Source organism: Ruegeria sp. HKCCA4008, assembly GCF_013033125.1.
In the GTDB taxonomy this organism is placed as follows: domain Bacteria; phylum Pseudomonadota; class Alphaproteobacteria; order Rhodobacterales; family Rhodobacteraceae; genus Ruegeria.
In genome coordinates, this window is sequence record NZ_WQDM01000005.1 from 171957 (window position 1) to 283334 (window position 111378).

At 58.5% G+C, this 111378-nt stretch carries 118 protein-coding genes and 1 tRNA gene (1 of these 119 cut by a window edge); 71 read left to right on the plus strand and 48 right to left on the minus strand.

Features of this window, described 5'->3' with window-relative positions; translation table 11 throughout:
• From GOW60_RS13010 to GOW60_RS13020, 3 genes are all read left to right on the plus strand, one after another.
• Positions 1-124, plus strand: the end of a protein-coding gene (locus tag GOW60_RS13010) for a GNAT family N-acetyltransferase (protein ID WP_117869702.1). 461 nt of this gene lie to the left of the window's left edge; 124 of the gene's 585 nt are visible here — the last part of the coding sequence; the start codon falls outside the window, past its left edge; the stop codon is at positions 122-124.
• Positions 125-226: 102 nt separating this feature from the next.
• Positions 227-1045, plus strand: a complete 819-nt coding sequence (locus GOW60_RS13015) for an MBL fold metallo-hydrolase (RefSeq protein WP_171229605.1) — start codon at positions 227-229, stop codon at positions 1043-1045.
• Between the two features lie 38 nt (positions 1046-1083).
• Complete coding sequence (locus GOW60_RS13020) at positions 1084-2499, plus strand: FAD-binding oxidoreductase (RefSeq protein WP_171229606.1); 1416 nt, start codon at positions 1084-1086, stop codon at positions 2497-2499.
• Between the two features lie 36 nt (positions 2500-2535).
• Here the strand turns inward: GOW60_RS13020 and GOW60_RS13025 are convergent, their stop codons facing one another.
• Both GOW60_RS13025 and GOW60_RS13030 read right to left on the minus strand, forming a co-directional pair.
• Positions 2536-3018, minus strand: coding sequence for a fasciclin domain-containing protein (locus GOW60_RS13025; RefSeq protein WP_171229607.1), 483 nt, complete (start codon positions 3016-3018; stop codon positions 2536-2538).
• A 170-nt stretch (positions 3019-3188) separates the two neighbouring features.
• Entirely contained in the window at positions 3189-3728 is a 540-nt protein-coding gene (locus tag GOW60_RS13030; RefSeq protein ID WP_152457268.1) for an adenine phosphoribosyltransferase, read from the minus strand.
• A 437-nt stretch (positions 3729-4165) separates the two neighbouring features.
• Between GOW60_RS13030 and GOW60_RS13035 the strand changes: the two genes are divergently transcribed.
• Complete coding sequence (locus GOW60_RS13035; RefSeq protein WP_171117543.1) at positions 4166-4339, plus strand: hypothetical protein; 174 nt, start codon at positions 4166-4168, stop codon at positions 4337-4339.
• Between the two features lie 7 nt (positions 4340-4346).
• On the opposite strand, the gene GOW60_RS13040 is transcribed toward GOW60_RS13035, so the two are convergent.
• The 3 genes from GOW60_RS13040 to GOW60_RS13050 form a co-directional block, all read right to left on the minus strand.
• Positions 4347-4976, minus strand: a complete 630-nt coding sequence (locus tag GOW60_RS13040) for a LysE family translocator (RefSeq protein WP_171229608.1) — start codon at positions 4974-4976, stop codon at positions 4347-4349.
• A gap of 303 nt (positions 4977-5279) precedes the next feature.
• On the minus strand, positions 5280-6152 hold the full coding sequence (locus GOW60_RS13045) for an S-methyl-5'-thioadenosine phosphorylase (RefSeq protein WP_171229609.1): 873 nt from the start codon (positions 6150-6152) through the stop codon (positions 5280-5282).
• A gap of 66 nt (positions 6153-6218) precedes the next feature.
• Positions 6219-6779 (minus strand): hypothetical protein, encoded by a 561-nt coding sequence (locus tag GOW60_RS13050; protein ID WP_171229610.1) that lies wholly within the window; start codon positions 6777-6779, stop codon positions 6219-6221.
• Between the two features lie 166 nt (positions 6780-6945).
• Here GOW60_RS13050 and GOW60_RS13055 point away from each other — a divergent pair, with 166 nt between their 5' ends.
• Positions 6946-8580 carry a SulP family inorganic anion transporter gene (locus GOW60_RS13055; protein ID WP_171229611.1) on the plus strand — a complete coding sequence of 545 codons (1635 nt, stop codon included), beginning with the start codon at positions 6946-6948 and terminating at the stop codon, positions 8578-8580.
• A 31-nt stretch (positions 8581-8611) separates the two neighbouring features.
• On the opposite strand, the gene GOW60_RS13060 is transcribed toward GOW60_RS13055, so the two are convergent.
• Positions 8612-9250 carry a CatB-related O-acetyltransferase gene (locus tag GOW60_RS13060; protein WP_171229612.1) on the minus strand — a complete coding sequence of 213 codons (639 nt, stop codon included), beginning with the start codon at positions 9248-9250 and terminating at the stop codon, positions 8612-8614.
• Entirely contained in the window at positions 9250-9855 is a 606-nt protein-coding gene (locus tag GOW60_RS13065) for a flavin reductase family protein (protein ID WP_171229613.1), read from the minus strand. The genes GOW60_RS13060 and GOW60_RS13065 overlap by 1 nt, the downstream gene beginning before the upstream one ends.
• A gap of 71 nt (positions 9856-9926) precedes the next feature.
• Here GOW60_RS13065 and GOW60_RS13070 point away from each other — a divergent pair, with 71 nt between their 5' ends.
• The 5 genes from GOW60_RS13070 to GOW60_RS13090 all read left to right on the plus strand — a co-directional run bounded on the left by GOW60_RS13070 (position 9927) and on the right by GOW60_RS13090 (position 12980).
• Positions 9927-10421 carry a GNAT family N-acetyltransferase gene (locus GOW60_RS13070; protein ID WP_171229614.1) on the plus strand — a complete coding sequence of 165 codons (495 nt, stop codon included), beginning with the start codon at positions 9927-9929 and terminating at the stop codon, positions 10419-10421.
• A gap of 52 nt (positions 10422-10473) precedes the next feature.
• Complete coding sequence (locus GOW60_RS13075) at positions 10474-11217, plus strand: EcsC family protein (RefSeq protein WP_171229615.1); 744 nt, start codon at positions 10474-10476, stop codon at positions 11215-11217.
• A gap of 132 nt (positions 11218-11349) precedes the next feature.
• Positions 11350-11811: an NUDIX hydrolase gene (locus GOW60_RS13080; protein ID WP_171229616.1), complete on the plus strand. Its 462-nt coding sequence runs from the start codon at positions 11350-11352 to the stop codon at positions 11809-11811.
• A 72-nt stretch (positions 11812-11883) separates the two neighbouring features.
• Entirely contained in the window at positions 11884-12339 is a 456-nt protein-coding gene (locus GOW60_RS13085) for a DUF1178 family protein (protein WP_171229617.1), read from the plus strand.
• Between the two features lie 2 nt (positions 12340-12341).
• Positions 12342-12980, plus strand: a complete 639-nt coding sequence (locus GOW60_RS13090) for an SDR family NAD(P)-dependent oxidoreductase (RefSeq protein WP_171229618.1) — start codon at positions 12342-12344, stop codon at positions 12978-12980.
• On the opposite strand, the gene GOW60_RS13095 is transcribed toward GOW60_RS13090, so the two are convergent.
• Positions 12974-13330 carry a hypothetical protein gene (locus tag GOW60_RS13095; RefSeq protein WP_171229619.1) on the minus strand — a complete coding sequence of 119 codons (357 nt, stop codon included), beginning with the start codon at positions 13328-13330 and terminating at the stop codon, positions 12974-12976. The genes GOW60_RS13090 and GOW60_RS13095 overlap by 7 nt on opposite strands.
• A 165-nt stretch (positions 13331-13495) precedes the next feature.
• Here GOW60_RS13095 and GOW60_RS13100 point away from each other — a divergent pair, with 165 nt between their 5' ends.
• From GOW60_RS13100 to GOW60_RS13125, 6 genes are all read left to right on the plus strand, one after another.
• Positions 13496-14734, plus strand: coding sequence for an aspartate kinase (locus GOW60_RS13100; RefSeq protein ID WP_171229620.1), 1239 nt, complete (start codon positions 13496-13498; stop codon positions 14732-14734).
• Positions 14735-14780: 46 nt separating this feature from the next.
• Positions 14781-17024 carry a phosphoenolpyruvate--protein phosphotransferase gene (ptsP, locus tag GOW60_RS13105; protein WP_171229621.1) on the plus strand — a complete coding sequence of 748 codons (2244 nt, stop codon included), beginning with the start codon at positions 14781-14783 and terminating at the stop codon, positions 17022-17024.
• A 149-nt stretch (positions 17025-17173) separates the two neighbouring features.
• The gene (gene zwf / locus GOW60_RS13110) at positions 17174-18619 is read left to right on the plus strand and encodes a glucose-6-phosphate dehydrogenase (protein WP_171229622.1); all 1446 of its coding nucleotides are present in this window, start codon (positions 17174-17176) and stop codon (positions 18617-18619) included.
• 2 nt (positions 18620-18621) lie between these two features.
• Positions 18622-20427 carry a phosphogluconate dehydratase gene (gene edd, locus GOW60_RS13115; protein ID WP_217355563.1) on the plus strand — a complete coding sequence of 602 codons (1806 nt, stop codon included), beginning with the start codon at positions 18622-18624 and terminating at the stop codon, positions 20425-20427.
• 3 nt (positions 20428-20430) lie between these two features.
• Positions 20431-21063: a bifunctional 4-hydroxy-2-oxoglutarate aldolase/2-dehydro-3-deoxy-phosphogluconate aldolase gene (locus GOW60_RS13120; RefSeq protein WP_171229623.1), complete on the plus strand. Its 633-nt coding sequence runs from the start codon at positions 20431-20433 to the stop codon at positions 21061-21063.
• Between the two features lie 51 nt (positions 21064-21114).
• Positions 21115-22305: an alanine--glyoxylate aminotransferase family protein gene (locus tag GOW60_RS13125; protein ID WP_171229624.1), complete on the plus strand. Its 1191-nt coding sequence runs from the start codon at positions 21115-21117 to the stop codon at positions 22303-22305.
• A 130-nt stretch (positions 22306-22435) separates the two neighbouring features.
• Here GOW60_RS13125 and GOW60_RS13130 read toward each other — a convergent pair whose 3' ends face one another.
• Positions 22436-23545, minus strand: coding sequence for a pyridoxal phosphate-dependent aminotransferase (locus GOW60_RS13130; protein ID WP_171229625.1), 1110 nt, complete (start codon positions 23543-23545; stop codon positions 22436-22438).
• 70 nt (positions 23546-23615) lie between these two features.
• On the opposite strand from GOW60_RS13130, the gene GOW60_RS13135 reads away from it, so the two are divergent.
• Both GOW60_RS13135 and GOW60_RS13140 read left to right on the plus strand, forming a co-directional pair.
• Positions 23616-24704, plus strand: a complete 1089-nt coding sequence (locus tag GOW60_RS13135; RefSeq protein ID WP_254443947.1) for an SMP-30/gluconolactonase/LRE family protein — start codon at positions 23616-23618, stop codon at positions 24702-24704.
• Between the two features lie 66 nt (positions 24705-24770).
• Positions 24771-25553 carry a crotonase/enoyl-CoA hydratase family protein gene (locus GOW60_RS13140; RefSeq protein ID WP_171229626.1) on the plus strand — a complete coding sequence of 261 codons (783 nt, stop codon included), beginning with the start codon at positions 24771-24773 and terminating at the stop codon, positions 25551-25553.
• Positions 25554-25601: 48 nt separating this feature from the next.
• On the opposite strand, the gene GOW60_RS13145 is transcribed toward GOW60_RS13140, so the two are convergent.
• The 4 genes from GOW60_RS13145 to GOW60_RS13160 all read right to left on the minus strand — a co-directional run bounded on the left by GOW60_RS13145 (position 25602) and on the right by GOW60_RS13160 (position 31198).
• Positions 25602-25886 (minus strand): DUF1992 domain-containing protein, encoded by a 285-nt coding sequence (locus GOW60_RS13145; protein ID WP_171229627.1) that lies wholly within the window; start codon positions 25884-25886, stop codon positions 25602-25604.
• 40 nt (positions 25887-25926) lie between these two features.
• On the minus strand, positions 25927-27090 hold the full coding sequence (locus GOW60_RS13150) for a benzoate/H(+) symporter BenE family transporter (RefSeq protein ID WP_171229628.1): 1164 nt from the start codon (positions 27088-27090) through the stop codon (positions 25927-25929).
• A 138-nt stretch (positions 27091-27228) separates the two neighbouring features.
• A complete protein-coding gene (locus GOW60_RS13155; protein WP_171229629.1) occupies positions 27229-30390 on the minus strand; it encodes a valine--tRNA ligase in 3162 nt (1053 codons plus the stop codon).
• Between the two features lie 79 nt (positions 30391-30469).
• Positions 30470-31198: a dienelactone hydrolase family protein gene (locus tag GOW60_RS13160; protein WP_171229630.1), complete on the minus strand. Its 729-nt coding sequence runs from the start codon at positions 31196-31198 to the stop codon at positions 30470-30472.
• Between the two features lie 113 nt (positions 31199-31311).
• Here GOW60_RS13160 and GOW60_RS13165 point away from each other — a divergent pair, with 113 nt between their 5' ends.
• The 3 genes from GOW60_RS13165 to GOW60_RS13175 all read left to right on the plus strand — a co-directional run bounded on the left by GOW60_RS13165 (position 31312) and on the right by GOW60_RS13175 (position 35788).
• The gene (locus GOW60_RS13165) at positions 31312-33603 is read left to right on the plus strand and encodes a xanthine dehydrogenase family protein molybdopterin-binding subunit (RefSeq protein WP_171229631.1); all 2292 of its coding nucleotides are present in this window, start codon (positions 31312-31314) and stop codon (positions 33601-33603) included.
• A complete protein-coding gene (locus tag GOW60_RS13170; RefSeq protein WP_171229632.1) occupies positions 33581-34657 on the plus strand; it encodes a DUF2235 domain-containing protein in 1077 nt (358 codons plus the stop codon). The genes GOW60_RS13165 and GOW60_RS13170 overlap by 23 nt, the downstream gene beginning before the upstream one ends.
• A 399-nt stretch (positions 34658-35056) precedes the next feature.
• Positions 35057-35788 (plus strand): hypothetical protein, encoded by a 732-nt coding sequence (locus tag GOW60_RS13175; RefSeq protein WP_171229633.1) that lies wholly within the window; start codon positions 35057-35059, stop codon positions 35786-35788.
• Between the two features lie 440 nt (positions 35789-36228).
• Here GOW60_RS13175 and GOW60_RS13180 read toward each other — a convergent pair whose 3' ends face one another.
• A complete protein-coding gene (locus GOW60_RS13180; protein WP_171229634.1) occupies positions 36229-36804 on the minus strand; it encodes a GcrA family cell cycle regulator in 576 nt (191 codons plus the stop codon).
• Positions 36805-36930: 126 nt separating this feature from the next.
• Here GOW60_RS13180 and GOW60_RS13185 point away from each other — a divergent pair, with 126 nt between their 5' ends.
• The gene (locus GOW60_RS13185) at positions 36931-37734 is read left to right on the plus strand and encodes an ABC transporter permease (protein ID WP_171229635.1); all 804 of its coding nucleotides are present in this window, start codon (positions 36931-36933) and stop codon (positions 37732-37734) included.
• Positions 37735-37809: 75 nt separating this feature from the next.
• On the opposite strand, the gene GOW60_RS13190 is transcribed toward GOW60_RS13185, so the two are convergent.
• Entirely contained in the window at positions 37810-38694 is an 885-nt protein-coding gene (locus tag GOW60_RS13190) for a DMT family transporter (protein WP_171229636.1), read from the minus strand.
• A 273-nt stretch (positions 38695-38967) separates the two neighbouring features.
• On the opposite strand from GOW60_RS13190, the gene GOW60_RS13195 reads away from it, so the two are divergent.
• Positions 38968-40155: an aspartate aminotransferase family protein gene (locus GOW60_RS13195; protein WP_171229637.1), complete on the plus strand. Its 1188-nt coding sequence runs from the start codon at positions 38968-38970 to the stop codon at positions 40153-40155.
• A gap of 76 nt (positions 40156-40231) precedes the next feature.
• Positions 40232-41158 carry an ornithine carbamoyltransferase gene (gene argF, locus GOW60_RS13200; protein ID WP_152457303.1) on the plus strand — a complete coding sequence of 309 codons (927 nt, stop codon included), beginning with the start codon at positions 40232-40234 and terminating at the stop codon, positions 41156-41158.
• Here argF and GOW60_RS13205 read toward each other — a convergent pair.
• Together GOW60_RS13205 and GOW60_RS13210 are read right to left on the minus strand one after the other, a co-directional pair.
• Positions 41155-41751 (minus strand): ferric reductase-like transmembrane domain-containing protein, encoded by a 597-nt coding sequence (locus tag GOW60_RS13205; RefSeq protein WP_371813363.1) that lies wholly within the window; start codon positions 41749-41751, stop codon positions 41155-41157. The genes argF and GOW60_RS13205 overlap by 4 nt on opposite strands.
• Positions 41752-41759: 8 nt before the next feature.
• On the minus strand, positions 41760-42248 hold the full coding sequence (locus tag GOW60_RS13210) for a twin-arginine translocation pathway signal (protein ID WP_171117607.1): 489 nt from the start codon (positions 42246-42248) through the stop codon (positions 41760-41762).
• A 216-nt stretch (positions 42249-42464) separates the two neighbouring features.
• Between GOW60_RS13210 and GOW60_RS13215 the strand changes: the two genes are divergently transcribed.
• The 3 genes from GOW60_RS13215 (at position 42465) to GOW60_RS13225 (ending at position 45434) form a co-directional block, all read left to right on the plus strand.
• Positions 42465-43298 carry a phytanoyl-CoA dioxygenase family protein gene (locus tag GOW60_RS13215; protein ID WP_171229639.1) on the plus strand — a complete coding sequence of 278 codons (834 nt, stop codon included), beginning with the start codon at positions 42465-42467 and terminating at the stop codon, positions 43296-43298.
• Between the two features lie 119 nt (positions 43299-43417).
• Positions 43418-44380, plus strand: coding sequence for a pirin family protein (locus tag GOW60_RS13220; protein WP_171229640.1), 963 nt, complete (start codon positions 43418-43420; stop codon positions 44378-44380).
• A gap of 79 nt (positions 44381-44459) precedes the next feature.
• Positions 44460-45434: a 2-dehydropantoate 2-reductase gene (locus tag GOW60_RS13225; RefSeq protein WP_171229641.1), complete on the plus strand. Its 975-nt coding sequence runs from the start codon at positions 44460-44462 to the stop codon at positions 45432-45434.
• Between the two features lie 9 nt (positions 45435-45443).
• Here the strand turns inward: GOW60_RS13225 and GOW60_RS13230 are convergent, their stop codons facing one another.
• The 3 genes from GOW60_RS13230 to hrpB all read right to left on the minus strand — a co-directional run bounded on the left by GOW60_RS13230 (position 45444) and on the right by hrpB (position 50088).
• Complete coding sequence (locus GOW60_RS13230) at positions 45444-46919, minus strand: inorganic phosphate transporter (RefSeq protein ID WP_171229642.1); 1476 nt, start codon at positions 46917-46919, stop codon at positions 45444-45446.
• An 89-nt stretch (positions 46920-47008) separates the two neighbouring features.
• Positions 47009-47467, minus strand: coding sequence for an NUDIX hydrolase (locus GOW60_RS13235; RefSeq protein WP_171229643.1), 459 nt, complete (start codon positions 47465-47467; stop codon positions 47009-47011).
• A 167-nt stretch (positions 47468-47634) separates the two neighbouring features.
• Positions 47635-50088 carry an ATP-dependent helicase HrpB gene (gene hrpB / locus GOW60_RS13240; RefSeq protein ID WP_171229710.1) on the minus strand — a complete coding sequence of 818 codons (2454 nt, stop codon included), beginning with the start codon at positions 50086-50088 and terminating at the stop codon, positions 47635-47637.
• A gap of 209 nt (positions 50089-50297) precedes the next feature.
• Here hrpB and meaB point away from each other — a divergent pair, with 209 nt between their 5' ends.
• The 4 genes from meaB (at position 50298) to GOW60_RS13260 (ending at position 53015) form a co-directional block, all read left to right on the plus strand.
• A complete protein-coding gene (gene meaB / locus GOW60_RS13245; protein ID WP_171229644.1) occupies positions 50298-51269 on the plus strand; it encodes a methylmalonyl Co-A mutase-associated GTPase MeaB in 972 nt (323 codons plus the stop codon).
• Between the two features lie 186 nt (positions 51270-51455).
• The gene (gene rpmB / locus GOW60_RS13250) at positions 51456-51743 is read left to right on the plus strand and encodes a 50S ribosomal protein L28 (protein ID WP_050603240.1); all 288 of its coding nucleotides are present in this window, start codon (positions 51456-51458) and stop codon (positions 51741-51743) included.
• Between the two features lie 407 nt (positions 51744-52150).
• On the plus strand, positions 52151-52501 hold the full coding sequence (locus GOW60_RS13255; protein ID WP_171229645.1) for a hypothetical protein: 351 nt from the start codon (positions 52151-52153) through the stop codon (positions 52499-52501).
• Between the two features lie 40 nt (positions 52502-52541).
• The gene (locus GOW60_RS13260) at positions 52542-53015 is read left to right on the plus strand and encodes a copper chaperone PCu(A)C (RefSeq protein ID WP_171229646.1); all 474 of its coding nucleotides are present in this window, start codon (positions 52542-52544) and stop codon (positions 53013-53015) included.
• 92 nt (positions 53016-53107) lie between these two features.
• Here the strand turns inward: GOW60_RS13260 and GOW60_RS13265 are convergent, their stop codons facing one another.
• Positions 53108-53716, minus strand: coding sequence for an HdeD family acid-resistance protein (locus tag GOW60_RS13265; protein ID WP_171229647.1), 609 nt, complete (start codon positions 53714-53716; stop codon positions 53108-53110).
• Between the two features lie 61 nt (positions 53717-53777).
• On the minus strand, positions 53778-54476 hold the full coding sequence (locus tag GOW60_RS13270; RefSeq protein ID WP_171229711.1) for an NAD-dependent deacylase: 699 nt from the start codon (positions 54474-54476) through the stop codon (positions 53778-53780).
• 28 nt (positions 54477-54504) lie between these two features.
• Between GOW60_RS13270 and GOW60_RS13275 the strand changes: the two genes are divergently transcribed.
• Positions 54505-54948, plus strand: coding sequence for a low molecular weight protein-tyrosine-phosphatase (locus GOW60_RS13275; protein ID WP_171229648.1), 444 nt, complete (start codon positions 54505-54507; stop codon positions 54946-54948).
• On the opposite strand, the gene GOW60_RS13280 is transcribed toward GOW60_RS13275, so the two are convergent.
• The 3 genes from GOW60_RS13280 to GOW60_RS13290 form a co-directional block, all read right to left on the minus strand.
• Positions 54945-55898 (minus strand): LysR family transcriptional regulator, encoded by a 954-nt coding sequence (locus tag GOW60_RS13280; protein ID WP_171229649.1) that lies wholly within the window; start codon positions 55896-55898, stop codon positions 54945-54947. The two genes, GOW60_RS13275 and GOW60_RS13280, sit on opposite strands and share 4 nt — an antisense overlap.
• Before the next feature lie 65 nt (positions 55899-55963).
• Positions 55964-56272 (minus strand): hypothetical protein, encoded by a 309-nt coding sequence (locus tag GOW60_RS13285; RefSeq protein WP_171229650.1) that lies wholly within the window; start codon positions 56270-56272, stop codon positions 55964-55966.
• 2 nt (positions 56273-56274) lie between these two features.
• The gene (locus tag GOW60_RS13290) at positions 56275-57375 is read right to left on the minus strand and encodes a Hint domain-containing protein (RefSeq protein ID WP_171229651.1); all 1101 of its coding nucleotides are present in this window, start codon (positions 57373-57375) and stop codon (positions 56275-56277) included.
• A gap of 161 nt (positions 57376-57536) precedes the next feature.
• Here GOW60_RS13290 and lepA point away from each other — a divergent pair, with 161 nt between their 5' ends.
• Positions 57537-59336 carry a translation elongation factor 4 gene (gene lepA / locus GOW60_RS13295; protein WP_171229652.1) on the plus strand — a complete coding sequence of 600 codons (1800 nt, stop codon included), beginning with the start codon at positions 57537-57539 and terminating at the stop codon, positions 59334-59336.
• A gap of 88 nt (positions 59337-59424) precedes the next feature.
• Here the strand turns inward: lepA and GOW60_RS13300 are convergent, their stop codons facing one another.
• Positions 59425-59994, minus strand: a complete 570-nt coding sequence (locus tag GOW60_RS13300) for a hypothetical protein (RefSeq protein ID WP_171229653.1) — start codon at positions 59992-59994, stop codon at positions 59425-59427.
• A gap of 351 nt (positions 59995-60345) precedes the next feature.
• Between GOW60_RS13300 and GOW60_RS13305 the strand changes: the two genes are divergently transcribed.
• From GOW60_RS13305 to GOW60_RS13315, 3 genes are all read left to right on the plus strand, one after another.
• Entirely contained in the window at positions 60346-60669 is a 324-nt protein-coding gene (locus GOW60_RS13305; protein WP_171229654.1) for a hypothetical protein, read from the plus strand.
• 83 nt (positions 60670-60752) lie between these two features.
• Positions 60753-61073 (plus strand): hypothetical protein, encoded by a 321-nt coding sequence (locus GOW60_RS13310; RefSeq protein ID WP_170345061.1) that lies wholly within the window; start codon positions 60753-60755, stop codon positions 61071-61073.
• A 107-nt stretch (positions 61074-61180) separates the two neighbouring features.
• Positions 61181-61630, plus strand: coding sequence for a hypothetical protein (locus GOW60_RS13315; protein WP_152457340.1), 450 nt, complete (start codon positions 61181-61183; stop codon positions 61628-61630).
• 100 nt (positions 61631-61730) lie between these two features.
• Here the strand turns inward: GOW60_RS13315 and GOW60_RS13320 are convergent, their stop codons facing one another.
• The 3 genes from GOW60_RS13320 to GOW60_RS13330 form a co-directional block, all read right to left on the minus strand.
• Positions 61731-62147: a type II toxin-antitoxin system Phd/YefM family antitoxin gene (locus GOW60_RS13320; RefSeq protein WP_171229655.1), complete on the minus strand. Its 417-nt coding sequence runs from the start codon at positions 62145-62147 to the stop codon at positions 61731-61733.
• 828 nt (positions 62148-62975) lie between these two features.
• Positions 62976-63113 (minus strand): entericidin A/B family lipoprotein, encoded by a 138-nt coding sequence (locus GOW60_RS13325; protein ID WP_152457342.1) that lies wholly within the window; start codon positions 63111-63113, stop codon positions 62976-62978.
• A 61-nt stretch (positions 63114-63174) separates the two neighbouring features.
• A complete protein-coding gene (locus GOW60_RS13330; RefSeq protein ID WP_152457343.1) occupies positions 63175-63516 on the minus strand; it encodes a helix-turn-helix transcriptional regulator in 342 nt (113 codons plus the stop codon).
• A 368-nt stretch (positions 63517-63884) separates the two neighbouring features.
• Here GOW60_RS13330 and GOW60_RS13335 point away from each other — a divergent pair, with 368 nt between their 5' ends.
• The 6 genes from GOW60_RS13335 (at position 63885) to GOW60_RS13360 (ending at position 67767) form a co-directional block, all read left to right on the plus strand.
• The gene (locus tag GOW60_RS13335) at positions 63885-64508 is read left to right on the plus strand and encodes an ATP-dependent Clp protease proteolytic subunit (RefSeq protein ID WP_171229656.1); all 624 of its coding nucleotides are present in this window, start codon (positions 63885-63887) and stop codon (positions 64506-64508) included.
• Positions 64509-64648: 140 nt separating this feature from the next.
• Positions 64649-65917, plus strand: coding sequence for an ATP-dependent Clp protease ATP-binding subunit ClpX (clpX, locus tag GOW60_RS13340; RefSeq protein ID WP_171229657.1), 1269 nt, complete (start codon positions 64649-64651; stop codon positions 65915-65917).
• A gap of 195 nt (positions 65918-66112) precedes the next feature.
• Positions 66113-66475, plus strand: a complete 363-nt coding sequence (locus GOW60_RS13345; protein WP_171229658.1) for a RidA family protein — start codon at positions 66113-66115, stop codon at positions 66473-66475.
• Between the two features lie 79 nt (positions 66476-66554).
• On the plus strand, positions 66555-66938 hold the full coding sequence (locus GOW60_RS13350; RefSeq protein WP_152457346.1) for an NADH:ubiquinone oxidoreductase subunit NDUFA12: 384 nt from the start codon (positions 66555-66557) through the stop codon (positions 66936-66938).
• Between the two features lie 11 nt (positions 66939-66949).
• Positions 66950-67402: an outer membrane lipid asymmetry maintenance protein MlaD gene (mlaD, locus tag GOW60_RS13355; protein ID WP_152457347.1), complete on the plus strand. Its 453-nt coding sequence runs from the start codon at positions 66950-66952 to the stop codon at positions 67400-67402.
• Positions 67399-67767 (plus strand): DUF2155 domain-containing protein, encoded by a 369-nt coding sequence (locus GOW60_RS13360; RefSeq protein WP_171229659.1) that lies wholly within the window; start codon positions 67399-67401, stop codon positions 67765-67767. Before mlaD ends, GOW60_RS13360 begins: the two co-directional genes overlap by 4 nt.
• Here the strand turns inward: GOW60_RS13360 and aat are convergent.
• From aat to GOW60_RS13380, 4 genes are all read right to left on the minus strand, one after another.
• Complete coding sequence (gene aat, locus GOW60_RS13365; RefSeq protein WP_217355565.1) at positions 67722-68354, minus strand: leucyl/phenylalanyl-tRNA--protein transferase; 633 nt, start codon at positions 68352-68354, stop codon at positions 67722-67724. The genes GOW60_RS13360 and aat overlap by 46 nt on opposite strands.
• A gap of 48 nt (positions 68355-68402) precedes the next feature.
• Complete coding sequence (gene accC / locus GOW60_RS13370) at positions 68403-69752, minus strand: acetyl-CoA carboxylase biotin carboxylase subunit (RefSeq protein WP_171117652.1); 1350 nt, start codon at positions 69750-69752, stop codon at positions 68403-68405.
• Positions 69753-69761: 9 nt separating this feature from the next.
• On the minus strand, positions 69762-70256 hold the full coding sequence (gene accB / locus GOW60_RS13375; RefSeq protein ID WP_171229661.1) for an acetyl-CoA carboxylase biotin carboxyl carrier protein: 495 nt from the start codon (positions 70254-70256) through the stop codon (positions 69762-69764).
• Between the two features lie 151 nt (positions 70257-70407).
• Positions 70408-70944 carry a LuxR C-terminal-related transcriptional regulator gene (locus tag GOW60_RS13380; RefSeq protein WP_152457352.1) on the minus strand — a complete coding sequence of 179 codons (537 nt, stop codon included), beginning with the start codon at positions 70942-70944 and terminating at the stop codon, positions 70408-70410.
• Positions 70945-71133: 189 nt separating this feature from the next.
• On the opposite strand from GOW60_RS13380, the gene GOW60_RS13385 reads away from it, so the two are divergent.
• The 5 genes from GOW60_RS13385 to GOW60_RS13405 all read left to right on the plus strand — a co-directional run bounded on the left by GOW60_RS13385 (position 71134) and on the right by GOW60_RS13405 (position 77053).
• Positions 71134-72426, plus strand: coding sequence for a helix-turn-helix domain-containing protein (locus GOW60_RS13385; RefSeq protein WP_152457353.1), 1293 nt, complete (start codon positions 71134-71136; stop codon positions 72424-72426).
• A 78-nt stretch (positions 72427-72504) separates the two neighbouring features.
• On the plus strand, positions 72505-72885 hold the full coding sequence (locus GOW60_RS13390; RefSeq protein WP_171229662.1) for a response regulator transcription factor: 381 nt from the start codon (positions 72505-72507) through the stop codon (positions 72883-72885).
• Positions 72882-73190, plus strand: coding sequence for a hypothetical protein (locus tag GOW60_RS13395; RefSeq protein ID WP_254443948.1), 309 nt, complete (start codon positions 72882-72884; stop codon positions 73188-73190). The genes GOW60_RS13390 and GOW60_RS13395 overlap by 4 nt, the downstream gene beginning before the upstream one ends.
• A complete protein-coding gene (locus GOW60_RS13400; protein WP_171229663.1) occupies positions 73190-75868 on the plus strand; it encodes a sensor histidine kinase in 2679 nt (892 codons plus the stop codon). Before GOW60_RS13395 ends, GOW60_RS13400 begins: the two co-directional genes overlap by 1 nt.
• A 78-nt stretch (positions 75869-75946) precedes the next feature.
• The gene (locus GOW60_RS13405; RefSeq protein ID WP_171229664.1) at positions 75947-77053 is read left to right on the plus strand and encodes a FliM/FliN family flagellar motor switch protein; all 1107 of its coding nucleotides are present in this window, start codon (positions 75947-75949) and stop codon (positions 77051-77053) included.
• 3 nt (positions 77054-77056) lie between these two features.
• Here the strand turns inward: GOW60_RS13405 and GOW60_RS13410 are convergent, their stop codons facing one another.
• Genes GOW60_RS13410 through GOW60_RS13425 form a run of 4 tightly spaced genes read right to left on the minus strand, consistent with a single transcriptional unit; the run spans position 77057 to position 79256 of the window.
• Complete coding sequence (locus GOW60_RS13410; RefSeq protein ID WP_152457357.1) at positions 77057-77488, minus strand: TIGR01244 family sulfur transferase; 432 nt, start codon at positions 77486-77488, stop codon at positions 77057-77059.
• Between the two features lie 9 nt (positions 77489-77497).
• Entirely contained in the window at positions 77498-77929 is a 432-nt protein-coding gene (locus tag GOW60_RS13415; RefSeq protein ID WP_171229665.1) for a DUF6691 family protein, read from the minus strand.
• Positions 77929-78357 (minus strand): YeeE/YedE family protein, encoded by a 429-nt coding sequence (locus GOW60_RS13420; protein ID WP_152457359.1) that lies wholly within the window; start codon positions 78355-78357, stop codon positions 77929-77931. The genes GOW60_RS13415 and GOW60_RS13420 overlap by 1 nt, the downstream gene beginning before the upstream one ends.
• Before the next feature lie 35 nt (positions 78358-78392).
• A complete protein-coding gene (locus GOW60_RS13425; protein WP_152457360.1) occupies positions 78393-79256 on the minus strand; it encodes an MBL fold metallo-hydrolase in 864 nt (287 codons plus the stop codon).
• 243 nt (positions 79257-79499) lie between these two features.
• Here GOW60_RS13425 and GOW60_RS13430 point away from each other — a divergent pair, with 243 nt between their 5' ends.
• Complete coding sequence (locus GOW60_RS13430) at positions 79500-79715, plus strand: hypothetical protein (protein ID WP_152457361.1); 216 nt, start codon at positions 79500-79502, stop codon at positions 79713-79715.
• Between the two features lie 9 nt (positions 79716-79724).
• Here GOW60_RS13430 and GOW60_RS13435 read toward each other — a convergent pair whose 3' ends face one another.
• Positions 79725-79943: a hypothetical protein gene (locus GOW60_RS13435; protein ID WP_171229666.1), complete on the minus strand. Its 219-nt coding sequence runs from the start codon at positions 79941-79943 to the stop codon at positions 79725-79727.
• A 428-nt stretch (positions 79944-80371) separates the two neighbouring features.
• Between GOW60_RS13435 and GOW60_RS13440 the strand changes: the two genes are divergently transcribed.
• Positions 80372-80635, plus strand: coding sequence for a DUF2312 domain-containing protein (locus GOW60_RS13440; RefSeq protein ID WP_152457363.1), 264 nt, complete (start codon positions 80372-80374; stop codon positions 80633-80635).
• Between the two features lie 578 nt (positions 80636-81213).
• Here the strand turns inward: GOW60_RS13440 and GOW60_RS13445 are convergent.
• The 3 genes from GOW60_RS13445 to GOW60_RS13455 form a co-directional block, all read right to left on the minus strand.
• Complete coding sequence (locus GOW60_RS13445; protein WP_171229667.1) at positions 81214-82275, minus strand: YeeE/YedE family protein; 1062 nt, start codon at positions 82273-82275, stop codon at positions 81214-81216.
• A 41-nt stretch (positions 82276-82316) separates the two neighbouring features.
• Positions 82317-82625 (minus strand): metalloregulator ArsR/SmtB family transcription factor, encoded by a 309-nt coding sequence (locus tag GOW60_RS13450; protein WP_170345129.1) that lies wholly within the window; start codon positions 82623-82625, stop codon positions 82317-82319.
• Between the two features lie 100 nt (positions 82626-82725).
• A complete protein-coding gene (locus tag GOW60_RS13455; RefSeq protein ID WP_171229668.1) occupies positions 82726-83100 on the minus strand; it encodes a hypothetical protein in 375 nt (124 codons plus the stop codon).
• 80 nt (positions 83101-83180) lie between these two features.
• Here GOW60_RS13455 and GOW60_RS13460 point away from each other — a divergent pair, with 80 nt between their 5' ends.
• The 14 genes from GOW60_RS13460 (at position 83181) to GOW60_RS13525 (ending at position 96104) form a co-directional block, all read left to right on the plus strand.
• Entirely contained in the window at positions 83181-83921 is a 741-nt protein-coding gene (locus tag GOW60_RS13460; RefSeq protein WP_171229669.1) for a cytochrome c biogenesis CcdA family protein, read from the plus strand.
• A 14-nt stretch (positions 83922-83935) separates the two neighbouring features.
• Positions 83936-84514 carry a thioredoxin family protein gene (locus GOW60_RS13465; RefSeq protein WP_171229670.1) on the plus strand — a complete coding sequence of 193 codons (579 nt, stop codon included), beginning with the start codon at positions 83936-83938 and terminating at the stop codon, positions 84512-84514.
• A gap of 131 nt (positions 84515-84645) precedes the next feature.
• Positions 84646-85122: a sulfur oxidation c-type cytochrome SoxX gene (gene soxX / locus GOW60_RS13470; RefSeq protein ID WP_171229671.1), complete on the plus strand. Its 477-nt coding sequence runs from the start codon at positions 84646-84648 to the stop codon at positions 85120-85122.
• Between the two features lie 47 nt (positions 85123-85169).
• Positions 85170-85586: a thiosulfate oxidation carrier protein SoxY gene (soxY, locus tag GOW60_RS13475; protein ID WP_152457370.1), complete on the plus strand. Its 417-nt coding sequence runs from the start codon at positions 85170-85172 to the stop codon at positions 85584-85586.
• Positions 85587-85622: 36 nt separating this feature from the next.
• Complete coding sequence (gene soxZ, locus GOW60_RS13480) at positions 85623-85952, plus strand: thiosulfate oxidation carrier complex protein SoxZ (protein ID WP_152457371.1); 330 nt, start codon at positions 85623-85625, stop codon at positions 85950-85952.
• 70 nt (positions 85953-86022) lie between these two features.
• Positions 86023-86868 (plus strand): sulfur oxidation c-type cytochrome SoxA, encoded by an 846-nt coding sequence (soxA, locus tag GOW60_RS13485; protein ID WP_171229672.1) that lies wholly within the window; start codon positions 86023-86025, stop codon positions 86866-86868.
• Positions 86869-86955: 87 nt separating this feature from the next.
• Complete coding sequence (gene soxB / locus GOW60_RS13490) at positions 86956-88653, plus strand: thiosulfohydrolase SoxB (RefSeq protein WP_171229673.1); 1698 nt, start codon at positions 86956-86958, stop codon at positions 88651-88653.
• A 24-nt stretch (positions 88654-88677) separates the two neighbouring features.
• A complete protein-coding gene (soxC, locus tag GOW60_RS13495; protein WP_171229674.1) occupies positions 88678-89940 on the plus strand; it encodes a sulfite dehydrogenase in 1263 nt (420 codons plus the stop codon).
• The gene (locus GOW60_RS13500; protein WP_171229675.1) at positions 89924-91249 is read left to right on the plus strand and encodes a c-type cytochrome; all 1326 of its coding nucleotides are present in this window, start codon (positions 89924-89926) and stop codon (positions 91247-91249) included. Before soxC ends, GOW60_RS13500 begins: the two co-directional genes overlap by 17 nt.
• A gap of 2 nt (positions 91250-91251) precedes the next feature.
• Positions 91252-91959, plus strand: a complete 708-nt coding sequence (locus tag GOW60_RS13505; RefSeq protein WP_171229676.1) for a c-type cytochrome — start codon at positions 91252-91254, stop codon at positions 91957-91959.
• A 24-nt stretch (positions 91960-91983) separates the two neighbouring features.
• Entirely contained in the window at positions 91984-93246 is a 1263-nt protein-coding gene (locus tag GOW60_RS13510; protein WP_171229677.1) for an NAD(P)/FAD-dependent oxidoreductase, read from the plus strand.
• A gap of 81 nt (positions 93247-93327) precedes the next feature.
• Positions 93328-93762, plus strand: a complete 435-nt coding sequence (locus tag GOW60_RS13515) for a DUF302 domain-containing protein (RefSeq protein WP_171229678.1) — start codon at positions 93328-93330, stop codon at positions 93760-93762.
• A 1-nt stretch (position 93763) separates the two neighbouring features.
• Positions 93764-94987 carry a 5-aminolevulinate synthase gene (hemA, locus tag GOW60_RS13520; protein WP_171229679.1) on the plus strand — a complete coding sequence of 408 codons (1224 nt, stop codon included), beginning with the start codon at positions 93764-93766 and terminating at the stop codon, positions 94985-94987.
• Positions 94988-95045: 58 nt separating this feature from the next.
• On the plus strand, positions 95046-96104 hold the full coding sequence (locus GOW60_RS13525; RefSeq protein WP_171229680.1) for a YeeE/YedE family protein: 1059 nt from the start codon (positions 95046-95048) through the stop codon (positions 96102-96104).
• Position 96105: 1 nt separating this feature from the next.
• Here GOW60_RS13525 and GOW60_RS13530 read toward each other — a convergent pair whose 3' ends face one another.
• Together GOW60_RS13530 and GOW60_RS13535 are read right to left on the minus strand one after the other, a co-directional pair.
• Positions 96106-97050, minus strand: coding sequence for an MBL fold metallo-hydrolase (locus tag GOW60_RS13530; protein WP_171229681.1), 945 nt, complete (start codon positions 97048-97050; stop codon positions 96106-96108).
• On the minus strand, positions 97047-97973 hold the full coding sequence (locus tag GOW60_RS13535) for an MBL fold metallo-hydrolase (protein ID WP_171229682.1): 927 nt from the start codon (positions 97971-97973) through the stop codon (positions 97047-97049). The genes GOW60_RS13530 and GOW60_RS13535 overlap by 4 nt, the downstream gene beginning before the upstream one ends.
• A gap of 386 nt (positions 97974-98359) precedes the next feature.
• Between GOW60_RS13535 and GOW60_RS13540 the strand changes: the two genes are divergently transcribed.
• Together GOW60_RS13540 and GOW60_RS13545 are read left to right on the plus strand one after the other, a co-directional pair.
• A tRNA-Leu gene (locus tag GOW60_RS13540) sits at positions 98360-98445 on the plus strand.
• A gap of 351 nt (positions 98446-98796) precedes the next feature.
• Positions 98797-99588, plus strand: a complete 792-nt coding sequence (locus tag GOW60_RS13545; RefSeq protein WP_171229683.1) for an inositol monophosphatase family protein — start codon at positions 98797-98799, stop codon at positions 99586-99588.
• 3 nt (positions 99589-99591) lie between these two features.
• Here GOW60_RS13545 and GOW60_RS13550 read toward each other — a convergent pair whose 3' ends face one another.
• The 5 genes from GOW60_RS13550 to GOW60_RS13570 are packed head-to-tail and all read right to left on the minus strand — an operon-like array spanning position 99592 to position 104991.
• Positions 99592-100158 carry a histidine phosphatase family protein gene (locus GOW60_RS13550; RefSeq protein WP_171229684.1) on the minus strand — a complete coding sequence of 189 codons (567 nt, stop codon included), beginning with the start codon at positions 100156-100158 and terminating at the stop codon, positions 99592-99594.
• Positions 100159-101229 carry an ABC transporter ATP-binding protein gene (locus tag GOW60_RS13555; RefSeq protein WP_171229685.1) on the minus strand — a complete coding sequence of 357 codons (1071 nt, stop codon included), beginning with the start codon at positions 101227-101229 and terminating at the stop codon, positions 100159-100161.
• The gene (locus GOW60_RS13560) at positions 101226-103442 is read right to left on the minus strand and encodes an iron ABC transporter permease (RefSeq protein ID WP_171229686.1); all 2217 of its coding nucleotides are present in this window, start codon (positions 103440-103442) and stop codon (positions 101226-101228) included. Before GOW60_RS13560 ends, GOW60_RS13555 begins: the two co-directional genes overlap by 4 nt.
• The gene (locus GOW60_RS13565; RefSeq protein ID WP_171229687.1) at positions 103443-104468 is read right to left on the minus strand and encodes an ABC transporter substrate-binding protein; all 1026 of its coding nucleotides are present in this window, start codon (positions 104466-104468) and stop codon (positions 103443-103445) included.
• A gap of 58 nt (positions 104469-104526) precedes the next feature.
• Positions 104527-104991, minus strand: a complete 465-nt coding sequence (locus GOW60_RS13570) for an NUDIX hydrolase (RefSeq protein ID WP_171229688.1) — start codon at positions 104989-104991, stop codon at positions 104527-104529.
• 271 nt (positions 104992-105262) lie between these two features.
• Here GOW60_RS13570 and GOW60_RS13575 point away from each other — a divergent pair, with 271 nt between their 5' ends.
• From GOW60_RS13575 to GOW60_RS13600, 6 genes are read left to right on the plus strand one after another with little or no spacing between them, the layout of a single operon-like run.
• The gene (locus GOW60_RS13575) at positions 105263-106045 is read left to right on the plus strand and encodes a DeoR/GlpR family DNA-binding transcription regulator (RefSeq protein WP_254443950.1); all 783 of its coding nucleotides are present in this window, start codon (positions 105263-105265) and stop codon (positions 106043-106045) included.
• 58 nt (positions 106046-106103) lie between these two features.
• Entirely contained in the window at positions 106104-107078 is a 975-nt protein-coding gene (gene phnD / locus GOW60_RS13580; protein WP_171172652.1) for a phosphate/phosphite/phosphonate ABC transporter substrate-binding protein, read from the plus strand.
• 60 nt (positions 107079-107138) lie between these two features.
• Positions 107139-107933: a phosphonate ABC transporter ATP-binding protein gene (gene phnC / locus GOW60_RS13585; protein WP_171229690.1), complete on the plus strand. Its 795-nt coding sequence runs from the start codon at positions 107139-107141 to the stop codon at positions 107931-107933.
• Positions 107930-108745 (plus strand): phosphonate ABC transporter, permease protein PhnE, encoded by an 816-nt coding sequence (gene phnE / locus GOW60_RS13590; protein WP_171229691.1) that lies wholly within the window; start codon positions 107930-107932, stop codon positions 108743-108745. Before phnC ends, phnE (GOW60_RS13590) begins: the two co-directional genes overlap by 4 nt.
• A complete protein-coding gene (phnE, locus tag GOW60_RS13595; protein ID WP_171229692.1) occupies positions 108745-109560 on the plus strand; it encodes a phosphonate ABC transporter, permease protein PhnE in 816 nt (271 codons plus the stop codon). The genes phnE (GOW60_RS13590) and phnE (GOW60_RS13595) overlap by 1 nt, the downstream gene beginning before the upstream one ends.
• Positions 109524-110462 (plus strand): HAD hydrolase-like protein, encoded by a 939-nt coding sequence (locus tag GOW60_RS13600; protein WP_171229693.1) that lies wholly within the window; start codon positions 109524-109526, stop codon positions 110460-110462. Before phnE (GOW60_RS13595) ends, GOW60_RS13600 begins: the two co-directional genes overlap by 37 nt.
• Positions 110463-111378 lie beyond the last annotated feature (916 nt).

Consider the following 111378-nt stretch of genomic DNA (forward strand, 5'->3'; position numbering starts at 1 on the left):
AAGCTCGGCCTTCAAGTACGAGGGCGTGGCGCAGTCGTATTTGCAAATCAACGGGCGGTGGCGGACGCATGTTCTGTATGCCAGCTTGCGGTCTGACCGGCGCGGAAAAACCGACGCAGGATAGGGGGCGCTGCCCCCGTCGCGGCAAGCCGCGCCTCCCCCGGGATATTTGGGGCCAGATGAACAAGGGGCATGACTTGTCGTAGTTCTGCGCTACACTCGGGGTATGCGCTGGTTGATTGCGGCATTGATGGTGATTTCGGGCGGGGCCGCTGCGCAGGAGCGACGGCCAAGTCATTGTGTCGCCATTGCCGATGCGGCGCCCGGAATAGAGTATCTGCACAGGGCGGCCTGGCAGGATCCTGTGCCGGAATTCTCGGTGCGGATCAGCTATATCGCGCATGCCTCTTTCATGATCCAGACCCGCGGCGGGCTGAGTGCGGTGACGGATTTTACCGGATTTATCGGCAGCGCAAACCTGATCCCCGACGTGGTGACGATGAACCATGCCCACGGCACGCATTGGACGGCGCATCCCGACCCGGCCATTCCGCATGTTCTTCCGGGGTGGGGAGAGTTCGGGAAAGGTGTCGAGCATCATCTGGATCTGGGTGAGATGCTGGTGCGCAATGTCTCGACCGATATTCGATCTGTTTATGGTGGGGTCGAAGAACGCGGCAATTCGATTTTTGTGTTCGAGGTTGAGGGGTTGTGCATAGGTCATCTGGGACATTTGCATCATGTCCCTTCGGATGAGCAGTTTGCCGCGCTCGGGCGGCTGGATGTGGTCATGGCCGCCGTGGATGGCGGGACCACCATGCCTCTGCCCGAGATGATTGCGGTTCTGAAACGGCTGAAAAGTTCTGTCATCATTCCGATGCACTGGTTCTCGCAGTTTTCGCTGGATCGCTTCCTGGTGGATATCAGGGATACATTTCCGGTTGAGCGCGACGGGGTGTCGGAGATCACCGTGTCGTTGCGGAACCTACCGGACCGCCCCACGGTTGTGGTGCTTGAGCCGCGCTATCTGATTGATCTTGAATAAGGCTTGCGACAACCGCATCGCTTGGGCATTGAAGGCGTATGAGTTTGAACCCCGCTGATGACCGTTTTGCCGCGCTGCTCCGTTCGAAACTGGGCGACGGTGTCCTGCGCCCCGTAGAGGAACGGTATTTGGAAGAACCGCGCGGGCGTTTTTCGGGACGGGTCGGTCTGCTGGCCTTGCCGCGCAACACCGATGAGGTGGCGCAGCTGGTAAAATTGGCTGCGCAGGCACAGGTTCCGATTGTTCCATATGGCGGCGGCACTGGCCTGGTCGGCGGGCAGGTGATGTCGGCGGGGCCTGCGCCGTTGGTGATTTCGTTGGAACGGATGACCGCCATCCGGTGTGTCTTTCCAACCGAGAACGTTCTGGTCGCCGAAGCCGGGGCCATTCTTCAAGATGTTCAGGCCGCAGCCGGGGCGGTAAACCGTTTGTTTCCTTTGTCATTGGCGGCACAAGGATCCTGCCGGATCGGGGGCAACCTGTCGACCAACGCAGGGGGCGTCAACGTTTTGCGGTATGGCAACGCGCGCGACCTGTGCCTGGGGCTTGAGGCGGTGCTGCCCAGTGGTGAGATCTGGCACGGCCTCAGCCGGCTGCGAAAGGACAATACCGGCTATGACCTGCGCAACCTGTTGATCGGGGCTGAGGGGACGCTGGGGATCATAACTGCCGCATCGCTCAAGCTGTTCCCGCGACCTGCCGGTGTCGGGACGGCGGTGTTTCAGGTGGCTTCTCCCGAAGCGGCGATCGACCTGCTGGCTTTGGCGCGGGACAAGGTGGGTGAGGCCGTCAGTACGTTTGAGCTGATCCACCGGCAGGGGCTTGATTTCCTGACCGAGGTTCTGCCGGATGTCCGTCAACCGTTCGCCTCGCCCCCGGAGTGGAGCGTGCTGATCGAGCTGGGTCTGGCCGACGGGCAATCACCATTTGCCGCATTGGAGGGACTCTTTGTTCGCGCTGAAGAGCTTGGTCAGGTTCAGGACGGAGTAATCGCCCAAAGTGAAGCGCAGCGGGCCGATTTGTGGGCGGTGCGTGAACGCATTCCCGAAGCCAATCGTCTGATCGGGTCAGTGTCGAGCCATGATATCTCGATCCCGATTTCCAGAATTCCCGATTTCATTTGCGAAGGCAGAAGATTGATTGCGGGCCTGGGGCTCTTCCGGATCAATTGCTTTGGCCATCTTGGTGACGGCAATCTGCATTACAACGTGTTCCCGCCCAAAGGGCGGCGCCGATCGGAATTTGATGATCAAAGAGGCGCGATCAAGCAGGCCGTCCATGATCTGGTATACGCCTTCGACGGTTCGGTCAGTGCCGAACATGGGGTCGGGCGCCTTAAGACCAAAGATTTGGAACGCTATGGCGATCCAGCCAAGCTGGGCGCGATGCGGGCTATCAAACTGGCATTGGACCCGCAGGACATCATGAATCCCGGCGCGGTACTGAAAGGGTGAACACGGCCCGAGCGTCGGACCGTGCCCGGTTGTTTCTTACGAGGCAGGCAGGATCACTTTGTCGATCACATGGATCACGCCGTTCTTGGTTTCGATGTCGGCCTGAACCACGTTGGCGTCATTCACCATCACACCCGAATCCAGATCGATCGTGATGTCGCCGCCTTGTACGGTTGCAGCGGTCATGTCATCGCTCAGATCACCTGACATCACTTTGCCCGGCACGACATGGTAGGTCAGAATGGCAACCAGCTGATCCCTGTTTTCGGGCTTCAGCAAGGTTTCGACGGTGCCTTCGGGCAAAGCCGCGAACGCGTCATCGGTGGGGGCAAACACGGTGAACGGGCCTTCGCCTTTGAGTGTGTCCACCAGTTCGGCGGCCTGAACTGCCGCGACGAGTGTTTCAAAGCTGCCAGCGGCGACGGCTGTGTCGACAATATCCTTGCCGTGACCATCGGCGAATGCAGCAGTGCTGAACAGGATCGAGGCGACACCGGCGGCGGCGAATTTGCGGAACATGAGCTTAACTCCCTAGATTGAAATGCTTCAAGCAGCATCACCCGGGTTACGGGGCAACCTGACCACAAGATCACTTGTATTGATCCGTTTTGCGCCTTGATCGGCGCAAAAACCGCGCTAAGCCCGCCCGGTTTTCGGTTTCCAGTCACGTTTTTGTGAAAAACTCCTGGTCAGAGTCCTTCGAATTCGCACAGGACATGCACGTCCATGCCCATCTCTTCCAACACTTTACTGCCGCCAAGTTCGGGCAGGTCAATGATGAAGGCGCACGAGACGATTTCGCCCCCAAGCCGTTCGATCAGCTTAATACCCGCCGCGGCAGTTCCGCCCGTGGCCAGCAGATCGTCAACCACCAGAATTTTTTCACCGGGTTGGATGGCATCGTCATGAATCTCGACGATCGCCTCTCCGTATTCCAACTTGTAGTCCTGACTGATTGTTGTGCCGGGCAGTTTGCCTTTTTTACGGATCGGGACAAAACCGACGCTCAACTGATGTGCAATCGCACCGCCCAGAATGAACCCGCGTGCTTCAAGCCCGACCACTTTGTCGATCCTCTCACCGGCATAGGGGTGCAGCATCTGGTCAATCGCCATCCGAAACCCGCGGGGGTCGGCAAACAGGGTTGTCACATCCCGAAACATGATCCCTTCATGGGGGAAATCGACGATGGTTCGGATGTAATCTTTGACAGATTTGTTTCTGGACATGGATCAACCTTTTAGCGCCAAACACAGGTATTGTGTTTGGCCCAAGAGGGTTGGCCTTGCAAGGAACAATTCCACGGCTGGATCAGCACCGGATTTGGGTTGCAGCGTTGAGCAGGCCAAAAACCGGGGCAACCCGTGCGCTGGCCGCGATAGGTGCCCGACCCATTTGTTTGGTTGCTGCCACCTGTGCCAAACAACCCCCGCGCACGGATTTCCGGGCGTGCAATGAGCAATCTGTCTGGTTTGCAGTTCGACGTACCTTGGTCACAGGCGCGGTCGGCTTCAATTGCTGGGAACCGGCTCAAGAACGGCCCGAAGGTGGCAAGGTTCATTGTCAATTTCCTGTCCTTGCCGTTAAGTGCCCGATAACGACAAAAACTATGCTATGAATTACACGGCATCGACAGATAGAGCATAACTTCGTTGGGAAAATACACGTGGCCAGGAATGAAGGCAAAGGATCGACCAAGAAGAACAGTCAGTTGGTCTTGCGCCTCGACAGGGATGAACGTGACTCGTTTGTCGAGCTTTGCAAAGAGCTGGACACGTCGGCTGCGCGCGAAATCCGCAGATTTATCCGTGGATTCATGAAAGAGCACGCCGAAGACTGATGCGGTGTCAGGCCGGTCGGCGTAGGACCGCCGTGGCCATACCCATGCCGATCAAGGTCAACCCGCCAAAACGCGTCATAGCAGTGATCACGCTGGCGCGACCGATCAGCCGCCGCAACTTGTCTGCCAACAGGGCGTAGGCCAACGCATTCAGCCAGGCCAGCCCGACGAATGTGGCAATCAGGATGACGAACTGAGGTCCAAGCGGTTCAGCAGGGCGTATGAACTGTGGCACAAAGGCAATGAAGAAGGCGATGGATTTCGGGTTCAGGGCAGTGACGGCGGCTGCATGGCCGAATACGCTGCGCGCGGTGACATCCCGCCCGGTGTCAACCGTGCTCAATCCACCGGCGGGCGCGCTGCGCAACAGTTTGACCCCAAGCCAGACCAGATAGGCCGCGCCGACCCATTTAAGCACGGAAAACAGGGTTGCCGATGCAAGAACAAGCGCGCCTAGTCCCAACAAAGATGCAGTCATGGCTACAAGATCGCCCACCGCAACACCTGTAGCGGACGCGACGGCGACACTGCGCCCCTTGGACAGGGCATAGCTGAGAACGAGCAACACCGTCGGGCCCGGGATCAGCAGCAATGCCGTGGAAGCAGCCACAAAGGCCAGCCAGACTTCAAAAGGCATGATGCGGTTCCTTTACTCAACTCAGTTCATACAGATTTTCTGTCATACTACGAATTGGATTCAAGTCGACAATGCCGGACTCAATATCCCTGTTGGAGGCGCCAAAACAGGCCCAAAAACGCAAAAAGCATTATGCTCGAGTCCCAAGAAGTTCCAGAAAGCGCTTTCTTCAGTAAACACTTAACGAAAAATGCCAAGGAACGCTCCGTTCTGAAGAACTGGCAAAACAACAAACCTTACTAGTACCCTGTGCTAGGCCGGGTTTCGGCTCGATCCCCAGCCAGCAGTAGAAAAACCGGGCGTTTACATCACTCGCCCGGCCACCGCATCCAGTTTGGCCAAAAGCGCCGGATCGCGCTTTTCCGGTGCGGTCAGGATCGCGTATTCCAGCGCCCGGTCGCAACCGTGCGGGCAGGGTGCCCGCTCGGCCCCCAGAAGGGATGGCAGGCCCTTGACAAGTGCGCGGCCCTTGTCGGCATTGCCGGTCAGGGTGGCGATGATCGTGGTCACGTCCACCTCGCCATGGTCCGGGTGCCAACTGTCATAGTCGGTGACCATCGCGATCGACGCGTAACACAGCTCGGCCTCGCGGGCGAGTTTCGCCTCGGGCATGTTGGTCATGCCGATCACGTCACAGCCCCATTGCTCGCGATACATCCTGGATTCCGCAAGGCTGGAAAACTGGGGGCCCTCCATCGCCAGATAGGTGCCGCCCCGGTGGATGGTGATGCCGGCGGCCTTACCTGCCGTCTCGCATGCGTCCGACAGGCGTGGGCAGGTGGGATGGGCAACGCTGACATGGGCAACGCAGCCGGTTCCGAAAAAGCTCTTGTCCCGTGCAAAAGTGCGATCGATGAACTGATCGACAATCACGAAGTCACCCGGTGCCATATGTTCGCGGAACGATCCGCAGGCCGAAACCGAGATCACGTCCGTCACGCCCAACCGTTTCAGCGCATCGATATTGGCGCGATAGGGAACATCGGTGGGTGAATGCACATGACCGCGCCCATGACGTGGCAGAAAGGCCATATCGACACCGTCAAGCGACCCTGTCAGGATCTGGTCTGACGGCGTTCCCCAAGGGGTCTCAACCTCTACCCATTCCGGGTTTTCCAGCCCATCGATGTCATAGATGCCCGATCCGCCGATGACGGCTATCCTGGTTTGGGTCACTGTCCTGCTCCGCCTGAATAACTGATGTTGAATTTGTGCGGGTTCAGCCCGGATTTGACAAGAGGCCTATTCCCGTAACGTCAACAGGTTGCGCTGCTGCGATTGCACGGTGAAATCATCCCAGGCCGCGCCAAACATGCCCAGAGACCAGGTCAGATCCTGTGATTGTCCGTGCCGGTCTCGGAACACGAAGCGGAACGCATCGCCGGTTAGCATGGCATCCAAAAGCGCCTTGGCGCGTTGGTCTTCGAAGGTACAGCCAAGCCCGATCAGGCATCCGGGGCGCCGCGTGCGCCATATGGCTTCTTCGCCGTTGTCGATGCGAAATCCGGATGGGTTGAAGAAAGTGCCCGGCTCGATCCCGAATTCAACTTTGAAACCTTCAGGTTCGGGCGTAATGAAAACGAACTGTGCCGCAAATTTTGGCCGAAAGGAAAACACTTCTGCCCGTCGGATGTAGCACCTCTGCCGCAGTGTGCCGTCTTCTTCGCGCTCGTCACAGATCGAATTCCAGATGCCGAAAATCTCGTGATGCGTTACCCGCCAGTTGCCGGCCGTGTCATTGCCATCCAAATCCTGTGCAAGGACGGGAAGGGCCGGGAACAGTAAGAAGAGGATCCAACGCATGGCCTCACATGTTGTGGCTTCATCATGGTTCTGCAAATCAACTTGCCGCGAGCGTCACGTATGCGTCACGCGCATGGCTGCATCCCGTTTTATGCAGTAGCTCAATACCGGCGCGCCAGCTACAACGACGCCTTCGCGCGAACATATAATCCTATAGGACTGTCTGATGCCCCGAGCCTTGCTGGCAAGCTTTGCCAATCGCCTCGCCATTCCCGATCTGCGCTGGGTTCCAGATGAAGGGCTGACCTTCTCACGCCTGCGGATCGAGCTGCTGTCCGGCCTGACTGTTGCCCTTGCACTGGTGCCCGAGGCGGTGGCCTTTGCCTTTGTGGCGGGCGTGCACCCGCTGGTCGGTCTTTATGCGGCGTTTTTGGTCGGTTTGATCACGGCACTGATCGGTGGACGACCGGGCATGATCTCGGGTGCGACCGGCGCGCTTGCGGTTGTCATGGTGGCACTGGTGGCCGAACATGGGGTTGAATACCTGTTCGCGACCGTTGTTCTTATGGGAATCCTTCAGGTCATCGCCGGGGCGATGCATTGGGGGCGCTTCATCCGTTTGGTGCCGCATCCTGTCATGCTGGGCTTTGTGAACGGTCTGGCCATCGTGATCTTTCTTGCCCAGATGGGACAGTTCAAAGTGCCCGGAACCATGGAAAATACCGGTCATGGCATGGGCGGCGGCGAATGGCTGTCCGGGATGCAGCTTTACACCATGCTGGGACTTGTCGGGCTGACAATGGCAGTGATCTGGGTCATGCCCCGGATTACACGCATCATTCCTGCGCCGCTGGCCGGTATTCTGGTTGTCGCGGCAATCGTGATCGGTTTTGGCCTCGATGTGCCGCGCGTCGGCGATCTGGCATCGATTGAAGGCGGCCTGCCTTCGTTCCATATTCCAATGGTACCTCTGAACTGGGAAACCTTTGAGATCATCCTGCCATATGCAGTCATTCTGGCCGCCATCGGCCTGATCGAATCCCTGCTGACCTTGAACCTCGTGGGTGAGATCACAGGCAAGCGTGGTGGGGCGTCTCAGGAATGTATCGCACAGGGCGCGTCGAATATCGTGACCGGATTTTTCGGCGGCATGGGCGGTTGCGCGATGATCGGGCAGTCGATGATCAACGTGAAATCCGGCGGGCGTACTCGTATTGCCGGAATTGCAGCAGCGCTTTTCCTGCTGGTCTTCATCCTGTTCGCATCACCCCTGATCGAACAAATCCCGCTGGCCGCGCTGGTTGGCGTGATGTTCATGGTTGTGATCGGCACCTTTGCGTGGAACTCATTCAAAATTCTGCGCAAAGTACCAATGACCGATGCGTTCGTCATCGTTCTGGTCACCGTCGTAACGGTGATGGAGGACTTGGCCGTTGCCGTTGTGGTCGGCGTCATCGTCTCGGCGCTGGCCTATGCCTGGAACAATGCCAAGCGCATTCACGCGGTCACGCGTGACTCCGAGACCGAGAAAGGCGCGAAAGTCTATGAAATTCAGGGGCCGCTGTTCTTTGGGTCTTCTGACGGCTTTATCGAACTGTTCGACGTCCCGAACGACCCCGAAACCGTTATCATCGACTTCGCCGAAAGCCGCGTGGTGGATCAGTCCGCCTTGCAAGCCATCGAAAACATCGCCGCAAAATACGAGGCGGCAGGCAAACGGGTCATGCTGCGTCACCTGAGCCGTGACTGTCACAAACTGCTGAAAAAAGCGGGACACCTCATGGTCGACAGTGATGATGATCCGGATTACGAACTGGCGGTGGACTACTCTGTCCGCACCGGCATTTTGGGCGGGCACTGACTTTGAAAGGCGGCTGAACAAGCCGCCTTTTTCAAAGGGCCAGACGCTCCAGGTTTTCGATATCTCCCCTCAACAGGCCGCTTTCGGCTTCGATGATCAATTCGGCTGGCCAATCCCACCACTTCAAAGCAAGCAACCGCTCGATCTTGTCGGCGTCAAAACGATACCGCCTTACCTCGGCAGGATTGCCGGTGACAACAGAATAAGGCGGGATCGTCCCGCGAACAACTGAACCCGCACCAATTATCGCTCCGTCACCGATACTGGCTCCAGGCATGATCAGCGCGCCATAGCCGATCCAGACATCGTTGCCGACTAGGGTGTCCCGGACGTCTGGCTGATATTCCAGCATCCGTTCCAGATCGAAAACCGGAAAGGGAAAACAAGTTATCCCATCCGTTGCGTGATTTGCCGAGGCTGTCACAAAGCGGACGCCATGGGCAATTTGGCAAAACTTTCCCAAAACCAGCTTTTCGCGCGAGAACTCGAACAGGTAAGGCGCCAAACGATTGGCCCAGTCCTCGGGCGCGTCAAAATCCGACGCATAGGTGTAATCGCCCACCTGAATTCTGGGGTGGTCGATCACCTGTGACAGAAAGGCTGTTCCCTTGTGTTCCGTACCATCAGGCAAAGTGACAGGATATCGGCGCGCTGAGTCAGGCAGAGGCATCAGTCATCCGGTCTCGAAAGGCTGAACAACTCGGACACGACGGAGTAATCGCGATACCCGAGCCGCGCCAAAGGTTGGAACGAGGTCACGTCAAACTTGCCGTTCCGAATGTGATCGTCGTGCAGGTGCACACCCGTCACCTCGCCAAACACCACCCGATTGGCTTCACCGGGCAGCGAGACGATCTGGGTCAGCTTGCATTCCAACGCAGCTGGGACCCCTTCGATCCGTGCGCAGGGTATGGTTTCGCATTCTATGGGTAAAAGCCCGACATGCGAAAACTCATCAACTTCTTTCGGCAACCCGGCCGAACTTGCATTCATTGCGTCCCGATGCGCATGGGCCACGACATTTACGCAAAATACGCCCGTGGCCTCGATATTGGCGATGCTGTCCTTGCCGGCGTTCTGATCCTGTTTGGTGCCGGTCGAGGCAAACATGACCTGCGGTGGCGTATAGGCGACGCCGTTGAAGAAGGAATAAGGCGCCAGATTGTTGATCCCATCCGCGTCCCTAGTCGAAATCCAGCCAATCGGGCGCGGCGTGATGATGGCGTTGAACGGGTTGTGCGGCAATCCGTGGCCGTCTTCGGGGCGGTAGAACATCTGATCTCCAAGCGTTTGCCCAAGGCGTAGCGAAGTGCTAGGGCGATTGCCAGCAAGTAAATGAGGGCAGGGTGCAGCAATTCGGGATCAGGCCGGAAGAGCCGGACGACTGGTGGGAGGTCGAAGCCCTGTATGACCTGTGTTTTGCGCCGGGTCGCGAGGCTTTGTCGTCCTACCGCTTGCGTGATGATGTGCCGCCGGTTGCGGGCTTGTCTTTGGTCGCGCGCGACGGTCAGGGGATTCTGGCCGGTGCGATCCGGTTCTGGCCGGTTCATGTTGGTGATCATGATGCTCTGCTGCTGGGGCCGGTTGCCGTGCACCCCACCCACCAAGGTGAAGGCCTTGGCGGATATCTGATACATGCCGGAGTCGAAGCGGGGCACACTCGCGGTTGGCAAAGGGTCATGCTGGTCGGGGATGAGCCCTATTACAGCCGGTTCGGTTTCACGCGATTGCACGCGGTCGAGATGCCTCCGCCCACCAACCCTGACCGGGTTTTGGGGCTGGAACTAGTGCCCGGCGCCTGGTCCGGGGTTCAGGGCGCGGTGACACGTTGGTGCCGCTGACCTATTGAAACCATGCTGCGCAACGCCGATGTTGAAAGGCAGGAGGGCGTGAATGCAGAACGTTGTTCTTGTTGAAAACGTGGATACCGAGGCCGAACTGGATCGTTTGGCGGATCACTACCGATCCGCCGGAGGGGCTGGCGTGAAACTTCTCAACAAACTTGGGGGATCAGCCGAGTCATTGCTTGAGCAATTGCCCGAACCCGTTCGGAATGGCCTGACAGGCGCAACCGAACAGGCGTTATGGCTTGCGATGCATGCGGCCGAGGGCTCGCGGCGCGCGGTTCCTGATCAGCAGCCCTGGGTCAATACCGCGGTGACGACTGCCATGGGTGCGGCCGGGGGGCTGGGCGGTGTTTCGACAGCCCTGATGGAGCTGCCCGCGACAACCGCGATGCTGCTACGTGCCATTCAGGGGGCAGCGGCGCGCGAGGGGTTTGATCCCTCTGCCGAAAACGTAAAGTTCGATTGCGTCCGCGTCTTGTCGGCAGCGGGACCATTGTCGCATGACGATGGGGCGGACCTGGGTTTTTTCTCGGTCCGGCTGACCCTGACAGGACCGGCCATGCAACGCCTGATTGCCGCCGTTGCGCCGCGTTTTTCGATAGTACTGGGGCAAAAACTTGCAGCCCAGTCCGTTCCTGTGCTGGGGGCATTGGCCGGCGGTGGCACGAACTATGTCTACACGCGCTATTATCAGCAAATAGCGCGCGTGCATTTCGGTTTGCGCCGGCTGGTAATTGACGCTGACATCCCCCATGAGGATCTGGCACGGCGGCTTTCTGCCCGAATGTAGGCGATACCTTGGGCGACGCGAATGACTTGGCGTGTGATACATGAGGTGGTATGATTGTAGGTGACGGCCGCTAGATTAGGTGAGCGTAACAATTTGGATGGCTGACGTTCGACCGAAAGGGAGCGTCGCTCGATGAAAGCACGATTGTTGCTTCATGACCTTCCAAAAGCTGCAAGGCAGCCAGTTTTGCGGCAATCCTCGGCTTTATGTTTCCGGATCAAGCACGGCCGACCCAAGGTTTTGTTGGTCACGACACGCAAGTCGCGGCGATGGATCATTCCCAAAGGATGGCTCATCCCCGGTCTGAGCCCGCAGGAAACCGCATTGCAAGAGGCTTGGGAAGAGGCGGGTGTATCTGGCCGGATCAACGGGGCGCGACTGGGGCAGTTCCTGCACCACAAACATCATTCTAACCGGCCCCCATCCTTGTGTCTGGTGGATGTTTTTCCAGTGCATGTAAGCACTGTGTCGCAGGAATACCCGGAAAAGACCGAGCGTCGGCGCAAATGGTTTTCGCCGAAAAAAGCAGCGCTAAAGGTCGATTCTCATGAGCTTGCTGAATTGTTGCGCGACTTTAAGCCGTACTCACATTAAAGTAGCATCTGATAGGCTTGATATTGTCACCTTGATCGGTATCTATTCGCCAATCGTTTTTTTGGACTGAACATGATTCAATACGCGTTGAAATGCAGCGAAGGCCACAGTTTCGACAGTTGGTTCCAATCCGCAGAAGCCTATGACAAGCTGGCCTCTGTGGGTATGGTCACCTGCGCGGTTTGCGGGTGCACGCAGGTCGAGAAAGCGGTCATGACGCCACGCGTCCGCCCGGCGCGGAATGCCCGGAAGGAAAGTGAAATCCGATCCGCCCCGGAACAAAAGATCGACGTTGCAACCCCTTCGCCCGAAATTGAGAAGGTTTTGGCCGAGATGCGCCGCCATGTCGAAGAAAACTCGGATTATGTCGGGAAAGATTTCGCCAGCGAGGCGCGCAAGATTCATCTGGGCGAGGCGCCTGAGCGTGCGATTTACGGAGAGGCCAAGCTGGATGAGGCGAAATCCCTGATCGAAGATGGCGTGCCGGTGGCTCCGCTGCCGTTTGTCCCCAGCAGAAAGACCAATTGATCATGCACATCATGATCACCGGCGCCAATCGCGGCATCGGGCAAGCCCTGGCAAAGCGTTACGTGAACCGGGGGGACAAGGTCACTGGGACGGCGCGTGACGGCAGCATGCAGGTGCGTCTGGATGTGTCCGATCCCGTGCAGCAATCTGCCATGGCAGAACAGATGAAAGACCAGCCTGTCGATCTGCTGGTCTGCAATGCCGGCGTGTATCTGGACAAGGGGCATTCGATCGATGGCTACCCGGCCGACATGTGGGCGCAAAGCTTTGCGGTAAATGTCACGGGGGTCTTTCTGACCATACAGACCCTGTTGCCCAACCTGCGCGCCGCGGGCGGTAAAGTTGCGATCCTTTCGTCGAAAATGGCGTCGCACACACTTGCGCCGGGTGGCAGTTATATCTACCGCGCATCCAAGGCGGCGGCTCTGAACCTTGGGCGGAATCTGGCGATGGATCTCAAAGATGACGGGATTGCCGTCGGCATCTATCATCCGGGCTGGGTTCAGACGGATATGGGCGGTGCAGCGGCGGATATCGATGTGGATCAGGCCGTATCCGGTCTGATTGAACGATTTGATGCCTTGTCTCTATGCACAACGGGCTGTTTTGAAACCTATGACGGGCAATCGCACGCCTATTGAGAGGTCAATGCGGCTTTGGGGATTTCGAAGACCTCACCAGGTTCAATGTAGACCACCATCATATCGCCTCGCGTTTCATGCGAGATTTTCGAGGTCGAATTGCTGGAGTCCGGCACACCATCCTTGAAATAGATATTGCGCACATGTCCGCCACCCAAGGCCACTGCGACCGTAATGTTTCCGTCGTCATGGCGGCGCAGTTCCGCGTGGCAGCTTTGTACGGGATCACCGGCATTCGCAGCGCAGGGGATTGTGCCCAGCGCGTTCTTGCCATCTGTCCCGGCGACACTCGCGACCTGGGCCAGTGCAGGCGATGACAATAGGGCAAAGGCGAGGGCTAGGCGAAACATAAAGAACCTCTTGATCTGGTTGGTGTCCTTAGGCTGACATCGCGCCGATGCAATGTAAAGCGGCCCTGCGTCGCAGGGGCGACCGCTTTGCGCCCTTGCCCTTGCGGTGCCCCTCGCTTATGAGGCACGGAGCTTCTAATCCAAGGCGCGGAGACTTTTGCCCCCATGCCCGTACTCGTAATGAAATTCGGCGGCACATCGGTCGCCAATCTGGACCGCATCCGCCGCGCCGCCAAACGTATCGGCGTTGAAGTTGCCAAGGGCTATGACGTGATCGTCATCGTCTCGGCCATGTCGGGCAAGACCAACGAGCTTGTGGGCTGGGTGAACGAAACGTCACCTCTGTTCGACGCCAGGGAATACGATGCCGTCGTGTCCTCGGGCGAGAACGTAACCGCTGGCCTGATGGCCCTGACCTTGCAGGAAATGGACATCCCCGCGCGCAGCTGGCAGGGCTGGCAAGTGCCGCTGCTGACCACTAGCGCGCACAGTCAGGCGCGGATCGAAGAAATTCCGACCGAGAACCTGAACCAGAAATTCGGCGAAGGTATGCGTGTTGCCGTGGTTGCCGGGTTCCAGGGCATCAGCCCGGAAGGCCGGATCACGACTTTGGGCCGGGGTGGGTCGGATACCACGGCCGTTGCCTTTGCGGCAGCCTTCGACGCCGAACGCTGCGACATCTATACGGATGTTGATGGCGTCTATACCACCGATCCGCGCATCTGCGAAAAGGCACGCAAGCTGGACCGCATCTCGTTCGAAGAAATGCTGGAACTGGCGTCGCTTGGTGCCAAGGTTCTGCAAACCCGCTCGGTCGAACTTGCGATGCGGTACAAAGTCAAACTGCGCGTTCTCTCAAGCTTTGAAGAACAATCCGATGAGGCCGGCACGCTGGTCTGCGACGAGGAGGATATTATGGAATCCAATGTTGTGGCCGGTGTGGCCTATTCCCGCGACGAAGCCAAGATGACCGTTGTTTCCGTGGCCGACCGACCGGGTATCGCCACGACCATCTTCTCGGCGCTCAGCGAAGAGGGGGTGAATGTCGACATGATCGTCCAGAACATCTCGGACGAGGGGCGTACGGACATGACCTTTTCCTGTCCCACCGATCAGGTGGCCCGCGCCGAAAAAGCGCTGCTGGCGATCAAGGAAAAGGGCGAGCTGAACTATGCCGAACTGGTTGCAGACACTGATGTCTGCAAGGTCTCGGTTGTGGGTATCGGGATGCGCTCGCAATCGGGCGTGGCGGCCAAGATGTTCAAGGTGCTCTCGGATGAGGGGATCAACATCAAGGTCATTACAACCTCCGAGATCAAAATTTCCGTCCTTGTGGATCGGAAATACATGGAACTTGCTGTTCAGGCACTGCATGATGCCTTTGAACTGGACAAGGCGGCCTGAGCTTATCGGCCAAAGGTAACGCCTGACACACTAAAACGGTTGGGCCATGGCGGACGGCACGGAAACAGAATCCCGCAAGCTGCTGCGGCGGTTGCGCGAAGAAATGGCGAGCGAAGCCGCCGGTCAGGAACGCCTTGACCGGATCACGCACCTGATTGCCGACAGTATCAGGGCCGAAGTGTGTTCCATATACCTGTTTCGCGATGAAGATACGCTGGAACTTTGCGCGACCGAGGGGCTGTCTCCGGAAGCGGTCCATAAAACCCGGATGCGCATGGGCGAAGGTCTTGTGGGGCGGGTCGCCAAGTTCGGCAAGGTCGTCAACACCGCCGACGCGCCGTCGGCCAAGGGCTTTCGTTACATGCCGGAAACCGGCGAGGAACGGTATTCCTCGTTCCTGGGGGTGCCGGTTCAGCGCCTTGGGCAAAAGCTGGGCGTTCTGGTCGTCCAATCCCGCGAGGCGCGCGAGTTTTCCGCAGATGAGGTCTATGCGCTGGAAGTGGTGGCCATGGTGCTGGCCGAAATGGCCGAGCTTGGCGCCTTTGTCGGCGAAGGCGCGGCCCTGTCACCCCTGCACCAGCAATCGGTTCTGCTGCGCGGCGGTCCGGCGCAGGAAGGGTCTGCCGAAGGGCATGTCTGGCTGCACGAACCCCGCGTGGTGGTTACCAACCCCATTGCCGAAGACCCGCACAAAGAGCGCGAACGTCTGGTCGAGGCGGTGGAGGAATTGCGCGTCGGCGTCGACAAGATGCTCGAAATTTCGCAGGGCGGCGACAAGGAACAGCTGAAAGTTCTGGAAGCTTACCGCATGTTTGCCAATTCCAAAGGCTGGATGCGGCGGATGGAGGAAGACATAGCCCTGGGTCTCAGCGCCGAGGCTGCGGTGGAGAAAGAACAATCCCAGGCCCGCGCGCGCATGGGGCAGGTCACCGATCCGTACTTGCGTGAACGTCTTGCGGATCTGGACGATCTCAGCAATCGCCTGCTGCGCATCCTGACCGGGCAAGGCAAGACGAACAGTGCTGATTTGCCACCCGATCCGATCCTGATCGCGCGCAATATCGGCCCCGGCGACTTGCTGGAATACGGACGGGCGCTAAAGGGGATCGTGCTTGAAGAAGGCTCTGTCGGCAGTCATGCCACGATCGTGGCCAGGGCGCTTGCGATTCCTTTGGTCGTGCATGTGGGCCGGATCACCACCGAGGCCCTGAACGGAGATCACATTCTGGTGGATGGTGATCAGGGTGTTGTGCATCTGCGCCCGGAAGACAGCGTGGTCAGTGCCTTCCGCGACAAGATCGCGATGCAGGCAAAGGCGCAGGAACGTTATGCGTCGATCCGCGAAACACCCTGCGTCACGCGCGATGGCTCGCGGATTAACCTGGTGATGAATGCAGGCCTGATGGCCGACCTGCCATCGCTTGGCACCTCGGGCGCCGAGGGCGTTGGCCTGTTCCGAACCGAACTGCAATTCCTGATCCGCAACCAGATGCCGAAACGGTCGGAACTGGTCAGCCAATATCAACGCGTTCTGGACGCGGCGGGGGACAAGAGGGTGGTATTCCGCACACTCGATATCGGGTCGGACAAGGTTCTGCCCTATATGAAGCACGTGGCGGAACCAAACCCGGCGCTGGGCTGGCGCGCCATTCGGGTCGGTCTGGACAAGCGCGGCGTCATGCGGATGCAGTTGCAGGCCCTGCTGCGCGCCGCCAATGGTCGACCGCTGACCATCATGTTCCCTTTTGTCGCGCAGGCCGAGGAATATCGCGAAGCCCGCTGGGAAGTGAACAAAACCATCGAGCGGGAAAAGCGATTGGGTCATGTCCTGCCCGAGATGCTTGAAGTTGGCGCGATGCTGGAAACGCCGTCGCTGGCCTTTGCACCGCAGAAGTTCTTTGACGAAGTGGATTTTATTTCGATTGGCGGGAACGATCTCAAGCAGTTCTTCTTTGCTGCTGACCGTGAGAACGAACTGGTCCGGCGCCGCTATGACACGCTGAATGTCAGCTTCCTGAGCCTGATGGAACGCATCGTCGAACGCTGCGATATCTCGGACACGCCGCTCAGCTTCTGTGGTGAAGATGCAGGCCGCCCGGTAGAGGCCTTGTGCCTTGCGGCGATGGGGATACGGACGCTGTCGATGCGGCCTGCCTCGATCGGCCCAGTCAAAAGCCTGCTGTTGCGGTCCAATCTGACGGAGGTTCGCAAAATCATCGCTGACGCGCGCCACCGCGGAGAGCAATCGGTGCGTCCTGCGGTCATGGACTGGCTGCGCCATCAGACCTGATGCGCTAAACGGCACGGTTTCTTCAAACTGTGCTTGATTTTTCATGGGCGGTTTTCTAATAGACATGCAATGTTAGCGATAACATGTCAGGTTTTGCGGGGTATCACGCCGTGCTAAGCTGATATCGGCAAATTCAGAAGGAGCCTGTGATGGTTTCACGCGTAATTCCGGTAGAGCCATTTGATCTGGTGCTTTTCGGTGCGACCGGCGATCTGGCGCAGCGTAAAATCCTGCCGGGCCTGTACCATCGCTTCGAGGTCGGGCAAATGCCCGACGGCGCGCGGATCATCGGTACGGCACGCTCTGATATCGACAATGACGGGTTTCGCGATCAGGTCCGCAAATCGATGGAACAGTTCGCGCCCGGTTTTTCCCGGGAAACATTGGATCGGTTTCTTGCCCATGTCGAATATGTGCCCGTGGATGCGCTGGGCGAGGCCGGGTGGTCCGACCTGAAAGAACGGATGCGCGAAGACGTCGTGCGGGCCTTTTATTTGTCCGTTGGTCCAAGCCTTTTTTCGGGTATCGCGCAGCGGCTGCACGACGCCGGTCTTGCGACACCGGACAGCCGAATTGTCGTCGAAAAACCATTTGGGCACGATCTTGCCTCGGCGAAGGCGCTGAACGAAGGCTTGCGCGCCTGTTTCGAAGAACATCAGATTTACCGGATCGACCATTATCTGGGCAAAGAGACCGTGCAGAACCTGATGGCGCTGCGCTTTGCCAACTCGCTGTTCGAACCCCTCTGGAATTCGACCCATATCGACCACGTGCAGATCACGGTGGCCGAGACCGTAAGCGTCGAAGGGCGCGGGGCCTATTACGATCAGTCCGGCGCAATGCGGGACATGGTCCAGAACCATCTGGTTCAGTTGCTGTGTCTGACCGCAATGGAACCGCCGTCGAAATTCTCACCCAACGCGGTGCGCGATGAAAAGGTCAAGGTGATCGAAGCGCTGGAGCCCGTGGCCCAGTCTGACATCGCGCGCGGTCAGTACCGGGCCGAAAAGGGCGAGGGCGGTTATGTCGATCATGTCGGCAACCCTGCCAGCCGAACCGAAAGCTTCATCGCCCTCAAGGTTCATATCGGCAACTGGCGTTGGGCAGGTGTGCCGTTCTATCTGCGCACTGGCAAGCGTCTGCGCTCGCGGGAATCCGAAATTGCGGTGTTCTTCCGCGATCCGCCGCACACGATTTTTCCCAATGTCGGCCCTCTGCACGGAAACGTTCTGGTGATCCGGTTGCAGCCTGACGAAGGCATCACCCTGCGCACCACGATCAAGGATCCGGGGCCAGGGGGCTTCCGGTTGTCGGATGTCGCGTTGGACATGAGTTTTGCCGATGCGCTTGGGGCCGAAGCGCAAGCCCCCGACGCTTATGAGCGGCTGATCATGGATGTCATCCGTGGCGATCAGACACTGTTCATGCGTGGGGACGAGGCCGAGGCCGCCTGGGCCTGGGTCGACCCCATCATTCAGGGCTGGGAGCAGCGCGGAGACCGCCCATCCCGATACGATCAGGGCAGTTCAGGCCCCGAAGAAGCATTGATGCTGATGCATCGCGACGGGCGCCGCTGGCGTCAGATCGGAGGGTAATCATGGTTCACTCAGTCATTTCCGATGTCACCAAACGGATCATCGACCGCAGCGCCGATCTGCGCGGCCCACATCTTGAACGGATGGAGCAGGCCAGATCCAAGGGTCCTGCCCGTGTGCATCTGTCCTGTAGCGGTCAGGCCCATGCCTATGCGGGCGCAGGCGAAGATCAGCAATCGATGGCCACCGGCACCGCCGGCAATCTGGGCATTGTCACCGCTTATAATGACATGCTTTCGGCCCATCAGCCGTTTGAACGTTATCCCGCCCTGATCCGCGACGCGATCCGCGCCGCCGGCGGAACGGCACAGGTGGCAGGCGGTGTGCCAGCCATGTGCGACGGTGTCACCCAGGGCGAAGCGGGGATGGAGCTGTCGCTGTTCTCGCGCGACGTCATCGCGCTGGCAACCGGTGTGGCGCTTAGCCACAACACCTATGACGCGGCTGTTTTTCTTGGGGTGTGTGACAAGATTGTGCCCGGCTTGATCATCGGCGCGCAGGCCTTTGGCCATCTGCCGGCCGTATTCCTGCCCGCAGGCCCGATGACCAGCGGCTTGCCGAACGACGAAAAAGCCAAGGTCCGACAGAAATTCGCCGCCGGGGAAGTGGGCCGCGAAGAGCTGATGAAGGCTGAAATGGCGGCCTATCACGGCCCCGGCACCTGTACCTTTTATGGCACCGCCAATACCAACCAGATGCTGATGGAGTTCATGGGGCTGCACCTGCCGGGTTCCAGCTTCGTCAATCCGAATACCCCGCTGCGTGACGCCCTGACCGAGGAAGGCGCGCGCCGTGCCCTGTCGCTCAGCGCGCTGGGCAACAGCTATACACCGGTCTGTCAGGTTCTCGATGAACGCGCTTTCGTCAATGGCATCGTCGGTCTGATGGCGACCGGTGGTTCAACCAATCTGCTGATCCACCTGATCGCCATGGCGCGCGCTGGTGGTATCGTGTTGGACTGGCAGGATTTTTCCGATATTTCCGCTGTGGTTCCGCTGGTTGCGCGGGTTTATCCCAACGGCCTGGCGGATGTGAACCATTACCACGCGGCCGGCGGACTTGGGTACACGATCGGTACATTGCTTGAACAAGGCTTGCTGCACCCGGACACGCTGACCGTTGCAGGGCAGGGGCTGCACAACTATACCAAGGAACCCAAACTGATCGATGGTGAGTTGATCTGGCAGGATGGTTCGGGACACAGCCTGAACGAAAAGATCCTGCGCCCGGCCAATGACCCGTTCCAGCCCACCGGGGGCCTGTCGCGCCTGACCGGTAATCTGGGCACCGGGGTCATGAAAGTATCAGCCGTCGCGCTGGAACATCAGGTCGTCGAAGCACCCGTGCGGGTGTTCCACGATCAGGATGAGGTAAAAACCGCCTTCAAGGCCGGAGAGTTCACAGATGACGTCATCGTCGTGGTCCGCTTTCAGGGGCCAAAGGCCAATGGGATGCCTGAACTGCATTCGCTGACCCCGATTCTGTCGATCCTGCAAGGCAGGGGGCAAAAGGTGGCACTGGTCACAGATGGTCGCATGTCGGGTGCATCCGGCAAAGTACCCGCCGCCATCCATGTCTGCCCCGAGGCACTGGACGGCGGGCCCATCGCCTACCTGCAAGACGGTGATATCCTGCGTGTCGACGCGGTCAACGGCGACCTGGAAATCCTGACCAAAGGGGTATTGGACCGGTCCCCCGCCACCGCCGACCTTTCCGCCAATCAACACGGTGTCGGGCGCGATCTCTTCGCTGCGTTTCGGCAGAATGTCGGGTCCGCCGACACTGGCGCCAGCATATTCGGAGCGTAATAGATGTCCAAAACTCAACGCACCCGCGAAATCTGCGCTCTGGCGCCCATTGTTCCGGTGCTGGTTGTCGATGACGCCGCACAGGCCCGCCCGCTGGCCGAGGCGCTGATCGCCGGCGGCTTGCCCGCGCTCGAGGTGACCTTGCGCACCCCGGCGGCACTGGATGCGATCAAGGTCATGTCCGAGGTGCCCGGCGGCGTGGTCGGTGCAGGCACGCTGGTCACGCCCGAAGACGTCCGCGCTGCCAAACAAGCGGGTGCGCTTTTCGGCGTTTCCCCCGGTGCCACGGATGCCCTGATCGCGGCCTGCGAGGCCGAAGACCTGCCGCTGCTGCCCGGTGCCGCGACGGCAAGCGAGGCTATGGCGTTGCTGGAAAAGGGCTATGACATGCTGAAATTCTTCCCGGCCGAGGCGTCGGGCGGCGCGCCCGCGCTCAAGGCAATCGGCGCGCCGCTGCCCCAGATCAGCTTCTGTCCGACGGGTGGCGTGTCGCCTTCCAACGCCAGCGACTACCTGTCATTGCCCAACGTGATCTGCGCTGGCGGAAGCTGGGTTGCACCAAAGCAACTGGTCGAAAACGGCGACTGGGCCGGGATCGAGACACTTGCCCGCGAGGCGTCGAAGCTGGCGGATTGACGCCGCGCGGCCTCTCGGTAATGTGGGCGTCAATTCATACAGGTTGACCCCATGACACAGACAGTTTCCCTTTCCCAGGGGCGGACATATTTGGCCATTCCGGGCCCTTCGGTCATGCCGGATGCGGTTTTGCAAGCCATGCACCGTCCGTCGCCCAACATCTATGATGGCGAACTCATTGATATGATGCCCGGCCTGACGCGCGATCTGTGCCGGGTTGCCCGCACCAAGCACAATGTCGCCATCTATATCGCCAATGGCCACGGCACCTGGGAGGCGGCACTGTCCAACGTGATCGCCCCCGGCGAAACCGTTCTGGCCCCTGCCTCGGGCAGATTCACCCATGGCTGGGCAGAAATGGCCGAAGGGATCGGGGCAAAGGTCCAATTGATCGATTTCGGCACCTCGTCAGCCTGGGATTTCGACCGGATCGCAGACGCGCTGCGTGCGGATCAAAACCACCAGATCAAGGCGGTTCTGGCGGTCCACGTGGATACATCCAGTTCGATCCGGAACGACATCCCGGCGCTGCGCAGGCTTCTGGACGACCTGCAACACCCGGCGCTGTTGATGGCAGACTGCATTGCCTCGTTGGGTTGTGACAGGTTCGAGATGGATGGCTGGGGCGTCGATGTCACAGTTGCCGCTTGCCAAAAAGGCCTGATGACCCCGGCGGGCATCGGCTTTGTTTTCTTCAACGAGAAAGCACAAGCCAAACGGGCCACCATGCCGCGCGTTTCGCATTATTGGGATTGGCAGCCGCGCGCTAATCCAGATCTGTTCTACCAGTATTTCAACGGCACCGCGCCGACGCACCACCTCTATGGCCTGCGCGCCGCGCTTGATCTGATCCATGCAGAGGGGATCGAGCAGGTCTGGGCCCGCCATGAGCGCCTGGCCAATGCCATCTGGGCAGCCTGTGAGACCTGGGCCGAAGGCGGCATGTTGCACCTGAACGTCGCCGACCGTGCCTTTCGCAGCCACGCCGTCACTGCTTTGCGGTTGACGGAAGGTCGCGGCACGGCCCTGCGTGGGTTCACCGAAACCCGGTTGGGTCTGACACTGGGCATCGGCCTTGGGATGGAGGACTATGACAGCTGTTTCCGTCTCGGCCACATGGGGCATATCAACGGGCAGATGGTCATGGCCATTCTGGGCGGTGTGGAAACGGGCATGGCTTCACTTGACATATCGCGTGGCAAGGGGGCCCTCGAAGCCGCCGCCGCCGTGCTGGCGGCCTGACACTCTAAGGGCGTCTCCGCCCGATCCGCCTCTTCATCTGGCCAAAAATATCCTCGGGGGGAATCGCGCCGTGGCGCGATGGGGGGCAGACAGCCCCCCTTTGCTGTCCGACCGGGCGCAGAGGGATCAATCAGCGCACCCGCGCGACCGCGAGCGCCTTGGGCAACGCGGCGGCGAACGCGTCCAGATCAGACGCCGGGCCACAGCTTACCCGAATGCACCTGTTCTGCGGTGCCGCGAACGGCATTCGGACAAAAATCCCCTGCGCCACCAGGGCGTCCAGCACGGCCTTGGCAAAATCCCCGTCGCGCCCGCAGTCAATCGCCACGAAATTGGTGGCCGAAGGCAGGGCCGCCAATCCGTTTTCCCGGGCAATCGTACCGATCCGCTCACGTGCTTCTGCGATCTGCGCCTGAACATGCTCCAGCCACGCGCCATCCTGCAAAGCCGCCAAAGCACCGGCCTGCGCGGCGCGGTTCATGCCGAAATGGTTGCGCACCTTGTGGAAGGCCGCGATCAGATCCGGCGTGCCCATGGCATAGCCAACCCGCGCACCCGCCATGCCATAGACCTTCGAGAAGGTCCGCATCCGGATTAGGCGCGGATCATCTATACTGACAGGTGCCGCCGTCCCCTCGGGCGCACATTCCACATAGGCCTCATCCAGAACCAGCAGGCAGCCATCAGGCAAGGCATCCATGGCGGCCACGATGTCCGCGCCGGAATGCCAGCTGCCCATCGGATTGTCCGGATTGGCCAGATAGACCAGCTTGGCACCAACCTCCGCCGCCTTGGCAAACAGGGCCGAGGGGTCCTCGTGATCACCTGAATACGGCACTTTGTGAAGAATGCCGCCGAACCCGGCCACATGATAGTTGAAGGTCGGATAGGCCCCGTCCGAGGTGACAACCGCATCCCCGGGCCCGACGATCAGCCGCACCAGATAGCCCAGTAGCCCGTCAATACCTTCGCCCACGACGATATTCTCCGGCGATACGCCGTGATGGTCGGCCAAAGCATGGCGCAGGTCATGGTTTTCGGGGTCGCCGTACATCCAGATCTCTGACGCGGCTTGCGCCATGGCCTGGGTCGCGCGGGGCGAGGGGCCGAAAATGCTCTCATTGGCACCCAGTCGGGCCACAAAGGACGCGCCGCGCTGGCGCTCTTGCGTTTCCGGGCCGACAAAGGGCACGGTGGCGGGCAGGGATTGGGCAAGCGGGGTGTATCGAGGTCCGGTCATGTCCGCAAATAACCCCAAGCCCGATCAATGAGCAAGCGCGCACAGGCGTTGGGCGCGCTGGAAAAGAAGTATGAATAAAGGAGCGCAGATGCGCATTCTCTCGATCGTTATTCTTCTGGGGCTCGCCTATCTTCTGCTCTGGCCGGTCCCGGTAAAACCCGTCGCCGTCGAAATGCCGGAAGATGCCGGGTTTGTCGGGGATTTCGTTGAAAACACGGCACTGGATGCGGTGCAGCTGATCCCCCTGCCGGGTCAAGAGATCGGGCCCGAAGACATCGCCGTCATGCCAGATGGGGCGATCTACACAACCAGCCTGTCAGGTACCCTTTACCGCATCGACGGGGCGGAACCGGTCGAGGTTGACCAGCTTGGCGGGCGTCCGCTGGGCCTCAAGGCCGGACCGGATGGCGCGCTTTACATCGCCGACAGCTATCGGGGCGTGATGCGCTGGACCGGTCCGGGCACGTTGGAAAGGGTGGTGAGTGACATCAACGGCGCGCCGGTGATCTACGCCAACCAGTTGGACGTGGCGCAGGATGGCACGATCTACTTCTCGAATTCATCTGACCGCTTCGATCCTGAAACCATGGGCGGGACCAAACCGACCTCTGTCCTCACCATCTGGGAACAGTCCGATACGGGTTACGTCGCGCGTCGCACACCCGACGGCCGCACCGAGAAAATCACCGAGGGCTTTGTCTATACCAACGGTGTCGCGCTTTCACCTGACGAGGATTTTCTGCTGATCGCGGAAACAGGTCGCGCGCGCGTGCACAAGCTGTGGCTGACCGGACCAAATGCAGGGCGGCAGGAGATCCTGCTGGAAAACCTGCCCGGCTATCCCGACAACCTCGAGGCTCAGGGCGACGGCACCTATTGGATGGCCTTCGCCAGCCCGCGTGTCCCGTCCGAGGCGCTGATGCCGTACCCGTTCCTGCGCAAGGTGATCTGGCGATTGGGTCCGGCAGTACGCCCCGCGCCGATCCATCGTGGCATGATGGTGCAGTTCGATGGCGACGGTACGATCCTGCGCACGCTACAGGACCCGCAAGGCCGCCTGGGCATCACGACCGGGGGCAAGATTGCGGGGGATCAGTTCTATGTCATGACCCTCGATTCCCCGTGGTTCGGGCGAATGCCTGTCACCGACATGCCCTGACGTCGCAGTGGTATTCCTCAGTCTGTCCGGGCATGTTTGTCACGATTGAATTACCGGAGGTCCTCCATGTCACGCGTATCCGTTGCCTATCAAGACCACGTTGCCCATGTCACACTGACCCGAGGCGACAAGATGAATGCGCTGGATGATGCAATGATCAAGGCACTTTTGTCCGCCGGGCAAGAGGTCGCCGCGTCGGATGCCCGTGCCGTGGTCCTGTCCGGCGAAGGCAAAAGCTTTTGCGCCGGGCTCGACATGGCAAGCTTTGCCAAGATGGCCCACATGGACCCCACGGAATGGCTGATGACCCGCAGCCATGAAGACGCCAACGAGATGCAGGAACTGGCGTTGATCTGGCGTCGCGTACCGGTTCCGGTGATCTGCGCAATTCAGGGCGTGGCTTATGGCGGTGGCCTGCAAATCGCGCTGGGCGCGGATATCCGTATCGCGCATCCCGAGGCGAAACTGGCCGTGATGGAGATGAAATGGGGCATCATTCCCGACATGGGCGGCATGGTTCTGCTGCCTCGGCTGGTCCGGTCGGACGTGCTGCGGCTGCTGACCTATACGGCCCGCCCGATCCGTGCGCCGCAGGCGGCGGAGTGGGGCCTTGTGACGCAATTGTCAGACGATCCGCTGACCGAAGCGTTGGCCATTGCCGAAAACATCGCGGGTCAAAGCCCTTCGGCCATCCGTGCCGCCAAGCGTCTGATCGAGGTCGCTGAAACTCAGTCCCGCGCAGACGTTCTGATGGCGGAATCCGCTGAGCAGGTGGAACTGATAGGCAAACCCGACCAGATGGAAGTTGTCATGGCGCAGATGCAGGGCCGCAAGCCCGAGTTCAAATGATCACCGCATGAAGGCCCGCCGTGCGTCGCGGGCCATGTTGTAGCGCATTTACAGATCGGCGATACGAGCCATCGCGGCTTTGCGCTTTGCCGGGTCCGTCAGGGTCGCATAGTCCTGCCGCGCTGTGTCGAGCTGCTTTTTGATGTCGAATTCTTCCGGCAACACGCCTGCCTGCGCCATGATCCGATGGCCGGCGGCGGTGGCCGGATCGCTCAATGCCTCGGATGACCGGTCAGGCAGTGGTTGGCCTTCGCCCTCGAGGCCCTGCAACTGACCCTCGGACTGGGCTTTCTTGATCTGGCGCTCGACCAGTTTTCCCAACGCTCCAAACATGGCCTCTTCATACTTGCTTTGAAGTGCGGTTTGAACCCGTTCACCGAAAGCGTTGTTTCACAAGATAGGCCATCCCGCCTGCCAGCAAGCCCCAGACCGCCGCACCAAGCCCGAACGCGGTGATCCCTGATGCAGTGATGGCAAAGGTCAGGATGGCCGCTTCGCGCTCGGCCGGAACTTCCAGCGCGGCGGATGTGGCATTGGCCATCACCCCGATCAGCGCTACACCGGTCAGCGTGCCCATCAACAGTGGATCGGCATGAATGGCGAACCCGGTAATCGCCACGGCGAACACCCCGAACAGGCAATAGAACAATCCACCCATCACGGCAGACCAATAGCGTTGCGCGGGGTCGGGGTGGCTGTCCTCGTTCGCGCACATCGCAGCGGTGATCGCCGCAAGGCAGGTGGCGGGGGCACCGAACGGAGAGGACAAGATGCTGGAAATGCCCACGGACGAGAACAGTTTGCCGGTTTGCGGCGCATAGCCAAAGCTGCGGATCACAGCGATGCCGGGGATGTTCTGGGTCGCCATCGTGACGATGGACAGCGGCACGGCAATCCCGACGACCGAAGCCACAGAGAAGCTGGGCGTGGTCCAGACCGGAGCCGCGATCCATTGCGTCGGCGTCAGCGACGCGTCCCCGGCGTTCAGGACCACGACGGCTGCCGCTGCCACGACCGCGGCCGGAACGGCAAACAGGCGGTTGATCCGGCCGGCGATGAACCATGTCAGAATTACCGGCAGCGCTTGCCACGGCAGGTCAACTGCCGCCTGAAAGGGCAATATGCAAAGCGGCAGCAACACGCCCCCCAACATGGCCTGCGCCAGGGTCGTCGGTATCGCCGCAGCCATGCGCCCCAATGGTCGCCACAGCCCGGCCAACACGGTCAAAGCCCCTGCACAAAGGAACGCGCCTGTCGCTTCGGCGAACCCCAGTGCAGGTGTGGCGGAAACCGCCAGCAGGGCCGCACCCGGCGTGGACCAGGCCACGCTGATCGGCTGTCGGTACCACAGGCTCAGCACGATGGCGGTCAGGCCCATGGCGATCGCCGCCATCATCAATCCGGACGCCGCCTGCGCCGGGGACGCGCCCATCGCCGCCAACCCCTGCAAGACGATCGGGAAAGAGCTGAAAAAACCGACGATTGCCACAACCAGCCCGGTCGAGACTGTCTGGAGCGGTGGGGCATTGTGCGTCATGACGGCCTCGGAGAAATGTGTTCGCTGATTGCTAACAAGCAGGGGCAGGGTCGGGCAAGGCCCGAGCGTGCAAAAGAAAACCCCGCCGTTGTGGCCGCGGCGGGGTTCCGGATTTGAGTATTTGTGAAAAGATGAAGATCAGGCGATTTCGGTCAGTCGGGCCAGCGCCTCGTTCAGTTTCGCCTCTTCCTCTTCGCGGGCGGCGAGGTTGGCTTTGGCCTCTTCCACGACCTCTGCGGGGGCCGAGGCCACGAATTTCGGGTTGTTCAGACGGCCGCGCAGGCCACCAAGTTCCTTGGCCAGCTTTCCCTTGGCCTTTTCCAGCCGTTCCTTTTCCGCGCCGATGTCGATGATATCCGCCAGCGGCAGGCCAAAGGACGCGCCGGGCGCCGCAATCGAGATGGTGCCCTTGGGCAGCGTGTCGGCTTTGGTCAGGCTGTCGATCCGGGCCAGTCGCTTGATCAGCGCCTCGTTCCGGTCCCAGGCGGCCTGGCCGTGGGCGTCGATCTCGGTCACCAGCATCGGCACGTACAGACCGGCCGGAACACGCATCTGGGCGCGGGCCGAACGGGTGTTCTCGATCACCGAGATCACCCAGTTCATTTCGCGGTCCGCGTCGGCATCGACCAGATCGGCGGCGGCATAGCTGGGCCAGTCGGCATGCACCAGCATCTTGGGCCTCGCGCCGGTCAGGCCCCACAGTTCCTCGGTGATGAAGGGCATGATCGGGTGCAGCAGGACCAGGCACTGATCCAGAACCCAGCGCATGGTTTCGCGGGTTTCAGCCTGGGCCTCGGCGTCATCGCCTTGCAGCAAAGGTTTGGACAGTTCCACATACCAGTCACAGACCTTGCCCCAGACAAAGGCATAAAGCCCGTTCGCCGCGTCGTTGAAGCGGTAGCTGTCCAGCGCCGCGTCGACCTCTTCGCGCACCCGGGCGGTTTCGCCGATGATCCAGCGGTTCACGGCGGCCTTGGGCTGCAACTCGGCCACGTCCAGTTGCGGGACGGCGTCGGTAAAGACCTCGTTCATCTCGGCAAAGCGGACGGCGTTCCACAGCTTGGTGCCAAAGTTTCGATAGCCGGTGATGCGCTCGCGGGACAGTTTCAGCACGCCGCCGATGGCCGCCATCGACGCGTTGGTAAAGCGCAGCGCGTCGGCGCCGAACTCGTCCACGATTTCGAGCGGGTCGATGACGTTGCCGGTGGTCTTGGACATCTTCTTGCCCTTCTCGTCGCGGACGAGCTGGTGCAGATAGACGGTGTGGAACGGGATTTGATCGACCACGGCCAGCTGCATCATCATCATCCGGGCGACCCAGAAGAACAGGATATCGAAACCGGTGATCAGAACATCGGTGGGGAAGTAGCGCTGCAACTCCTCGGTCTGTTCGGGCCAGCCCAGCGTGCCGATTGGCCACAGGCCGGAGGAGAACCAGGTATCCAGCACATCCGGGTCGCGCCAAACCGGATAGACCAGCTTGGTCGGATCCTGATCAACGGCGTACTGCGCAAGGCTTTCGGCGAACCGATGGATCGCCTCCTGCTTGTCGGCGACTTCGATCACGGTCGCGTGGCTCAGAGGGCTGGGAATGTCCGCATTGTCGTCCAGGAACTTTTCGGTAACGGCCTCAAAGCTCGCGGCACATTCCATGACATTGCCACGGTGCAGCATGCCGCCTTCGTTCAGCAAACGACCCAATTCAACCAGATCAAGGTCGCCATCATTCTCGTCGTCAATGAAGTCTTCTGCCGACAGGTCGAGACCATACCAAACCGGAATCTGATGCCCCCACCACAGTTGGCGGCTGATACACCAGGGCTCGATATTTTCCAGCCAGTGGTAATAGGTCTTCTCGCCCGACTCGGGGATGATCTTGACCGTGCCGTCCTTGACCGCGTCCAGCGCGGGGCCGACGACCTTGGCGGCATCGACGAACCACTGATCGGTGAACATCGGCTCGATCACCACCTTCGACCGGTCGCCGAAGGGCTGCATGATCGGTTTGCTTTCGACCAGCGGCACCAGCGTGTCGGCGCCTTCCTGATCCGGCTTCAAAGCGGTTGATCCCAGGCGCGGATCATCCGCGCGGGTCATCACAGCCAGACCATCAGCCGTGATCTCTTCCACCACCTTGGCCCGCGCTTCGAACCGGTCGAGGCCGCGCAGATGATCCGGCACCAGATTGATCGCGTCGATTTCGTTCTCGGTGAACGCGCGCCCACGCGCATAGTCCTGCGCCTTGCCTGCCTCTTCGGCATAAGGGGCCCCATCGGCCCGCATCGCGCCCTTGGTGTCCATCAGGCGGTACATCGGAATGCCGCCGCGTTTGGCGACCATGTTGTCGTTGAAGTCATGCGCGCCGGTGATCTTCACCGCGCCCGAGCCGAAATTCGGGTCAGGGTAGTCATCGGTGATGATCGGGATCTGGCGGCGATGCTCTTTCGGACCAACCGGGATTTCGCACAGCTTGCCGACGATCGGCGCATAGCGTTCGTCCGAGGGGTGCACCGCAACCGCGCCGTCGCCCAGCATGGTTTCGGGGCGGGTGGTGGCGATGGAAATATAATCACGCTCCTCGCGGAAGATCACATTCCCATCTTCATCTTTTTCCAAATACTCATATGTCTCACCGCCCGCCAAAGGGTATTTGAAGTGCCACATGTGGCCGGCGACCTCGATATTCTCGACCTCGAGGTCCGAAATCGCGGTTTCGAAATGCGGGTCCCAGTTGACCAGCCGCTTGCCGCGGTAGATCAGGCCTTTGTCGTACATGTCGACAAAAACCTTGATCACCGCGTCGTGGAAGTTGGGGCTGTTTTCGTGGCCCGTGCGCGGGTCGCCCGCCGCGCCGGCCATGGTAAAGGCGTTGCGCGACCAGTCGCAGGAGGAGCCGAGGCGCTTCAGCTGCTCGATGATGGTGCCGCCGTATTCACCCTTCCATTCCCAGACTTTCTCCAGAAACTTTTCGCGGCCCAATTCGTTGCGGCTGGGTTGTTGGGTGGCGGCCAGCATCTTTTCGACCTGCATCTGGGTTGCGATGCCGGCGTGGTCCTGGCCGGGCTGCCACAACGTGTCAAAGCCACGCATGCGGTGCCAGCGGATCAGGATGTCCTGTAGGGTGTTGTTGAACGCGTGGCCCACATGCAGCGCGCCGGTCACGTTCGGCGGCGGGATCATGATGCAAAAGCTCTCGTCGCGCGATTTGTTCGCGCCTGCCTTGAAGGCTCCGGCCTGTTCCCAGGCCTTGTAGATCCGGGCCTCGGCCTCGGCCGCGTTGAATGTCTTTTCCATCGCCATGGGATGCGTCCTGCGTCAACAAATTCGGGTCAGCGCCTGCAATAGCGAATGCGCGCGGCAAGGGAAAGGCCTAGCGCGCCTACGCCATGCCAAAGCGTGCTTTGAAATAGGCGTCAACGCGTTGATAGGCGGGTTCATGGAAATCCAGCGTCAGCAGCGAATGATCCTTGCCGGGATATTCGATGGTTTCCAGCAGATTGCCGAATGCCTGTTCAAGCGCCCGCATCTGTTTCTTGGGTGCAAGCTTGTCTTCGGAATACCGCATCGCCAGACCGGGGCCTTTCGCGGCCATACCCGCAGAGGCCGCGCCGATATCTTCAGCGCTCATATGCAGATGGCGGCCCCCGAGGATCGGCAGCGCAGGTTGGCTGGCTACCCCGCCCAGAACGGCGTCTTCGGCCATGAGGGTAAGGGCGAAACTGCCGGTCAGGCACATGCCGATGACGCCCACACCGGCGCTGTTTTCGCGTTGCTTGATCTCACGGGTCAGGGCGCGCATCCATCCTGCAATGGGGCTCTGCCTGCCGCGGGCGAAAATGTTGAACTCGCGCCGCACGCAGAACAACCGGGCCATGTTCTTGGCCATTTCAACCTTGCCATAGGTTCCAAACAAATGAGGCAGGTAGACGCGAAAGCCGGATGCGTTGAGCTTGGCGGACAACGCCAGCGTTTCGGGCCCGATCCCTGGCAGTTCCTGAAGGATCAGGATCGGTGGGCCTTCGCCGCCGACATAAACGTCATGTGTGGTCGACTGCCCGCTGGTCATCGGGGCAGAGAAGGGAAAAACGGTATCATGCGTCCAGCTCATGGCCCAAGGCTAGCCGAACATCCTTTGCGCGCAAACGAATTTCGGTGAACCCTGCTGGACATCGCCGGGTCGCGGGCTAGGCTCGCCCCTGATATCGCGCAGGAGGGCCACCCATGGAAAAGTTCGGCAGAAGCCAGCCGGTGAAACGGACCGAGGATCAACGGTTCCTGACCGGGCAGGGGCGTTACATGGACGATGCGGTGCCCGGGAACGCTTTGTTTGCCGCATTCTTCCGCAGCCCGGTGGCGCATGGTAATATCACCTCTCTGGATGTCGAGGCCGCGCGGGTTGCCGACGGTGTTCGGCTGGTCATGACTCTGGACGATCTGGCCGCGTCAGGCATCGACACGGTGCTGAATGCGGCGGTCTTGCAGAACCGGGATGGGTCCAGGGCCGCTGCGCCCGATCGGCACATGCTGGCCAGGGATCGCGTGCGTTTCGTGGGCGAGCCGGTGGCAGTTGTCATTGCGGATACCCTGACGCAGGCGCAGGACGCGGTTGAATTGATCTGGATGGATACGCAAGAGCGCCCGGCCAAGTTGGACGTCGAGGCCGGGGGCGAGATCCTGCACGCGGAGGCGCCCGAGAACCGTGCGTTCGATTGGGGGCTGGGCGACGAAACAGCGACCCAGGCTGCCTTTCAGGCGGCCGCGCATACGGTGTCGCTGAACGTCGCCGACAACAGGGTCATCATCAGTTCGCTGGAGCCGCGCGGATGTCAGGCGAACTGGTCCGAGGGGCGCCTGCATTTCTCTTACGGAGGTCAAGGCGTATGGGCGATGAAGGCCCAACTGGCGCAAAAACTGAAACTGGATGCGGACGACATACGCGTTACGACCCCGGATGTGGGTGGTGGTTTCGGTATGAAAGTGATGCCATACCCTGAATATTTCTGCGCCTCCGTAGCGGCGATGAAGCTGGGTCAGCCGGTGCACTGGATGTCCGACCGGTCCGAGGCGATGCTGTCTGATCATCATGGCCGCGATCTGACCTCGCTGGCCGAGCTGGCCTTTGACGCCGATCACAAGATCACCGCCTATCGCGTCCACAGCAAGGTGAACCTTGGCGCATACAACAGCCACTTCGGTCAGGCGATCCAGACCAGCCTGTTCAGCAAAGTGCTGATGGGTGTCTATGATGTCCAGACCACATATTTGCGGGTCGAAGGCTTCTATACGAACACGACGCAGGTGGATGCGTATCGCGGTGCGGGCCGCCCCGAGGCGATTTACGTGCTTGAACGCGCGATGGACCGCGCCGCGCGTGAACTGGGCGTTGACCCATGGGAACTGCGGCGCAAGAATTTCATCCGCCCCGGCGATTTCCCCTACACCACTTCCACCGGCGAAACGTATGATGTCGGCGACTTCGACATGGTTCTCACCCGTGCGGCCGACCAGACCACAGGGTTCGAGGCCCGCAAAGCTGCGGATGCCGAACGCGGTCTGATCCGGGGGCAGGGTCTCTGTTACTATATCGAAAGCATTTTGGGGGACCCTTCCGAAAACGCTAAGGTCGCGTTTTGCGAGGATGGAACGGTGAATCTTTACGTCGGCACACAATCGAACGGGCAGGGGCATGAGACGGTCTACGCCCAGTTCCTGTCAGATCAGACGGGTATCCCCATGGACAAGATCACCGTCATTCAGGGCGATACCGACCGGCTCGCACATGGCGGCGGCACTGGCGGGTCCCGCTCGGTCACGGTGCAAAGCACGGCCGCCCTGGCCACGATTGACAAGATGATCGCCGCATTCACGCCTTATCTTGCCGATAAGATGGGGGTCGAGGAAAATGATGTGAGTTTTGACCACGAGACATTCCGAGCGCCGGGCTCCAACCTGACGCCGACCCTGACCGAAGCCGCCGAGATGGCGCGTGCCGATGGTCGAACGGATCTGCTGCAACATGAGGCCCGCGCCAATCTAGATGCGCGCAGCTACCCGAACGGCGCGCATGTTGCCGAAGTCGTGATCGATTCTTGCACCGGCGAAACCCGGGTGGACCGCTACACGGTGGTTGACGATTTTGGCAATCTTATCAATCCGATGCTGGCCGAAGGGCAGGTGCATGGCGGGGTGGTGCAGGGTATCGGCCAGGCCCTGACAGAACATGTCGTGCACGATGCACATGGGCAACTGCTCACGGCTTCGTTTATGGATTACGCCTTGCCCCGTGCAACCGACATACCCATGATTAAGTTTACCTCGGCGCCGGTTCCGTCAACCTCGAACCCGATGGGGATGAAAGGGTGTGGCGAGGCTGGCACCGTGGGCGCGCTGGCCGCTGTGGCAAACGCGGTTCAGGATGCGCTCTGGGACCACGGGGTGCGGCAGGCGGACATGCCTTTCACACCTCACAAAGTATGGGAATTGCTGACGCATGAATCTGTCGCGGCTGAGTAGAAAGGTACTGGGATGGCTCGGGCGCCCTTTGCGGTCCGAGCATTCCGCCGAGACGCGGCACCGCGAACCGATCAGCCATGTCATCATTCTTGATGGCACCATGTCCACTCTGGAACCGGGGTTTGAAACCCATGCCGGTCAGACATTTCGCCTGTGCTGCGAGATGGGCAGCAAGGTTTCGGTGTTCTACGAGGCCGGCGTGCAGTGGGAAAGCTGGAAGTCCTCGCTGGACGTGATGATGGGCCGGGGCATCAACCGCCAGATCCGTCGCGCCTATGGGTATTTGGCGTCCCGCTACAAGCCGGGCGACAAGATCTTTTTCATCGGCTATTCGCGCGGTGCCTATGGCGTGCGCAGTCTGGCCGGCGTGATCGACATGATCGGCCTGCTCACGGCGGAACACGCCACCGAGCGAAACATACTGCAAGCGTATCGCCACTATGAATGCAATCCAGACGGCATCGCCGCCAGCGAATTCCGCCGACGTTTCTGCCACGACGGCGTCGAGATCGAGATGATCGGCGCCTGGGACACGGTCAAGGCGCTGGGTTTGCGTCTGCCGCTGCTGTGGCGCTGGGCCGAAGAGAAGCACGCATTTCACAATCATCAGTTGGGCCCAGTCACCCGCCACGGGTATCACGCTTTGGCGCTGGATGAGACGCGCGAAGTGTTCGAACCAGTTCTGTGGACCTGCACGCCCGAGTTCAAGGGCCATGTGGAGCAGGTCTGGTTCCGTGGAACCCATGGCGACATAGGTGGCCAATTGAACGGCTACGAAGAGGCGCGGCCGCTGAGCAACATTTCCCTGATCTGGATACTGGACAAGGCGGAATTGCACGGTCTGCCTTTGCCCGACGGCTGGCGCGATCGGTTTCCCATTGACCCCCATGCGCCGTCGGTTGGCACATGGCGCGGCTGGGGCAAGATTTTCCTGCTGCGAAAGCACCGCAAGGTCGGGCAGGACCCGTCAGAACGCCTGCATGTTTCAGTTTCGCCGGATAAATTACCGGGCTGGGTGGCGATGCCGAACCTACCGACACATCCCGCGCAGTGAAAGGCTACCATGTGTCAGTGACTCCAAGATCACCGGCACTTCAATGTCAGGTTCGAGCCCACTTTACCAGGCTTCACACGCCCTCCGAAGGTCCGTTTTCTGATCTTAATTTAGGTTCGAGGCAAGGCGATTGCGTTTGGAGGTTTTATGGTTATGTGTCAAAATACGAGAGTAGGTATTGAAAAATGGATTAGATTTGTCGGATAAAAGGCAACCAACTTGGCTATTTTGGGTAGAGGGCGTCGCCGCAATATTCGGCCTGATTGTGGTGGCAAACGAAGCTCTCGCTGTATTTATTGACGATCAAAGTCCATTGGCGCCGATAATCAAGTATTATTCGTTTTTTACAGAACGAGCAATTTGTGATCCAGACGTTCTTACATTGGAGGAACTCGACCTATGTCTTTCAAGAGGTGGTGTGGAGCCCTAGCGCTCTTAATATCAGTCTTTTTTGCGACCGAGAGTAGTGCCGATTGTTGGGATGAATTGAATGCTTTACCAAGTGAAACGACGGCTACCAACAAGGTAAACAAGGTTCTTGAGTGCGCAGTAGAGCAGGGCGTTGAGTTGAACAGGCTCCGCTCCGCTATTGATAATGCGGAAGCTGCAAGTGCCTCGGCAAGTCAAGCAAGAGATGCTGCGGTGGGCGCAGTGGGTGAGATCGCCACGACTGCAAAACAGCTGGAAGATGTGACGCAGCTTCTAGAACAACTTCATAACCCATGGATTCAGGACGAGCGAACGTTCAAACGCATAATGTTGGCCCTTGAGCAGGAGAGACAAGGCGGGCTGGCGTTAATTGATCGGGAGGTAGGGCAGTTTGAATTTGCGATCTTTAGAAACGGTGGTTTTCGAGAGCTGACATTCAGTGAATGGAATGGGGGTATTCGTGCTATGACGGACAGCTACATACGCGGTGATGTATCCGAGTTTTCAGATAGTGCTCAATTCTTTTCATTAGGTGGCAGTCTTTGGGTATTGGGCACAGACGATGTAAACGACAACTGTTCAGGAGAGGAGTTGCGACACTACTACTATCAATACCAACAAACTGGTGTTCATATTAGGAACTCTAATGGATGCTCCGTTGAATCAAGCCCGATCTATAAACGAAAGAGAGTTTTTCAATAGCGCATAATTGCATGCAAGACGCCCAGCCGAAGCTACTCGCCCAGCCATGGACACTTCCCAGCGTGTAGCAACTCGCCGACACGGGACTGCTTTGATTGCATCGTGTAAGACGCATTCTGAAAAAAAGAAAAGTACAAATCTCGGTTGATGGAAAGTTATCAGCTTATGAATTGCCTCAATTGTCTAGTACAGTTAACCTAAGTGGTTACTCTGACCGAAAGCCGCCATTGGGACAGGTGCCGCGGAAGTTCGCTAAGTCCGCAAAGCTGACGCTCCGAACTAAAACACCCTCGCAGCATTCAGCGAGGGTGTTTTCTTTGTAAGAACCCGTTACGCCTTGCGTCGCTCTTGACTATGCAACGCCTCCGGTAAGAGGCGTGGCGAAATGCCTGCGCCCTTTTCACGTTCCATAGACATGATTTAGGTTCTTGTGTTCGCAATTACCGCCGACGATCCCTGCGCGAGCTCATCGGCTGGAAGGCCACGCCCACATGCGCCTCGCAATAGGGTTTGCCCGCCTCAACCGGAAGGCCGCAGAACCAGAAATCCTCGGTCGCGGGGTCGCCCACTGGCCATTTGCAGGTCTTCTCGGTCAATTCCATCAAAGTCAGCTTCTTGGCTTTCTTTTCAACCTCGTTGACCTTGGCCAGCGCCTCGGGGCTGATCTCGTTGGCCGATGGCTGCGGTGGCAGCGGCTGACCGGCGGGGATGATCTGACGGCGGGCCGGAACGACCGGTTTCGCCTCGGCGGTCGGGGCCGGGGCCGGACGCGCCGGTTCGGTCTTGGGTGCAGGTTTGGGCTTGGCCTCGGCCTTGGGGGCGGGCGTCGGTTTTTCTTTCGGTTCCGCCTTGGCCGGGGATGCGCCTGCCGTCCGGTTCGATAGGCCCAGGCGGTGCACCTTGCCGATCACCGCATTGCGGGTCACGCCGCCCAGTTCCTTGGCAATCTGGCTGGCCGACTGGCCTTCGCCCCACATCTTCTTCAGCAGTTCAACACGCTCGTCTGTCCAGGACATCGTTAGCCTTTCAAAAGCGGAAAGCGGCCCCGGATTCGGGCCGCCTTGGGAATTCGTCTCAGCCCCCTATTCTAAACACTGCTGCCCGAGTTACAAGCTGTCTTCGAATCAGCTCGAGGGCAAATCATGCAAAATCCCGCAGATCAGACCGCGCGTCGCTTCGGAGCAGTCAACTGGATGGGCCTGTACACGCTGGCGCAGCGCGAAACCCTGCGTTTTCTGGCCGTCTGGACGCAGACGGTTCTGGCACCTCTGGTTACGGCGGGGCTGTTCCTGTTGATCTTCACCATCGCCATCGGACCCAGCCGGCCCGATGTCATGGGTGTGCCGTTTTTGATGTTTCTGGCGCCAGGGATCATGATGATGACGGTGATCCAGAATGCCTTTGCCAATACTTCGTCCTCGATGGTGATCGCCAAGGTGCAGGGCAATATCGTCGATACTTTGATGCCACCGCTGTCACCGCTCGAGATTCTGCTGGGTTACCTCGCGGGTGGCATTGCCCGAGGCGTGATGATTGCCCTGGTGATCTCGATTGCGTTCCTGGTCTTGCTCTCCATTGCGCCTCAGCACCCCCTGATCGCGCTGACCTTTGTTGTTCTGGGTGGGGCATTCATGGGCGCGTTGGGCCTGCTTGCCGGTATCTTCGCCAACAAGTTTGATCAGATGGCCGCGATCACCAACTTTATCGTCACGCCGCTGGCCTTCCTGTCGGGCACGTTCTACTCGGTCGAGGCGCTGCCGCCCGTGCTGAACCGCCTGACCCACCTGAACCCGGTGTTCTATCTGATCGATGGTTTGCGCTATGGAATGATCGGAGTGTCCGACAGCTCTCCGTGGCTGGGGATGGCGGTCTGTACGTTTGCGACACTCGTGATCGGAGCCATCACCTGGCTGATGCTGCGCACCGGATATCGCCTCAAGGCTTAGCGCGGCCCGGCCATCGCGGCCGGTTGCACGGGCTGGGATGCAGACGCACCCGTTCCCGCCGTGCGGGGCAGGCTCTCAGGCGCGGCGCCGCACCGCCTCTCGCCAGACCAGGATCAGCCCGCCGGCCAGGATGGTCGCAGATCCGACCAGACTGATCCAGTCGGGGATCACATCAAAGACCGCAAAATCGTAAAGGGCGGCAAAGATCAGCGTGGCATAGCTGATCGGGGCCACAAAGGATGCATCCGCCCGCGCCATGCCGTTGACGAAACAGGCCTGGGCGCAGGCCATCAGAACGCCGATTCCCACCAATGCGGCCCACTGCTGCGGGGTCGGCATCTGAAAGACGAAGCTGACGGCCAAAGTGGCGATCAGCAAACCCATCGCGTTGTTGATCAGCAGGATCTGCATCGGTGGCTCGCGCCTGGACAGCTTTTTGATGAAAATCAGCTCCATCCCGATCAGCGCAGCCGCCGCCAGCGCCAGAAGGGCGGCGGGCTGAAAGCTGGCGGGGGTCGGGCGCAGCAGGATCATCGCGCCCGTCAAGGCGACAGCCGCCGCCAGCCAGCGCCAAGGACCAACCCGTTCGTGCAGCAGCGGAATGGCCAGCACCATACCAAAGACAGGGTTCAGAAAGGATATGGCCGTCGCATCCGCCATCGGAATGAAGGCAACCGATGCGAACATCAATGTCACCCCCACCCAGCCAAAACTGGTCCGACCGACGTGAAGCCCCCAATGGGGCCGCACCAACCGGGGCCGCAAAGCTGCAACCGCCAGCACAATCGCCAGCAGGGCAAACAGAAACCGCCCGTGACTGATCTGCATGGCGTGCAAGGGCGGGCCCAACGCATCCGTCCCCAGTGCCTTGGCCAGCAGCGTCGTCGCCGCGATAAAGGCGGTGGCGACAAAAATCAGCGCAGCGGCAAGCTGTGGATTGTGGTGCTTGGGTTCGAACATGGCCAAGCGGTGCGCGGTTGCACAGGCTTTGGCAAGGGCAAAACTCGATCCCTGCAAAATACTGGCTTTCCAACCTGCGCAAGCATCGCTATACGGTCAGCCATGATCAAACATGTGCATATCCAACTGCTCCGACGCCGACGCATCTTTGCGTAACCGGCCTGTTTGATCTCGTGTGCCCGGCAAATCGGCACAGACCTCACCAAAATTGTTGACGAACAGGGCCTTCGTGTATCACTCACGAGGCTCATACTACCTGAAAAGGATGATCCCATGATCCCGTCCGTTCTGCCGACCTATAACCGTGCGCCCCTGACCTTCGTGAAGGGCGAAGGCGCCTGGCTGACCGAGGCGGATGGCCGACGTTTCTTGGATCTCGGCGCAGGGATCGCCGTGAACGCGCTGGGCCACGCCCATCCGGCATTGGTGGCCGCGCTGACTGACCAGGCCCATGCGCTGTGGCATGTCTCGAACCTGTACAACATTCCTCAGCAACAGGCCTTGGCTGACAAGCTGGTGGAACACAGTTTTGCCGATACGGTTTTCTTCACGAACTCCGGCACGGAATCCTGCGAACTGGCCGTGAAAATGGCCCGCAAGTATTTCCATGACAAAGCTCAGCCCGAGCGGGTCGAGATCATCACTTTCGATGGTTCCTTCCACGGCCGGTCGTCAGCCGGCATCGCCGCTGCCGGGTCCGAGAAAATGACCAAGGGCTTCGGCCCTCTGCTGCCGGGTTTCGTGCATGTGGCCTTCGGAGACCTCGACGGCGTGACCGACGCCATCACCGACAAGACCGCCGCGATCCTGATCGAGCCAATCCAAGGCGAGGGCGGTATTCGCCCCGTCCCCGACGCCGAACTCAAGGCGCTGCGTCAGATCTGCGACGACAACGGGCTGCTGCTGATCCTTGATGAAGTCCAGTGCGGCGTCGGCCGGACTGGCAAGCTCTTTGCCCATGAATGGGCCGGCATCACCCCTGATATCATGATGGTCGCCAAGGGCATCGGCGGCGGCTTCCCGCTGGGGGCCGTGCTGGCGACGGAGGACGCGGCATCCGGCATGACCGCGGGCACCCACGGTTCGACCTATGGCGGCAACCCGCTGGGCTGCGCGGTGGGCTGTGCGGTGATCGATCATGTGGCAACACCTGCCTTTTTGGAAAGCGTCAATCGCAAAGCAGGCCTGCTGCGCCAAAAGCTCGAAGCCCTGATCGCCGATCACCCCGACGTGTTCGAAGAGGTGCGCGGATCAGGCCTGATGCTCGGCCTCAAGTGCAAGCCTGCCAATATCGACGTGGTCAATGCAGGTTATGACAACCTCGTCATCACCGTTCCCGCCGCCGACAACGTGATCCGCCTTCTGCCGCCTCTCACACTGACCGAGGACGATATCGCTCAGGCCATGATCCGTCTCGACAAGGCCGCCCGGCAGATCGAGACCCAGCTCCAAACCGCCTGATTTTCATCTTTTCCCAAATACTCCGGGGGTCCGGGGGCAGCGCCCCCGGCAACCGACAGCCAGGAAACGAACCGACATGAACCATTTTCTTGATATACACAAAACCGATTCCACCGATCTGCGGGCCATGATCGATCAGGCGGGCGTGATGAAGCAGGCGCGTTTGGGCCGCCCCAAGGCCGCCCCTGACGACGAACAGCCGCTGAAAGATCGCATGGTGGCGCTGATCTTCGAAAAGCCTTCGACGCGGACGCGCGTGTCTTTCGATGTGGGCGTGCGCCAGATGGGCGGGCAGACCATGGTGCTGTCCGGCAAGGACATGCAGCTGGGTCACGGCGAAACCATCGCCGACACCGCCCGCGTGCTGTCGCGCTATGTCGACATGATCATGATCCGCACCTTTGATGAAACCATCCTGACCGAAATGGCCGAATACTCGGACGTTCCGGTGATCAACGGCCTGACCGACCGCACCCATCCCTGCCAGATCATGGCCGACGTTCTGACATTCGAGGAACATCGTGGCCCCATCGCGGGCAAAAAGGTGGTCTGGACCGGCGATGGCAACAATGTCTGCGCTTCCTTCCTGCACGCCGCCGGTCAATTCGGGTTCGATCTGACTTTCACCGGCCCCGCTCAGCTTGACCCGGAAGAAGAGTTCATGGGGTTTGCCCGCCAGAAAGGTTCGAAAATCGTGATCGAAAGGGATCCGCACAAAGCGGTGGAAGGCGCCGATCTCGTCGTCGCGGATACCTGGGTTTCGATGCATGATTCCCAGTCGGCCAAAGAGCGCCGCCACAACATGCTGCGCCCATATCAGGTCAATGCTGAACTCATGTCGCATGCCAAACCGGATGCGCTGTTCATGCATTGCCTGCCCGCCCACCGCGAGGAAGAAGCGACCTCCGAGGTCATGGATGGACCGAACTCGGTCATTTTTGATGAGGCCGAAAACCGTCTGCATGCACAAAAGGCGGTGATGCGCTGGTGCCTGGGCGTCTAAGGGCGTCGACGGATATCCCACACTTTCAATTTGGCGAGCGTACTTGCGCTCGCCAAGAGGACCAGTGCGCAAAGCGCTGTTTTGGTTACGATCTCCATCGTGCCTTCGATCAGCATGGCGTGAACAAGGCTGCCGACGATCGTCACCCCGGCCAGTGCAGTGTGGCTCAGCCGCCAAAGACGAAAGCGCTGGCGCAGACGTTTGCGGAAGACCCCTAACAGGGCCGCCCCGAAAGCGGTCCACATAGCAATGACACCCCAGGCCGAGAACGGCGTTGGCGATACGAACAACAACGCATCCACCACATCCGGCGGGCTGGTAAGCCACAACCCCGCGACATGGACCACAATCGCCAGCACCAGGGTCAGACCGATCCAGCGGTGAATGTGGCGGCTCATCACTGCGGACAAGCCCGGAAGGTATCTTCCGGCCAGAAGCGGCTGCAGCAACAGCAGGCCCAAGCTCAGAATTCCGGCAAACCCGGCGAGGATATAGGTTGGATCGCGCCACGCAAGATACGGGCTGCCTGCCGCAGCGATTAAAGGAACGGCAAGGGCGGCGATCAGGGTCGCCCAAATGACACCGGTTCGGATCACCGGGATCAGAGCGGTTGCAACACGAAATGCGCAGCCAGTGTCTTGTCTTTGGAACTGGACATCACAGGCCGCAGGAACACGGTTTCGAACGCGCCGCTGTCATAGGCCAGATGCCCGTGCGGTTGACCGAATGCAGGAACGATCTGCGGCATTTCCAGGCGGAATTCACCCTTTTCATCCGTCAAGGTCGCCCCATGGCTTTGCGGGTCACGCTCGTGCCCTTCTGTGGTATGGGCCCAGATCTGAATGCGCTGGCCGGGCAGGGGAGCGCCATCGCCCGCCCGTCGTACGGTGCCGGTCATCCAGAACCCGCCGCCACCGATGCGGTCCACGATTGGCGCACCGGGGCGATAGTTGTTCGATCCGCCCCGCATCGAAGGCGTCGGCGCAATCCCGGCTGCGCGGGCAGGCACCAAAAGCCCTGTGGCGCCGGTCGCCAAAACGGCAACACCTTGGGTGATCAGGGAACGACGGGACAGCAACGCATCTGTCATCAAGAAACCTCCAATACGCGATCCAATCTTGTCAGTCTGCGGCTTCCATCTGAAACATAGCATGTTTCTTTCAAAATCCGAGGCCGTGCGCGGTTGGATCCCCGCGCCCTCACGGTTCTGTGAGTGAATCCGGATCGTCGAAACGAATCTCTTTGACCTCTGGCGGTGCGTGGTGCGATGCTTGGGGCCACCGAACCACATCGGGATGATCATTCCATGACGACAGCAAATCTGGTTACACAGGAAGACATTGCCGCCTTCCAACGCGATGGTGCTGTTGTTCTGCGGTCGAAATTCTCATCCGACTGGTTGTCATTACTGGGCGCAGGTATCGACGCCGACCTTGACACGCCGACCGATAATTTCACCCGTCATACCAAGGATCCGAACGCCCCGGGCTATTACGAAGACTACTGGGCCTGGAACAAAATCCCGCAATTCAACGAATTCGTTCATAAGTCCCCCTGCGCACCGCTTGCTGCCGGGTTGCTGGGGGCGCCATCCATCAACCTTGTCATGGACAACTGGTTCCTGCGCGAGGCCGGCTCGACCTCGCGCCCGCCCTTCCATCAGGACCTGTCTTACTTCGACTTCGAAGGCACGATGTGTGTCCTTTGGCTGCCGCTGGAACCCGTGACCAAGGAAAACGGCATCGCATTCGTGAAGGGCTCACACCTGTGGGACAAGCTGTTCATGCGTGTGCGGTTTGCCGATGGACATCCCAGCTATGAGCCCACCGAAGTCGCCGGGCTGACTTATCACCCGCCACCCGATGTCAATGCCGACCCCGGCGCGTATGAGTTGCTGCAATGGGATCTGGAGCTTGGGGATTGTATCTTTTTCGACATGCGCACGCTGCATGGCGGGTTGTCCTCGAGCACGCCGTCGGAAACGGTGCGGCGCTTCACCCTTCGCATGACGGCACCTGATGGTGTCATCCGGTATCGCGGCGACTGGGCCAAGGACGAGCGCGCGCAGTTCGAGGCGGCAGGCTATGGCGAGGGGGATCGGATTGACGGGCCGTTTTTCCCGCAACTCTGGCCGCGTTGATTGGAACGGCGCCGCACTTAATCTGTGCGATTGTGCACTTTATGGGCTGCTTTGCGTGGCTATTTCTTACCTGAGTGAAAGCGGGTGGCCTGACCATCTGCAACGAAGGGAGAGCTGAAATGAGTTGGAACCCGACACACAATCCGGACTGCATCTCGGAGAATCCGGCGCTGGACACATTAATCGTCCCGCGTGCCCGTGACCTGGGTGGGTTCGAAGTGCGCCGCGCGTTGCCTTCGGTAAAACGACAGTTGGTGGGCCCTTTCATATTTTTCGATCAAATGGGGCCCGCTGAATTCATCACCGAAGGCGGCATCGACGTGCGGCCCCACCCCCATATCGGACTGGGCACGGTCACCTATCTGTACCAGGGCGAATTCGAGCACCGTGACAGCCTTGGCACACATCAGATGATCTATCCCGGCGAGGTCAATTGGATGGTAGCAGGGCGTGGTGTCACCCATTCCGAGCGCACCAGTGACGAAACACGCGGCAGGAAACACAGCCTGTTCGGCATTCAGACCTGGATCGCCTTGCCCGAAGCGCATGAGGATATGGCCCCGGATTTCGAACATCACAAACAGGCCGCGCTGCCGCATATTCAGGATGCAGGCGTCAGTGCCCGATTGATCCTGGGTTCAGCTTATGGTGAGACCAGCCCGGTCACGATGCTGTCCGAAACCTTCTATCTCGACGTGCAATTGGAACCCGGCGCGTCTTTGCCTCTGCCTGACGACCACGAAGATCGAGGTGTCTATGTCACGCAAGGTTCGGTCGAAATCGCGGGTGACAGGTTTGACGAGGGCCGCATGATGGTGTTCCGGCCCGGGGACAAGCTGTCTGTCAAGGCCGGTGCGCTGGGCGCGCGGCTGATGCTGCTGGGCGGAGCGACCCTGAATGAAGACCGCTACATCTGGTGGAATTTCGTTTCCTCTTCGAAGGAAAAGATCGAAACCGCAACCCGTGAGTGGAAAAGCGCCGATTGGGCCAATGGTGCATTTCAACTGCCTCCGGGTGACGATCAGGAATTTATCCCTATTTCCAAAGAGCTTGAGCGCACCAAACCCCGGCTGGCCCGCTAACGCGTGACGTCGGGGGCAAGCGGGCTTGTGTCACAGGACGTTTGCGGTGATCCTTTTCGGGTGTACCGGAGGGGGTATCATGAAACTTGTCCTTGCTGGCGCGGGCAGCATTGGCTGCTTCTGCGGAGCCTTGCTGGCCCGGTCGGGGCATTCCGTGACCCTGCTGGGGCGCGCGCATGTGCTGGACCCGATCCGTGAGCGCCGGCTGACGGTTACGGATTTCGACGGCCTTGATTACACGGTCCCGCCTGAATCTCTGGTGCTCAGCGAAGATCCGGCCTGCCTAGGCCGGGCCGAACTTGTCATTGTAACGGTCAAATCGGGCGCAACATCGGATATGGCCGAGCAGATAGGCGCCTTTGCGCCCCGGGATGCGCCTGTCCTGTCCTGGCAGAACGGGATCGAGGCCACCGAGACGTTGCGCAATGCCCTTCCTGGGCGCGACATACGCGCCGGAATGGTTCCGTTCAACGTGGTGCCGACTGCCCCCGCCACCTATCATCGGGCCACGTCCGGAGAGATCGTCATCCAAAGCGGCGCTAGTGATCTGGCCGCGCAGCTGAGCAGCGCAGACCTTCCCGTCACGTCCAGCGACCAGATCGAAGCCGTGCAATGGGGCAAGTTGGTGATCAACCTGAACAATGCGCTCAATGCCTTGTCGGGCCTCACGCTGGTGGATCAGCTGATGAACCGCGACTGGCGCAATCTCATGGCGGATCAGATGTCCGAGGCGCTGACCGTCCTCAAGGCGGCGGGTCATCCCGTAGCCTCGACCACACCGCTTCCGGCATGGATGACCCCGCATATTCTGCGGCTGCCGACACCGCTGTTCACCAGGATCGCGGCCCGGATGCTGACAATCGACCCGAGCGCGCGAACGTCCATGGCCTATGACCTCATGGCTGAGCGGCAAACGGAAATTGACAGCCTGCAAGGTCACATCATCCGGATGGGTCACGAAACCGGAGTGCCGACACCCATCTGCACGCAGGTGTCTGACCTGATCAAACATGCACCCGATCACCCGTTGTCGCCGGAACAGATCCGGCTCTGACGTCATCCCTCAGGCGAACGCGGTCAGCACCCAGTAAATGACGGCCGACATGGTTGCGGCGGCGGGCACGGTGACTACCCACGCGGCCACGATGGTCATGAAATGCGACCGCCGTACCAGCTTGCGACGGCGGTATTCTTCTGGGGCAAGGTGTTGTGCTGTGCGTTGAAGCTTTCCCTGTTTGCGCCGGCGCTCGGAATCCCACTCGCGGTAGAAGCCGACGCCAAAAACTGCTCCAACGGCGATATGGGTCGAACTGACCGGCAGGCCAAGCCAGCTGGCCAGAATCACGGTGATCGCCGCCGACAGGGCGACGCAAAAGGCGCGTATCGGGTTCAGCTTGGTGATCTGGCGGCCCACCATCCGGATCAGCCTGGGGCCGAACAGGAACAGACCGAAGGAAATCCCGAAGGCTCCGATGATCATCACCCAAAGCGGTATTGGAACTTTCGCGGCGAACTCTCCGAACTCGACCGCGTGGACAATCGCGGCCAGCGGGCCGACCGCATTGGCCACGTCATTTGCGCCGTGGGCAAAGCTCAGGAACGTGGCCGAGATCACAAGCGGCAGGCCAAACAGCGTTTTCAGCGACCGGGTCCGGTTCTCCATCCCTTCGGATCTGCGCTTGACCCACGGGACGGTCACGGACCAGGTCAGAAGCCCCACGCCCAACCCGATCAACAGGGCCATCTTGGGGTCGATATGCACGATCCGTTGCAGGCCTTTGACGGACAGATATGTGGCAAAGGCCCCCGCCATCACCGCCAAAAGGACAGGTACCCATTTGCGCGCGGCGGCGATCTTGTCGTCCTGATTCTGGATTTTCGACTTGATCAGCGCCAGAAAAGCCGCGGCAACCGCCCCCCCGAGTATCGGCGAAATCACCCAGCTGGCTGCAATTGCACTCATCGTGCCCCAGCTCACCGCGCTCAGGCCCGCTGCTGCAATGCCTGCACCCATCACCCCGCCCACGACTGAATGCGTTGTGGACACAGGAGCGCCGATCCAGGTCGCCAGGTTGACCCACATGGCCGAAGATATCAGCGCCGCCATCATGGCCCAGATGAACACCTCGCTGTTTTGCACCGAGGCGGGGTCGACAATCCCCTTGGAGATGGTCGAGACCACGTCACCCCCCGCAAGCAACGCACCTGCGCTTTCGGCTATGGCGGCAATCATGATGGCGCCGCCCATGGTCAGCACATTTGCACCGACCGCTGGGCCCATGTTGTTGGCCACGTCATTGGCACCGACATTGATCGCCATATAGGCCCCGAACGCGGCCGCCGCGACCACGACATGGCTGCCATCCGCCCGACCGAACAGGACCGCCGCCGTCAGCCCGGCAAGCGCCATGAAGGCCAGTGCGACCCCCGGTGCCAGCAGGTGGCGCGCGACATGGATGTTGGCGGTTTCGACCCGCGAAATTCTATGCAGGTCGCTGTCCAACGTTTGCCAGCGTGGTTTCGGATTCGTGTCAGACATGAACTTGGTCAGATATTGAAGGATCGTGCGCCACTAGCGGTATCCGGATGCTCAGGCAAGCTGGGTGCCATCGAAATGTTGCGAATTCCTTACAGTCTGCGCAACAAGGCCTGAAGCTCGGGCTCTTGCACCAGAGTGGCCGCTTCAGCCGGCGAAAACCAGCTGCGCTCGCGCTGGTCAGCCTCGGGAAAGTCATCGGCCAGCGCACGCACCGAAATCCTGTAGACATTGGTCAATACCGGTTGCGCCGATCCGTCTTTGAGGATCTTGTCGTAGGTGAATTGGCCGATGGGTTCATCGTGAACCGCATCCGCGCGCACCCCGGCTTCTTCCCAGGCTTCCTGAAGGGCTGTTTCCGCGCCACTCAAACCATCGATGGGCCAGCCTTTCGGGATGATCCAGCGTTTGGTGTCACGGCTGGTGATCAGAAGGACCTGGTCCTGCCCATCATGAACGCGGGTGCACAACGCCGCAAACTGCACCCGTCGGGGGCGCAGGAACAGCGGTCGTCCGACCTCTTCCCAGATGTTTTGCAGCCATGCATTCATCAGTTTTTTTGTCTGTCTACTCTATGCCTTCAAAGTTGATACGACTTAACAACGGAAATGGTGAGTTTCAATTAAACCTTCCAGTTTTGGCCGGGTTTGGCCGATTTTTGAGGTTTTTCTGGGTTGTTTCGTGGATTATGGGCAAGGCTCGGGCTTTGCTGACGGCTCTAGTCGCGTCTGCGTTTTGCCCTCAGCGTGGGATCAGCCTGGGTCGGATCTTCGGGCCAGGGGTGTTTGGGGTATTGCGCCCTCATGTCTTTGCGTACATCCGCGTAAGAGCCTGCCCAGAAACCGGGCAGGTCACGCGTTATCTGAATCGGGCGCTGCGCTGGTGACAGCAGAGTGATCTTCAAAGGCTGGCCGCCGATCGCCGGGTGTCGGGTCACGCCAAACACTTCCTGCAAGCGGACCGAGATTTCCGGCACGGCCGTGCTGTAGTCAATTGGCACCTTGCGCCCTAGCGGCGTTTCAAATGACCCCGGAGCGCGCCGGTCCAGTTCCTGCGTCTGCGCCCAGTCCAGCCGCGCGCGCAGGGCGGGCAAAAGGTCGAATTTCTTCCAGTCTTCGGCGCTTTTGACCCCTGACAGCATGGGCAGCAACCAGTCTTCCATGTCGGCCATCAGGCCTGCGACCGAAAAATCGGGCAGATCGACGCCATCGGCGCGCACCAGCTCGACACGGGCGGCCAGGCGCGCGGCGGCACCCTCCAGCCGCAGGCCCAGATCGCGTATCCCATCCAGCATCGCGCGGGCCACGGCGTCGTCCGGGACGTCCTTCCATATGCGGTCGTCCAATGTGATCGCGCCGAACCGCTCTTGCCGCCGTGACACGACCCGCCGCTCGCGTTTGGACCAGGCGCAGGTCTCGACCCAGCCGATCTGATCCGCGAACAGATCGCGGATGTCGCGTTCTGAAATCTGGGTGGCCATCCGGACCTTCGCCTCGCGCGGGTTGCCATCCGTGTCGATGACGACCAGAAACGGAGCGTTGGCCAGTGAATCCGCACTGTCCAGAACAACGCCTTTCCCCCCTGAAAGCACATAGCGCGGCGCGTCGCCCTTGCGCCGCTGCCCGATGCGGTCAGGATAGGCCAGCGCAGCCATGGCGGCGGGGCTCAGTTCGGCCGAGTCGCCCTTGGCCTGTTTCCGCAGCTGTCTGGTCTCGGCATTGATCCGATCCACTGCGCCCATGTTGACCTGCCAGACCCTGTTGCGCTGAAAGGCCCGGGGATCGCGCAGCGCCTCTTGCCGCAGGGTGATATCCACCGGTGCGCCGCGAAGGGGGTCACGCTCGGCCATCAACGCCGCCAACGGGGCGGCGTTCGGACCGGCCCGCACAAGCATGTGCCCCAGCCGGGGATGCAAGGGCAGTGCCGCCAGGGCGCGCCCATGATCGGTGATCCGCCCATTGGTATCGAGTGCGCCCAGCATTGACAGCAAAGCCCGCGCCTCGGCTATCGTCCCCTCGGGAGGTGGAGTCAGAAAGGCAAGATCGGCCGCGTCAGCGCCCCACAGGGACAGTTCCAACGCCAGCCCGGTCAGGTCCGCCGCTTCGATCTCGGCAGGCGGGTAGGCGGCCAGCGCACCGTCTTCCCCCTTCGACCAGAGCCGGTAGCACACCCCTTCGGCCACCCGTCCGGCCCGGCCCGCGCGCTGTGTGGCCTCGGCCCGGGTCACCCGTTCGGTCACCAGTCGGGACATGCCCGATCCCGGATCGAACCGAGCCCGCCGGGCCTGTCCCATATCCACCACGACCTTGATGTCGGGGATCGTCAGCGAGGTTTCGGCAATCGACGTCGCCAGCACGACTTTGCGCCCATGTTCCACCGGGGCAATCGCCGCACGCTGGGCCGCAAAGGGCATGGCTCCGAATAACGGGCGCACCACGCAACTGTCGGGCAACCGACCGTTCAAAAGGCTTTCGGCGCGTCGGATTTCGCCCTCTCCCGGCAGGAAAACCAGAATTCCGCCGCCGGATTTTCGCGTCTCACGCTCGGCCAGCACCACCAGATCGATCAACGCATCCAACCGTCGCGCTTGCGGCCCCATTGGCCGATCCAGCCAGCGCGTCTCAACCGGAAAGCTGCGCCCGTCCGATGTGACCAGAGGGGCCGCCATCAATGCGCCGACGGGATCCGCATCCAGCGTGGCTGACATGGCCAGCAGGATCAGATCGTCCCGCAATGCGTCGATCACCTCGAGGCACAAGGCCAGCCCCAGATCGGCGTTCAGAGATCGTTCGTGGAATTCATCGAAAATCACTGCGCCAATTCCCGGCAGATCCGGGTTGGATTGCAGCATCCGGGTCAGGATGCCCTCGGTCACCACCTCGATCCGGGTGTCTTTCGAAACCTTCGCCTCGCCGCGCACACGGTATCCCACGGTCTGGCCTGCGCGTTCTCCCAACGACTCGGCCATCCGTTCGGCCGCGGCCCGTGCCGCCAGCCGCCGGGGTTCCAGCATCACGATCCTGTCGTCACACAGACCCGCCTCGAGCATTGCCAGAGGAACCCGCGTGGTCTTGCCCGCCCCCGGTGGGGCCTGCAATACCGCGCGGCCCTGCGCGCGCAATCTGTCCAGCAGTTCGGGAATGGCGTCGTAGATGGGCAGGCGTATCGTCATCCGGCTCTTATCCGCGATCATGCAGGTGTCGTCCAGTTCTCGCGCCGCGCGCGCTTTGGTGACACCGTGGCGGCGGGCCCAACCCTGAATGGCCAAGCAACGCACGAATTGACGCAGCTTTCGCTTTGATCGCATTTCCGGCGACCTGCGGTCTGGACAAACGCCCCCCGAGCGCGGCAACTATTCCTGCCTCTAGGATCGGGACAAGAATGCAGACAGACAGCCTCAGCGACAGGATTTTGAAGGGCGAGCGCCGGGCGCTGGCCCGCGCGATCACTCTGGCGGAAAGCAACCGCGCCGATCATCGTGCACAGGCCAGCGATTTGTTGGCCCGGCTCGCAGGGTCAGGGCGTCAGGCGCTCCGGATCGGTTTGTCGGGTACGCCCGGGGTGGGCAAGTCCACCTTCATCGAAAGCTTTGGCATGATGCTGACAGGGCAGGGGCTGCGTGTCGCGGTTTTGGCAGTCGATCCCAGCTCTGCCCGTTCGGGGGGCTCGATTCTGGGGGACAAAACCCGGATGGAACGCCTGAGCCGCGAGAAGAACGCCTTTATCCGCCCCTCCCCCAGCCAGAGCCATCTCGGGGGCGTTGCCCGACGGACGCGTGAGGCCATCGCCCTATGCGAGGCCGCAGGCTATGACGTGGTGCTGATTGAAACCGTGGGCGTCGGGCAGTCCGAAACGGTGGTGTCCGAATTGTCGGACCTGTTCCTGTTGCTGTTGGCCCCGGCGGGTGGGGACGAATTGCAGGGTGTCAAACGTGGCATCATGGAGATGGCCGATATCATCCTGATCAACAAGGCGGATGGCGACCTGAAGGCCACGGCGACCCGGACATGCGCAGACTATGCCGGTGCGTTGCGATTGCTGCGCAAGCGCCCGCAGGATCCCGAAGGTTTCCCCAAGGCAATGACCGTTTCAGCGGTCGAAGAACAAGGGCTGGAGCAAGCCTGGCACGAGATGCAATTCCTGACCCGGTGGCGCCGCGACAACGGTATCTGGGAAGCCAACCGGGCCGCCCAGGCGCGATACTGGTTCGATCAGGAAGTCCGCCATGCCCTTCTGGCCCGGCTCGACACGCCGCAGGCCAAGGCCGAGATGGAACGCCTGAACGCCGAAGTCTCGGCCGGGCGTCTGAACCCGGCCCGCGCGGCCGAAAAACTGCTTGGCACGCTGAGCTGACGGGGTGAAAGGGGGTAAGGTTTCAAAGGCGGGCGCAAAATGAAAGAATTCGTTCGGTCCGTCTTGACCCTTCCTGCGATTCCCACTACATGCATCCAACCAGTTTTCGGGCGCGACTTCGGGTTGTGCCCCTTGTGATTTGGCCGAGGGCTTTGTGCCCGGCCTCCAGAAACAAAGGAAGAAACCATGTCGCGCCGTTGCGAACTGACCGGAAAAGGCCCGATGACTGGCAACAATGTCAGCCATGCCAAAAACAGAACTCGTCGTCGTTTCCTGCCGAACCTGAATGACGTTACCCTGCAGTCCGAGACCCTGGGCCGCGGCGTGAAGCTGCGCATCTCGGCAGCCGCCCTGCGTTCGGTTGACCACCGCGGTGGTCTGGACGCATTCCTCGCCAAAGCCAAGGATGAAGAACTGTCGGCGAACGCACTGAAAGTGAAGAAGGAAATCGCCAAGGCGCAAGCCACGGCCTAAGCCTTTTCGCTTATTGATTTTCAGGCCCTGCACCTCTGAGGTGCAGGGCTTTTTCGTTTTGAGCCGCCCGCTGCAGCCCGACACTGTTTTCAATTTCGAAATTATTTTCCGCTATTGGTGAATTGCTTCACATACGGAACGCCGAATCTGACCTATCGTCACTGTCATTCATCAGGCGGGGGCCTCACTATGACGTTAAAAAGTTTCTACCTTTTCCTGTTTCTGGCCGCGGTTTTTCGCAAAGCAATTTCGGCTTGTACGCGGATGCAGCGCAGGGTGAATCGTTCCCACACCAGCTTCAATACAAGCAAGGTGAAACGACCGGGAATTGATTACTGAAACCGGCTTCAAGCGCGACCCTTTGGCGCTTGAAGCTACTCTGCCGACTGACCTATACCCGGGTCAGGATGAGACCAGCCAATACACGATTCCTGCCTTATGTTCTGTCCCTGCTTTTGGTTCTGACCGGGCAGGGCCTTGCCGTGTCCCGCGGCATGGACAGGGCCGTGGGGCAGATGGTGTTGTGCACAGGCACCGGTCCGGTCGTTGTCTATATGGACGAAGACGGACAGCCCACCGCGCCACCGCATTACTGCCCGGATTACGCATTGTCCCTGATGGGCGCGGTCGCCGTTGCCCAGCCGCCCATGCCTATGGCGCCAGAGCGGGCGCGGATAGCGCCGCTGCGACATCTGGTCAATCAAATCGCCTTGCCGGTCCCCGGCACCCCGGCGCGCGCGCCGCCTGTACGTGTTTGAAGACACTATTTTTTCAAACCTACAATACAGGAGAGGCACGATGTCCCTCAAAACTACTCTGTTTGCAACCCTGGCCGCCGTGACCCTGGCCATGCCCGCTTTTGCTGAAGGCACTATCAAAGTTGATGACGCCTATGCCCGGTCGTCGGGAAAGACCGCCAAGGCGGGTGCCGCGTTCATGATGATCCAGAATCTGGGCGATGCGGACGACCGTCTGGTCGGCGTGACGTCGGATGCCGCTGCCCGGGTTGAACTGCACACCCACAAAGTCGACGACAATGGCGTGGCCAAGATGGTGCATGTCGAGGAAGGCTTTGCCATTCCGGCAGGTGAAACCCACATGCTGAAACGTGGCGGCGACCACGTGATGTTCATGGGTCTGTCCGAACCGTTCGAGCAGGACGCCATGGTTCCGGTGACGCTGATCTTTGAAAAGGCTGGCGAGGTTGAGATCGAAATCCCGGTCGATCTGGAGCGTCAGGACATGGGCGGACACGGATCTCATTCGAACTAGGGCAACGCCTGTCTTCGGGCCGCGCGGCGGCCGTCATCCATGCGTCAGGCCGGGCATTGCCCGGCCTGTTGTTTCTGCGGCCGCCACTGGTGCTATTTGTTGATGGTTTTCATACCAACACGGTCACCGGCCTGGCGGAATCGGGATGCCAGCCAGAACATGACCGCGGCAATGGCCAGCGCCGAAAAGGCGATGCCCCATCCCAGCGCAACAAGCGCGACCGCTGGCCAGATCATCAAAACTAGCCCGACCACAAGCGCGACAAAACCCGAAACGCGCATGGAGCCGCGTTGAGGGTCTCTCTCGTGCATTTGCCCGGATGCCGCCAGCGAGCCGATCCCGATGATCAGCGCCCAGGCGCCCATCAGGAAAAAGGCCAGTTTGACCGTCCCTTCCGGCCAGATCAGCAGGACAAGCCCGATCAGAAGCGCACCGATTGCAGCGCCGCCCATTACCCCGCGACGCCCAACGCCCAAAAGCGTCAGGCCACCATCGAGGATCAGCAGCACACCAACCAGCCGCAGCAGCAACGCGATGCTGCCAGACGGCCAGAACAGTGCTGCAATACCGACAAGCCCGGCCAATACTCCGCGCAGCAGAAAGGTCCACCACAGGCTGGAAAGCTTCTCTCCCAGCATGTCGCGCCCGGCCATACTGCCTTCATCCAGAATTTCACCGGTCCGGGGGTCCTGATCCGTCATGTCTTGTCCTCCAGTCGTTTCGGGGGCAGTCTAACCGAATTAAGCGAGTGTTGTCTGTACTTTAACTATGCGGTGCAAGAAGGTGCCCGACCCATCGCGGAACTGTCTGGGTCGCTTTGCCGACAAGTCTTTCATCAAACCCGGATGCGCCCGGTGACGGTTCCAGATTGATCTCGATCGTCCGAGCGCCCGCCGCTTGTGCCTCGTGCACGAACGCTGCCGCCGGATAAACCTGACCCGAGGTGCCAATGGCGGCAAAAAGCGACGCGCTGGACAGGTGGTCATAAATCTCGTCCATGAAATAGGGCATCTCACCAAACCAAACCACATCGGGTCGGGCCGTGGGCCGCGCACAGGCGGGGCAGGATTCCCCAACCGCCATTTCGGGCGGGGCGGTCCAGCGATGGCCACAGGCTGAACACAGCGCGCCCGCCAAAGTTCCGTGCATGTGGATGACATCCTTTGCGCCGCCCGCCTCGTGCAGGCTGTCCACGTTCTGGGTCACGATCACGACGTCCCCGGGCCAGTCCCGTTGCAGCCGGGCCAGTGCTTCATGAGCGGCATTGGGTTGAACCCTGGCGGCCTGAACCCGCCGCGCATTGTAAAACCCTTGAACCAGTGCAGGGTCGCGGGCGAATCCTTCCGGCGTGGCGACATCCTCAATCCGGTGCTGGGCCCACAATCCACCCTCATCGCGAAAGGTGCTCAACCCGCTTTCGGCGGATATTCCGGCCCCGGTCAGAATCACGATCTTTTCCATTTCTCCTCCGCGCGGTACAGCATGGTGCATGTCACACCGTATCCTCTTTGTCTGCCTAGGCAATATTTGCCGTTCCCCCGCGGCAGAGGGCGTTTTTCGCGCCCGCGCGCCGCATCACGTAACCGATAGTGCCGGAACCATGGGCTGGCATGCGGGGAAACCGCCCTATGGCCCGATGCAGGCAGCCGCGAAGGTCAGGGGAATCGATCTGGGCGACCTGCTCGCCCGTCAGTTCACCGCTGCCGATTTCGACCGCTTCGACCTGATCCTGGGCATGGACGCCAACAACATCGCGGATATCGAGGATCTGCGCCCCGCCGGCAGTGACACCCCGGTGCGCCTGCTGACCGATTTCGCCCCTGAAGCCGGCGCGGATCATGTGCCTGATCCATATTACACGCGGGATTTCGATGGCGCTCTGGACCTGATCGAAGCGGCGGTCGAGGGGCTTGCCGCCCGTCTGGACAGTTAGCCGCCGATCACCCGCAGCGATCCGCCCAGCCAGGGCAGTTTGGCCAAAGCCGGGTCAACGATCTGGTTCTGCATCAGACGCCGTGTCATGCCCGCCACTTCCTGCGGTACCTGATCGGACCAGCCCGTTCGTGCCAGCAAGGATATGCTGCGCGAGAAATCCCCGAACGGGGCAGGGTGGGCCTCCAGCCCGTCATGGAACCGCGCGGCGCGCATGAAACCCAGCGGCGTCGTGATCGCCCAACCCAGACCCCGTGCAACCATGGCCATCAGCGCCATGTGCGAGCCGATCTCGAACCGTTCCTCGAACTCCTGCGCGCCGCGCGCCATATGCGCCTCGATCTGTCGGCTGATCAACTGCTCGCGGGCATAGCGCAGATACGGCAGGCTGTTCTGTGCCGCCTCCACTCCGCCCGCCCCCTGAGGCGCAACCAGAATGAACGGATCCCGGACCAGAGGGTACTCGACCACCCCTTCCAGCACTTCTCCGCTATGGGCGGTGACGGCCATGTGCAGGCGTTGTTCGGCCAAGGCCTCGAACAGATCGAGGCTGGACAGGGTGATCAGTTTGAAATTCGATCGGGTCAGACTGTCTGCCAGCAACGTTGCCAGCCGCGGGGTCAGATCATTGTCGAAGTCGTCGATCAGCCCGATGGACAAAGTGGTCAGATGCCCCAGATCCATGACCGACAATTCGCTTTGTGCCATTTGCAGCTCGGCCAGAACCGCCTCGGCGCGCACCAGAAAGCTGCGCCCGGCCTGAGTCAGGCGCATCGGTCGGCGCCCGTGATCGACCAGTTCGGTGCCCAGAGCCTTTTCCAGATTGCGCAACTGTTGGGAAACGGATGGCTGGCTGAGCCCCGTGATCTCGGCGGCCTGTGCCACCGATCCCGTCCGCGCCAAAGCCTCGAACACCTCAAGGCCCCGCAGGGTCAGCCCTTTCATCACCATAAGATACACCTTTCGCTGCGCCTTTCTGGGGCGCAGCGTGGATCAGGTCAAGGTTTCAGAAGGGCTTAGCTGCAGATCGCCTGTGCCATCTGGCCAAAGTTCTGATACCGGTCCCACAGCGCATCGTCGCGCGCGGTCTGCGACATCTTCAACTCCTGCGCCTGATGGGGGTCAGTGAACCATTTGGCCACGGTTTTCTGATCGCTGCGGGTAAGCGCCTGATCCGCCACGCGCTGGATGCAACTGCACCGATCCCGCGTCGCTGCTGACCGATCCGACGCCAGACACGCGCGCTTGATCTGCGCCGCATCCGCAACCGGAGCCACAGCCGTCAGCGATGCCGCACAAAATGCGATTAAGAGGAACTGTTTCATGCTCATGCCTCGTTTTTGCCTGCCCGGAGGGATCTTGCGCCCCTCTCGGTCTGCGGCGGAGTATGAATCAAACTGGAGTTTGGATCAACGGACAAGATGCTGTTGATCAGGAATGTTGCCTCTTTTCTCTTCAGCGTCAGCCTCGCGGTTTCAACGGCAAATGAATCCTGATCGACCAGGCTGCGAAAGAATAGATCATCCGGGTTCTCGCCACTGGTGGATGGTGCCAGCAGCAGGCTTTCGGAAATTGCTCCGTTGGCGTTAATGACATTATGTGTCTCAAGCAGCAGATGATGGTAAATTGCACTGTTTTCCCGGCACAATGTTGCAATGCCCGCATCAACAAGGCTGATTGCTGGAACAAACACTTCGTTCTCTGCACAAAGGATTTCAGCCAAAGGGTGCGTGACCAGCATTCTGTGTTGCTGTGACACTTTCAAAGGCGCGAAATTCGAAAGCGTTCCCTCGGGAATTTCGACCATTCTGAAACGTCCGGCTGTGATGACAGCCTGTTCGCCCGTCCAGATGACGGGTAGATAGCCATTGTCACGGGTCCAAATCTCATCACCCGGCTTCAGCATTTCGATGGGGCGGTATCCGGATTTGGTTTCGATCAGTGTTCCGCGGCAGTAGCAAATGGGGCTGACATATGCGTTTGATGCGAAGCTTGGGCCTTCTTGCGTACTGACGACCGTCAGAGGGACTCCGGCTGGTGGAAACTGTCCGGGTCCGCCGATGAATGCGATGCCCTCGACGGTTCCATATGCCGGTGATGAGTTGTTCACGTTGAACGCAACCGCCTGCCACGTGGTTGTCCCATCTGTCAGCGTAATACCATATTCGGCTTCAACACGCGTGCCGCTGGCGAAAAGCGTACCATCGATTGTCTGATCGCCGTTTAACCGCTGATTGCCATCATTGTCGGAAAAGTTGGTGTCCGATCCGGCATCCGTGATGAAAACTTCGGTCGCAATGCGCGAATTGATGGTAATCGTCTCGCCAATAAGATGTATCCCCGTGCCCTGATTGATCCCGTCCAGACCCTGCGCCACAGAGACGGACAATTGACCTTCACCCAACACAAAGATCGAATAATCGGCCAAGTCTTCCCTGCTTTCTGTTTTTGAAACGGCCAGATGATGCGATCATCTTAACTATTCACTGATTTCGGGTAAATGCCGCTGAACAGAAAGGCGCGGGTGGGACCTTTTTTGCAACGCTTCAACGCTTGACGAGGGGCAAAACTCCCGACATATCCCACTCCATGACAGACCTCGCTCATATCCGCAATTTTTCCATCGTCGCGCATATCGACCATGGCAAATCCACCCTTGCTGACCGGCTCATCCAAGAGACCGGAACGGTCAAGGATCGCGACATGAAGGAACAGCTGCTCGATAGCATGGATATCGAGCGCGAACGCGGCATCACCATCAAGGCCAACACGGTTCGCATCGACTATACCGCCGACAATGGCGAACAGTACGTGCTGAACCTGATCGACACGCCCGGCCATGTGGATTTCGCCTATGAGGTCAGCCGGTCCATGCGCGCGGTCGAAGGCTCTCTGCTGGTGGTCGACTCGACCCAAGGGGTCGAGGCGCAGACGTTGGCGAATGTCTATCAGGCCATCGACGCGGATCATGAGATCGTGCCGGTGCTGAACAAGATCGATCTGCCCGCGTCCGACTGTGACCGTGTGGCAGAACAGATCGAAGATGTGATCGGCATCGAGGCGACCGATGCCATTCAGGTTTCCGCCAAGACGGGGCAGGGCATCCACGAAACTCTGGAAGCAATCGTGCAGCACCTGCCCGCACCGAAGGGCAATCTGGACGCGCCTCTCAAGGCGATGCTGGTGGATTCATGGTACGACGCCTATCTGGGCGTGATCGTTCTGGTCCGCATCATGGACGGAACGCTGAAAAAGGGCATGCGGGTCAAGTTCATGTCGAACGGCACCCTGCACCACGTCGACCGCGTCGGCGTCTTCCGGCCCGAGATGGAGATGGTTGACAGTCTCGGCCCCGGTGAGATCGGCTTCCTCACCGCATCCATCAAACAGGTCCGCGACACCCGCGTCGGTGACACCATCACCAATGACCGCAACGGCACCGAAGAGGCCCTGCCGGGCTTCAAACCCGCGCAGCCGGTGGTGTTCTGCGGCCTGTTCCCGGTGGACAGCGCCGAATTCGAAGACCTGCGGGATGCGATCGACAAACTGGCCCTGAACGATGCCAGCTTCAGCTTTGAAATGGAAACTTCGGCCGCACTCGGCTTTGGCTTCCGCTGCGGCTTCCTTGGCCTCTTGCACCTCGAGGTCATCCGCGACCGCATCGAACGCGAATATGATATCGAGCTCATCACCACCGCGCCGTCGGTGATCTATCATGTCTACATGAAAGACGGCGAAATGATCGAGCTGCACAACCCCGCCGACATGCCCGACCCCTCGAAGGTCGATCATATCGAGGAACCGCGCATCAAGGCGACCATCCTTGTGCCGGATGAATACCTGGGCGACGTGCTGAAACTGTGTCAGGACCGCCGCGGCATCCAACTGGATCTGACCTATGCGGGCAGCCGCGCCATGGTCGTTTATGACCTGCCGCTGAACGAGGTTGTCTTTGACTTCTACGACCGCCTGAAATCGGTGACCAAGGGTTATGCCAGCTTCGACTACCAGATGACCGGCTACCGCGAGGACGCGCTGGTCAAGATGTCGATCCTTGTGAATGACGAGCCTGTCGATGCGCTGTCGACGATGGTTCACCGCGACCGGGCCGAGATGCGGGGCCGGGCGATGTGCGAAAAGCTCAAGGACCTGATCCCGCGCCACATGTTCAAAATCCCGATCCAGGCCGCCATCGGAGGCAAGGTCATCGCCCGCGAGACCCTCTCGGCGCTGCGCAAGGACGTGACCGCCAAATGCTACGGCGGCGACGCCACGCGGAAACGCAAATTGCTGGACAAGCAGAAGGCGGGTAAGAAAAAAATGCGCCAGTTCGGGAGGGTCGATATCCCGCAGGAGGCGTTTATTTCGGCGTTGAAGATGGACAGCTGAGGCTGCCCATTTTAAGTGATGGTCGGTCAAGGCGATTGGTGCAGCTAACTGTCTGTCCACTTCGCGGGGCAGGAGAACAAGCAAAATTTTAGGTAGGGTGCTCTACTATTGGCACTATCGCTCGGTGAAGCCTAATTGGCAAATCTTCTTGGATATGGCCGATCATTCCAAGGACAATATGGTAAATCCGATTTGCATCTATAAGCGCCTCGTCAATGTTTTCTTGCGTCACGGCACTGGTTGCGCGCTTGTAATTGGGATTTTTTCTCGAACCAGTGTTTGTAACATAGTCGACACGTAGAAATCCGTTTGGCGACCCGAAGAACGCCCCGTGCGCAGCCATATGACGGTTTTGGACAAACCTTTCTATCCAGTCAGCAAGGGCGGACAAGTCATCAGAGAACCCAAACTTTTTTGCGGGTTCACTAGATTTTCTTAGTTCTTTGATAAGCTTTTTCGTGGAGAGTTTTCTCACCCGGCAGTATTCATTGAACCAGTCGTCTTGTTCCGGCTCCAAGCCCCGAAGGCAAACGGTCAGAGCGCTTGCTAGCAACTCGATGTGCGCGCAAGTCTGCAAATATACACCCAGATCATAGACGAACTCGGGCGGAAGAAGACCTTCGATAGCTGTGCCTTTGACAGGAAAAAAACTGTTCATCAGTTGTCTCGATTTCCTCGCATGCCGAGATGTTTGGCCGCTAGAAGAATTGCTGGAGTAAGGTTTCGTTGCAACCCACATTTGAACTTGGATTTCCTCCATCACCCCACCCGCCCGGCGGCGCCGCCGGGCCGCGCCGACCCGCCCCCGTCAAACCGAAGGTTTGTCTCCGGCAAAACGGGCGGCGCGTTTGCGCCTCCCCTCGGCTCGGTCGCTGCCCTTAACTCTGTTGACTAACCACTGTCCCAGATTTCGAGTTTCGGCCATCAGATGTTACAATCCCGTCATTGCGATCAATAAATTCAAATTGGGGGAAGTGTTATGGATCAGACTTTGCGTTCAAGAACGTCTATGGGACGTCTGGATCATTACTACTACATCATGCGGACGACAATTTTTGCCTATGTGGCGCTCGCCGCCATTATCGGGTTTGGCGCTCAGGGCATTTCGCTGGTTCTGATCGTTCTGGTCATTGCCACTGCGGCCTATGGCATTCTGGCTGGCAGCACCGCTTTGGCCGATGTCGCGAACCTGCGCGACGACATGGATGAGGACATGGCGGCGTCGAATTTTGGCAAGGGCGTCAAATCCCATAACCTGAAAGGGCTGATCCTCACGTCAAATGTATTGCTCGGTCTGATTGGGCTGTCCGAACTCATCGCAATCGTGTTCTGACCGGAGTCTGTGACCAACCTCACAGCCTCAACTTCGCCCACCTGCTAATGTTGACGCAACGGCAACCTCGGCAGGAGGCCCCTATGTCCACATCGCTCATCCCTCTCATCGCCCTCGGATCGGCGGGCCTTTATTCCGTGGCCATGATCTCGATGAAGTTCTGGTGGAAGATCCCCGGTGTTGGCCTGACCCTTCTGATTGTTGCCACGCTGCTGGCCGCCGCGACGCTGGAACTTGCCGCGCTGCGCAACGAACGATTGGGCATCATCTACACCGGCATTCTGGGGGCCGAGGTCGTGCTGATCGCCATCGCCTCGTATTTCCTGTTTGGCGAGAACTTTTCCTATCGCGAGGGGATCGGCATCGCGCTGGTCATTGTCGGGACAGCTCTGGCCTGGGCCTGAAACTCCATTCTAAGCCGCCGCTGAACCAATCATGAAGTTTCCCTTAAGTAAGTTGTAACCTGCCCGGGCTCTCCCAATCTGTTGACCAGACGAAAAGGAGAGAGCCCATGACCAGATACATGACTGCCGGAGCAGCCGCTTTGGCCACGACCCTCGCCCTTGGAACGGCCGCGCTGGCCGATACCACGCCCGACCTGCGCGGCACCTGGCTGGGGTCCTACACGACCGTTCAGCCCAGCCATTACTACAAAGGCGATCAGCCCCGGTTCAATCAGGCCGAATGGATGCTGGATGTGCAGCTTCAGGACGGCAACGTTTTCTGGGGGCACAGCAAATGGCGTCGCGATGGCGATACCGACTGGAATGAGTACGAGGCCACCGGCACCATCAGCCTCGATGGGACGGGCAGCATCGGCATCGTCGAAACCTCACCTCTGCTGATCGGCGCGAATGCGTTGATCGATGCGCGGTACGAAGATGGCAAGATCTTTGCCGATTTCCGTAGCCTGCGGAACGGAACGACCTACAGCACCGTTCTGGAACGTCAGGTGAACTGAAGCGTGTCCGGCCCGGGCGATTGTAGGGGGTAAGTATCGCTGCTGCAATTTTGACTGCGGCGGAGGTTAGTAGGTTGCCACGCGCGGGTCGGACCGCTTCTCAAAAACGAAACCATCGTCTCCACAGCGAGGAGACGGGCCGGGCGGCCAGTTCACCGCCTGCGACAGGATCCAGACCACCCCGCGCAAGAATGCGGCGTTCCTCGGCACGGGTCATCTGGATCTCGCGAACCTTCAGCGCGGCTTCGCGCGCGGTGACATAGCTGCCGTCCGGTCCCGGTTCCATTCCGGGGATGTTGCGTCCCCGCGACCACATCCCGCGAATGCCCGACAGCGGATGTTTCCACCCGATTTCGTCATCATCCTGCAAATGCCAGATCCGCTTCGCTTCGGCGACCGAGACCAGAGCGGCCAGCGGTTTGCCGTGCCGGGTCAGTATGATCACTTCGCGCGGGTCCTGTGCGCGGGTGACCAGAGCGCCCAAATGGGCGCGCGCATGGGAAATGGTGCAACGCATCGGCGAATCTCCGTATGTACGATTCGAAAGATTGGTGGCCCGAGAGTTGTACAAATCCTGCAATTCTCAACTAATGGCGCGTGCGGTGGCCTTTGCGCCCGCAGCATAGGGCCAAAAACCGGGCTCAGGTTCAGGCCTGAAAATGTCCCGGGACAAACATGCGTGGAGTCGAAACTTCTCGGATTATCCACAAAGATTTCCCGGCAGATACCAACAATTTATCCCCGTCTAATTTTCATGCTGCAGTGCTATTTTCTTGTCAGATACAAGGCGTGCTGCAACAGTCTGAACACCACACAGGTTATTAGGAACCGAAGGTGGGACGCAAAGGCCCGGGGGTCTTGGCAGAGAGACTGGATCTTAGGATTTGCGTTGAACTGCAATGGCTTACCGGTGGGTGACCAGCCGAGTGAGGGTTTCGTGCCCAAGTCGGATGGCTATCTTCTCAGAAGGCCGATGCACGCTGTGATGTCTCTTCGGGGACAATGCAGCCGCTGCAGTCTCTCAGGGGGCTGTAGCAACTGGATCGGGTGCTCTTCGGAGCGCATCGACCCGGTAAGGCGTCAGGAGTGTCCGAAAGGATGCATGCAAAGACCGCGTCTGCGCACCTGGCGCCTTTTCCTTTGCCGGATTTCGGTTTCATACAGGCTACCACTCACCCCTGCCGAAAGGGACCGGGGCTCTTCTGCGTGTGCGAAAGAGCCCCGATTTAGCGTCAGATGATGCAATGCCGCGTCTATGCACCTGTAAGGGAAAGCTACCGCGGCATGCCAAGTCTTTCAACTATATATTGAGAGAAAGCCCGCGCGCGGCGCAAAATGAAGTTTATTACAGGCTTTCCTGCACGTCGGTTGCTGCGCCTTGGATGGCATCTCCGGCTTTTTCGATATCCTTGCCGGCGCCTTTGGCGGTTTCGCAGGCAGTCAGTGCAAACAGGCTCAGGCCCATCAGAATTACGCGGATCATGTTCGTCTCCTTGGTGCTCGAATATTTTTCGGTAACACCTTTTTTCAGCCGGAGCCAGTTCCTAGGTCCGGTCGTCGCTGCAGAAGAGCTCGTAAACGACTTCGAGCATGCGGCGGGGACGATCATCCGCCAGACGATAATAGATGGCTTTGCCTTCCCTGCGAGGTATCACCAACCCTTCAAGTCGCAGACGGGAAAGTTGCTGTGATACAGCGGCTTGTCTGGCGGACAGCAATTCTTCCAGTTCGGTGACGGATTTTTCACCGGACACCAGATGGCAGAGGATCATCAATCTGCCTTCGTGGCTTATTGCCTTGAGAAAATTGGAAGCGCGTGTCGCGTTGGTGACCATGCGGTCAAAATCTTCTTTTGACATGTCATTGGACAGCTGAGGAAGTGCCATCGATTGAGTTCCTTGCAAACCCGTTGGCCGGGTGTTGTTTCCGTTACGTAAAGAGACGTGAGTGTGAGACCCTTCAGTACATGTTTCGTACATTCATTTCTATATGTATGAATCAAAATAGCGTGATGTATGAAAGGGGAATTCGGATTGAACGTTCCCGCAACGCGAGGGGGCAGATGATTCACTTTAAGGCGATCTGCTGATCGTCGCCGGAAACAACAGATGGTTCGCCTTGACGATTGATGATGATCGACATTCGGTCAGCGTTCTCACTTGCCCCCCTTGCAGCCCCCCTTAGCCGACACTAAGACTCAGGTAACACTTGTTGGGATACTGTCCCGATCCATAGCTAAACAGGCAGGTTACGAATGTTCGATCCCGTAGAAACCTACATGAATACACTTGTCCCCATGGTCGTTGAGCAGACCAGCCGGGGCGAGCGCGCCTATGATATTTTCTCCCGCCTGTTGAAAGAGCGGATCATATTCATCAACGGACCGATTCATGATGGGATGAGCCATCTTGTTGTGGCGCAATTGCTGCACCTCGAGGCGGAAAACCCCAACAAGGAAATCTCGATCTACATCAACTCGCCGGGCGGGGTGGTGACCAGCGGTTTGTCGATTTACGACACAATGCAATACATCAAGCCGAAATGTTCCACGTTGGTGATCGGTCAGGCGGCTTCGATGGGCTCGGTCCTTTTGGCCGGGGGCGAGAAGGGAATGCGCTTTTCACTGCCCAACAGCCGCATCATGGTGCACCAGCCCAGTGGCGGATACCAGGGCCAGGCCAGCGACATCATGATTCACGCGGCCGAGACCCAAAAGCTGAAGGATCGCCTGTATGATATTTACGTACGTCATACGGGGCAGACGAAAAAGGCGGTCGAAAAAGCGCTGGATCGTGACAATTTCATGAGCCCGGAAGAGGCCAAGGAATGGGGTCACATCGACGAGATCGTCGAAAACCGAGCGAAAATGGACACGTAAGAGGCCTGAGGCCAATACCCCGCGTCACCGGCGCGGGGGTCATTTTGAGATTGTAGCCGCCAGAGTGCTGGCCTAAGCTGCACACACAGGTGTAAGCGCCCCCGAAAAGGGGCGCAGGGACGAAGCCCGAAAGGTAGATCATGGCGACGAATTCAGGCGGCGATGGGAAAAACACGCTCTACTGCAGCTTCTGTGGCAAAAGCCAGCATGAAGTCCGTAAGCTGATCGCAGGCCCCACAGTTTTCATCTGTGATGAATGTGTTGAGCTGTGCATGGACATCATACGTGAAGAGACCAAGGCCAGCGGGTTGAAGTCATCTGACGGTGTTCCGACGCCCAAGGATATCTGCGAAGTGCTGGACGATTACGTAATCGGTCAGGCCACGGCAAAGCGGGTTCTGTCGGTTGCTGTTCACAACCATTACAAGCGTTTGAACCACGCTCAGAAGGCGGGCAGCGATATCGAGCTGGCAAAGTCGAATATCCTGCTGATCGGTCCGACCGGTTGCGGTAAGACGCTGCTGGCGCAAACGCTGGCGCGTATTCTGGATGTGCCGTTTACCATGGCTGACGCGACGACCCTGACCGAAGCCGGCTATGTCGGTGAAGATGTCGAAAACATCATTCTCAAGCTGTTGCAGGCGAGTGAGTACAACGTCGAACGCGCGCAGCGCGGCATCGTCTATATCGATGAGGTCGACAAGATTACCCGCAAATCCGAAAACCCCTCGATCACGCGTGACGTGTCGGGTGAGGGCGTGCAGCAGGCATTGCTGAAACTGATGGAAGGGACAGTGGCCAGCGTCCCCCCACAGGGTGGCCGCAAGCATCCTCAGCAGGAATTCCTGCAAGTGGACACGACGAATATTTTGTTCATCTGTGGCGGTGCATTTGCGGGTCTGGACAAGATCATCGCGCAACGTGGCAAGGGCTCGGCCATGGGCTTTGGTGCCGATGTGCGCGACAATGATGACCGCGGTGTGGGTGAGATATTCAAGGATCTGGAGCCCGAGGATCTGCTGAAATTCGGACTGATCCCGGAATTCGTCGGTCGTCTGCCGGTTCTGGCGACGCTTGAGGATCTGGATGAAGACGCGCTGGTGACCATCCTGACCAAACCCAAGAACGCATTGGTCAAGCAATACCAGCGTTTGTTCGAACTGGAAGATGTTGAACTGGCCTTTACGGATGATGCACTGAAGGCAATTGCCAAGAAAGCCATCGAGCGCAAGACCGGTGCGCGCGGCCTGCGGTCTATTCTCGAGGATATTTTGCTGGATACGATGTTCGAACTGCCGGGCATGAAAAATGTCAGCGAGGTTGTGGTGAACGAAGAGGCGGTCATCTCTGACTCGCAGCCGCTGTTCATCTATGCCGACGCGGCACCGGAATCGGCATCGGCGGGCTGAGGCCGGGCTGTTTGCCGCGACGGTGGGACTTCACTTGAACCGGTTCAGGGGGCTCTGCCCCCGCTGCCCTTCGGGCATCCCCCCCGGGATATTTTTAGCCAGATGAAGCTGTGGATCCGTCGCTCGCACATGAGTGTCGGTGCAGTCAGGCGGCGGAAGCTTAAGCAAGTTTTCGAACAACAAAGGTGACGGATTATGGCAGTGAAGCGCATTTCTTCGGGCGGTGAGTTCGAAGCCAAGGTCGGGTACTGCCGTGCGGTGGTTGCGGGCGGCTGGGTTCACGTCGCCGGTACTGTCGGGCAGGGCGAGGACGTGGTGGCGCAATGCCGGTCTGCGCTGGACATCATCGGCAAGGCGCTGGCTGAGGCAGGCGCAGGCTTTGACGATGTGGTTCGGGTCACCTACATGCTGCCCGATCGCAGTGAGTTTGAGCCGTGCTGGCCGATCCTGGCCGAAACTTTTGGCACCAATCCTCCGGCAGCGACAATGATCGAATGCGGTTTGATTGATCCGAAATACAGGATCGAGATCGAAGTGACCGCCTTTCTGCCGGAGTGACGCAGTTGGTATCAGGGGCACTGGACCTTGGCGGGCCTTTGGTCCATACCTTTCTTCGACGAAATGCCGGAGGCACCCGATGGGAATCCTGAACAGTCTTTTGCGAGCCGTGACCTGGTGGAATGGGTCAACTTTGAACACTCAGATCTACACTGCACGCAAGGGCGTGAAAGTGGGCGAAGACAATGAAGGCAACGTGTTTTATCGCAATGCCGATGACAGCAAGCGTTGGGTTATCTTCAATGGCGAGGCCGAAGCCAGCCGGGTTGATCCTGAATGGCATGGTTGGTTGCATCGCACTTGGGACGAGCCTCCGACAGATAAACCGCTGCCGCATAAGTCCTGGGAAAAACCACATCAGGAGAACCTGACCGGCACCGCGCTGGCCTATGCTCCTGCCGGCTCACTGCGTCGCGCGGAGCCGGTTGAACGTAAGGACTATGAGGCCTGGAGCCCGGAATAAACGAGGCGATAATGTCGACCCATAACTGGACCGAAGTTCTTGTCGGCGGCGTCGTTTTGGCCGGTGCTGTGGCATTTGGTGTCTATGCCAGCCAATCGACGGGCTTGTCGCAAGGGGCTGCTGGATACGAACTGGGCGCGTCTTTCAGGTCTCTGGAGGGTGTGGGTGTTGGCACGGATGTGCGCCTTGCCGGCGTCAAGATCGGAACCGTCACGGGTGTCACCCTGAACCCTGAAACCTACCGCGCTGACACGACTTTCACGATTGCGGACGGGATTCTTGTGCCGGACGACAGTGCCATTGTCATTTCCTCAGAAGGTTTGCTGGGGGGCAACTTCGTCGAGGTGATGCCCGGGGGGTCGCCATTCTACTTTGAACCCGGCGACGAGATCGAGGATACGCAGGGCGCGGTCAGCCTGATTTCTCTTCTGGTCAAGTTCGTAGCCGGAGACGGCAGCGAATGATACGCGCCGCGTTTCTTGCCTTGTTGCTGGCCGGCACTGGTGCGGCCGCGCAGCAGAAAGTTCAATCTGGGCCCGGGGCAATGCTGCGGGGCCTGGACAAGGTGAACGGACAGACCGTCGATGTTGAATTGAAGACCGGCGAGACGGCAGCGGTTTTCGGGCTAGATGTTGCCTTGGGAGATTGCCGTTATCCCGTGGACAATCCAACGGGTGATGCGTTCGCCTATCTGACCATCTGGGAGAGCGGGAAGGCCGATCAGCTGTTTGACGGTTGGATGATCGCAACCTCCCCTGCGTTGAATGCGCTGGATCACGCGCGTTATGACGTTTGGGTCATTCGGTGTATCACACCCGCCGCCGACTGAGTCAGCGGTGCCGAGAAATCGGCGCTGTGGTTGAGGGCCTCTTCCAGCTCGTTCTTGTAGGCGCTGCGCGGAATCTCGATTGCCCCCAACGAGGCCAGGTGCGCGGTCAGAAACTGCGTGTCAAACAGACGGAAGCCGGTTTGCCTCAGGCGGTCCACAAGATAGGCGAGGGCGATTTTCGAGGCGTCTTTGCGCCTCGAAAACATGCTTTCGCCAAAGAATGCCGCGCCCAGGGTCACGCCATAGACGCCCCCCACCAGCGCATCGTCTTCCCAGACTTCCAGTGAATGCGCATGCCCGGTTTGGTGCAACTGACGGTACAGGTCATGAAGTTCGGCGTTGATCCAGGTATCTGCCCTGTCGGCACACCCGTCGACGACGCCGGAAAAGTCCTGGTCGATCGAGATATCGAACCCGCAGTTTCGGATGCGGCGCGCCAGGCTTCGGGAAATGTGGAAACCGTCCAGTGGAAAGACGCCGCGGAACTTGGGGTCGACCCAAAACAGCTCGGGGTCATCGCGATGCTCGGCCATCGGAAAGATACCGATGGAATAGCCATGCAACAAAAGTTCGGGGGACAGGCTCATGTCAGGTATGAGGCAACCGGAGGGCATTGGCCCTCCGGTCCTTGGTGACTATTGTTCCATGTTCTCCGCAAGCCAGCGCTCCAGCCAGTGGATGTTGTAGTCGCCGCTGCGCAGATCGGGTTCCTGCAACAGTGCGTGGAACAGAGGGACCGTGGTATCGATGCCGTCGACAATCAATTCCCCCAGTGCGCGTTCCAGTCGGGCCAGCGCTTCGGCCCGGTCACGACCCTGCACGATCAGCTTGGCGATCAGAGAGTCATAATAGGGTGGAATCGAATACCCGTCATACAGAGCCGAGTCCATTCGAACGCCAAGGCCCCCTGGCGCGTGGTACGCGGTGATCTTGCCGGGGCAGGGCGAGAAATTCGGCAGCTTTTCGGCGTTGATCCGAACCTCGATGGCGTGGCCGTTGATTTCCAGGTCGTCCTGACCGAACGACATCGGTTCACCCGCTGCGACAAGGATTTGTTCGCGCACCAGATCGACGCCAAAGATACCTTCGGTGACTGGGTGTTCCACCTGAAGTCGAGTGTTCATTTCGATGAAATAGAACTCGCCATTTTCGTAGAGGAACTCGATGGTGCCGGCACCGATATAGTTGATTTTCGCGACCGCATCCGCGCAGATCTTGCCGATCCTGGCGCGTTCTTCGGGTGTGATGCAGGGGCCGGGGGCCTCTTCGAACACCTTCTGGTGGCGCCGCTGAAGCGAACAATCCCGTTCGCCCAGATGAACAGCCTTGCCTTTACCGTCGCCAAACACCTGAATTTCGATGTGGCGCGGCGTGGTCAGGTATTTCTCGATATAGACTTCGTCGTTGCCAAAGGCGGCCTTGCCCTCGGCCCGTGCAGTCATGAAGGCGCTTTCCATTTCGTCAGCGTTCATCGCAACCTTCATGCCGCGACCGCCACCGCCTGCGGTAGCCTTGATGATGACCGGATAGCCGAATTCCTCACCGATCTTCTTGGCCGTCGCAAGATCAGGCACGCCGCCGTCTGATCCCGGCACGCAAGGCACGCCCAGAGCCTTCATCGTGTCCTTGGCCGTAATCTTGTCGCCCATGACGCGGATGTGTTCCGCGGTGGGGCCGATGAACGTGATGCCGTGATCTTCGACGATCTGCACGAACTCGGCATTCTCGGACAGGAAGCCATAGCCGGGGTGGATCGCCTGCGCACCGGTGATTTCACAGGCCGAAATGATCGCGGGCACGGACAGGTAGCTTTGGGGGCTGGGCGGGGGGCCGATGCAGACCGATTCGTCCGCCATGCGCACATGCATTGCGTCGCTGTCCGCGGTGGAGTGGACGGCTACCGTCTTAATCCCCATCTCGCGGGCCGCGCGGATGACGCGCAGGGCGATCTCGCCTCGGTTGGCAATCAGGATCTTGTCGAACATGGGCCCGCCTTACTCGATGATGACCAGAGGTGTGCCGAACTCCACAGCGTCTCCATCGCCGACCAGAACACGCTTGATCGTGCCCGACTTGGGCGCGTGGATGTGGTTCATGGTCTTCATCGCTTCGACGATCAGCAGCGTGTCGCCTTCGGACACGGAAGCGCCGACCGAGATAAACGCGGGCGCGCCGGGTTCGGGCTGCATGTAGACGGTTCCAACCATGGGAGAGGTCACGGCGCCAGGGTGGCTGGCCGGATCTTCCTGAGCAGCCGGGGCTTCGGCTGCGGCAGGCGCAGCCGCGGCGGCAGGAGCCGGTGCTGCCGTAGGAACGGCAACCTGAACCGGTGCGGCTGCGGCCTGTGTCATGCGGCTTACGCGCACGTTCAGGCTGTCTTCCTCGCCATATTCGCGCTTGACCTGCAATTCGGTCAGGTCGTTGTCACGCAGCAACTCGGCCAGAGCCTTGATGAATGCCACATCCGCTTCGTGTTTGGTGTCTGTCATGAGTGTCCTCGACGGTTCCCCTTTGGCCCGTCTGTTTCTTGCGGGCTCTGATCAAATTACGCAGGGTTATAGGCTAAGCGGCGGTGCATGAAAAGCGCCGACTCGCACCATCACAGGCGGGAATCCCGTATAATTTAAAGGGGCGGACAGGTTACAGAGGCATCCCTGACAATTTGGCGACAAGCTCAGACAGTTTGCGGGCGCCGAATTTCTCAAGCAGTCGGGCGCGATAGGCTTCGATTGTGCGGTAACTCAGGCCCAGTTCGGCGCCGATTTCCTTGGCGGACAGGCCGCGGCAGGACAGGATCGCCACTTCGCGTTCTCGAACGGTCAATTCGACAAGGGGACGTTCTTCCGAGATGTCGGAAAAGCTCCAGATTCCATGGCGGAACGGGTCATCGGGCGTCAAAGAGCGGCCACGGGCGCGGCACCAGAACAGATCGCCATTGCGCCGGCGCATGACACGCTCATCCGTATAATACCCGGTGTCTCGCATCACTTGCAGGCTGCGTTCCCCGATCCTCTCCCAATCCGCGACCGAGGGATAGAGATGCAACAGCGGCATGTTGCGGTAATCGGCCTCTTCCCCGCCGAAAGTGCGGGCGAATTGCAGATTGCAGCGTCTGATGATCCGGTTTTCCAGCTCAACAAGCCCGATCGGTGCATATTCAAAGGCGGGGTCACTCATCCGCTTATCGTGCCGGGAAACCACGCGGAATAGAAGGGGAGATGCGGTTTCTTGTGGTCATTGATGCGCATTGGCGGCTGCCACTTTTGTCAAGATTGTAAATATGGTTTGAAAATCTCTCGGTAAAGCAGCGAAACACATGATATGTTCTGAAAAAAGAGGCTGAATCCTGGTCGGGAGAATACGATCATGCGTGATATGTTGACGGGAAGCCGTATTCGGGAAAGACGGCAGATTGCCGGGCTTCGGCAGGCGGAACTTGCCCGCCTTGCCGGGATATCCGCGTCCTACCTGAACCTGATCGAACATAACCGCCGCCGGATCGGTGGCAAATTGCTGGTGGATATAGCGTCTGCGCTTTCCGTCGAACCCTCTGTCCTGACACAGGGGATCGAGGCAACCCTGGTGTCGGCCCTGCGAGAGGCGGCGGATGACGCCGTCGGGCAGCAGGCCGAAGTGGACGGGCTGGAGGAATTTGCCGGGCGCTTTCCCGGGTGGGCCGGAGTTCTTGCGCAGATGCACCGCCGGGTTGTTTCGCTTGAGCGGAATGTCGAGATCTTGTCGGACCGGCTGACTCATGACCCGCATCTTGCGGCATCTATGCACGAAGTGCTGTCGACGGCGGCGGCGATTCGGTCAACAGCGGCAATTCTTGCAGACACAGAGGACATCGAAGCAGAGTGGCGGGAACGGTTTCACAAAAACCTGCACCAGGATGCAGAGCGGCTGGCCGGGAGTTCAAAGGCACTTGTAACCTTTCTGGACGAAAGCGACTCGTCAATTGATCCGCGCGGTGTTCCGCTTGAAGAGGTCGAAGCGTTCTTCGAAACCCGCAGGTACAGTTTTCCGGAATTGGAACAGGGCGAGGACGTGGATGCCGTTGATCTGAGCAGTCTCAACACGTCGGCGGCCCGAACTGTGGCGCGTGAAGTTTTGAAGATGTATCGCGATGATGCAATCGCTTTGCCGCTGGATGCGCTTCGATCGAGCCTGCAAAAAGGCGACACGGATCCCATCGCGTTGGCTTATCGCTTTTCCGTGGACGTCGCCACCGTTCTGCGTCGATTGGCGTTCATACCCGATGACGTGTTGCCGCAGCCGGTTGGCATGGTGCTGTGCGATGCATCCGGCAGCATATTGTTCATCAAGCCGATTCCGGGCTTTGCTTTGGCGCGGCATGGTGAGGTTTGCCCGCTGTGGCCGTTGTTCACGGCTTTGAGCCGCCCACTTGTTCCGGTGCGCAAGCAGGTTGTCCAGATGGGGCGGACCCCGGCTGAATTCGAATGTTTCGCCTATGCATGGCCTTATGCGGTATTGGGGTATGATCAGGATCCCGTTTATCGCTCGGTTATGCTGGTCCGTTCGGGCAACGAGGCGGCAGGTGACGCTCCGGTCACGCAAGTCGGGCCGAACTGCCGCGTCTGTCCCAGCAATGCTTGCAAGGCCCGCCGCGAACCGTCGATTTTGAGCGAAGGCTTTTGACACTTTCCCGACAGAAGGCTTAATCTGGCGGGGACCGATCTGAGGACGGAGGAACGGTCTTGGGGAGGAACTGAAAATATGAGCCGTAAGGTTCTGTTAATCGAGGACGAGCCGAACATTGCCGAAGCAATCCGGTTTCTGCTGACCCGCGAGGGTTGGCAGGTGGACACGCATGGCGATGGCACGGATGCGGTTCAGGTGATTCAGAGGGCACAGCCCGATCTGGTCATTCTGGACGTCATGCTGCCGGGCAAGAGCGGCATGGATATCCTGCGGGACATCCGAGAGATGGAAGAACTGGCAGGTTTGCCGGTTTTGATGCTGACGGCGCGCGGTCAATCGCGCGACAGGGAAATGGCGGAAAGCGCTGGTGTCAGCCGTTTCATGACCAAACCGTTTTCCAATGCCGAAGTTCTGACGGCCGTGCGCGATCTTCACGCGCAGGCGACGCGAATATGATGTCTGGCGAGGGCAAAAAGGGCGCACCACAGGGCGCACGCCCCTCGCTTTTTCTCGAACGTCAAAGCTATCGCCGACGTAGGCTGGCGGATGCGGCGCGGCTGCTGCCGTTCTTGGGGGCGGCTCTGCTGGCGCTTCCGTTGCTGTGGCCCGATCAACCCGGCAAGGGCGAGGCTGTCCCCTTGTCGTCGGCAATGTATTACATCTTTGTCTGCTGGGGTGCTCTGATCCTGGTAGGGCTGGTTTTTGGAATTGCCGCCCGCCGTTTGGGCGTGCGCGAGGATCAAGACGCGGACGCTGAGTGATGGCAACCATTAACACGCTGATCCTGGTCTGCCTTGGCTATGTCATCTTCTTGTTCGCCGTGGCTTTCGCTGCTGACCGGATGGCTGCGGCAGGGCGGGGCAAGTGGCTGCGCTCGCCCCTGATCTATACCTTGTCGCTGTCGATCTATTGCACGGCGTGGACGTTCTATGGTGCGGTGGGCAATGCCGCGCGGTCCGGGTTGGAGTTTGTAACGATTTACCTTGGCCCAACCCTGGTGATGGTCAGTTGGTGGTGGGGGCTGCGCAAACTGGTGAGGGTCGGGCGCAGTCAGCGGGTGACCTCGATCGCGGACCTGTTGTCATCGCGCTATGGCAAGTCGAACACGCTTGCCGTGTGTGTGACCGTTCTTGCCGTGCTTGGCGGGACACCCTACATCGCGCTCCAGTTGCAATCGATCACCCTGTCCTTTTCGATTTTCGCCGAAGCCGATCCATCGGGTCTGTATCGCGAAGGGTCCAGCGTATTCTGGATGGCAGCGGGGCTTGCCGTGTTCGCAATTCTTTTCGGCACGCGCAATCTGGACGTGAACGAGCGTCACCACGGTGTGGTCACCGCCATCGCCGTGGAGGCCGTTGTCAAACTGTTTGCTCTTATCGCCGTGGGCGTTTTCGTGGTGTGGGGCATCGCCGGTGGCATTGGCCCGATGATGGAGAGGATAGATGCCTCGGAAATCGGACAGTGGAACGTCGACGCCGGGCGCTGGACGACTTTCATATTCCTGTCCGCCGCGGCCTTTATCTGCCTGCCGCGCATGTTTCAGGTGATGGTGGTCGAAAATGATGACGAAAGCCATCTGCGAACCGCTGCCTGGGCGTTTCCGCTCTATCTGCTTTTGATGAGCCTTTTTGTCGTGCCAATTGCCGTCGTTGGTCTGGATCTGTTGCCAGAGGGGGCCAATCCCGACCTGTTCGTGCTGACGGTGCCGCTGTCGCAGGGCAATGACTGGTTGGCCATGCTGTCCTTTATCGGCGGGTTTTCGTCCGCAACGTCGATGGTCATCGTCAGCGCAATGGCCTTGTCGACGATGGTTTCAAACCATGTGGTCATGCCCATTTGGTTGAACACGCATGAGGGTACGGGCTCGGTCTCGGGCGATGTGCGCAGCATCGTTCTGGTTGCGCGCCGCGTGTCCATCGCCGTGATCATGGCGTTGGGATACTTTTATTATCGGTTGTCCGGTGGGGGTGCGGCACTGGCCTCGATCGGGTTGATTGCCTTTGCCGGAATCTCGCAGATTCTGCCTGCTTTGGTCGGAGGGCTGTTCTGGCGCGGAGCAACCCGGACAGGGGCGCTGGTCGGGTTGAGCGTCGGTTTCGCACTTTGGATATATACGCTGTTGTTGCCAGGTATGGGCGCGCCGTGGATGCCGGAGGCCGTCATGCAGAATGGGCTGTTCGGCCTTGCCTGGTTGCGTCCTCACGCCCTGTTCGGGATCGAAGGGATCGATCCGATGGTCCATACCGTGATGTGGTCCCTGTCCCTGAACACCATTGCCTTTTGCATAGCGTCCCTTCTGAGCTTTCCCAGCCCCCTGGAACGTTTGCAGGGGGCGCAGTTCGTCAATGTTTTCGATCACTCGGTTTCACCCGGTGGCTGGTCCGGCTCGGTGGCGCAAAGCGAAGACCTGATGATCATGACACAGCGTATTCTGGGCGCCGCCCCGGCGCAGGAGTTCTTTCAGGCAGAGGCTGAAAAACAGGGCGGCCGGTCGCATATGCCGGAACCGACCCCGGGTTTCCTGAACCGGCTGGAGCGAGAGTTGAGCGGGTCGGTCGGCACCGCCACGGCGCATGCGATGATTGCGCAAATCGTCGGTGGGTCTTCGGTTTCCGTAGAAGATCTGCTGGCGGTGGCGGATGAATCGGCACAGCTTCTGGAGTATTCGGGGAAGTTGGAAGAGAAGTCGTCGGAATTGTCCCGTACGGCGCGTCAATTGCGCGAAGCAAACACCAAGCTTACGCAGATTTCCGAGCAAAAAGACAGCTTCCTCAGCCAGGTCAGTCACGAGTTGCGCACGCCGATGACCTCGATCCGAGCGTTTTCCGAGATCATGCGGGATACAGAGGGCCTGAGCCGAGAGGAGCAGACCCGCTATGCCGCAATCATTCACGATGAGGCCTTGCGCCTGACCCGGCTTCTCGACGATCTGCTGGACTTAAGCGTGCTGGAAAACGGGCAGGTCAATCTGAACCTCAGCGATGACAGTTTGCGTTCGGTTCTGGACCGGGCGGTGTCCAGCGCACTGGCCGGAGCAGAGCGGAAAATCATGGTCCGGCGGACTCTTACGGCAGAGCGAATGCGCCTGCATACGGATCTGGACCGGTTGGGGCAGGTGTTCATCAATCTGATCTCGAACGCGCAGAAATACTGTGACGCGGAAGATCCGGTATTGGTCATTTCAGCCCACGACGTCGGCGGCAGGGTCATCATCGATTTCATCGACAACGGCAGCGGCATTCCACCCGGCGCGCGTTCGATGGTGTTCGAGAAATTTGCCCGTGTCGGGGTCGACAAGGCGGGGGGCGCGGGTCTGGGCTTGGCCATTTGCCGTGAGATCATGCAACGGTTGGGCGGTGAGATCACCTATTTGCCCGGGCAGGGTGGCGCGGCGTTCCGGGTCAGCTTGCCTTTGGCTTTCCAGCAGGCCGCGCAATGACACGGCCATAAAGAACTTCGTAACGCTCGGCAGGGTAAACCAATAGCCAGTTATTGAAACAACTGGTGATCGGGCGCCATGTCACAAACCGTCAGCGCTGCTTTGGCGCGCAAACTGTCTGTTGGACGAAAAGATCTGGGCGATCGCCCGCGTTCGGTTCTGCGGGCGCTGCGCTTGGGGTTTGCGCGGGCGGCAAGTGATCGATTGAACCTTCCCTTGGCTGTCATCGGGGCAAAACAGGTCAGCCGCACGCAGGATGACATGGTGGAATCAGTCGCTCAGGATTGGCTGATGTTGGTGTTTGACGGGCCGGAGGGGCGTGCAGGGATTTGCCTGAGCCCGCATGTGGTGTCCGCCATTGTGCAAACCCAGACCATCGGTGAAGTACTGCCCGGTGATCCCGATCCAAGGGCCTTTACGGATACGGACGCCGCGATGGTGGCGCCATTTATCGAAACCGCTCTGACCTTGACCGCCGGCTCAATAGACGCCGCGGCCGAGCAGGTCTGCCTGACGGGATACGAGTTCGCGGCACGTACGAAAGATTCGCGCGGCTTGTCGTTGGCCATGACTGAAGATGAATACCGCGTCTTCGATCTGACGGTTGATCTGGCCGGCGGGGCGCAGCAGGGACAGATCTCGATCTTTCTTCCAGAGCATCCTGCCACGCCGGAAAAGGCAGAGGAGGTCACGGACCCGGCCGGACCCCGGCTTGAGCAGGCATCGGGTGTTGTTCGGGCGGAACTGAACGCCGTCTTGTGCCGGATGTCGCTGCCACTGTCCGACCTGTCAGAGATTCAACCTGGATGTGTCTTGCCATTGCGCGGGGCGCGCCTGGACAGAACTGAGATTTTGACCATCGACCGAAAGCCAACGGGCATTGGCCGCCTCGGTCAATGTGGTGGGTTGCGCGCCGTTCGGTTGAACGAACATTCGACCCTGCCCGCCTTGTCGGGGGACGACGCGCAGGAGTTCATCGAAAGCCGAGGGAGAATGCAGCCGCACGATGGCCTGGTCGAACCGGTTTCCGGCGCGGTGGATGTCATGCCTCCGGAAATAGAGGACGCGGGTTTGGACCTCACGGACAACGATCTGTCACTGAACGATTCCGAACGCATGGTCGCAGAGATTTCGCAATTGGCTGGCCTTGACGCGGCCGACACGAATCCCGGCGCGGAGGAATAGGGTCTAGTCTGCCTTGCTGCGGAAGTGTTCCAGGGCAGGGCGCAGGTTTTCCAGTTGATACCCGGCATTTGTCGTGGCGGCCAGAATGTCGTCCGTGCTCATTCGGTCGCATTGACCAAGGGCCCAGACCACCGAACACCGAGTGCCCGAGGCGCAATAAGCCAGAACCGGGCCATCGCAGCTTTCTGCCAGGTCACGCTGCTGCTTTGCAATCTCGGGCGTCATGGTCTGGTGAGTCAGTTCCAACACCTCGTATTCCATGCCTGCCGCACGGACGGCTTCACCGATCGCGTCGGATTGCATGATCGCGGGAACCTCAACATCGGGCCGGTTGCAGATCACCTTGACGAAGCCTGCCTCGGCAATTGCCGGGACGTCTTCTACCGTGATCTGCGGTGAGACAGCATAGCGGGGCGTGATCGGTCGAATCTCCATGCCAAATCCTTAGGCCGCGTTTGCGGCTCTGTCCAGTTGCGCTCCCAGCGTTGGCGCGATGAACATGCCTGCAACCATCGCGATCAGGAAGACCAGACCACCCAAACCACCATATGTCAGCGAGGCCATCGCCGGTCCCGGGCAAAGCCCGGCCAAGCCCCAGCCCATTCCGAACAGGACGGAACCAATGATGAGCCTGCGATCAACCTCGGACCTCGGAGGAGGTGGAAAATCGCATCCGGTCAAGGCCTTGCGCCCAGTGGTCAGCCTCCAGGCCACAAGCATCGGCAGGATGGCGCCGCCCATCACAAAGGCCAGGGTCGGGTCCCAGTTTCCGAAAACATCCAGCCAGCCCTGAACCTTTGTCGTGTCCGTCATGCCCGAAACCAACAATCCGGCACCGAACAGGGATCCTGCGAGCAAAGCAATCAAAAGGCGCATCAGATCAACCCCCAAACATGGCGCAGCAGGACGAGGGTCATTCCGCCGGCAAGGATATAGAATACGGTGGCCACGATGCCGCGCAGAGAAAATCGCGAGATGCCACACACCCCGTGACCCGACGTGCAGCCATTGGCGATACGCGTTCCCACACCGACCAGAAGCCCGGCCACAACAACAAGGCCCAGATTGCTGGTGAGATGCGTTTGGGCCTCGGGGGCGATCAGTGGCCGCAGCAGAAGCGGCATACCGATCAACCCGGCGATGAAGGCCAGGCGTTCGGCTTTGGTGTCGCGGGCCTCACCGTCGACAAGGCCACCCAAAATGCCGCTTGCCCCCATGATCCTGCCATTTCCAAGCAGGTAAACGGCTCCGCCCAGGCCAATCAGCAGGCCACCGCACAACCCCCAGATCCACTCGATGTTCATGTGGGTTTATCCTTTTTTGATTGACTTGACTTGCGTCAGATTTTGTTCACCGGCAGCTTCAGGAATACATCGCCTTGCTCATCAGCAGGCGGCATTTGCCCCGCCCGCATGTTGACCTGCAAAGAGGGCAGGATCAGGCGCGGCATGGCAAGGGTGGCGTCCCTTGCGTCGCGCATTTCCACGAATTCTTCGATGCTGCGTCCTTGCCCGATATGGACGTTCAGCGCTTTCTGTTCGCCTACCGTCGTTTCCCAGGCATATTCATCGCGGCCCGGCGCTTTGTAGTCATGTCCGACAAAGATGCGCGTTTCGTCCGGCAGCGACAGGATTTTCTGGATCGATTCAAACAATGTGGCTGAGGAGCCGCCGGGAAAATCGCAGCGGGCCGTGCCGAAATCCGGCATGAACAGCGTGTCGCCTACAAAGGCGGCGTCGCCTATTACATAGGTCAAGCAGGCCGGGGTATGGCCCGGGGTATGAAGTACATCGCCGCGCATCTGCCCAATGTGAAAACTGTCCCCCTCCGAGAACAAGGCGTCGAACTGGCTGCCATCGCGCTGGAACTCGGTTCCTTCATTGAAGACTTTGCCGAACGTGTCCTGCACGGTGACGATCTGAGCGCCAATTCCGATTTTGCCGCCCAGTTCCTGTTGCAGGTAGGGGGCAGCAGACAGGTGATCGGCGTGAACGTGGCTTTCCAGAATCCACTCAACCTTTAGATCGTGCGCGCGCACAAAGTCGATGATTGCGTCAGCCGATTTTGTCTCTGTGCGCCCCGAAGCATGATCGAAATCCAGAACACTGTCGATGATGGCGCAGGCACGCCCTTGCGGTTCATGAACAACGTAGGACACCGTGAAGGTTTGATCGTCAAAAAACGCTTTCACTGCGGGTGTCATGATTTTCTCCGTATCGGTTGTCATTATCATATATGTAAAATGGAATGTGATGCAACATCGAACCTGTGTTTGATGCGCGTCAAGGCATTCACGATTAAATCAGCTTAAACTTTAGCCCATCCGCGCCGGATTGCCGAAAACGCGAATGTGTTGGGCAATATCCCGCACAATTTCAGGTTAATATCAGCGGGTCTTATTCCCGTTACCTATATCTGGGATACTGGCGACACTTGGGAGGGTATTATGACATCTACAAGTCTTTATTCCGAAGCAGAACGGCTTGAACAAGAGCTCAGAAATGCGTGCCTTGATACGCGTTTGGCGCTTCAGCCGAGTGTGAGCAAGGTTGTCGACCGTATGCGACAGCAGGGGATGCAGGTGCCGTCCCGCCTGCGGCGTCTGGATGCAGCCCTGTGCGAAGACGCTATGGAAGCGCAGTTCGATAACCTGCCGATTTGAAACAAGTGGTCATCCAAAGGATATCCCGAGGATGAGCAGCATCAATCCAAGGACGGACAGGAACAAAGACGCCAGGTTCCAGGGCAAAACGCCCTGAACGGTCGCGCGCAATTCGTCGTCTGACAGACCCGCCTTGCGCGCTTTCATCACGCGAAGAATACACCAGATCAGGCCGGCGAGGCCGGTCATAGAAAGGGCTGCGCCGCCCCAAGTGATGAATTCGAACATGTTGCCCTACATCTCTTCGTGAACTACCCTGGCGCTTACCGGAACGGATCACTCCGTACAAGTGCGCTTGGGGATTGTGTGGGATTGGGTGCTTGCGACCCGGGCGGCGGCATTGTATCCGGCTTCCTGCATCAGATTTCAGCCCTTGGGACGGACGCTTATGGAAGGCATCATCAAAGATCAGACTGCCGCCAACTGTCGCGTGACTGCCGATGAGCCGTGCCAGTTCATCGAACGGTCTGAGGGGCTGGATGCGGTGAATACAACTTGGTGGAACAACGGAAAAAAGCCATGGCCGAGGCCCGGGCAAGTCGTTGCTTCTGCCTCTCGAGAACTGTTTTGTGTGTAGCAACCAAAGCTTGAGGCGAATACACGAGGTATGAACTGTATTCTCTCAGCGGTGATGATCCAGAATTGGGAAGAATTGGATGAGCATGTCGGAAGAAGCAGAAGCAAGTTACAAGGTCACCTCTGGGGAGTTGCGCCAATTTGTTGAGCGTATCGAGCGCCTGGAATTGGAAAAGAAAGACATCGCGGATCAAATAAAGGAAGTGTACGCAGAGAGTAAATCGCGCGGCTACGACGTGAAGGCTCTTCGCAGCATCATTTCTCTCAGAAAAAGAGATAAGGATGATATTGCCGAGCAAGAGGCTGTCATCGAGATGTACAAAGAAGCCTTGGGCATGAACTAAGGCCGGTTCTTGGCAAAAGCGCTAATTCATTCAGGCTGACGAAAGCTTCAGCCCGAACAGCGTGTCACTGGCCAAGACTGCAACATGTACAGCCAGACAGGGCAGAGATTTCAAAAATCGCAGACTTGGCTGGCTGTCCGGTGATAACTTTTGCCTCAGTTGCCTTGTGGGTTTGCAGGGTCCTTGTTGACGACCAGATCTGTTTTACACAGGCAGATATTAAATGTGTCAGAAAGCCGAAGCTGCGGTTGCTGAAGTCCTTGTTGCCTTTTTGATAGTTTATCCGAGGCAAGACCTGCCTCGTGATTGCCTGAAGGCTTGCGGCTCAAAGGCTGGGTTCTTTTGGCATTGAAGATCGTTGAAGATTCCTGTTCCGCCTTTTGCGGAGTGACGCATGCGATTGGGCTGTGCAGAATTCTCGACCGACCCTGGGACATTGCGGGTGCGAGAGCCGCAAACCATTCTTTAGATCAACCAAAAGACCGGTCATGTACCAACCAACAAAGCCTGACCACTCAAGTAGGGCTACTCAGCGCGACCGACACCTTTTTGGCATAAGGCATGGTGGTGTTAAGAACTCAGCGCTCGGTAATGAAGGACAGCCCGGACACGAGTTGTCTCAGTCCAAGCGCCGCGCCTGCAAAGATCGCGGCGAGTGTCACAGGCGCGCTGTAGGCCAGAAGTGAGAAGGCAGATATGCCTTGTCCGACGCTGCAACCTACTGCGATGATCGCTCCGGGGCCCATGATCGCCGCGCCCAGCATCTGCCGTTTCAATTCGCGCGGATCTTCGCAGGCTTCCCAGCGAAAATGACCCTTTGACCAAGACCCCAAAAACGCGCCGATCAAAACGCCCGAGACTGATCCGACGGCAAAAGACAAAGTGTTTCCGGACGCTGTCATCAAATAGAATATCGTGTCACCCAAGGGTGCCGCGAAGGTATGCGTCTGCACCGGCTCACCGTCAAAACCGTGGGTTGCTACCCAGTTTGTGCCAAGCCAGCCCGAGACGATCGCCAGTCCAACCACAGATCCCCAGAACACCTGCGCTGGCGTACGGCGGAACTGCTGGTTCGCCAAAGCGAAGACCACCAAAACGACACCGACGGCAGAACCGACGAACCACGCCGGAACAGAGGTCATCCGTTCAGCAAGAAAGCTGACGCTTTGGGGCGCGCTGATATCCATTTCTACTGGCAACAGCCAAACCCGCAGATATGCCAGGGGGCCGGACATTACGACATACGCCGAAAGGCCCATGATCAGAACGATGACGAAGGATCGAAGGTCGCCACCTCCCAGCCTTGCCAGCGCCCCATAGCCGCAGTTCCCGCTGATGGCCATTCCATAACCGAACATGAGGCCGCCCACGATCGAACCGATCGGGCTCCAGGTCTGGGCAAGGTAGCGTGTTCCCACAGGGTCAAGCCACCCGAACGCCATGGCGGCATGGCATCCAACAATCGCGACGCCAATCGCAACCGCCCACATGCGAAGTCGCCGGTCATCATCCGCGTAAAGGTAGTCTTCGATGGCGCCCAACGTGCAAAAGCGACCGATGCGTGCAGCCAACCCCAATGCGATGCCCCCAATCAAACCGATCAGAGCAACGGCATTTGCGTCTCCCAATGCTTCGAACATTGCCAGTCTCCTCCCAAAGCTGGCGGCGTCTTGACCGGCTTCTACGTGTCCCGGCAGAAAAGATCGTAAACGACTTCCAGTATTTGCGTCGAACGATCGTCAGCCAATCTGTAATAAATTGTCTTACCCTCACGCCGTGTTTTGACCAAGCCTTCAAAGCGCAGTCGGGACAATTGTTGGGATACGGCGGCCTGTCTCGCCGACAGCATCTCTTCCATCTGGGTGACGGACTTTTCACCCGATGAAAGATAGCACAAGATCATCAGACGCCCCTCGTGGCTGATGGCCTTCAGGAAGTTTGATGCCGTCTGGGCATTCTCCATCATTCGGTCCAGATCTTCTGCACACATGTCCTTTGTGAACACCGGCAGTTTCGATGGTTTGTCCAAAAGGATCGCCTCGCTTTCTCAGCTTCACGCATTCAAAACAGTTTATGTAATTTGCCGCCGATTAGCCAGAGGTCTCAACCTGTACCCCTGCGTCACGCAGCATCACGCCCAACAACCCCCAGAAAAAGTCTTCGCCGGGGTAGCCTTCGATCCGGCCGATTTCATGGCCGTTGTCCAGCAAAACAAAGGTCGGCGTGTAGTAGAGAGGTCGTTTCAGGGTGATCCCATCCGGCAGGGTTTCATGGATGTCGACACGCTGAAGCGGGGCGGCATTTCCTTCCTGTGTTTTTGGGTAGATCCCCGAGATTTCGGAATCCCATCGGGCGCACCACATGCACCCATCTTCTTCGGCCATCAAAAGCGTCATTTCCGCCCGCAAAGCCAGGGGCGAAACAAGCAACGTGACCGCAAGCACAAGCAGGAAAAGGTGGCGCATCTCAAGCTCCGATTGACCGCAGCGTTATATCTTTATTACTTTGAATGTATGAATGATAGCGTGCCAGGACGGGTTTGACCATGCTCGACATCACATTTGCAGGGGCTTTGGTCGCAGGGCTGTTGTCATTTCTGTCCCCGTGCATCCTGCCGATTGTGCCGTTTTACCTCAGTTACCTGGCGGGTGTCGGGATGGAGCAGATTTCTGCCAGTTCAGTCATTTCCGGCAACGTTCGCCGCAGGGCAACGCTTTCTGCAATCGCTTTTGCAGCAGGGATCATAACGATATTTATGGCGCTTGGGGCCACGGCTTCGATATTCGGTCAAATGATCCGCGAATACTTCGATATCCTTCGTTGGATTGCCGCGGCCATCATCATGGCGATGGGCTTGCATTTCCTGGGGCTGATTCGCATCGGGTTCCTGTATCGCCAGTTTCGGGCAGATGTCGGTGAAACATCAAACCCGAGCCTAATTGGTGCGTATGTTCTGGGACTGGCATTTGCTTTTGGCTGGACGCCCTGTGTCGGGCCCGTGCTTGCTGCAATCCTGTTTACGGCGGCCGGAACCGAGACGGCTTGGCGCGGTGCGATGCTTTTATTCGTTTACGGGGTGGGAATGACCGCCCCCTTTGTTCTGGCGGCTTTTTTGGTGCGCCCCTTTATGCAGTGGATGGCGCGGTTCAGAAAGCACTTGCCCCTGATCGAGAAGGCCATGGGCTGTCTGTTGATTCTGTTCGGCGTTCTGATCGCAACCAACTCGATCAATCGCGTGGCCCAATGGATGCTGGACCATATGCCCTGGCTTGCAGCCATCGGATAAAACGGGAGGACAACATGAAGCGAACATTGTCAGTTTTGATGGCGTGCTTAGTGGGCGTGGCGGTTTCCGCCGCCGAGCTTGGCGACGACGGGTTGCACAAAACACCGTGGATTCGCGACACGTTCAAAGACCTTCGCGAGGATCTTGACGAGGCGTCAAATGAAGGCAAACGCCTGGTTTTGTTTATCGAGCAACAGGGCTGCATCTATTGCAAGAAAATGCACGAAGAGGTTTTCCCCCAGCCCGACCTGACGGCGTATATCGAAGAGAACTTCTTTGTTGTCCAACTGGATCTGCACGGAAGCACCACGGCCACCGACTTTGACGGGGAAGAGAGCGAGCAAAGAGCGCTGATGCGCAAATGGGGGATTCTGTTTACGCCGACCCTGGTATTTCTGCCGGAAGAGGTTCCCGAGGACGCCACCGCCATTGATGCAGCGGTTGCAGTCATGCCGGGGGCGTTTTCGAAAGGAACAACCTTGGATCTGTTCACCTGGGTCTTTGAAAAGCGGTACGAACTTGAAAATGGTGAAGATTTTCAGCGCTACCACGCACGGCGCATTCAGGAGCGAAACAATGTTTCGCAAGACTGAGGCTGGGGGATATAAATAAAAAAATTCATTGTAATGAATTTAATGTTGCGACAGACCGCCCTCGTCGACTACGGTACACAAATGCTTTGGGTCGCAAAGCGCCGTCGGCGTGTTAGCAAATGGGAGGGATCATGAAGCTGAGACTCTTAACATTGGTCTGCGCAATGACAGGGGGTGCCGCGTTTGCTGCGGATACCGACCCGAAAAACGTAACCTATGACGAAAATGGTGCCGTAGAGGTGTCTTTGACCGGCGCGGCCGGTGATGCGGCAAATGGTGCGTTGATCGTTGGCGGCAAGTCTAAAGGCAATTGCGTGGCCTGCCATGCGGTCTCGGCTTTGGCGGATATTCCATTCCAGGGCGAGGTCGGTCCGGCGCTGGATGGTGCCGGTGACCGTTGGTCCGAAGCCGAGCTTCGTGGATTGGTTGCAAATGCCAAAATGACGTTCGAAGGCACGGTGATGCCGGCATTCTACAAGGATGACGGCTATATCCGGCCAGGCGACGCCTATACCGGCAAAGCCCCGACCGAGCCTTTGACGCCGATCCTGACAGCGCAGGACATCGAAGACGTGGTCGCGTTTCTTGCGACCCTGAAAGAGCAATAATCGCGCTTCGCTAGTGTGATTGTCGAAGATTCAAAGGAGATTGAAAAATGGAACTCTCTCGCCGCGAAACTCTGGCCCTTGGGCTGGGCGCCGCGTTCCTGACAATGATGCCGTTTCGCGCAAATGCGGCCGCTGAGGATGCGATTGCCGCGTTTACCGGTGGGGCGGATGTGGCCGACGGCGGTGTTACACTGACGGCACCTGAAATCGCCGAAAACGGAAACACCGTACCGATCGAAGTAAGCGCCCCAGGTGCAGCATCGATTCTGATCGTTGCAGCAGGCAACCCCGAACCGGGCGTCGCAACGTTCAACTTTGGCCCACTGGCCGCTGAACAGGCCGCTTCAACCCGTATCCGCCTTGCCGGAACGCAGGATGTCATTGCCGTGGCGAAGATGGCAGATGGCAGCTTTGCCAAGGCATCCGCGACCGTAAAAGTGACAATCGGCGGCTGCGGCGGCTGATAGCCACGCGCGCCTCAAAGAACAGGAGACTAACCAATGGCATCCGGTGTGAAACCCCGCGTCAAGGTTCCCAAGAAAGCCGCAGCTGGCGAAACCGTCACGATCAAGACATTGATCAGCCACAAGATGGAAAGCGGACAGCGCAAGGACAAAGAAGGCAACGTCATACCTCGGTCGATCATCAACCGTTTCACCTGTGAGTTTAACGGCGAAATGGTGATCGATGTGACGATGGAGCCGGCAATCTCAACCAACCCGTATTTCCAGTTTGAGGCAACCGTGCCCGAGGCAGGTGAGTTCGTGTTCACCTGGTACGATGACGACGGCTCTGTCTACGACGAGAAGAAATCGATCGAGATCGCCTGACGGCTCGACCACTGAGGCAGATCAGTGTCGGGCATGACGTTTGGCGCTGGTCGACCAAGGGAGGAACGTAATGAATACAAAGGCATTAACGGCGATCGCGGCAGTTCTGGTTTTCCCAGTGGCAGCAATGGCCGGACCTGACGAAGACAATCTTGTGATCAATGACGAGCTGGACATGACCTCGGTCACCGAAGCGCCGGCGCATCTGGAAAACCTGGACACGATCTATTCCGGTTGGCATTTCCGTACGGATGAAACCCAGGCCCTTCAGATTGATGATTTCGACAATCCGGCGATGATCTTCGTCGATCAGGCTGCCGACCTTTTTGAGACAGTCGATGGGGCTGCTGGCAAAAGCTGTGCCTCGTGCCACGACGGGGTGGAAAGCTTCAAGGGATTGCAGGCTTCCATGCCGAAGGTTGATGCCAAAACCGGCAAGCTGGTGGTCATGGAAGATCTGATCAACGCGTGCCGGACCGAGCACATGGAGGCCGATGCCTGGAAATGGTCCAGCGGCGATATGCAGGGCATGGTCGCTTTGATCGGACTACAGTCACGCGGGATGCCCATGAACGTTGCCATCGACGGTGATGCCGCCCCGTATTGGGAACAGGGCAAGGAAATGTACTATACGCGCTATGGCCAGTTGGAGCTGAGCTGTGCCAACTGTCATGAAGACAATTGGGGCAATATGATCCGGGCAGATCACCTGAGCCAGGGAATGATCAACGGGTTCCCGACGTATCGCTTGAAACAGGCCAAGCTGATTTCGCGACACAATCGTTTCCGCGGTTGTATTCGTGATACGCGGGCGGAAACCTTTGCCGAAGGTTCAGACGAATTCCGTGCGCTGGAGCTTTATGTTGCCTCGCGTGGCAACGGGCTTTCAGTCGAAACCCCGGCCGTGCGCCAATAACGAACGACCCGCGTGGGCGATGTCCGACGCGGGTTTTTCAAGAGCATAACATTCACACATTAATATGTGTAACAGGAAAGCCGAAAGATGATTTCTCGACGTGACTTCTTGCAGGTTTCAATGGCGGCATCGGCTCTGTACGGAGCGTCCGGGTTTGGCAATTGGGCCAGGCTTTCCGCGCAGCAAAGTCTGACGCAGGATCAGCTGCTGGAGTTTGAGACCTTTGGCAATATCAGCCTGATCCATGTCACTGACATCCACGCGCAACTCAAACCGATTTACTTCCGTGAACCCGAGATAAACCTGGGTATCGGCGAGGCGAAAGGGCAGATGCCGCACGTCACGGGTGCCGCGTTCCGCAAGGCCTACGGGATCGAAGATGGCAGCCCGTCCGCCTATGCGTTGACTTACGACGACTTTGCGGCCCTGGCAAAGACCTACGGTCGGGTCGGTGGTTTGGATCGGGTCTCGACGGTGATCAATGCCATCCGTGCGGACCGGCCCGATGCCCTGCTTTTGGATGGCGGCGATACCTGGCACGGGTCTTACACCTGTTACCAGACGGCTGGTCAGGACATGGTCAATGTCATGAACGCGCTGAAACCTGATGCAATGACCTTTCATTGGGAGTTCACGCTGGGCAGCGACAGAGTTAACGAAATCGTCGAAGGGCTGCCCTTTGCCGCCTTGGGTCAGAACATTTTTGATGCCGAATGGGATGAACCCGCGGAATTGTTCAAGCCCTACAAGTTCTTTGACCGAGGCGGTGCAAAGGTTGCCGTGATCGGGCAGGCGTTCCCTTACATGCCAATTGCGAACCCGGGTTGGATGTTCCCTGAATACTCTTTCGGCATTCGGGATGAGAACATGCAGGCAATGATCGACGAGGTTCGCGATGCCGGTGCCGATGTCGTCGTCGTCCTCAGCCATAACGGCTTTGACGTGGACAAGAAAATGGCCGGCCGGGTGCAGGGGATCGACGTGATCCTCAGTGGCCACACCCACGATGCGCTGCCCGAGCCGGTTCTGGTGGGCAAAACGCATATCATCGCGTCAGGCTCGAACGGCAAATTCGTCAGCCGCGTGGATCTGGATGTGCGGGATGGGCAGTTGATGGGGTTGAAGCACAAGCTGATCCCGATCTTCTCTGATGTTATCGCTCCGGATCCTGCGATCACCGCCCTGATAGATGAGCAGCGCGCGCCCTATGAGGCGACGCTCAGCGAAGTGATCGGCAGAACGGACTCGTTGCTCTATCGTCGCGGCAATTTCAACGGAACCTGGGATGACCTGATCTGTGATGCCCTGCTCAAAGAGCGGGAGGCAGACATTGCCATGTCCCCCGGTGTTCGTTGGGGGCCGTCGATCCTGCCTGGGCAGGAGATCACGCGCGAGGACATCTGGAACGTCACCTCGATGTCATATCCGAATGCCTATCGCACGGAAATGACGGGTGAGTTCATCCATGTGATCCTCGAGGATGTTGGCGACAACCTGTTCAACCCTGATCCCTACTACCAGCAAGGCGGCGACATGGTCCGTGTCGGTGGGCTGGGCTACCGCATCGACGTGACCAAGCCGCAAGGGCAGCGGATCAGCGAGATGACCCTGCTCAAGACGGGTGAAGCGATTGATCCGTCGAAAACCTATGTCGTGGCCGGCTGGGCCAGCGTCAACGAAGGCACCGAAGGTCCGCCGATCTGGGATGTCGTCGAAAACCACATTCGCAACCTTGGAACCGTAACGGTGCAAGAGAACACCAGCGTCGATGTCGTCGGCGCCTAAGAAACAGATGGAGACCTAAGAGATATGGATGACGCGTTCAAACCGTCCCGCCGGGCCTTCCTGAAAGGCAGTGCCGCGGTCGCCGCGGGGTCAGTTGCAGGTGCGGCAGTGGCAGAAACGCCCGACCCCCTGATAACAGAGCTTCAGGATTGGGCATCGTACACGGGTGCAGGCGTTGACGAGACACCCTATGGCATGCCGATCAGCTATGAATCCCATGTCGTGCGCCGCAATGTGGAATGGCTGACCGCCTCTCCGATTTCGTCGATCAACTTCACGCCGATCCACGCGCTTGATGGTACCATCACACCCCAGGGCTGCGCCTTTGAACGGCACCACTCGGGCGCAATCGAGTTGCGCAAGCAAGACTATCGGCTGATGATCAACGGGCTGGTCGATCGCCCGCTTGTCTTTACGTATGACGACATCGAACGTTTCCCGCGGGAAAACCACGTGTATTTCTGCGAATGCGCGGCGAATACCGGGATGGAGTGGGCAGGCGCGCAGCTCAACGGTGTGCAATTCACCCATGGTATGATCCACAACATGGAATACACCGGTGTTCCGCTGCGCACACTGTTGCAAGAGGCCGGCACCGATATCTCGCCCGACAAATGGGTCTATGTCGAGGGCGCGGACGCGTCGTCCAATGGCCGCTCCATTCCGATGGAAAAAGCGCTGGATGATGTGTTGGTGGCCTTCAAGGCAAATGGCGAGGCCCTGCGGATGGAACATGGCTATCCTGTGCGCCTGGTCGTGCCAGGCTGGGAAGGCAACATGTGGGTCAAATGGCTGCGCCGGATCGAGGTCGTCGACAGGGCGGTCGAAAGCCGCGAAGAAACGTCGAAATACACCGATGTCTATGCCGATGGCACGGCCCAGAAATGGACTTGGGTGATGGATGCGAAATCCGTCATAACCTCGCCCAGCCCGCAAATGCCGATCAAACATGGGCCCGGGCCGCTGGTGATTTCAGGGCTTGCATGGTCAGGTCACGGACAGATTACCCGTGTCGATGTATCCAAGGACGGCGGCATCACGTGGGAAACGGCACGCCTTGGCAAGCAGGGCGACACCAAGGCTTTGACACGTTTCTATCTCGACACGAATTGGGACGGGGCACCTATGCTCCTACAGGCCCGAGCAATGGATGAGACCGGCTATGTACAGCCAACCAAAGACCAGCTGCGCGAAAAGCGCGGCGAAAACTCGGTCTATCACAACAATTGTATCCAGACGTGGTACGTAAGCGCAGAGGGGATCGCCGAGAATGTCGAAGTCTCTTAGTCATGTTTTCCTGCCCGTATTCGGCGGCACAGCGTTGGTGCTTGCGGGGGCGTTGGTGTTTGCCAACCGAAACTTCGGCCAATCGAAGATCGAAACTTTGGAAACCCGGATTGGTCAGGTCGAGGCCCACGCAGCAGCCGCACAGGAAAAAGCGAAGGCAGAAGCCGAACGAGCAGCCCAGCTTGAGCTCGAAGTCCAGGAAATTCAGGCCGCCGCGGCGGAACGGGTCGCGAATGGCGCGAACCTGACCGCACCTGCGCCCAGCCGCGAGGGCACCTATGGGCTTGGACGGCCTGCGCTGGAGGAAGAGATCGCGGCCTGGGACGTTGACGTTTTGCCGGACGGGCGGGGCTTGCCTGTCGGATCGGGCGACGTTTGGACCGGGGAAGAAGTGTTTGCCGACCGCTGCGCGTCCTGTCACGGAGAGTTTGCCGAAGGTGTGGACAACTGGCCCGTTCTTGCCGGTGGGTTCGATACGCTTGCAAACGAAGATCCCGTCAAGACCGTCGGGTCATACTGGCCGCATTTGTCTACTGCCTGGGATTACATTTCCCGATCCATGCCATTTGGCGAGGCGGGCACTTTGACCGCGGATGAGACCTATGCGATTGTTGCCTACATCCTGTATTCAAATGATTTGGTGGATGACGATTTCGAACTGAGCAACGAAAACTTCGCCGAATTCGAGATGTACAACAAGGACGGTTTTGTCGTCGATACACGGCCCGAGACCGAGTATGCTGAATGGCGCAAAAAGCCTTGCATGGAAAACTGCAAGGCAGAGGCCGCTGTCACGATGCGTTCCGTTTTTCTGGTCGAGACGCCGCCCGAAGGTGGGTCGAACTCGGTGATGAATGATGCCACCGTTGAGGGGTTGCCGACATTCACTGCGGACGGCCCGTCTTTCATTCCGGCAGCGGCACCCAAGCCCGAGGAAGAAGCCGCTGCGGAGCCAGCCGTTCAAGAGGCCGAAGAGACCGACGAAGCAACGGAACTGGTTGCCGCCGGAGCGAAAGTCTTCAAGAAGTGCAAAGCCTGCCATCAGGTGGGTGAAGGTGCAAAGCACGGCACCGGGCCGGCATTGAACGGGGTTGTCGGATCCAATGCAGGATCGGTCGAGGGGTTCAAATACTCCAATGCAATGAAAGCCGCAGCCGAGGCCGGCCTTGTCTGGACGGATGAGGAAATGGCGGCCTTCCTGACGAAACCCAAGGATTACATGAAGGGCACGCGAATGTCTTTTGCGGGTCTCAGGAAGCCAGACGACGTTGAGGCCGTGATTGTCTACCTCAAATCGTTCGGAAGCTGATCATGCGGTGGTCGGACATACTGGCGTGCGCGGCGGTTGTGGCGGCTTTCGCCACATCGACCTTCGCAACCGAAGACCTTGGTGATGCCGAGGCCGGGAAAACAGTGTTCGCCAAATGCAAAGGCTGCCATCAGGTTGGCGAAGGAGCGGAAAACAAAATCGGCCCGCATCTGAATGGTGTCTTTGGGCGCAAGGCCGCGGGTCTTGATGGTTTCAATTATTCCAAGAGCCTTATGCGCGCGGGAAATTCGGGTTTGGAATGGCACGCTGACACCTTGTCAGCCTATATCGAAAATCCACGTGCATTCGCCTCGGGCACAAGGATGAGCTTTCGCGGTCTGAAAGACCCGGAAGACCGGGCCAATGTGATTGCTTATTTGCGGGGGTTTTCAGACAACCCTCGGGACATTCCCGAAGCGGACCCAACCGCGAAAGGCACGGACCACTCCGTCGATCCAGCGATCTTGGCGATTCAGGGAGACCCCGAATACGGCGCATATCTCAGTAGCGAATGCACGACGTGCCATCAGATCGAAGGAAGTGACGAAGGTATCCCGTCGATCGTGTATTGGCCCGACGAGGATTTTGTCGTCGCCATGCACGCATACAAGGACAAAAAGCGGCCACACCCGGTTATGCAAATGATCGCCGGAAGGCTGAGCAACGACGAGATTGCGGCGTTGGCCGCATATTTCAATAACCCAGAGTAATTGTGCCTAAGGGGAGGAAACGCGATGACACTCAATAGACGTACATTTCTAGGAGCCGCCGGGGTGGCGGCAGCCGGATTATCTGCGCCGATGGTTCTGGCTCAGGGCAAGCCCCGGGTCGTTGTTGTCGGCGGCGGTGCAGGCGGCGCTACGGCTGCCCGTTACATTGCGAAGGACAGCAAAGGTGAGATCGACGTGACGCTGATCGAGCCGTCGCGGACTTACTACACCTGCTTCTTCTCGAACCTGTATCTTGGAGGGTTCCAGGAACTTTCAGATATCGCGCACAGCTATGGAACGCTTGCTGCCGACTATGGGATAAACGTGGTCCACGATTGGGCCATCGGTGTTGACCGCGATGCCAAGACTGTATCCTTGGCCGGGGGGGGCTCGGTCCCGTATGACAAACTGATCCTCAGCCCGGGTATCGATTTTGTCGACGGGGCTGTTGAAGGCTGGGACGTCTCGGCGCAAAACAAGATGCCGCATGCGTACAAGGCCGGCTCGCAGACAGAGCTTCTGAAAGCTCAGATCATGGCGATGCCCGAAGGCGGTACTTTTGCGATGGTTGCACCACCGAACCCGTACCGCTGCCCGCCCGGACCCTATGAGAGGGTCTCGATGGTTGCGCATGTTCTGAAAGCAAACAATCCCACCGCGAAAATCATCGTGGCGGATCCGAAGCCGAAGTTTTCGAAGATGGCATTGTTCCAGGAAGGCTGGGCAAACCATTACGAAGGCATGGTCGACTGGATTGGTGAAGACTTCGGTGGTGGCAATGTCTCGGTAAACCCGGACGCGATGACGGTGACCATCGACGGAGAAGAGACCAAAGTCGACGTCTGCAACGTGATCCCGGCGATGAAAGCCGGACGCATTGCCGAAATGGCCGGAGTGACCGAAGGCAACTGGGCGCCGGTGAACGCCGCAGACATGTCCTCCAAGGCGGATCCGGACATCTATGTCCTGGGCGATGCCAGCCAGCAGGGTGACATGCCGAAATCGGGTTTCTCGGCCAACAGTCAGGCGAAAGTGTGCGCGAATGCCGTGCGGGGCGCGTTGACCGGATCCAAGGTGTTCCCGGCCAAGTTCTCCAACACCTGCTGGTCGCTGATCGACACGGATGATGGCGTGAAGGTTGGCGCAACCTACGAGGCGACGCCGGAAAAAATCGCCAAGGTGGACGGCTTCATCAGCCAGACCGGCGAAGATGCCAATCTGAGAAAAGCAACGTATGAAGAGTCGCTGGGTTGGTATGCCGGTATCACCTCGGACATGTTTGGATAGAAATTTTCGGGGGTTTTGACACGGGTCAAAGCCCCCGAAGCTCAATCTGAGAAACTGCGGCTCAGGAGGAGGATCAAGATCATGAAACACTTAATCATCACGGCCGCGTTTTTTGCGGTCACTGCCAGTCTAGGGCTTGCCGAGGATATCATCACGACCCCCTTTGACGGAAGTTTTGATGATGCCACCTTCGCGGTCGAATCCGCCATTGTCGGGCAGGGGCTGGTCATCGACTATGTGAGCCACGTTGGCGAAATGTTGAACCGAACGGGCGCTGATGTCGGCAGCGACAAACAGATATTCGCGGCGGCGGACATCTTTATTTTTTGCTCGGCAAAGATTTCGCGAGAGGTGATGGAAGCTGATCCGATGAATATCGGCTATTGCCCATACGGGATTTTCGTGGCCGAGGACGATGACGGGGTGAAGGTCGGATACCGAAGCTATCCGGATGGCCCAATGCAAAAGGTCCAGACCCTGTTGTCTGGAATCGTTGAAGAGGCCGTTGGGGATTGAAATGAACTACCGGCAGTATTTTCGAGATCAACTAGATCAACTGAAACAGGAAGGAAACTACCGGATTTTTGCTGACCTCGAACGTCAGTGCGGCGCGTTTCCTAAGGCGCGCAGTTACGCAGGGGGTGGTCCCGAAAAAGTCACTGTCTGGTGCTCGAACGACTATCTTGGAATGGGACAGCATCCCAAGGTTCTTGCGGCCATGCACGAGGCGATCGACAAATGCGGTGCAGGTGCCGGTGGGACGCGGAATATCTCGGGGACCACGCACGAACATGTGCTGTTGGAGCAGGAGCTTGCGGACCTTCACGGCAAGGACGCAGCATTGCTGTTCACGTCCGGCTATGTATCCAATTGGGCTGCGTTGGGAACCTTGGCGTCCCGCATCCCCGGCATCACGGTTCTGTCCGACGAATTGAACCATGCCTCGATGATCGAGGGGATTCGTCACAGCCGTTGTCAAAAGCGGATCTGGAAGCACAACGATCTTGAAGACCTTGAAAGGCAACTTGCGGACTTGCCTGCAAATGCGCCCAAGCTGATCGCGTTTGAAAGCGTCTATTCCATGGATGGCGATATTGCACCGATTGCCGAGATCTGTGATCTGGCGGACCAATATGGCGCGATGACCTATCTGGATGAGGTTCACGCGGTCGGGCTGTACGGTCCGCGCGGCGGTGGCATCGCCGAGCGCGAGGGCCTGATGGACCGCCTGACCGTGATTGAAGGGACTTTGGGCAAGGCGTTCGGCGTTGTCGGCGGATACATCGCGGCGTCGAAGGAGCTTGTCGACTTTGTCAGGTCCTTTGCCAGCGGGTTTATTTTCACCACTGCTTTGCCTCCGGCCGTGGCGGCAGGTGCTGCGGCTTCGGTGAAGCACCTGAAGCAAAGCAATGCAGAGCGGCAACAGCACAAAAAGCGCGTGCGCGACGTCCGGGACAGGCTGGACGATCTGGGTATTCCCCATACACCCAACCCAAGCCATATCATTCCGGTCATGGTCGGCGATCCGGTCAAGTGTCGATTCATTTCGGATGTGCTGATGCGTGACTATGGGATCTACATCCAGCCCATCAACTATCCAACTGTCCCCAAAGGAACGGAACGTCTGCGGATTACGCCGTCGCCGGTGCACACCTGTGAAGACGTGGAACGTCTGGCATCTGCATTGGGCGAGTTGTGGACGCAATGCCAATTGGCACGAACGCCAATGGCTGCGCAATGACACTGACGAATTGACCAAAGACAAGGACGCACACGCAACGAAGTGAGAGTTTCTGTCCATGGAGAGGCTCATCGATTTGCTGGGAGACCCGGGCACCCTGGCGTTTGCCGGAGTGCTGGTCGGTATCTTGTTCGGCGTGACGGCTCAGAAGTCCCATTTTTGTTTGCGCGCATCGACTGTGGAAGTCGCCGAAGGTAAGTTTGGCCCCCGCCTGGCGGTTTGGCTGATTGCCTTTACCGCGGCACTGACGCTGGTACAGGCGCTTGTCTCGCTTGAATTGCTGGACCTTTCCGAGGCACGCGCGATCGCGTCAACCGGCAGCCTTAGCGGTGCGGTTTTTGGTGGGGCGATGTTTGGCATCGGAATGGTTCTTGCGCGTGGATGTGCATCTCGCCTGCTGGTGTTGGCATCGTGCGGCAATCTGCGTGCACTTGTGACAGGGTTGATTTTGACTTTGGTGGCTCAGGCCGCCTACACAGGCGTTCTCAGCCCGGCCCGTGAAGCGATTTCCGGTCTGTGGACAATCTCAGGAGGCGCAGAGCGCGATCTTGCAGAAATAATGGGGTTCCCCCCATCGGTCTATTCGGCCGTTGCCGCAATTGGATTTGTCCTGTCGATCGTGTTTGCCCTTCACAGGAAAGTCGCGCTTGCAAAGATCGTGACAGCCGCCGGAGTTGGCGGGGCAGTGGCGCTTGGATGGTTCATGACGTTTTCCATCGCGCAGGCATCCTTTGAGGTCGTACCCGTGTCTTCGGTGACTTTTACCGGTCCGGCCACTGATACGCTGATGGCGTTGGTTGCAGAGCGAAATGTGGTGCTGTCTTTCGGTATCGGTCTTGTGCCGGGCGTGGCCATTGGCGCAGCAGGATCTGCCATCATTTCCGGTGAGTGGGGGATCGAGCGTTTTGGCTCGGACACTCCGATGGAACGGTACCTCGTCGGAGCTGTCCTCATGGGGTTCGGGGCGATGCTGGCCGGAGGTTGCGCCGTGGGCGCCGGACTTTCAGGCGGGTCCGCCCTGTCATTGACAGCCTGGCTTGCCGTTTTCTTCATGTGGGTTGGGGCGATAGGAACGCACAGGTTTTTGATGCGGCTGCCGGTATTGCAGCATTCCTGACTTACTCGAACTCCATCTGTTCGAAAACGCGCCCGGCGTTCTTGGTTGCCAGCTCCTCGAACGCGTCCAGATGGGCATAGGGGGACTGATCGACATAATAGGCTTCGGTCAGATCGCCGCCCGCATCCATATGTTCTTGAATCCTGGTTCGTAGATACAGCAGGTAATCGCGCGTATAGCGGCGCACCTGATCCATATTCGTGGGATGACCGTGCCCGGGTATGACATATGTGGCATTCAAAGCCTCGAACTCGTTGTCCCAGGTTTCCAGCCAATCCGCGGTATAGGTATCCTGAAAGATCGGCAGCATGCGCTCGTGGAATGCCATGTCACCTGCGATGACAAGGCTTTGGTTCGGCAACCAGATCGAGATATCGCCGGGGCTGTGGGCCGGTCCGAGGTATTTGGCCTCGATCCGGAAGTCGCCCATCTCAATCACGTATTCATCATCGAATGTCTCGGTTGGGCCTGCCAGAAACGTGCCCTCTGCCTTGTCCTGATTGTATCGTTTCATGCCCTCCAGAATCTGAGGGCCATATTCCTCGAACTCAGCTGCTGCATCCGAATGGGCGACGATTGGAACCCCGATTTCCGACCAGTAGGCATTGCCAAGCATCGCGTGCCCCTGACCGTTCTCGTTGAAGACAAGCGTGACCGGCTGATCCGTAATCGCCTGAATTTCCTTGTGAAGGGCCTCGGCAAGGACATAGGCGGCACCGCCGTTGACAACGACCACGCCCTCACCTGTTACGATGAAGCTCAGGTTGTTGTTGTGACCAGAGTTTTCGTAGGTCGGCGGAGCGGTTGCGCCAATGCCGGAATAGACGCCAGGGATGAATTCGACCGGCTTGGAATACAGAACGCTTTGCGGATACTGGTCTGCAATATCCTCGCTTGCCCAAGCTGGTGCGACGAAAGCAACCGCAATCACGAATGATCGTATCATGACGCCTCTCCAATGAATCTGTAGGCCGAACCGGTCTTTTCGACGCGGCCAATTCCACCGTTCGGCAAGTGGAAGCCAATTATTCTCTTTTTTTCTTCGGAAACCTGATCCAGCAGAGAGTAACGCGCAGCTGCGGCGACCTGGGGATCCTGATCCGTTCCACTGTGCCAATCGGGGTGCTCAAAGGCCACGTGCGGATTCCCCAGCGCGTCGCCGACGACCATCACGGACTCATTCCCATTTCGAAGCTCAAAAGCCATGTGACCGGGCGTGTGCCCAAAGCTTGCCCGTGCCGCAATGCCCGGAAGTATCTCTTGCCCATCCTCGAAGAACGCGACCTGATCTTCAATTGCTTCCAATCGCCGTTTTGCACCGGCCGCGAACGCGGTGCGATCTTCACCTATCGTGTCCACCGTTGAGGGGTTCCACCAATAATCCCATTCTTTGCGCCCAATGAGGTGCGTCGCATTTGGGAAAAGCAGGTCGTCGAAATCATCCAGAACACCCCAGATATGATCCGGGTGCGCGTGGGTGAAAACCACATGCGTGACACTTTCGGGCGACAGACCGATTGCTTCAAAAGTTTCCATCAGTTTGCCCGATGTGGGCATGAAGTCCGGCCCCGCTCCAGCATCGAACAGCACGGTGTTTTCATCATCTCGATAAAGCGTGACGTTGCACTCTGGCTCGTACTTGGTCGCGTCCGCTTGAGTGCGGGTCAGGATTTGCTCGACCTCCTCTTTGGGCATGGCTCCGAAAACAACATCAGGTGGCAATAACAGGTGTCCGTCTGACACGGTCGTAATTCGGGCTGAAGGTCCGAGCCGCAGCTCTGCCTGCACGATCCTGGCTTGAGCTCCAAGTGCCGCAAGACACGTGGCATTGAACAGGAAGCTGCGTCGGGACAAAGAAATTCCACTCATACGCAATCATTAAAATGAATATTATTATTTGTAAACGATGGAAGTACCAACAAAGGATCATTCCAAGAAGTTGGAAAACCGGCCGGGTCTTCTTTGTGATTGGGCGAAGAACGGTTTTCAGTGGTGGCAAATGAACACGACACCAAGGTCATGCGCAAAGTGAACGCGCAGAACAATCCGCGCGAAGATGGATTGCCGAGGAAGGGATGACGTCGGAAAGGCGATTGTTACGTGACCTCGAAACAGGGGAGGGGCCCAGCCGCAGAACGACGGCGATGGCAGACACGGCATTCCACCGAAAAATCCCGGCCCATCTGCGTCAAAGCGCATTGTTCTCATCCCGCTGTGCTTGTAAGGAAATTGCACGGCCCCAGGGGCTGCGCCGTGCGGGCGTGATGGAATGGTAGACATATCAGACTTAAAATCTGAAGGGCGTATGCCCGTGTGGGTTCGAGTCCCACCGCCCGCACCAAAAAACCGTATTAGCGTTTTTGAAAAAAACAAATAAAATATGGCAACTTTCGTGCCCCACATTCTGCCCCACACTTGTTGAGGTATGCTTGCCAATCAGGCGGCCTTTTCTTCGATTAGATTTTCCAGTTCAGCAACCTTCGCCAGATTGACGCCTGTGCCCTGGTGAAACATCAATTTGCGGTCTTTCTCGGTGCACAAGAACGATTGATCCGATTGAAATGGCGTGTAGACCATTCACTAATGATCCAGGGAGGAACGCATAGGCTCTGAAACTCGATCAGTCTGGAGCCTGGTCTTCGCTTGGCCTACAGTGTTGCTGGGCAACTCTCCAACCGAAAAAGGAGCACTTATGTCCCGACTTTCAGAACGCAGAGACTTTGCCACCGAAATCTGCAGGCAGGCTGGGGTAGTGGCCAAAAAGTTCTTTGCAGATCGGGTCAATCTTGTCGTTGATCAAAAAGGCGCTCAGGACTGGGTCAGCGAGGCGGACAGGAGCGTCGAGACTTTCATTCGTCAAAAGATCGCGGAAGCTTGGCCCAAAGATGGCGTTTACGGTGAAGAACATGGCGCGGTAGCGGGAGAGAGTGGCTTTGACTGGGTTATTGATCCAATTGATGGAACCACGAATTTCGTGAACGGTATTCCAGCATGGACCATTGTTCTCGCCGGTGTCACCAACGGCCAAACGGAGATTGGCGTGATCCATGATCCAAACGTGGATGAAACATTTGTCGCAACGCGCGGAGAAACAGCGACACTTAACGGATCACCGATACGCGTCGCTTCAGGAGTGCCGTTGCGCGACGGTACTGTGGCCGTAGGATACTCGAACCGGATTGAAAGCCGTCATGTTTTACCCGTGGTCGAGAATCTGATCGAACACGGGGCGATGTTTCACAGAAATGCCAGCGGAGCGCTTTCATTGGCTTACGTCGCTGCCGGACGCCTTTTGGGTTACGTCGAGGAACACATGAATGCTTGGGATTGTCTGGCTGGGCAATTGCTGGTCGCGGAAGCGGGCGGCGTTGTCGAGGATCAGAACGCCGATGCGATGATCCGAGACGGCGGACGCGTGATCGCAGGCACGCCAGATGTGTTCGAGACGTTGCGTGAAATCGCAGAAAACGCTTGGAGCGCTTAACGTCTAAGTCAAAGAGACCCAACCTGAATCAGGTTTGAGTGTCGCTAGATCAGCCTGCCAGAAATGGCCTTGTGAGGGCTGGTCATACTTGCGGTCTATCGAACAATCCGAAAATGCGCACCAAAGCAATGTGCCTACTGCCCCGTGTGTCGCGATTGCAAGATCGCCGGCATGATGCGTCTGGATTATCTCTGTTACTGCGCGATGAATGCGTCTCTGCGCCTCGACAGCTGTTTCCCAACCGCGATAGCTCGTATCCGGCTGAGCAAAGAAAGCATCGGTCGCGGCCTCGAAATCGTCCCGAGGCAAGTAACCGGTTGCGCTGCGGTCGTTCTCACCAAGACTCAAGTTGCAATTCACGGGTAGCGCTCGTGGTGCAGCAAGAATCTCACCTGTTTCGCGGGCCTTCCGCTCGCCACTGGTCCAGATCTGCGTCACGTTGGACAAGACTTCACTGGATGCAAATTCAGTAGCGCGTTTGCGGCCCACAGCATTCAAGCCCCACTCTGTTATCGGGACGGCCGGATCGACAGAAACCTCGGGGTGCGAGATGAGAATGAGTTTCGGCATTTAATCCGGCAAAAGAACGGGGCCTTTGTCAGCAAAGCCCATTTTGATTTCGGTGCCAGGATCAAGCGGCGCATCGACGTCATCGTGTACGGCAAAAACCTGACCGAATTCACCAGTCAGCGTATATTCCATCCGAACGCCAACATAGGTCGCCTTGGCCACCGTGGCTGGGATGCCTTGGTCTGAGCCGATGATCAGACGTGAGGGGCGCACGGCGATGGTCGCAGCTCCTTCGGACAATCCGCGACGTGGGAGCGTGTGGCGGTAGCCTTCTATTTCTATCGTTGCCGCGTCGCCGTTGATTTCGACGATTTGGCACTCCAAAAGATTTGCCTCGCCTATGAAATCGGCGACAAATCGGTCGTTCGGGGCATCGTAAAGCTGGCGTGGGGTGCCCATTTGGGCGATTGCTGCATTGCGCATGACAACAATTTCATCCGAGACCGCCAGTGCCTCCTCCTGATCGTGGGTCACGTAGACAACTGTCAAACCAAGATCTTGCTGGATTGCCCGAATATCCTCTCGCACCTGACGGCGAAGCTTGGCATCGAGGTTGGACAGCGGCTCGTCGAACAGCAGAACCTGCGGCTCAAGAACCAGCGCGCGGGCGACTGCGACACGCTGTTGTTGACCCCCTGAAAGTTCAGAGGGAAGACGGCTGTCGAACCCCTGAAGGCCAACCAGTTCCAATCCATTCAGAGCGCGGCTGCGGGCTTCATCCTTTGCAAAGCCCGAGAATGTGAGGCCATACATCACGTTTTCCAGCACGCTCATGTGAGGGAAAAGCGCATATGACTGGAACACCATGGATACGTCACGGTCGGTGGCAGGCAACTTGGTCACGTCCCGATCTCCGATCAGGATCTTGCCCGAGCTTGCCATTTCCAACCCGGCAATCATGCGCAGAGTCGTTGTTTTCCCACAGCCTGACGGGCCAAGCAGTGTGACGAGTTTCCCAGCCTCGACGTTCAGGTTGATGTTGTCGACAGCGACGACATCCTTGCCGAACACTTTCGACACGTTCTCAAAGCGTACTGGGGCAGCCTTGGAACCGATTTTGGTGTCGGTCATGGCGATGTCTCCGTTCCGTGCTGCGTGCGTCGGCCAATCTGGACCCGACCGACGAGAAGTTGCAATAAGCCGACCGCCGCGAGCATCACGAAGATCAGCGTCGTCGAATAGGCGATCGCAAGGCCATAGTCGTTGTTCTCGACCCGACCGATGATGTAGCTGGTCGCCATGTCATATTCTGCACTGACCAGAAAGATGACGGCCGAGATCGCCGTCATGGCGCGCACAAAGCTGTACACAAGCGCGGCAAGTATCGCAGGGCGCAACAGCGGCAGAATGATGTTTCGGAACGTCTGCCACGAGTTTGCACCAAGGGTCAGCGAGGATTCATCAAGGCTGCGGTCAAGCTGCGACATGCTCGCGATCCCCGCACGAACGCCGACCGGCATATTGCGGAAGATGAAGCTGACAACGAGAATGACACCCGTACCCGTGATTTCAATTGGCGGAACGTTGAAGGCCAGGATGTAGCTGACGCCGATCACTGTCCCGGGGATGGCGAAGGACAGCATTGTTCCAAATTCGAAAGCGTTCTTGCCTGCAAAGCTTTGTCTTGTCAGCAGATAGGCGGTCACCAGGCCAACGGCGGCAGTCAATGGCGCAGCAATGGCCGCGATGGTTATGGTGGTCCAGAAACTGTCCCAAGCTGCCCCGGTCCAGCGAATACCCTCTTCTTCGAAGCGGACCGAGAATGCAGTGATATAGTGTTTGATCGTCAGCGAGTTATCGACGCCCCACAGCTCGACAACACTGCCGTAGATGATCATCGCGTAGACAACAATTGTGAACAGCGCCCAGCCCAGAGCGATGAGCAGTACCGGAACAGAAAGTCCAGTGGGCATCAGTGGATGAACGCCGGCATCCCCTTTGCCGGTGACGGTTGTATAGCTTTTCTTCCCCAGCCAGACGCGCTGCGCGTAAAAGGCGGAAAGAGTGAAGAACAGCAGCACCATGGCCAGAACCGCGGCCCTGCCCTGATCGTACTGAGCGCCGACGATGGCAAAGAATATCTCGGTCGAAAGCACGTCGAAATTCCCGCCCAATACAAGCGGATTTCCGAAATCGGCCATGCTTTCGATGAAGCCCAGAAGAAATGCATTCGCAAGACCCGGCCGCATCAGGGGCAAGGAAACCGTCTTGAATGTCTGCCATCTGCTGGCGCGGAGCGTTTGCGCCGCTTCTTCCATCGACGGAGAGACACCTTCAACCACACCGATCAGAACAAGAAACGCAATTGGTGTAAACGCGAGTGTCTGCGCGATCAGGATGCCCGGCATTCCGTAAAGCCAACGTGTCGGTTGCGTGCCGAACAGTTCGGCAACGAACCGGGTGACAGAGCCGGACAGGCCAAAAAGCAGGATCAGCGCCAGGCCGATCACGAATGGCGGGGTGATTATTGGCAGAACGGTCAGAGCCCGCAGCGCGCGCTTGTAGCGAAAGCCTGAGCGCGTCACGACAAGTGCAAAGCAAAGACCAAGAACCGTGGTGATGACGCCAACGAGGATGGCGAGGAACAGTGAATTCCAGGCGGCGCCACAACGCGCGCCCTGAAAACACCCCAGACCCCACAATCGATCATCGAAAAACTTCGAGAAGAAGACCGCGATGGAATACGCGCCGTCTTCGGTGATGAAGGCAGCGAAAAGCATCTTCGCGATGGGAAAAAAGACAAACGCGGTGACAATTGTAATAACGCCCCCGATGGCGCTTACGACAAAGACGTCACCGTTAATGGCACCCCTTGCCGCAATCCCCTGAGTAAGCAGGAACAGAAAGCTCGAGGCGCATATCATCGCGCCATAGCCCATGCCGAACTGAAGGTCGCCAAGTTCGCCAAACATCGCCTCCAGCCAATTGAAGTTGAAACCTCTGATGCCAATGCTGAACCCCTGAGCGATCAGCCAGCCAAAGCCAAGCGCCCCTGACAGGATCAGTATGCGGGCGTAAACTGGATCAGATTTAGCGCGCTTCAACACCAGAAGCGGCAGGGCCAGTGCGATCAAAAGCGGCGCGAGCCAAAGTTTTTCACCTTGCCCAATCAGAAACGCAGCGGGGGCGTAATCCCCATCGAATGGATAGCCGTCCAAAAGCCACTCGAACGACCAAAGGCCGCCGTCGACCATATACCAGGGCAACAGGCAGAATCCGACCCACCCGGCCGTGATCCAGAAGATCAGGACCGGATGGGTCGTTTTTGAAGTCCGGTCAGTCATTTACTGCGGCAGAGTCGAAACCTCTTCGTCCCATTTCTGCAACAGACGCTTCCGTTCGTCCGAGGACCCATACTTTTTGAAGTCATAATCAATCAGCTTGATCTGACTCATGTCTGGCGCGCTCTCCGAAGTTTTTGCGTTCTTGTTCGACGGTACCTGAAACGCGTTGACCTGAAGAGCAAGATTCTGAGCTTCTGGAGACAGCGCCCAGTCATAGAACTTTTTTGCCTCTTCTACGTTGCGCGCCCCTTCAATAATCGACATCGAGCCGATTTCGTATCCCGTGCCCTCGCATGGCGCGACGACCTTAATCGGGAATCCTGAAACGGCCTGCTTCACGGCGTCATGCATGAAGACGATACCAATGGTGTTCTCACCACGACCGGCCGCCTTGATCGGCGCGGATCCGGACTTGGTATATTGGTTGATGTTCGAATGCAGACCTTTCATGAACTCAAAGCCTTCATCCTCGCCAAAGATCTGAACCATCGACGCCAGCGTGGTATAGGCCGTACCTGATGAGTTCGGATTCGCCATCTGAACGTGGCCCTTGTATTCGGGCTTCAGCAGGTCTTTCCAACAGGCCGGTTCGGGCAGGTTGTTTGCAGCGATAAGATCGGAATTGTAGCCGTAGCCAAGTGCGCCCGAATAGATGCCGATCGTTCTGTTGCCCGCGCTTTCTGCCTGGGATATCGCCCAATCATGAAGTTGGTCGCGCATCGGCGAAATGTATTCCATCGTCAGGCCCTCTTCGGCGGCCTGCAAATGCGGATCACCCGTACCACCCCACCAAACGTCTCCTTTCGGGTTCGAGCTTTCGGCGCGTATTTGTGCAAAGGTTTCCCCTGATGACTTCCGGGTCATGTTGACGTCGATGCCCGTCGCATCTTCAAAGCTGCGCGCCATCAGTTGGCACCAGTCTTCTTGCGCCGAACAATAAAGTGTCAGCTTGTCGGCCTGTGCCGCCGACAGTGACGCAGCCAGGGCGATCACCGATCCAACCGTGGTGGATATCAATTTCCTCATTTTCTTCCTCCCTTTGAGCTTGATGCGTCCGGGTTTCCCGGTTCTTTCATGCCCTTCCTCATGCAGCCTGTCGAAGTTTCTTTATGACAGTTTTGACTTCTGGATTGTCCGTCAGATTGTTCAGTAAATCTGACAGGTCGCTTTCTTGAACCAACTTTGCGGCCTTTGCCGGTGAAAACCAGTGACGCGTGCGTTCACCTTTTTCCTTCCAGCGTCGCTTCAGCTTTTCGACGACCATCGGATAAAGGGTGACGCGGCAGCGAACGCTGCTTCGCCCCTCGTATCGTTTATCATAGAAAAAATGACCGATTGGCCGTTTCGATATGGTGCCGACGGCGCCTGCTTCTTCTTGCGCTTCGATTTCAGCAGCTTGCCATGGTTTTTTGCCGTCCATTAGCCAGCCCTTCGGGATAACCCACCGGCCGGTATCCCGCGAAGTAACCATAAGAACGCGTAACTTGCCAGTCTTGTCCCAGCGCATCGGAAGCGCCGCAATCTGATCTGCCGTTTCGCTGTCGCTCATGCCGCCTCTCAATGCCACACGATCAAGAACCAAAAGGAAGCTGTTTTGTTGGCAAGTTGGCCGGTCAACGCTTTGCCTTGGCTCGTATTCTGAATTTGATCAGCCTGTGCATCTTTGCTTTGCGCTTCGAAATACTTGTGATCGCTCGAATTCTCACAACCTTCCGAGGGTTATGCAACAAAAAATATTGCATTATGACCGAAAGCCCACAAAAGTGGATTTCGAAACCTAGTCGGGTCGTCGGATGTCCAAAACTAAAACGCGCGGCAAAATGTCTGAAAAGAACCACAGCCGGGTAAAGAAATCCGACCGGCGCCAGCAGATATTGCTGGAACTGAAGCTGCGCCCGCACGTTCGCATCAACGAACTGGCGCAGCGGTTCAACGTCTCTACCGAGACGGTACGCAGAGATTTTGATGCTCTGTCGAATGATGGCTTGATAGCGCGGGCACACGGGGGGGCATCGGCCGCCGCGCAAGGGCACTATCCGGGTTTGGATGAACGAACAAACGCACAGGTTGAGGAGCGCGAACGGATAGGTACCACAGCGGCAGAACTGATCCAGAGCGGTGAAACGGTCATGATCGATTCCGGCTCGACCACAATCGAAATGGCACGTGCACTGGCTTATATTGGCACATCCTGCACCGTAATCACCAATTCCATTCCCGTAGCCATGACCCTTGGCCATGGGGCTGCACAAGTGCTGTTATGCCCGGGGGAATACTTGGCAACTGAGTCTGCAACGATCGGAACCGAGACGCTGGAGTTTCTGTCCCGTTTCAACGTCGACAGGTGCATGATCGGTTCCTCGGGGTTTTCGCCCGATGGCCCTTCAGAAACGGTGCGCGGCTTTGCGGCAATAAAGAGGGCAATGCTGTCGCGCGCCCAGAAACGGCACCTTCTTGTTGATTCCGGGAAATTCGGCCGGAAAGGCCTGTCTCAAGTGGGGGGCCTTGACGACCTGGATTCAATAATCACCGACAAAAAACCAACAGGAGAATTGCATAACGCCATTGAAGGCGCCCGGGTCGACGTTCTCGTCGCCGGGTAGATATGAAATGACTGATTAACGGCGGATAAAAAGCACCGCACTTGACTGGGAGGAAAACATGAAGATCGATATCAAACTATTGCTTGGGGCATCTGCAATCGCGCTCATGTCGATAAGTGGAACGGCGTCGGCGCAGGATTGTCCACGCGGTGACTTGGACGAGCGTTTTTGTGATGCCGACGGGGATTTGATCGCGGATATCCCCACGGATCCTTCCGAGCAGATAGATCCAGACACTTTGATTTTTGCCTATACGCCGGTTGAAGATCCCGCCGTATACAAAACCGCGTGGTCAGATTTTCTTGACCATTTGAAAGCGGAAACTGGCAAGGACGTCGTCTTTTTCCCTGTTCAAAACAACGCGGCCCAGATCGAGGCGATGCGTTCGGGGCGTTTGCATATTGCAGGTTTCAACACCGGTTCCAACCCACTGGCGGTAAACTGCGCCGGGTTCCGTCCGTTCACGATCATGGCTTCGAAGGACGGAAATTTTGGTTACGAGATGGAGATCATCACCTATCCGGGTTCGGGCATCGAAAAGGTCGAAGACATCAAGGGGAAGCAACTGGCTTTCACATCGCCTACATCGAACTCGGGATTCAAAGCGCCCTCGGCGATCCTGAAAAGCGATTTTGATCTTCTGCCCGAACGCGATTTCGAACCTGTCTACTCGGGCAAGCACGACAACTCGATCCTGGGTGTCGCCAACAAGGATTACCTGGCGGCATCGATCGCGAACTCGGTAAAATCCCGGATGATCTCGCGCGATGTGATCAAGGAAGATGATGTCGTTACGATCTACAAGTCGCAGACCTTCCCGACCACGGGGTTTGGCACCGTCTACAACCTGACACCCGAGCTGCAGGAAAAGATCCGCAATGCCTTCTTCAATTTCGATTGGGAGGGGACGACACTTGAAGCTGAGTTCTCAAAATCAAACGAAGGCCAATTCCTCGAGATGACCTATCAGGAATTCTGGGACGTTATTCGCAAAATTGACGCGGCAAATGGCGTCTCTTACGCCTGCCAGTAATTTTTGGCTCATCCGGCGGGCCTGAAAGGGCCCGCTGTTCACCCTAATCTGGGGCATTTCATGCTGCGTCTTCAAAAGCTGACGAAAACATACAAGACCGGAGATCAGGCGCTGAAGGCCATCGATCTTGAGGTTCCAAAAGGACAGGTTCTGGCGTTGATCGGGCCCTCGGGCGCGGGCAAATCAACCATGATCCGCTGTGTCAACCGGTTGGTTGAACCGACAAGCGGCGGTGTCCTTCTGGATGACGTTGACGTGACCAAACTCGGCTCGGGTGCGCTGCGGAAAGCACGCCGCCAAATGGGCATGATCTTTCAGGAATATGCTTTGGTTGAACGCCTCACGGTGATGGAAAACGTATTGTCCGGCAGGCTGGGATACGTGGGATTCTGGCGCAGTTTCCTGCGACGGTATCCGCAGTCTGATGTGGACGAAGCCTTCCGCCTGCTTGATCGGGTGGGGCTGTTGCACATGGCTGATAAGCGGGCGGATGAACTGTCGGGGGGTCAACGCCAAAGGGTGGGCATCTGCCGCGCCTTGATTCAAAACCCGAAACTGTTGCTGGTTGATGAGCCAACCGCGTCGCTGGACCCCAAAACCAGCCGTCAAATCATGCGGCTAATCACCGAGTTATGTCAGGAACGCGGATTGGCAGCCATCATCAATATCCATGATGTGGCGCTCGCTCAGATGTTTGTTCCCCGCGTTGTGGGACTCCGATTTGGCGAAATCGTGTATGATGGGCTTCCCACCGGCCTTACCCCTGAGAAGCTGACCGAAATCTATGGGGAAGAGGACTGGGAGGCAACCATCGAAAAAGTGGACGAAGATGAAGATGTCGAGGCCGCAGAATGAGCCATCGAGAACTGGACGACATGTTGGGGAAAGGCTGGCGTAAGCCTGCCTTTGTCAAGAACCCAGTGCTCCGCTGGGCATTGCTCCTTGGATTTTTCGCCTACCTGATCGCAGCTTTTATGACCATCGAAGTCGATTGGGGCCGTGTCTATGAAGGGCTGAATCGCGGTTGGGCGTTTGTTCTTGCATTCACCAGCCCAGACTTCATTTCACGGTGGTCAGATATTTGGAGCGGCCTTCTGGAAAGTATCGTGATGACCGTGGCCGCGTCGGTCGTGGGCATCCTGATATCGATCCCGATCGGGCTGGGGGCTGCACGCAATATCGCGCCATTGCCAATCTACATGATTTGCCGAGGCATTGTTGCGATAAGCCGGGCATTGCAAGAGATCATCGTTGCCATATTGCTTGTGGCGATCTTCGGCTTTGGCCCGTTGGCCGGATTTCTGACGCTTTCCTTCGCCACCATCGGGTTTCTCTCGAAACTTCTGGCCGAAGATATCGAAGCCATGGACAAAGTTCAGGCCGAGGCGATCAAGGCCTCTGGAGCGCGTTGGCCACAATGGATCAACTATGGTGTCCAGCCGCAAGTGATGCCGCGACTTGTGGGCCTTTCCATGTATCGGATCGACATCAACTTCCGGGAAAGCGCGATCCTCGGGCTTGTCGGGGCTGGTGGAATTGGTGCGACTTTGAACACCGCATTCGACCGCTATGAATACGACACCGCGGCGGCCATTCTCATTCTGATTATCGGCATCGTGATGGCTCTGGAATACCTTTCGGGAATTATTCGAGCGAGGGTTCAGTAATGCCGATACTTGAACGCGACGATGCACAAATCTGGCGTCGCCGGACAACAGGTCAGAGCTTGGTTCGTTGGTTCGGCTGGCTGTTGGGCGTGGCGATCTTTGTTTACTGCTGGCAGCTGATTTCGGAATCGACCACTTGGTTTTTCGTCTGGGACGCGCCCCGGATCGCCAATGATATCTGGACCCGGGCAACGCCTCCCAAATGGGAGTACATCACCCAACTGGGCCGCCCGATTTGGGACACGCTGAACATTGCCACCTTGGGAACAATCATCGCCCTGTGCATGGCAGTGCCCGTCGCCTTTTTGGCGGCCCGCAACACCACGCCATCGGCCTTGTTCATCCGGCCGATTGCCCTGTTGGTCATTGTCTCGACTCGGTCCATCAACTCGTTGATCTGGGCGCTTCTTCTGATCGCGATTATTGGTCCCGGAGTGTTCGCCGGTGTCATAGCAATCGCCATTCGTTCAATCGGGTTTTGCGCAAAGCTTCTTTACGAAGCGATTGAGGAGATTGATCACACGCAGGTCGAAGCAATAACGGCAACCGGTGCTTCACGCTGGCAGGTCATGGCCTATGGGATCGTACCGCAAATCCTGCCCGCGTTTGCAGGCATTGCCGTTTTTCGATGGGATATCAACATCCGCGAATCCACGGTGCTCGGGCTGGTTGGTGCTGGTGGTATCGGGTTGCAATTGTCGGCCTCGCTCAATGTTCTGGCTTGGCCACAAGTCAGCCTGATCCTGATTGTCATTCTCGTCGCGGTTATGGTCAGCGAATGGGTTTCGGCGAAAGTACGAGGGGCCATCATTTGACCGGTTTCTCTGTGCAAGATGCTTTTGACGCCTACGAGGCTGTACGACATCGCCTGCCGCAAACCAGATCTACCGAATTGAGCTATCGCCAGGCGGATACGCTGGAGGACATAGCTCATGAGTTTGACGTGTTCCTCCTCGATGCTTTCGGGGTTCTCAATATTGGTGATACGGCAATCCCGGATACGCCAGATCGGGTCAGGTCGCTGACAGCCGCTGGCAAACGTGTTCTGGTCGTGTCGAATGCCGCCGGGTTTCCCCACGCAACTCTTTTGGAGAAGTACAATAGGCTTGGTTACGATTTCGCACCACAAGACGTGATCACCAGCCGAGCCACGTTGTTGTCTGAACTGAACGGCCAAAGTGATTTGCATTGGGGATTGATGGCGGCCCCCAGTGCCGGCCTTCGCGATCTGGAGGGGCTGAAATTGTCCTATCTGGAGGATGAGCCCAAGCCCTACGAAACCGTCGACGGGTTCTTGTTGATCGGGTCAGCGGTTTGGAATGAAGCGCGACAAGCCATGTTGGAGGCCACTTTGCAAGAGCGTCCCCGCCCGGTATTGGTTGGCAACCCTGACATTGTCGCTCCGCGCGAGTACGGTTTTTCCAAGGAACCCGGTCTTTACGCGCACCGGCTGGCAGACCGGACAGGCGTCGCCCCTCAGTTCTTTGGCAAGCCTTTCGCCAATATCTATGATCTTGCTTTCCAATGTCTCGGGCACATCGACAAGTCCCGGGTTCTGATGGTGGGCGACAGCCTGCACACCGACATACTGGGCGCACGAGAAGCAGGCATAGCTTCCGCCCTCATCTCGGGATACGGTTTCTTCGCAGGGCATGATGTTGAAGCAGCGATCATAAAGGCAGGGATAGTCCCTGACTTTGTCGTAAGCCGGCCTTGATGCCAGGGCGTTACCCTTAGATGCGTTTTCCTGTTCACTTTAACTCGTATGTCGGCTGACTTTGCGTGGCAAACATGCCGACCATACACATGCAGCGCCACGTGCGAGCGGCGGCTTTGGAAAACTCCTCCGCAGCCACAGAACTCTGAACTCATGTCTGGATTGGACTGTTATCACACATCCCAACAAACTGACGTATCGGCCGCTTTGACTGCAATTCGCAGCATATCTCAATCAGGTTCACGGCCTCAGTCCACAGCGGGTTTCAGAAACCGTGTACTTTTTCCCTTAGCTTTTTATGGGTTCTTTCGGGACTGTTCACAAGTCGCCGTCTATCTCATCGAATCAAGTCCCCGAACCAGCGACCGCGCGCACCGTCGCCGCGCAGCCGTTTCTTGAACCGATCAAACGCGATGAGCGCCATGTCCTCAAATGTCGGGTCGTTCGGGTTGTTTTCTGCATCAAGACGCCGGAGTTCAAGTTCCGCAATCGGATCGTCGTCGCGTTCCGTATTAGAGGACCGTTTTTTCGTTCTGTGCGCGCATCAAACAGGGACATGTCAAGGAAAGATCCAATCCCCCATGCTGGCGCTTGCCGTTGTCTTAGAACTGATAGAACCAGCGACTGCCGTTCTGCGACTTCTTGAGAAAGAGCCCGCCACCGTATTGAACAACGATACAAAGCGCGGCATTTATTACCTGCGCTGCTGATAGTCGGTTTACGCCTCTTGCTTTAACTGCCCCACGCTTGCGGCGCGGTGCTTTCCCAAATTCTGTTGCAGTGTGCTGCAGGTGCCGGATTAATTTAATAATAGTATTAATGTGTTAGAGATTAAATACAGCATAATGTACTAGCCACATGGTGCTCACCGCCCGCACTAAAAAGAATAAGAAAATGCCGTGACTTATGTGTGCGT

Coding starts and splice junctions, on each gene's coding strand:
- GOW60_RS13065 (WP_171229613.1), bottom strand. CDS start 9,855: ATGTTCTACCGCCCCGAAGACGGCCACGGATTGCCGCACAACCCGTTC.
- GOW60_RS13095 (WP_171229619.1), bottom strand. CDS start 13,330: ATGTTTCGCCTAGCCCTCGCCTTTGCCCTATTGTCATCGCCTGCACTG.
- GOW60_RS13440 (WP_152457363.1), top strand. CDS start 80,372: ATGAGCATGTCGGAAGAAGCAGAAGCAAGTTACAAGGTCACCTCTGGG.
- soxC (WP_171229674.1), top strand. CDS start 88,678: ATGGATGACGCGTTCAAACCGTCCCGCCGGGCCTTCCTGAAAGGCAGT.
- GOW60_RS13300 (WP_171229653.1), bottom strand. CDS start 59,994: ATGAACAGTTTTTTTCCTGTCAAAGGCACAGCTATCGAAGGTCTTCTT.
- GOW60_RS13410 (WP_152457357.1), bottom strand. CDS start 77,488: ATGGAGATTCGACCGATCACGCCCCGCTATGCTGTCTCACCGCAGATC.
- GOW60_RS13600 (WP_171229693.1), top strand. CDS start 109,524: ATGGGTTTCGGCGAAAGTACGAGGGGCCATCATTTGACCGGTTTCTCT.
- GOW60_RS13220 (WP_171229640.1), top strand. CDS start 43,418: ATGAGTTGGAACCCGACACACAATCCGGACTGCATCTCGGAGAATCCG.
- accC (WP_171117652.1), bottom strand. CDS start 69,752: ATGTTCGACAAGATCCTGATTGCCAACCGAGGCGAGATCGCCCTGCGC.
- GOW60_RS13230 (WP_171229642.1), bottom strand. CDS start 46,919: ATGTCTGACACGAATCCGAAACCACGCTGGCAAACGTTGGACAGCGAC.
- GOW60_RS13280 (WP_171229649.1), bottom strand. CDS start 55,898: ATGGTGATGAAAGGGCTGACCCTGCGGGGCCTTGAGGTGTTCGAGGCT.
- GOW60_RS13160 (WP_171229630.1), bottom strand. CDS start 31,198: ATGAGCTGGACGCATGATACCGTTTTTCCCTTCTCTGCCCCGATGACC.
- hemA (WP_171229679.1), top strand. CDS start 93,764: ATGAACTACCGGCAGTATTTTCGAGATCAACTAGATCAACTGAAACAG.
- GOW60_RS13325 (WP_152457342.1), bottom strand. CDS start 63,113: ATGATCCGCGTAATTCTGATGGGCCTGAGCCTGTTTGCACTGACTGCC.
- GOW60_RS13195 (WP_171229637.1), top strand. CDS start 38,968: ATGATCCCGTCCGTTCTGCCGACCTATAACCGTGCGCCCCTGACCTTC.
- GOW60_RS13170 (WP_171229632.1), top strand. CDS start 33,581: ATGAATCTGTCGCGGCTGAGTAGAAAGGTACTGGGATGGCTCGGGCGC.
- GOW60_RS13450 (WP_170345129.1), bottom strand. CDS start 82,625: ATGTGTGCAGAAGATCTGGACCGAATGATGGAGAATGCCCAGACGGCA.
- GOW60_RS13385 (WP_152457353.1), top strand. CDS start 71,134: ATGCGTGATATGTTGACGGGAAGCCGTATTCGGGAAAGACGGCAGATT.
- hrpB (WP_171229710.1), bottom strand. CDS start 50,088: ATGACGATACGCCTGCCCATCTACGACGCCATTCCCGAACTGCTGGAC.
- GOW60_RS13575 (WP_254443950.1), top strand. CDS start 105,263: ATGTCTGAAAAGAACCACAGCCGGGTAAAGAAATCCGACCGGCGCCAG.
- GOW60_RS13425 (WP_152457360.1), bottom strand. CDS start 79,256: ATGACACCCGCAGTGAAAGCGTTTTTTGACGATCAAACCTTCACGGTG.
- meaB (WP_171229644.1), top strand. CDS start 50,298: ATGCAGACAGACAGCCTCAGCGACAGGATTTTGAAGGGCGAGCGCCGG.
- GOW60_RS13165 (WP_171229631.1), top strand. CDS start 31,312: ATGGAAAAGTTCGGCAGAAGCCAGCCGGTGAAACGGACCGAGGATCAA.
- GOW60_RS13120 (WP_171229623.1), top strand. CDS start 20,431: ATGTCCAAAACTCAACGCACCCGCGAAATCTGCGCTCTGGCGCCCATT.
- GOW60_RS13040 (WP_171229608.1), bottom strand. CDS start 4,976: ATGCCTTTTGAAGTCTGGCTGGCCTTTGTGGCTGCTTCCACGGCATTG.
- GOW60_RS13155 (WP_171229629.1), bottom strand. CDS start 30,390: ATGGCGATGGAAAAGACATTCAACGCGGCCGAGGCCGAGGCCCGGATC.
- clpX (WP_171229657.1), top strand. CDS start 64,649: ATGGCGACGAATTCAGGCGGCGATGGGAAAAACACGCTCTACTGCAGC.
- soxA (WP_171229672.1), top strand. CDS start 86,023: ATGAATACAAAGGCATTAACGGCGATCGCGGCAGTTCTGGTTTTCCCA.
- GOW60_RS13545 (WP_171229683.1), top strand. CDS start 98,797: ATGTCCCGACTTTCAGAACGCAGAGACTTTGCCACCGAAATCTGCAGG.
- accB (WP_171229661.1), bottom strand. CDS start 70,256: ATGACAGACACCAAACACGAAGCGGATGTGGCATTCATCAAGGCTCTG.
- GOW60_RS13080 (WP_171229616.1), top strand. CDS start 11,350: ATGAAAGCACGATTGTTGCTTCATGACCTTCCAAAAGCTGCAAGGCAG.
- GOW60_RS13395 (WP_254443948.1), top strand. CDS start 72,882: ATGATGTCTGGCGAGGGCAAAAAGGGCGCACCACAGGGCGCACGCCCC.
- GOW60_RS13060 (WP_171229612.1), bottom strand. CDS start 9,250: ATGCCTCTGCCTGACTCAGCGCGCCGATATCCTGTCACTTTGCCTGAT.
- GOW60_RS13190 (WP_171229636.1), bottom strand. CDS start 38,694: ATGTTCGAACCCAAGCACCACAATCCACAGCTTGCCGCTGCGCTGATT.
- GOW60_RS13175 (WP_171229633.1), top strand. CDS start 35,057: ATGTCTTTCAAGAGGTGGTGTGGAGCCCTAGCGCTCTTAATATCAGTC.
- GOW60_RS13085 (WP_171229617.1), top strand. CDS start 11,884: ATGATTCAATACGCGTTGAAATGCAGCGAAGGCCACAGTTTCGACAGT.
- GOW60_RS13420 (WP_152457359.1), bottom strand. CDS start 78,357: ATGAACATCGAGTGGATCTGGGGGTTGTGCGGTGGCCTGCTGATTGGC.
- GOW60_RS13285 (WP_171229650.1), bottom strand. CDS start 56,272: ATGAAACAGTTCCTCTTAATCGCATTTTGTGCGGCATCGCTGACGGCT.
- GOW60_RS13125 (WP_171229624.1), top strand. CDS start 21,115: ATGACACAGACAGTTTCCCTTTCCCAGGGGCGGACATATTTGGCCATT.
- GOW60_RS13460 (WP_171229669.1), top strand. CDS start 83,181: ATGCTCGACATCACATTTGCAGGGGCTTTGGTCGCAGGGCTGTTGTCA.
- GOW60_RS13500 (WP_171229675.1), top strand. CDS start 89,924: ATGTCGAAGTCTCTTAGTCATGTTTTCCTGCCCGTATTCGGCGGCACA.
- ptsP (WP_171229621.1), top strand. CDS start 14,781: ATGGCGGACGGCACGGAAACAGAATCCCGCAAGCTGCTGCGGCGGTTG.
- phnD (WP_171172652.1), top strand. CDS start 106,104: ATGAAGATCGATATCAAACTATTGCTTGGGGCATCTGCAATCGCGCTC.
- GOW60_RS13310 (WP_170345061.1), top strand. CDS start 60,753: ATGTCCACATCGCTCATCCCTCTCATCGCCCTCGGATCGGCGGGCCTT.
- phnC (WP_171229690.1), top strand. CDS start 107,139: ATGCTGCGTCTTCAAAAGCTGACGAAAACATACAAGACCGGAGATCAG.
- GOW60_RS13215 (WP_171229639.1), top strand. CDS start 42,465: ATGACGACAGCAAATCTGGTTACACAGGAAGACATTGCCGCCTTCCAA.
- edd (WP_217355563.1), top strand. CDS start 18,622: ATGGTTCACTCAGTCATTTCCGATGTCACCAAACGGATCATCGACCGC.
- GOW60_RS13260 (WP_171229646.1), top strand. CDS start 52,542: ATGTCCCTCAAAACTACTCTGTTTGCAACCCTGGCCGCCGTGACCCTG.
- GOW60_RS13185 (WP_171229635.1), top strand. CDS start 36,931: ATGCAAAATCCCGCAGATCAGACCGCGCGTCGCTTCGGAGCAGTCAAC.
- GOW60_RS13515 (WP_171229678.1), top strand. CDS start 93,328: ATGAAACACTTAATCATCACGGCCGCGTTTTTTGCGGTCACTGCCAGT.
- GOW60_RS13130 (WP_171229625.1), bottom strand. CDS start 23,545: ATGACCGGACCTCGATACACCCCGCTTGCCCAATCCCTGCCCGCCACC.
- GOW60_RS13100 (WP_171229620.1), top strand. CDS start 13,496: ATGCCCGTACTCGTAATGAAATTCGGCGGCACATCGGTCGCCAATCTG.
- GOW60_RS13075 (WP_171229615.1), top strand. CDS start 10,474: ATGCAGAACGTTGTTCTTGTTGAAAACGTGGATACCGAGGCCGAACTG.
- GOW60_RS13050 (WP_171229610.1), bottom strand. CDS start 6,779: ATGCGTTGGATCCTCTTCTTACTGTTCCCGGCCCTTCCCGTCCTTGCA.
- soxY (WP_152457370.1), top strand. CDS start 85,170: ATGGAACTCTCTCGCCGCGAAACTCTGGCCCTTGGGCTGGGCGCCGCG.
- GOW60_RS13275 (WP_171229648.1), top strand. CDS start 54,505: ATGTCACACCGTATCCTCTTTGTCTGCCTAGGCAATATTTGCCGTTCC.
- GOW60_RS13320 (WP_171229655.1), bottom strand. CDS start 62,147: ATGCGTTGCACCATTTCCCATGCGCGCGCCCATTTGGGCGCTCTGGTC.
- phnE (WP_171229691.1), top strand. CDS start 107,930: ATGAGCCATCGAGAACTGGACGACATGTTGGGGAAAGGCTGGCGTAAG.
- GOW60_RS13330 (WP_152457343.1), bottom strand. CDS start 63,516: ATGGCACTTCCTCAGCTGTCCAATGACATGTCAAAAGAAGATTTTGAC.
- mlaD (WP_152457347.1), top strand. CDS start 66,950: ATGTCGACCCATAACTGGACCGAAGTTCTTGTCGGCGGCGTCGTTTTG.
- GOW60_RS13235 (WP_171229643.1), bottom strand. CDS start 47,467: ATGAATGCATGGCTGCAAAACATCTGGGAAGAGGTCGGACGACCGCTG.
- GOW60_RS13535 (WP_171229682.1), bottom strand. CDS start 97,973: ATGAGTGGAATTTCTTTGTCCCGACGCAGCTTCCTGTTCAATGCCACG.
- GOW60_RS13530 (WP_171229681.1), bottom strand. CDS start 97,050: ATGATACGATCATTCGTGATTGCGGTTGCTTTCGTCGCACCAGCTTGG.
- GOW60_RS13345 (WP_171229658.1), top strand. CDS start 66,113: ATGGCAGTGAAGCGCATTTCTTCGGGCGGTGAGTTCGAAGCCAAGGTC.
- soxX (WP_171229671.1), top strand. CDS start 84,646: ATGAAGCTGAGACTCTTAACATTGGTCTGCGCAATGACAGGGGGTGCC.
- GOW60_RS13150 (WP_171229628.1), bottom strand. CDS start 27,090: ATGACGCACAATGCCCCACCGCTCCAGACAGTCTCGACCGGGCTGGTT.
- GOW60_RS13015 (WP_171229605.1), top strand. CDS start 227: ATGCGCTGGTTGATTGCGGCATTGATGGTGATTTCGGGCGGGGCCGCT.
- GOW60_RS13360 (WP_171229659.1), top strand. CDS start 67,399: ATGATACGCGCCGCGTTTCTTGCCTTGTTGCTGGCCGGCACTGGTGCG.
- GOW60_RS13335 (WP_171229656.1), top strand. CDS start 63,885: ATGTTCGATCCCGTAGAAACCTACATGAATACACTTGTCCCCATGGTC.
- soxB (WP_171229673.1), top strand. CDS start 86,956: ATGATTTCTCGACGTGACTTCTTGCAGGTTTCAATGGCGGCATCGGCT.
- GOW60_RS13555 (WP_171229685.1), bottom strand. CDS start 101,229: ATGACCGACACCAAAATCGGTTCCAAGGCTGCCCCAGTACGCTTTGAG.
- soxZ (WP_152457371.1), top strand. CDS start 85,623: ATGGCATCCGGTGTGAAACCCCGCGTCAAGGTTCCCAAGAAAGCCGCA.
- GOW60_RS13145 (WP_171229627.1), bottom strand. CDS start 25,886: ATGTTTGGAGCGTTGGGAAAACTGGTCGAGCGCCAGATCAAGAAAGCC.
- GOW60_RS13350 (WP_152457346.1), top strand. CDS start 66,555: ATGGGAATCCTGAACAGTCTTTTGCGAGCCGTGACCTGGTGGAATGGG.
- GOW60_RS13315 (WP_152457340.1), top strand. CDS start 61,181: ATGACCAGATACATGACTGCCGGAGCAGCCGCTTTGGCCACGACCCTC.
- GOW60_RS13430 (WP_152457361.1), top strand. CDS start 79,500: ATGACATCTACAAGTCTTTATTCCGAAGCAGAACGGCTTGAACAAGAG.
- GOW60_RS13270 (WP_171229711.1), bottom strand. CDS start 54,476: ATGGAAAAGATCGTGATTCTGACCGGGGCCGGAATATCCGCCGAAAGC.
- rpmB (WP_050603240.1), top strand. CDS start 51,456: ATGTCGCGCCGTTGCGAACTGACCGGAAAAGGCCCGATGACTGGCAAC.
- zwf (WP_171229622.1), top strand. CDS start 17,174: ATGGTTTCACGCGTAATTCCGGTAGAGCCATTTGATCTGGTGCTTTTC.
- aat (WP_217355565.1), bottom strand. CDS start 68,354: ATGAGCCTGTCCCCCGAACTTTTGTTGCATGGCTATTCCATCGGTATC.
- GOW60_RS13445 (WP_171229667.1), bottom strand. CDS start 82,275: ATGTTCGAAGCATTGGGAGACGCAAATGCCGTTGCTCTGATCGGTTTG.
- GOW60_RS13415 (WP_171229665.1), bottom strand. CDS start 77,929: ATGCGCCTTTTGATTGCTTTGCTCGCAGGATCCCTGTTCGGTGCCGGA.
- GOW60_RS13055 (WP_171229611.1), top strand. CDS start 6,946: ATGCCCCGAGCCTTGCTGGCAAGCTTTGCCAATCGCCTCGCCATTCCC.
- GOW60_RS13140 (WP_171229626.1), top strand. CDS start 24,771: ATGTCACGCGTATCCGTTGCCTATCAAGACCACGTTGCCCATGTCACA.
- GOW60_RS13025 (WP_171229607.1), bottom strand. CDS start 3,018: ATGTTCCGCAAATTCGCCGCCGCCGGTGTCGCCTCGATCCTGTTCAGC.
- GOW60_RS13020 (WP_171229606.1), top strand. CDS start 1,084: ATGAGTTTGAACCCCGCTGATGACCGTTTTGCCGCGCTGCTCCGTTCG.
- GOW60_RS13390 (WP_171229662.1), top strand. CDS start 72,505: ATGAGCCGTAAGGTTCTGTTAATCGAGGACGAGCCGAACATTGCCGAA.
- GOW60_RS13435 (WP_171229666.1), bottom strand. CDS start 79,943: ATGTTCGAATTCATCACTTGGGGCGGCGCAGCCCTTTCTATGACCGGC.
- lepA (WP_171229652.1), top strand. CDS start 57,537: ATGACAGACCTCGCTCATATCCGCAATTTTTCCATCGTCGCGCATATC.
- GOW60_RS13465 (WP_171229670.1), top strand. CDS start 83,936: ATGAAGCGAACATTGTCAGTTTTGATGGCGTGCTTAGTGGGCGTGGCG.
- GOW60_RS13135 (WP_254443947.1), top strand. CDS start 23,616: ATGAATAAAGGAGCGCAGATGCGCATTCTCTCGATCGTTATTCTTCTG.
- GOW60_RS13180 (WP_171229634.1), bottom strand. CDS start 36,804: ATGTCCTGGACAGACGAGCGTGTTGAACTGCTGAAGAAGATGTGGGGC.
- GOW60_RS13570 (WP_171229688.1), bottom strand. CDS start 104,991: ATGAGCGACAGCGAAACGGCAGATCAGATTGCGGCGCTTCCGATGCGC.
- GOW60_RS13525 (WP_171229680.1), top strand. CDS start 95,046: ATGGAGAGGCTCATCGATTTGCTGGGAGACCCGGGCACCCTGGCGTTT.
- argF (WP_152457303.1), top strand. CDS start 40,232: ATGAACCATTTTCTTGATATACACAAAACCGATTCCACCGATCTGCGG.
- GOW60_RS13090 (WP_171229618.1), top strand. CDS start 12,342: ATGCACATCATGATCACCGGCGCCAATCGCGGCATCGGGCAAGCCCTG.
- GOW60_RS13255 (WP_171229645.1), top strand. CDS start 52,151: ATGAGACCAGCCAATACACGATTCCTGCCTTATGTTCTGTCCCTGCTT.
- GOW60_RS13265 (WP_171229647.1), bottom strand. CDS start 53,716: ATGACGGATCAGGACCCCCGGACCGGTGAAATTCTGGATGAAGGCAGT.
- GOW60_RS13455 (WP_171229668.1), bottom strand. CDS start 83,100: ATGCGCCACCTTTTCCTGCTTGTGCTTGCGGTCACGTTGCTTGTTTCG.
- GOW60_RS13560 (WP_171229686.1), bottom strand. CDS start 103,442: ATGACTGACCGGACTTCAAAAACGACCCATCCGGTCCTGATCTTCTGG.
- GOW60_RS13510 (WP_171229677.1), top strand. CDS start 91,984: ATGACACTCAATAGACGTACATTTCTAGGAGCCGCCGGGGTGGCGGCA.
- phnE (WP_171229692.1), top strand. CDS start 108,745: ATGCCGATACTTGAACGCGACGATGCACAAATCTGGCGTCGCCGGACA.
- GOW60_RS13210 (WP_171117607.1), bottom strand. CDS start 42,248: ATGACAGATGCGTTGCTGTCCCGTCGTTCCCTGATCACCCAAGGTGTT.
- GOW60_RS13405 (WP_171229664.1), top strand. CDS start 75,947: ATGTCACAAACCGTCAGCGCTGCTTTGGCGCGCAAACTGTCTGTTGGA.
- GOW60_RS13030 (WP_152457268.1), bottom strand. CDS start 3,728: ATGTCCAGAAACAAATCTGTCAAAGATTACATCCGAACCATCGTCGAT.
- GOW60_RS13225 (WP_171229641.1), top strand. CDS start 44,460: ATGAAACTTGTCCTTGCTGGCGCGGGCAGCATTGGCTGCTTCTGCGGA.
- GOW60_RS13380 (WP_152457352.1), bottom strand. CDS start 70,944: ATGAGTGACCCCGCCTTTGAATATGCACCGATCGGGCTTGTTGAGCTG.
- GOW60_RS13400 (WP_171229663.1), top strand. CDS start 73,190: ATGGCAACCATTAACACGCTGATCCTGGTCTGCCTTGGCTATGTCATC.
- GOW60_RS13565 (WP_171229687.1), bottom strand. CDS start 104,468: ATGAGGAAATTGATATCCACCACGGTTGGATCGGTGATCGCCCTGGCT.
- GOW60_RS13550 (WP_171229684.1), bottom strand. CDS start 100,158: ATGCCGAAACTCATTCTCATCTCGCACCCCGAGGTTTCTGTCGATCCG.
- GOW60_RS13305 (WP_171229654.1), top strand. CDS start 60,346: ATGGGACGTCTGGATCATTACTACTACATCATGCGGACGACAATTTTT.
- GOW60_RS13505 (WP_171229676.1), top strand. CDS start 91,252: ATGCGGTGGTCGGACATACTGGCGTGCGCGGCGGTTGTGGCGGCTTTC.